At 60.0% G+C, this 115,343-nt stretch carries 91 protein-coding genes, 1 tRNA gene and 3 pseudogenes (2 of these 95 only partly in view); 41 read left to right on the forward strand and 54 right to left on the reverse strand.

Annotation, left to right across the window (positions count from 1 at the left end; all coding sequences use genetic code 11):
- The 3 genes from QFW87_RS13755 to QFW87_RS13765 all read right to left on the reverse strand — a co-directional run.
- Positions 1–943 carry the 5' portion of an IS481 family transposase gene (locus QFW87_RS13755; RefSeq protein ID WP_283182018.1) on the reverse strand. It extends 176 nt beyond the left edge of the window, so the window shows 943 of its 1,119 coding nt (coding positions 1–943); the start codon lies at positions 941–943; its stop codon lies off the left edge, out of view.
- Positions 944–1,250: 307 nt separating this feature from the next.
- Positions 1,251–1,886 carry a response regulator transcription factor gene (locus tag QFW87_RS13760; RefSeq protein WP_283180325.1) on the reverse strand — a complete coding sequence of 212 codons (636 nt, stop codon included), beginning with the start codon at positions 1,884–1,886 and terminating at the stop codon, positions 1,251–1,253.
- Between the two features lie 4 nt (positions 1,887–1,890).
- Positions 1,891–4,167, reverse strand: a complete 2,277-nt coding sequence (locus QFW87_RS13765; protein WP_283190777.1) for a PAS domain S-box protein — start codon at positions 4,165–4,167, stop codon at positions 1,891–1,893.
- 232 nt (positions 4,168–4,399) lie between these two features.
- Between QFW87_RS13765 and QFW87_RS13770 the strand changes: the two genes are divergently transcribed.
- The 10 genes from QFW87_RS13770 to QFW87_RS13815 all read left to right on the forward strand — a co-directional run bounded on the left by QFW87_RS13770 (position 4,400) and on the right by QFW87_RS13815 (position 17,486).
- Entirely contained in the window at positions 4,400–6,022 is a 1,623-nt protein-coding gene (locus QFW87_RS13770) for an acyl-CoA synthetase (protein ID WP_283190778.1), read from the forward strand.
- 132 nt (positions 6,023–6,154) lie between these two features.
- Entirely contained in the window at positions 6,155–6,481 is a 327-nt protein-coding gene (locus tag QFW87_RS13775; protein ID WP_123363997.1) for a DUF485 domain-containing protein, read from the forward strand.
- On the forward strand, positions 6,481–8,151 hold the full coding sequence (locus tag QFW87_RS13780; protein ID WP_283190779.1) for a cation acetate symporter: 1,671 nt from the start codon (positions 6,481–6,483) through the stop codon (positions 8,149–8,151). Before QFW87_RS13775 ends, QFW87_RS13780 begins: the two co-directional genes overlap by 1 nt.
- 64 nt (positions 8,152–8,215) lie before the next feature.
- Positions 8,216–9,988: an acyl-CoA dehydrogenase C-terminal domain-containing protein gene (locus QFW87_RS13785; protein WP_283180329.1), complete on the forward strand. Its 1,773-nt coding sequence runs from the start codon at positions 8,216–8,218 to the stop codon at positions 9,986–9,988.
- Positions 9,989–10,116: 128 nt separating this feature from the next.
- Positions 10,117–11,388 carry an OprD family porin gene (locus QFW87_RS13790; RefSeq protein WP_283190780.1) on the forward strand — a complete coding sequence of 424 codons (1,272 nt, stop codon included), beginning with the start codon at positions 10,117–10,119 and terminating at the stop codon, positions 11,386–11,388.
- A gap of 129 nt (positions 11,389–11,517) precedes the next feature.
- On the forward strand, positions 11,518–12,024 hold the full coding sequence (gene phaR, locus QFW87_RS13795; protein ID WP_283180331.1) for a polyhydroxyalkanoate synthesis repressor PhaR: 507 nt from the start codon (positions 11,518–11,520) through the stop codon (positions 12,022–12,024).
- Between the two features lie 378 nt (positions 12,025–12,402).
- Entirely contained in the window at positions 12,403–13,263 is an 861-nt protein-coding gene (locus tag QFW87_RS13800) for a cytochrome c (protein ID WP_283190781.1), read from the forward strand.
- 15 nt (positions 13,264–13,278) lie between these two features.
- Positions 13,279–14,649: a cbb3-type cytochrome c oxidase subunit I gene (locus QFW87_RS13805; RefSeq protein ID WP_283180333.1), complete on the forward strand. Its 1,371-nt coding sequence runs from the start codon at positions 13,279–13,281 to the stop codon at positions 14,647–14,649.
- Complete coding sequence (locus tag QFW87_RS13810) at positions 14,649–15,464, forward strand: CbbQ/NirQ/NorQ/GpvN family protein (RefSeq protein WP_283180334.1); 816 nt, start codon at positions 14,649–14,651, stop codon at positions 15,462–15,464. The genes QFW87_RS13805 and QFW87_RS13810 overlap by 1 nt, the downstream gene beginning before the upstream one ends.
- A complete protein-coding gene (locus tag QFW87_RS13815; protein WP_283190782.1) occupies positions 15,465–17,486 on the forward strand; it encodes a hypothetical protein in 2,022 nt (673 codons plus the stop codon).
- Between the two features lie 103 nt (positions 17,487–17,589).
- On the opposite strand, the gene phaP is transcribed toward QFW87_RS13815, so the two are convergent.
- Positions 17,590–18,159 (reverse strand): TIGR01841 family phasin, encoded by a 570-nt coding sequence (gene phaP / locus QFW87_RS13820; protein WP_283180336.1) that lies wholly within the window; start codon positions 18,157–18,159, stop codon positions 17,590–17,592.
- Positions 18,160–18,414: 255 nt separating this feature from the next.
- On the opposite strand from phaP, the gene QFW87_RS13825 reads away from it, so the two are divergent.
- Complete coding sequence (locus tag QFW87_RS13825) at positions 18,415–20,880, forward strand: DUF3141 domain-containing protein (RefSeq protein ID WP_283190783.1); 2,466 nt, start codon at positions 18,415–18,417, stop codon at positions 20,878–20,880.
- Between the two features lie 24 nt (positions 20,881–20,904).
- On the opposite strand, the gene QFW87_RS13830 is transcribed toward QFW87_RS13825, so the two are convergent.
- A complete protein-coding gene (locus tag QFW87_RS13830) occupies positions 20,905–21,942 on the reverse strand; it encodes an AraC family transcriptional regulator (protein ID WP_283180338.1) in 1,038 nt (345 codons plus the stop codon).
- Between the two features lie 461 nt (positions 21,943–22,403).
- Here QFW87_RS13830 and phbB point away from each other — a divergent pair, with 461 nt between their 5' ends.
- The 3 genes from phbB (at position 22,404) to phaC (ending at position 26,186) form a co-directional block, all read left to right on the forward strand.
- Positions 22,404–23,150 (forward strand): acetoacetyl-CoA reductase, encoded by a 747-nt coding sequence (phbB, locus tag QFW87_RS13835; protein ID WP_283180339.1) that lies wholly within the window; start codon positions 22,404–22,406, stop codon positions 23,148–23,150.
- A 57-nt stretch (positions 23,151–23,207) separates the two neighbouring features.
- Positions 23,208–24,386 carry an acetyl-CoA C-acetyltransferase gene (locus QFW87_RS13840; RefSeq protein ID WP_283190784.1) on the forward strand — a complete coding sequence of 393 codons (1,179 nt, stop codon included), beginning with the start codon at positions 23,208–23,210 and terminating at the stop codon, positions 24,384–24,386.
- A gap of 96 nt (positions 24,387–24,482) precedes the next feature.
- Positions 24,483–26,186: a class I poly(R)-hydroxyalkanoic acid synthase gene (gene phaC, locus QFW87_RS13845; RefSeq protein ID WP_283190785.1), complete on the forward strand. Its 1,704-nt coding sequence runs from the start codon at positions 24,483–24,485 to the stop codon at positions 26,184–26,186.
- Between the two features lie 309 nt (positions 26,187–26,495).
- On the opposite strand, the gene QFW87_RS13850 is transcribed toward phaC, so the two are convergent.
- The 7 genes from QFW87_RS13850 to fdnG all read right to left on the reverse strand — a co-directional run bounded on the left by QFW87_RS13850 (position 26,496) and on the right by fdnG (position 35,586).
- Positions 26,496–26,591 (reverse strand) — tRNA-Sec (locus QFW87_RS13850).
- A 6-nt stretch (positions 26,592–26,597) separates the two neighbouring features.
- Positions 26,598–28,505, reverse strand: coding sequence for a selenocysteine-specific translation elongation factor (gene selB, locus QFW87_RS13855; RefSeq protein ID WP_283190786.1), 1,908 nt, complete (start codon positions 28,503–28,505; stop codon positions 26,598–26,600).
- Complete coding sequence (selA, locus tag QFW87_RS13860; RefSeq protein ID WP_283190787.1) at positions 28,502–29,926, reverse strand: L-seryl-tRNA(Sec) selenium transferase; 1,425 nt, start codon at positions 29,924–29,926, stop codon at positions 28,502–28,504. Before selA ends, selB begins: the two co-directional genes overlap by 4 nt.
- Before the next feature lie 77 nt (positions 29,927–30,003).
- The gene (fdhE, locus tag QFW87_RS13865; RefSeq protein ID WP_283190788.1) at positions 30,004–30,930 is read right to left on the reverse strand and encodes a formate dehydrogenase accessory protein FdhE; all 927 of its coding nucleotides are present in this window, start codon (positions 30,928–30,930) and stop codon (positions 30,004–30,006) included.
- Positions 30,931–30,934: 4 nt separating this feature from the next.
- Positions 30,935–31,588: a formate dehydrogenase subunit gamma gene (locus QFW87_RS13870; protein WP_283190789.1), complete on the reverse strand. Its 654-nt coding sequence runs from the start codon at positions 31,586–31,588 to the stop codon at positions 30,935–30,937.
- Positions 31,585–32,520: a formate dehydrogenase subunit beta gene (gene fdxH / locus QFW87_RS13875; protein WP_283190790.1), complete on the reverse strand. Its 936-nt coding sequence runs from the start codon at positions 32,518–32,520 to the stop codon at positions 31,585–31,587. Before fdxH ends, QFW87_RS13870 begins: the two co-directional genes overlap by 4 nt.
- Positions 32,521–35,586, reverse strand: coding sequence for a formate dehydrogenase-N subunit alpha (fdnG, locus tag QFW87_RS13880; RefSeq protein WP_283190791.1), 3,066 nt, complete (start codon positions 35,584–35,586; stop codon positions 32,521–32,523).
- Between the two features lie 241 nt (positions 35,587–35,827).
- On the opposite strand from fdnG, the gene QFW87_RS13885 reads away from it, so the two are divergent.
- The gene (locus QFW87_RS13885; RefSeq protein ID WP_283190792.1) at positions 35,828–36,982 is read left to right on the forward strand and encodes a PatB family C-S lyase; all 1,155 of its coding nucleotides are present in this window, start codon (positions 35,828–35,830) and stop codon (positions 36,980–36,982) included.
- A 21-nt stretch (positions 36,983–37,003) separates the two neighbouring features.
- On the opposite strand, the pseudogene QFW87_RS13890 reads toward QFW87_RS13885, so the two are convergent.
- The 8 genes and pseudogenes from QFW87_RS13890 to tpx all read right to left on the reverse strand — a co-directional run bounded on the left by QFW87_RS13890 (position 37,004) and on the right by tpx (position 51,239).
- Positions 37,004–37,965: pseudogene (locus QFW87_RS13890) on the reverse strand (IS110 family transposase).
- 265 nt (positions 37,966–38,230) lie between these two features.
- On the reverse strand, positions 38,231–38,977 hold the full coding sequence (locus QFW87_RS13895) for an SDR family oxidoreductase (RefSeq protein WP_283184374.1): 747 nt from the start codon (positions 38,975–38,977) through the stop codon (positions 38,231–38,233).
- Positions 38,978–39,070: 93 nt separating this feature from the next.
- A complete protein-coding gene (locus tag QFW87_RS13900; protein WP_283190793.1) occupies positions 39,071–41,152 on the reverse strand; it encodes an EAL domain-containing protein in 2,082 nt (693 codons plus the stop codon).
- A 147-nt stretch (positions 41,153–41,299) separates the two neighbouring features.
- Positions 41,300–42,778, reverse strand: coding sequence for an efflux transporter outer membrane subunit (locus QFW87_RS13905; RefSeq protein WP_283190794.1), 1,479 nt, complete (start codon positions 42,776–42,778; stop codon positions 41,300–41,302).
- Positions 42,775–45,882: an efflux RND transporter permease subunit gene (locus tag QFW87_RS13910; RefSeq protein WP_283190795.1), complete on the reverse strand. Its 3,108-nt coding sequence runs from the start codon at positions 45,880–45,882 to the stop codon at positions 42,775–42,777. Before QFW87_RS13910 ends, QFW87_RS13905 begins: the two co-directional genes overlap by 4 nt.
- Positions 45,879–48,983, reverse strand: coding sequence for an MdtB/MuxB family multidrug efflux RND transporter permease subunit (locus QFW87_RS13915; protein WP_283184370.1), 3,105 nt, complete (start codon positions 48,981–48,983; stop codon positions 45,879–45,881). The genes QFW87_RS13910 and QFW87_RS13915 overlap by 4 nt, the downstream gene beginning before the upstream one ends.
- A complete protein-coding gene (locus tag QFW87_RS13920; RefSeq protein ID WP_283190796.1) occupies positions 48,980–50,296 on the reverse strand; it encodes an MdtA/MuxA family multidrug efflux RND transporter periplasmic adaptor subunit in 1,317 nt (438 codons plus the stop codon). The genes QFW87_RS13915 and QFW87_RS13920 overlap by 4 nt, the downstream gene beginning before the upstream one ends.
- A 442-nt stretch (positions 50,297–50,738) precedes the next feature.
- On the reverse strand, positions 50,739–51,239 hold the full coding sequence (gene tpx, locus QFW87_RS13925) for a thiol peroxidase (RefSeq protein ID WP_008150862.1): 501 nt from the start codon (positions 51,237–51,239) through the stop codon (positions 50,739–50,741).
- 264 nt (positions 51,240–51,503) lie between these two features.
- On the opposite strand from tpx, the gene QFW87_RS13930 reads away from it, so the two are divergent.
- Positions 51,504–51,929, forward strand: a complete 426-nt coding sequence (locus QFW87_RS13930) for a YciI family protein (RefSeq protein WP_283190797.1) — start codon at positions 51,504–51,506, stop codon at positions 51,927–51,929.
- 544 nt (positions 51,930–52,473) lie between these two features.
- On the opposite strand, the gene QFW87_RS13935 is transcribed toward QFW87_RS13930, so the two are convergent.
- Complete coding sequence (locus QFW87_RS13935) at positions 52,474–53,442, reverse strand: hypothetical protein (RefSeq protein WP_283184367.1); 969 nt, start codon at positions 53,440–53,442, stop codon at positions 52,474–52,476.
- A 263-nt stretch (positions 53,443–53,705) separates the two neighbouring features.
- On the opposite strand from QFW87_RS13935, the gene QFW87_RS13940 reads away from it, so the two are divergent.
- Positions 53,706–54,206 carry a hypothetical protein gene (locus tag QFW87_RS13940; protein ID WP_283190798.1) on the forward strand — a complete coding sequence of 167 codons (501 nt, stop codon included), beginning with the start codon at positions 53,706–53,708 and terminating at the stop codon, positions 54,204–54,206.
- Here the strand turns inward: QFW87_RS13940 and QFW87_RS13945 are convergent.
- Both QFW87_RS13945 and QFW87_RS13950 read right to left on the reverse strand, forming a co-directional pair.
- Positions 54,199–54,656: pseudogene (locus QFW87_RS13945) on the reverse strand (DUF934 domain-containing protein); the annotation flags it as partial. The gene QFW87_RS13940 and the pseudogene QFW87_RS13945 sit on opposite strands and share 8 nt — an antisense overlap.
- A pseudogene (locus QFW87_RS13950) lies at positions 54,639–55,192 on the reverse strand (nitrite/sulfite reductase); the annotation flags it as partial. The pseudogenes QFW87_RS13945 and QFW87_RS13950, both read right to left, overlap by 18 nt.
- A gap of 404 nt (positions 55,193–55,596) precedes the next feature.
- On the opposite strand from QFW87_RS13950, the gene ccoN reads away from it, so the two are divergent.
- Positions 55,597–57,024: a cytochrome-c oxidase, cbb3-type subunit I gene (gene ccoN, locus QFW87_RS13955; protein ID WP_283190799.1), complete on the forward strand. Its 1,428-nt coding sequence runs from the start codon at positions 55,597–55,599 to the stop codon at positions 57,022–57,024.
- 15 nt (positions 57,025–57,039) lie between these two features.
- A complete protein-coding gene (locus QFW87_RS13960) occupies positions 57,040–57,261 on the forward strand; it encodes a cbb3-type cytochrome c oxidase subunit 3 (RefSeq protein WP_283190800.1) in 222 nt (73 codons plus the stop codon).
- 192 nt (positions 57,262–57,453) lie between these two features.
- Here the strand turns inward: QFW87_RS13960 and QFW87_RS13965 are convergent, their stop codons facing one another.
- Positions 57,454–57,948, reverse strand: a complete 495-nt coding sequence (locus QFW87_RS13965) for a hypothetical protein (protein ID WP_046046933.1) — start codon at positions 57,946–57,948, stop codon at positions 57,454–57,456.
- A gap of 69 nt (positions 57,949–58,017) precedes the next feature.
- Positions 58,018–58,794, reverse strand: a complete 777-nt coding sequence (locus tag QFW87_RS13970) for an AraC family transcriptional regulator (protein WP_283190801.1) — start codon at positions 58,792–58,794, stop codon at positions 58,018–58,020.
- Positions 58,795–58,889: 95 nt separating this feature from the next.
- Between QFW87_RS13970 and QFW87_RS13975 the strand changes: the two genes are divergently transcribed.
- Positions 58,890–59,582: an aspartate/glutamate racemase family protein gene (locus tag QFW87_RS13975; protein WP_283184361.1), complete on the forward strand. Its 693-nt coding sequence runs from the start codon at positions 58,890–58,892 to the stop codon at positions 59,580–59,582.
- 1 nt (position 59,583) lies between these two features.
- On the opposite strand, the gene QFW87_RS13980 is transcribed toward QFW87_RS13975, so the two are convergent.
- The 3 genes from QFW87_RS13980 to QFW87_RS13990 all read right to left on the reverse strand — a co-directional run bounded on the left by QFW87_RS13980 (position 59,584) and on the right by QFW87_RS13990 (position 61,663).
- On the reverse strand, positions 59,584–60,105 hold the full coding sequence (locus QFW87_RS13980) for a GNAT family N-acetyltransferase (RefSeq protein WP_283184360.1): 522 nt from the start codon (positions 60,103–60,105) through the stop codon (positions 59,584–59,586).
- Positions 60,106–60,142: 37 nt separating this feature from the next.
- A complete protein-coding gene (locus QFW87_RS13985) occupies positions 60,143–61,135 on the reverse strand; it encodes a LysR family transcriptional regulator (RefSeq protein ID WP_283190802.1) in 993 nt (330 codons plus the stop codon).
- 87 nt (positions 61,136–61,222) lie between these two features.
- Complete coding sequence (locus QFW87_RS13990) at positions 61,223–61,663, reverse strand: carboxymuconolactone decarboxylase family protein (RefSeq protein WP_123364141.1); 441 nt, start codon at positions 61,661–61,663, stop codon at positions 61,223–61,225.
- 207 nt (positions 61,664–61,870) lie between these two features.
- On the opposite strand from QFW87_RS13990, the gene QFW87_RS13995 reads away from it, so the two are divergent.
- The 4 genes from QFW87_RS13995 (at position 61,871) to QFW87_RS14010 (ending at position 65,267) form a co-directional block, all read left to right on the forward strand.
- Entirely contained in the window at positions 61,871–63,304 is a 1,434-nt protein-coding gene (locus QFW87_RS13995) for a PLP-dependent aminotransferase family protein (RefSeq protein WP_283184358.1), read from the forward strand.
- A 124-nt stretch (positions 63,305–63,428) separates the two neighbouring features.
- Positions 63,429–63,722 carry an antibiotic biosynthesis monooxygenase family protein gene (locus QFW87_RS14000; RefSeq protein ID WP_095128281.1) on the forward strand — a complete coding sequence of 98 codons (294 nt, stop codon included), beginning with the start codon at positions 63,429–63,431 and terminating at the stop codon, positions 63,720–63,722.
- Between the two features lie 189 nt (positions 63,723–63,911).
- On the forward strand, positions 63,912–64,328 hold the full coding sequence (locus tag QFW87_RS14005; protein WP_283184357.1) for a cupin domain-containing protein: 417 nt from the start codon (positions 63,912–63,914) through the stop codon (positions 64,326–64,328).
- 228 nt (positions 64,329–64,556) lie between these two features.
- Entirely contained in the window at positions 64,557–65,267 is a 711-nt protein-coding gene (locus QFW87_RS14010) for an ATPase (RefSeq protein WP_283190803.1), read from the forward strand.
- Positions 65,268–65,361: 94 nt separating this feature from the next.
- Here the strand turns inward: QFW87_RS14010 and QFW87_RS14015 are convergent, their stop codons facing one another.
- Positions 65,362–70,269: an NAD-glutamate dehydrogenase gene (locus tag QFW87_RS14015; protein WP_283190804.1), complete on the reverse strand. Its 4,908-nt coding sequence runs from the start codon at positions 70,267–70,269 to the stop codon at positions 65,362–65,364.
- A 503-nt stretch (positions 70,270–70,772) separates the two neighbouring features.
- Between QFW87_RS14015 and QFW87_RS14020 the strand changes: the two genes are divergently transcribed.
- The 7 genes from QFW87_RS14020 (at position 70,773) to QFW87_RS14050 (ending at position 78,288) form a co-directional block, all read left to right on the forward strand.
- Positions 70,773–71,126 (forward strand): hypothetical protein, encoded by a 354-nt coding sequence (locus QFW87_RS14020; protein WP_283190805.1) that lies wholly within the window; start codon positions 70,773–70,775, stop codon positions 71,124–71,126.
- A 304-nt stretch (positions 71,127–71,430) separates the two neighbouring features.
- Complete coding sequence (locus QFW87_RS14025) at positions 71,431–72,390, forward strand: MoxR family ATPase (RefSeq protein ID WP_064677924.1); 960 nt, start codon at positions 71,431–71,433, stop codon at positions 72,388–72,390.
- A gap of 5 nt (positions 72,391–72,395) precedes the next feature.
- Entirely contained in the window at positions 72,396–73,340 is a 945-nt protein-coding gene (locus QFW87_RS14030) for a DUF58 domain-containing protein (RefSeq protein ID WP_283190806.1), read from the forward strand.
- Entirely contained in the window at positions 73,337–73,831 is a 495-nt protein-coding gene (locus tag QFW87_RS14035; RefSeq protein ID WP_033054673.1) for a DUF4381 domain-containing protein, read from the forward strand. Before QFW87_RS14030 ends, QFW87_RS14035 begins: the two co-directional genes overlap by 4 nt.
- A complete protein-coding gene (locus tag QFW87_RS14040; protein WP_283190807.1) occupies positions 73,824–74,903 on the forward strand; it encodes a VWA domain-containing protein in 1,080 nt (359 codons plus the stop codon). Before QFW87_RS14035 ends, QFW87_RS14040 begins: the two co-directional genes overlap by 8 nt.
- On the forward strand, positions 74,900–76,639 hold the full coding sequence (locus tag QFW87_RS14045) for a tetratricopeptide repeat protein (protein WP_283190808.1): 1,740 nt from the start codon (positions 74,900–74,902) through the stop codon (positions 76,637–76,639). The genes QFW87_RS14040 and QFW87_RS14045 overlap by 4 nt, the downstream gene beginning before the upstream one ends.
- Positions 76,636–78,288 carry a BatD family protein gene (locus tag QFW87_RS14050; RefSeq protein WP_283190809.1) on the forward strand — a complete coding sequence of 551 codons (1,653 nt, stop codon included), beginning with the start codon at positions 76,636–76,638 and terminating at the stop codon, positions 78,286–78,288. Before QFW87_RS14045 ends, QFW87_RS14050 begins: the two co-directional genes overlap by 4 nt.
- Before the next feature lie 6 nt (positions 78,289–78,294).
- Here the strand turns inward: QFW87_RS14050 and QFW87_RS14055 are convergent, their stop codons facing one another.
- Positions 78,295–79,878, reverse strand: a complete 1,584-nt coding sequence (locus QFW87_RS14055; RefSeq protein ID WP_283190810.1) for an ATP-binding cassette domain-containing protein — start codon at positions 79,876–79,878, stop codon at positions 78,295–78,297.
- Between the two features lie 201 nt (positions 79,879–80,079).
- On the opposite strand from QFW87_RS14055, the gene QFW87_RS14060 reads away from it, so the two are divergent.
- The 3 genes from QFW87_RS14060 to QFW87_RS14070 are packed head-to-tail and all read left to right on the forward strand — an operon-like array spanning position 80,080 to position 85,555.
- Entirely contained in the window at positions 80,080–81,324 is a 1,245-nt protein-coding gene (locus QFW87_RS14060; RefSeq protein WP_283190811.1) for an exonuclease SbcCD subunit D C-terminal domain-containing protein, read from the forward strand.
- Positions 81,321–84,962 (forward strand): AAA family ATPase, encoded by a 3,642-nt coding sequence (locus tag QFW87_RS14065; protein WP_283190812.1) that lies wholly within the window; start codon positions 81,321–81,323, stop codon positions 84,960–84,962. The genes QFW87_RS14060 and QFW87_RS14065 overlap by 4 nt, the downstream gene beginning before the upstream one ends.
- The gene (locus QFW87_RS14070) at positions 84,959–85,555 is read left to right on the forward strand and encodes a glutathione S-transferase (protein ID WP_283190813.1); all 597 of its coding nucleotides are present in this window, start codon (positions 84,959–84,961) and stop codon (positions 85,553–85,555) included. The genes QFW87_RS14065 and QFW87_RS14070 overlap by 4 nt, the downstream gene beginning before the upstream one ends.
- Before the next feature lie 23 nt (positions 85,556–85,578).
- On the opposite strand, the gene QFW87_RS14075 is transcribed toward QFW87_RS14070, so the two are convergent.
- The 9 genes from QFW87_RS14075 to QFW87_RS14115 form a co-directional block, all read right to left on the reverse strand.
- Entirely contained in the window at positions 85,579–85,836 is a 258-nt protein-coding gene (locus QFW87_RS14075; RefSeq protein WP_283184345.1) for a hypothetical protein, read from the reverse strand.
- Positions 85,833–86,045 carry a hypothetical protein gene (locus QFW87_RS14080; RefSeq protein WP_283190814.1) on the reverse strand — a complete coding sequence of 71 codons (213 nt, stop codon included), beginning with the start codon at positions 86,043–86,045 and terminating at the stop codon, positions 85,833–85,835. The genes QFW87_RS14075 and QFW87_RS14080 overlap by 4 nt, the downstream gene beginning before the upstream one ends.
- A gap of 115 nt (positions 86,046–86,160) precedes the next feature.
- On the reverse strand, positions 86,161–86,286 hold the full coding sequence (locus tag QFW87_RS14085; protein ID WP_255141673.1) for a hypothetical protein: 126 nt from the start codon (positions 86,284–86,286) through the stop codon (positions 86,161–86,163).
- Positions 86,287–86,494: 208 nt separating this feature from the next.
- Entirely contained in the window at positions 86,495–86,674 is a 180-nt protein-coding gene (locus QFW87_RS14090) for a hypothetical protein (RefSeq protein WP_008030101.1), read from the reverse strand.
- A gap of 155 nt (positions 86,675–86,829) precedes the next feature.
- Positions 86,830–87,999 carry a lactonase family protein gene (locus tag QFW87_RS14095; protein WP_283190918.1) on the reverse strand — a complete coding sequence of 390 codons (1,170 nt, stop codon included), beginning with the start codon at positions 87,997–87,999 and terminating at the stop codon, positions 86,830–86,832.
- Positions 87,992–88,288 carry a DUF5629 family protein gene (locus tag QFW87_RS14100; RefSeq protein ID WP_283184343.1) on the reverse strand — a complete coding sequence of 99 codons (297 nt, stop codon included), beginning with the start codon at positions 88,286–88,288 and terminating at the stop codon, positions 87,992–87,994. Before QFW87_RS14100 ends, QFW87_RS14095 begins: the two co-directional genes overlap by 8 nt.
- A 201-nt stretch (positions 88,289–88,489) precedes the next feature.
- Positions 88,490–90,070: an aldehyde dehydrogenase (NADP(+)) gene (locus tag QFW87_RS14105; protein ID WP_283190815.1), complete on the reverse strand. Its 1,581-nt coding sequence runs from the start codon at positions 90,068–90,070 to the stop codon at positions 88,490–88,492.
- Between the two features lie 10 nt (positions 90,071–90,080).
- Positions 90,081–91,073, reverse strand: coding sequence for an AraD1 family protein (araD1, locus tag QFW87_RS14110; protein WP_283190816.1), 993 nt, complete (start codon positions 91,071–91,073; stop codon positions 90,081–90,083).
- Positions 91,074–91,230: 157 nt separating this feature from the next.
- Positions 91,231–92,553, reverse strand: a complete 1,323-nt coding sequence (locus tag QFW87_RS14115) for an MFS transporter (protein ID WP_283190817.1) — start codon at positions 92,551–92,553, stop codon at positions 91,231–91,233.
- A 193-nt stretch (positions 92,554–92,746) separates the two neighbouring features.
- Here QFW87_RS14115 and QFW87_RS14120 point away from each other — a divergent pair, with 193 nt between their 5' ends.
- Together QFW87_RS14120 and QFW87_RS14125 are read left to right on the forward strand one after the other, a co-directional pair.
- Positions 92,747–94,483, forward strand: a complete 1,737-nt coding sequence (locus QFW87_RS14120; protein ID WP_283190818.1) for an IlvD/Edd family dehydratase — start codon at positions 92,747–92,749, stop codon at positions 94,481–94,483.
- Positions 94,484–94,603: 120 nt separating this feature from the next.
- Positions 94,604–95,323: a FadR/GntR family transcriptional regulator gene (locus QFW87_RS14125; RefSeq protein WP_046049561.1), complete on the forward strand. Its 720-nt coding sequence runs from the start codon at positions 94,604–94,606 to the stop codon at positions 95,321–95,323.
- Between the two features lie 70 nt (positions 95,324–95,393).
- Here QFW87_RS14125 and QFW87_RS14130 read toward each other — a convergent pair whose 3' ends face one another.
- From QFW87_RS14130 to QFW87_RS14165, 8 genes are all read right to left on the reverse strand, one after another.
- Positions 95,394–97,778 carry an RND family transporter gene (locus QFW87_RS14130; protein ID WP_283184338.1) on the reverse strand — a complete coding sequence of 795 codons (2,385 nt, stop codon included), beginning with the start codon at positions 97,776–97,778 and terminating at the stop codon, positions 95,394–95,396.
- A gap of 28 nt (positions 97,779–97,806) precedes the next feature.
- Positions 97,807–98,880 (reverse strand): YCF48-related protein, encoded by a 1,074-nt coding sequence (locus tag QFW87_RS14135; protein ID WP_283184337.1) that lies wholly within the window; start codon positions 98,878–98,880, stop codon positions 97,807–97,809.
- Positions 98,881–99,178: 298 nt separating this feature from the next.
- Positions 99,179–101,836, reverse strand: a complete 2,658-nt coding sequence (pepN, locus tag QFW87_RS14140) for an aminopeptidase N (RefSeq protein ID WP_283190819.1) — start codon at positions 101,834–101,836, stop codon at positions 99,179–99,181.
- 10 nt (positions 101,837–101,846) lie between these two features.
- Complete coding sequence (locus QFW87_RS14145) at positions 101,847–102,677, reverse strand: DUF2797 domain-containing protein (protein ID WP_076031239.1); 831 nt, start codon at positions 102,675–102,677, stop codon at positions 101,847–101,849.
- Positions 102,674–102,934 (reverse strand): DUF1315 family protein, encoded by a 261-nt coding sequence (locus tag QFW87_RS14150; RefSeq protein ID WP_008152127.1) that lies wholly within the window; start codon positions 102,932–102,934, stop codon positions 102,674–102,676. Before QFW87_RS14150 ends, QFW87_RS14145 begins: the two co-directional genes overlap by 4 nt.
- Before the next feature lie 33 nt (positions 102,935–102,967).
- Positions 102,968–103,837, reverse strand: a complete 870-nt coding sequence (locus tag QFW87_RS14155) for a rhomboid family intramembrane serine protease (protein ID WP_283184335.1) — start codon at positions 103,835–103,837, stop codon at positions 102,968–102,970.
- On the reverse strand, positions 103,834–104,805 hold the full coding sequence (locus QFW87_RS14160; RefSeq protein ID WP_283190820.1) for a metallophosphoesterase: 972 nt from the start codon (positions 104,803–104,805) through the stop codon (positions 103,834–103,836). The genes QFW87_RS14155 and QFW87_RS14160 overlap by 4 nt, the downstream gene beginning before the upstream one ends.
- A complete protein-coding gene (locus QFW87_RS14165; protein WP_007906781.1) occupies positions 104,805–105,695 on the reverse strand; it encodes an NAD(+) kinase in 891 nt (296 codons plus the stop codon). The genes QFW87_RS14160 and QFW87_RS14165 overlap by 1 nt, the downstream gene beginning before the upstream one ends.
- A 107-nt stretch (positions 105,696–105,802) precedes the next feature.
- On the opposite strand from QFW87_RS14165, the gene QFW87_RS14170 reads away from it, so the two are divergent.
- Entirely contained in the window at positions 105,803–106,753 is a 951-nt protein-coding gene (locus tag QFW87_RS14170; protein WP_283190821.1) for a DUF1853 family protein, read from the forward strand.
- A 42-nt stretch (positions 106,754–106,795) separates the two neighbouring features.
- Here the strand turns inward: QFW87_RS14170 and QFW87_RS14175 are convergent, their stop codons facing one another.
- Positions 106,796–106,924 carry a hypothetical protein gene (locus tag QFW87_RS14175; RefSeq protein ID WP_283184332.1) on the reverse strand — a complete coding sequence of 43 codons (129 nt, stop codon included), beginning with the start codon at positions 106,922–106,924 and terminating at the stop codon, positions 106,796–106,798.
- Positions 106,921–107,481 (reverse strand): NAD(P)H-dependent oxidoreductase, encoded by a 561-nt coding sequence (locus QFW87_RS14180; RefSeq protein ID WP_283184331.1) that lies wholly within the window; start codon positions 107,479–107,481, stop codon positions 106,921–106,923. Before QFW87_RS14180 ends, QFW87_RS14175 begins: the two co-directional genes overlap by 4 nt.
- 175 nt (positions 107,482–107,656) lie before the next feature.
- On the opposite strand from QFW87_RS14180, the gene QFW87_RS14185 reads away from it, so the two are divergent.
- Entirely contained in the window at positions 107,657–107,917 is a 261-nt protein-coding gene (locus tag QFW87_RS14185; protein ID WP_074876303.1) for a hypothetical protein, read from the forward strand.
- A gap of 88 nt (positions 107,918–108,005) precedes the next feature.
- Positions 108,006–108,899, forward strand: a complete 894-nt coding sequence (locus QFW87_RS14190) for a LysR family transcriptional regulator (protein ID WP_140679055.1) — start codon at positions 108,006–108,008, stop codon at positions 108,897–108,899.
- On the opposite strand, the gene QFW87_RS14195 is transcribed toward QFW87_RS14190, so the two are convergent.
- From QFW87_RS14195 to dnaQ, 3 genes are all read right to left on the reverse strand, one after another.
- Positions 108,865–109,479 (reverse strand): GNAT family N-acetyltransferase, encoded by a 615-nt coding sequence (locus QFW87_RS14195; RefSeq protein ID WP_283184329.1) that lies wholly within the window; start codon positions 109,477–109,479, stop codon positions 108,865–108,867. The genes QFW87_RS14190 and QFW87_RS14195 overlap by 35 nt on opposite strands.
- Before the next feature lie 14 nt (positions 109,480–109,493).
- Positions 109,494–111,749, reverse strand: a complete 2,256-nt coding sequence (locus tag QFW87_RS14200; RefSeq protein WP_283190822.1) for an Orn/Lys/Arg decarboxylase N-terminal domain-containing protein — start codon at positions 111,747–111,749, stop codon at positions 109,494–109,496.
- Positions 111,750–111,876: 127 nt separating this feature from the next.
- Positions 111,877–112,635: a DNA polymerase III subunit epsilon gene (dnaQ, locus tag QFW87_RS14205; RefSeq protein WP_283190823.1), complete on the reverse strand. Its 759-nt coding sequence runs from the start codon at positions 112,633–112,635 to the stop codon at positions 111,877–111,879.
- 187 nt (positions 112,636–112,822) lie between these two features.
- On the opposite strand from dnaQ, the gene QFW87_RS14210 reads away from it, so the two are divergent.
- A complete protein-coding gene (locus QFW87_RS14210) occupies positions 112,823–113,125 on the forward strand; it encodes a DUF2388 domain-containing protein (protein WP_283184326.1) in 303 nt (100 codons plus the stop codon).
- 123 nt (positions 113,126–113,248) lie between these two features.
- On the opposite strand, the gene rnhA is transcribed toward QFW87_RS14210, so the two are convergent.
- Entirely contained in the window at positions 113,249–113,701 is a 453-nt protein-coding gene (gene rnhA / locus QFW87_RS14215) for a ribonuclease HI (protein ID WP_008152099.1), read from the reverse strand.
- A 92-nt stretch (positions 113,702–113,793) separates the two neighbouring features.
- Complete coding sequence (locus QFW87_RS14220; protein WP_283184325.1) at positions 113,794–114,552, reverse strand: methyltransferase domain-containing protein; 759 nt, start codon at positions 114,550–114,552, stop codon at positions 113,794–113,796.
- A gap of 65 nt (positions 114,553–114,617) precedes the next feature.
- Between QFW87_RS14220 and gloB the strand changes: the two genes are divergently transcribed.
- Positions 114,618–115,343, forward strand: the 5' portion of a protein-coding gene (gene gloB / locus QFW87_RS14225; protein WP_283184324.1) for a hydroxyacylglutathione hydrolase. The gene runs 42 nt beyond the window's last position; 726 of the gene's 768 nt are visible here — the first part of the coding sequence; its start codon is at positions 114,618–114,620; its stop codon lies beyond the right edge, outside the window.

Raw genomic sequence — 115,343 nt, forward strand, 5'->3', positions numbered from 1 at the left:
TGGCCTGAACCTTTCTGATCAAATCCCCTTCGGCGTACTCCAGTGCTTGCCGATGCTCCTGGTATTCACGAGGACTACAGCTGTAGCGAGTCGCTGGAACCTCCATTTCCAATGCTTGATGGGGGCGTTTCTGGTTGTAGATATCGCGCCAGATATCGAAGGCGTTCTGTGCCCCAAGCAGGTCGATGAAGCACTGACCTTGCAAAACTTCAGCCTTGAGGCTGCGGTGAAAACGCTCAAGCTTGCCCTGAGTCTGCGGGTGATAAGGCCTGGAGTGGCCCACTCGGATGCCCTGGCTCATCAGCCAGACCTCTAACGCGGTATAAACCCCGCTCTGATCGCCCCACGGTGCACCGTTATCCATGGTCATGCGCATCGGCAAGCCGTAGCGCCGAAACACGTGGATAAGCTGCTCCTGCACGGTCTGACGCTGCTCGTTGCCACAGGCCGCGATGCACAGCGAGAACCGCGAATGGTCGTCCAATACCGTCAAGGGATGGCAGCGACCATGGCGCATGCCGACATGTCCCTTGAAGTCCATCTGCCAAAGATCGTTGGGGGCTTCATGCTCAAATCGGATAAAGGGTTTGGTATTTGCCGCCTGCGGGTCGATTCGCGAATTACGCTGCAAAATCGCATGCACCGTGCTGACGGCGGGCATCAAATACCCCTCATCCTCCAGATTGCGTTTGAGCTTGCGGGCGCCCCAGGCCGTGTGCTCCACCCCCAAGGCCAGAATCTGCTTTTCAACCGTATCAGCGCAGCGTTTGGGTGAATGTTTTGGGCGCCGAGACTGGTCGTGCAAGCCGTCTGCACCAGAGGTTTCGAACCGGCCAAGCCATTTGTATCCGGTGCTTGGGCTGATATGAAAGCGTCGGCAGAGTTGTCGGATATTGGCCCCTTCTTGCCGAGCTAACAGTACAAATTCGGAACGAAGCTGCATGGTGGACACCTCTTCCCAAGACACAAACCATCTCCTTTCAGATGAGCAATGTGTCTATTTAAAAGTGTCCACCATGTCTCCGAACACCTGTCCACCATGTGTCCGGTACAAACACCCCACAGGGGGGAGGGGGAAAGGGGGCAGATCTCCATATGCTTCTATACCTGAGTTCGACTCGGGCTTTCAGGTCGATGTAACTCTAAGAACAACTCGGTCAGTCCCCTCTACCCTCTGGGGCGGTCCGACGTTTCGGGAGGGTTAGGGTGAGGGGTGGATTCATCTGACACCCCTGTTACCCCTGCGCGCATCACCGCAGTTTCAGCGGATCGACCAGTTCAGCGGCGATGGCCATGCCCACCAGATCCGGCAAGGTATTGGCCTGCATGCGTTTCATCACCCGCGAGCGATACAGGTCGACGGTTTTTGCGCTCACGCCCAGTTGCTCAGCGATCTCACGGGTGGTGTAACCCTGGACCAGCGGCAGCAAGACATCGCGCTCCCGTGGGGTCAGTGTCAGCAAGCGCGCCTGCAAGGCTTCGTGGCCCTGATTGCCTGAGCGGTTTACTGCGCAGTTACTGAGCGCCTGTTGCACGCTGTCCAGCAGCAATTGCTCGTTATAGGGCTTCTCGATGAAGTCATGGGCGCCCGCCTTGAAGGCGCGAACCACGATCGGCACATCCGCGTGCCCGCTGACGAAAATGATCGGCAGGTTCAGCTCACGTGTGCGCATTTCTTCCTGCACGTTCAAACCGCCCATGCCGGGCATGCGAACATCGAGCAGCACGCAGGCATCGAGCGTGGCATCACAAGCATTGAGAAACTCCACGCCACTGGTAAACGGCAAGGCCTTGAGCCCTACCGATTCCAATAACCAGACCGTTGAGTCGAGCATGCCTTGATCGTCGTCGACCACATACACCACGTGCTCCGTCACACCTGCCATTGCGTTATTCCTGTTGTTGTTTTGTTGGGCCGGCCAGCGGCAGGCGGCAGCACATCAGCAGCCCGACAGGTTGGCGTTGGGCCTGCAATTCGCCACCAAAACCTTCGATGATGCTGCGGCTCATGGACAAGCCAAGTCCCAGGCCATCGGCCTTGCTGGTATAGAACGGGGTAAATATCTGCTCCAGTTCGGGCTCGCTGACGCCTGGCCCCTGGTCTTGCACACTGATTTCCACGGTTGCACCACCGCCCTGCCCCGCAGCCATCACGATCAGCGAAGGTTGCCCAGGATGTTGTTCGCGGTTGGCGTCGATGGCATTGCGCAACAGATTGAGCAGCACCTGCTCCAGCAGCACCCGGTCGGCATAAATCGGCGGCAGATTATCCGGCAGGCAATCCTCGATTGTCACTTGGCAATTACTCGCTTCCCAGGCACACAAACGCACGGCCTCGCGGGCGACGTCGGCAAAATTCAGGGCCTGCATCCGGCGCTGTCCCTTGCGCAGAAACGCGCGCAAACGTCTGATCACTTCCGAGGCATGCGTGGCGTGGTGGGTAATGCGTTCCAGACCCTGCGCCACTCGGGCGGCAGCCTGGGGATTTGAATCCAGCGTCTGTAAATAGCGCTGGCTGGCATTTGCGTAATTGACCACCGCCGCCAACGGCTGGTTGATTTCGTGAGCGATGCCCGAGGCCAATTCACCCAGGGTAACCAACCGCGCGGTATGGGCCAGTTCGTCCTGATGGCGGCGCTGTTGCACTTCACGCAATTCACGCTCGGTCATGTCCCGCGCCACCAAGGAGTAATAGCGCTCGCCGCCGGCCGAACGGTGCGCCAGCAACACCAGCGATACCGGCACTGAAGTGCCGCCATCCGGTGGCTGTAATCGCGCATCGGTGCTCCAGACACCGTCGCGTTCGGCGCTGCTCCAGCCATCACGCTGCAGACGTGCCAGGTCGCTGCTGGCGAACAATTGCGCCAAGGCTGGCATCGGTTGTTGCTCGTCGATCCCGAGAATGCGCCGCGCCGCTGGGTTGAGATAAGTGACCTGCCCCTCGGGGTCGATGAACAACACCGGATCGGTGTTTGCCTCGACGACCTCCGCCAGGCGCCGCTTGTTCTCCTCGGCTTGCACCCGGGCGGTGATGTCCCGGGACACGCTGACCACTTCAACCACTGTCCCGGTGTAGGTCTCACGAATCGCCCGGCTCGCGGTTTCGAACCACAGGTAATGCCCGTCTCGATGACGAATGCGATAGGTCATTGTGTGATAACCGTCCTGCTCCAGGGCATCCCGCGCGCGCTGCACCAGGCTGGCCAGGTCCTGACCATGGAACAAGCCCTGGGCCATTTGCCCGCGCAACTCTTCCGGCCAGTAGCCGAGCAATGTCCAGGACGCGGGCGAGGCATCCAGAAAGCGTCCGTCCGGTGTGTGTCGGGAAATCAGGTCGGTGGTGTTCTCGATGATCAGCCGGTACAGCCGCCGTGCCGTGGCGGCTTCACGCTCGGCCAGCACTTGTGCCGTGGCATCGCGGCAACGGGCGAGCACACGGTTGTCCTGGGGATCGGGGATAAACGTCCAGATCAGGATCTGCGCTTCGAACTGGGCTTCGACCCCGTCGATGGCGCGTTGCTGGTCGAGGCAGGCACGGACCAGCACCCGGTGATTGACCGGCAGAAAACCCAGCACATCAGTCAGCGGCTTTTCGGCGAGCAGTGCCAACAGCGCGGCATTGAATTCCAGCGGCCGGCCCTGCGCATCGAGCAAAAGACTCGGCTGTGGATCGTGACCCAACAGCGGCGAGCCGCGCAGCATACCGTTGACGCTGCTCAGCAAGGTCGTCAGCAAGTCCTGCACCCAACCCAGCCAATCAAGACTCACGCCCTCGCACACTTCCACCAGCAACAACCCCGGCTGCCCCGGTTGCAAAGCCAGATCAAACACCTGGCCATGGCTGATAGCCGCCCGACGCAGTCGCCCGGCCAACCAGCAATCGAGTTGACGTACTTGAGCCAGGTCCAGTCGCCCCGCCTCGACCAGCCGATCAAACAGCCGCTGATCGCTGGCCAGCGAAGGGTCGCCCAGCCCCGGTGGAAAATGCTGGGCGGCGCCCTCGTGGCTGTAAATCCGCGCATTGGCTTGCCAACTCAGGTAAACCGCCCGGCGCACCTCGGGGCAATCCTGCAGCGCACGGCACAACGCATCGGCCCGGGCGGCCAGTGACACACCCTCGCGCTGCAGGCGCAACCAGCTGTGCAATCGAACGGGAGTCAGGGTCATCAAAGGTCCGCTTCGTTGGGGAAGCCAAGGATATACCGGCCTTGGCGGTGTGACTGCATTCATTTTGGATCTGTCAGAAGCAAATATAGTACATATCCTATATGACGTAGGTTGTACTTCCATATAGGTGGCTGAATGTTATATAAAGCAAGCCGGACATAAAAGGTGCCCTCAGCGGCAACGCTGCAAGGGTCACCTATAGAGCTAACAATCAGCCACCGAGTAACCGTACATGTCGATCTATGAACAAGGGCTAGGCCCTGCGGCTGTCAATCATATTGCCTTGTCTCCGCTCAGCTTCATCGAGCGCACCGCCAGCGTTTACCCCAACTACCCCGCCGTCATCCATGGTTCTATTCGCCGCACCTGGGCGCAGACCTACACCCGCTGCCGCCGTCTGGCTTCGGCGCTGGCCGGTCGCGGCATCGGCAAGAACGACACGGTGGCGGTGATGCTGCCCAACATTCCGGAGATGCTTGAAGTGCATTTCGGCGTGCCGATGATCGGCGCGGTGCTCAACCCGCTCAACGTGCGTCTGGATGCCGAAGCCATTGCCTTCATGCTGCAGCATGGCGAAGCCAAGGTGCTGATTACCGACCGCGAGTTCCATGATGTGATTCACGCGGCGATCGGCATGCTCGATCACCCGCCACTGGTCATCGACGTTAATGATCCGGAATACGGCGAAGGCCAGGCAGTTAGCGATCTGGACTATGAAGCGCTGCTGGCCGAAGGCGATCCGGCATACGCCTGGCAATGGCCGACGAACGAATGGGACGCCATTTCGCTGAATTACACCTCAGGCACCACCGGCAACCCCAAAGGCGTGGTTTACCACCATCGCGGTGCTTATCTGAACTCATTGGGCAACCAGATGACCTGGGCCATGGGCAACCACCCGGTGTACCTCTGGACCCTGCCGATGTTCCATTGCAACGGTTGGTGCTACCCGTGGATCATCACTGCCATGGCCGGTGTGCATGTGTTCCTGCGCCGTGTCGATCCACAAAAAATCCTCACGCTGATCCGCGAGCATCAGGTCACCCATCTGTGCGCCGCGCCGATTGTGCTCAATGCCTTGGTCAACATGCCGGCATCGGCTAAAGCGGCGATCGATCACCCGGTCAACGCGATGGTCGCCGGTGCCGCGCCACCGGCCAAAGTGATCGGTGCCGTGGAAGAAATGGGCATCAAGGTTACCCACGTGTATGGCCTGACCGAAACCTATGGTCCGGTGACGCTCTGCGCCTGGCATGCCGAATGGGATGAGTTGCCGCTGGACGAACGGGCGCAAATCAAATCCCGTCAGGGCGTGCGCTATCCGACACTCGAAGGCGTAATGGTCGGCGACTCGAAGACACTGGAGCCGACCCCGCGGGATGGTCAGACCATCGGTGAGATCTTCATGCGCGGCAACACCGTGATGAAGGGCTACCTGAAGAACCCGACCGCTACGGCCGAAGCGTTCGAAGGCGGCTGGTTCCACACCGGCGACCTGGCGGTGTGTCATCCCAACGGTTACGTCGAGATCAAGGACCGACTCAAGGACATCATTATTTCCGGCGGCGAGAACATTTCAACCATCGAACTGGAAGGTGTGCTCTATCGCCATCCAGCCGTCATGGAAGCGGCCGTCGTCGCCCGTCCCGATGAGAAGTGGGGCGAAACGCCCTGCGCTTTTATCACATTGAAGGCTGATCACCAGGACGTTCGCGAGGCCGACATCATCAGTTTCTGCCGCGAACACCTGGCCGGTTTCAAAGTCCCGCGCACGGTGGTTTTCACCCTGCTGCCGAAGACTTCAACCGGCAAGATCCAGAAGTACGTTCTGCGCGACAGGGCCAAAGCGCTCTAACCGAATCGACGTTGTACCCGTCAAGCGGCCGGTGAATTTACTGGCCGCTTCGGGCTCGTGCAGGCCGGATTCGGCGCTGCCCTGCCCTTAAATACCCAAAGCATCGATAACAACAACAAGATGGAGCCACCCATGATCGACATCCATTCAACCGATACCCAACGCTGTGAACGCATTCGGTCCAACCCGAAATTCATTCAATTGGTGAGCAGCCGTTCGCGCCTGGCCTGGTCACTCAGTGCTGCGGTGCTGGGTACTTATTACGCGTTCATGCTGGTGGTGGCGTTTGCCCCGCAGTGGCTGCATGCGCCGCTCGCCGAGCATCGGATGTTGACCCTGGGCATGCCGGTTGGCGCGGCGATCATCATTTTTTCCTGGTTACTGACCGGTTGGTACGTCTACAGCGCCAACACGCGTTTCGATGCACTGGGCGCCGCCATTCTCGAGGAGAGCAAGTAATGAACCTGCTCCGTAAACTTCTCCTCGCCACTGTCGGACTATTGCCGGCCTCCGTTGTACTGGCTGCACCCGCGTTGGGTGCGGTGGAAAAACAACCGCTCAACCTGCATGCGATCGGCATGTTCTTCGTCTTCGTGCTGGGCACGCTGGCCATCACCTGGTGGGCGGCGCGGCAAACCAAATCCACGTCTGACTTCTATACCGCGGGCGGTGGCATCACCGGGTTCCAGAACGGTCTGGCGATTGCCGGTGACTACATGTCCGCCGCCACGCTGCTGGGGCTGTCCAGCCTGGTATTCGCCAAGGGGTACGACGGCTTCATCTATACCATCGGCTTCTTCGTCGGCTGGCCGATTATCACTTTCCTGATGGCCGAGCGTCTGCGCAACCTGGGGCGCTACACCTTTGCCGACATCGTGTCCTATCGACTGGACCAGAACAAAGTGCGGATCTTCGCCGCGTTTGGTTCGTTGACGGTGGTGTGCTGCTACCTGATCGTGCAGATGGTCGGTGCGGGTCAGTTGATCAAATTGCTGTTCGGCCTCGACTACCCGGTTGCGGTGGTGATCGTCGGCGCGCTGATGCTGGTGTATGTGATCTTCGGCGGCATGATCGCCACCACTTGGGTGCAGATCATCAAAGCTGTGTTGCTGCTTGCCGGCGGCACGACCCTGGCGTTGATGGCCATGTCGCAATTCGGTTTCAGCTACGAAACCTTGGCCACCAAAGCCGTCGAAGCCCATGCCAGCGGCTGGAACATCATGGGCCCCGGCTCAATGCTCGCCGACCCGATCAACACCGCTTCGATGTCGCTGGGCCTGGTGTTCGGGATTGCCGGTCTGCCGCACATTCTGATGCGTTTCTTCACCGTGCCTAACGCCAAGGAAGCGCGTAAATCGGTGTTCTACGCCACGGGTTTCATCGGTTTCTTCTTCCTTGTGGTTTGCACCCTGGGCTTTGCCGCGATGGTGATCATCGGCACCGACCCGCAGTACTACGTTAATGGTGAAGTCGGCGGCGCCTTGATTGGCGGCGGCAATATGGTCGCGATGCACCTGGCCAAAGCGGTCGGTGGCAACCTGTTCTTCGGTTTCCTCTCGGCCGTGGCCTTCGCCACCATTCTTGCGGTGGTCTCCGGGCTGGCCCTGGCCGGTGCTTCGGCGATTTCCCACGATCTCTACGCCACGGTGTTCAAGAAGGGCAAAGCCAGCCAGAAACAGGAAATGCGCGTGACCCGCATGGCCACCGTGGGCCTTGGCATCATCGCGATTCTGCTGGGCATTCTGTTCGAGAAGATGAACGTCGCGTTCCTGGTGGGCCTGACCTTCGGCATCGCCGCGTCGACCAACTTCCCGGTGCTGATCATGGCCATGTACTGGAAAGGCCTGACCACCAAAGGCGCGATCATCGGTGGTTTTGCCGGCCTGATCTGTGCGCTGGTGCTGGTGATCCTCTCGCCAGCCGTCTGGGTCACCGTGCTCGGCCATGCTCACGCGATCTTCCCGTACGACCACCCGGCGCTGTTCTCCATGCCGCTGGCGTTCTTCGTGATCGTCGCGGTGTCGAAACTCGACCGCAGCGTGCGGGCCGACAAGGAACGTGATGCTTACGCCGACCAGTTCGTTCGCGCCCAGACCGGCCTCGGTGCCGCCAGCGCTTCCGCTCATTGATTGAAAGGGCACGGCCTGCTCAAGCGGCGCCGTGCCCATCGCACAACCTTTTGAGGTTCACGTTATGCCCGAATTCAACGCCCCGCTGCGCGACATGCGCTTTGTGCTGCATGAAGTGTTCGACGCCCCGGCCCTGTGGGCACGCCTGCCAGCCCTGGCCGACAGTGTCGACGCCGCCACCGCTGATGCCATTCTTGAGGAGGCGGCCAAAGTCACCTCGCACCTGATTGCGCCATTGAATCGCAGCGGCGACGAGGAAGGCGCCCAGTGGGTCGATGGCCAGGTCAGCACGCCAATCGGTTTCAAACAGGCTTATGCCACCTACATCGAAGGCGGCTGGGTGGGCCTTTCCGGTAACGCCGATTTCGGCGGCATGGGCATGCCGAAGATGCTCGCCGTGCAGTTCGAAGAAATGCTCTACGGCGCCAATTCCAGCTTCGCGCTGTATTCGGCGTTGAGTTCCGGTGCCTGCCTGGCGCTGGATGCCCACGCCAGCGACACCCTGAAAAACCTCTACCTGCCGCCGATGTACGAAGGCCGCTGGGCCGGTTCCATGTGCCTGACCGAAGCCCACGCCGGCACCGATCTGGGAATTATCCGCACCCGCGCCGAACCACAGGTCGACGGCAGTTTCAGCATCACCGGCAGCAAGATCTTCATCACCGGTGGCGATCAGGACCTGACCGAAAACATTGTCCATCTGGTGCTGGCCAAACTGCCGGACGCACCGGCGGGGCCGAAAGGCATCTCACTGTTCGTCGTGCCCAAAGTACTGGTCAATGCCGACGGTTCCATCGGCGATGCCAACGCCGTGAGTTGCGGTTCCATCGAACACAAGATGGGCATCAAAGCCTCGGCCACCTGCGTGATGAACTTCGACGGCGCCAGCGGTTGGTTGGTCGGCGAAGCCAACAAAGGCTTGGCAGCGATGTTCACCATGATGAACTACGAGCGCTTGTCCATCGGCATTCAGGGCATTGGCTGCGCCGAAGCGTCCTATCAGAGCGCCGTCGCTTATGCCCGCGAACGTGTGCAGAGCCGCGCGCCGAGCGGTGCCATCGCCCCAGACAAAGTGGCCGACCCGATCATCGTCCACCCCGATGTGCGCCGCATGCTGCTGAGCATGAAAGCCATGACTGAAGGTGGCCGCGCGTTTGCCAGTTACGTCGGGCAGCAACTGGACCTGGCGAAGTTTTCCGATGACGCCAAGGAACGCGACAGCGCGCAAACCCTGGTCGCGCTGCTCACGCCGGTAGCCAAGGCGTTTTTCACCGACACCGGCCTCGAAAGCTGCATCAACGGCCAGCAAGTGTTTGGTGGCCATGGCTACATCCGCGAGTGGGGCCAGGAACAATTGGTCCGTGACGTGCGCATCGCGCAGATCTACGAAGGCACCAACGGCATTCAGGCTCTGGACCTGCTCGGACGCAAAGTGCTCGCCGACAAGGGCTTCGCGCTGCGCCAGTTCACCGCTGAGATCCGTCATTTCGCCCATCAGCCTGACGCGCCCTACTCCGCTCAACTGTTCGATGCCGTGCAGCGTCTGGAAGACCTGAGCGACTGGCTGCAGGATCAAGCCGCGACCAATCGCAACGAAGTCGGCGCCGCGTCGGTGGAGTATTTGCACTTGTTCGGTTACGTCGCCTACGCCTGGCTTTGGGCGCGCATGGCACAGGTTGCCAAGCAAAAGCTGCACGAAGACGAAGGGTTTTATGGCGCGAAAATCGCCACCGCCGACTTCTATATCCACCGCCTGCTGCCGCGCATTTTGAGTCTGGAGCAATCCATCCGCGCGGGCAGTGCCTCGTTGTTTGGCCTGAGCGCCGAACAGTTCTAACGATTGAACCGCACGCGGCGCCACGCTCCTATCTTTTTGGCGTTCGCGTTTTTTATTGATAAGCCCTCGCCCACCTGGCGAGGGCCGCGGGACCTGTCTTTCCATAATAAAAACAAAGGGGCTTCACCATGGACCGCAACACCCGCACCCGCGCTACCCGACTGTTGCTGGCCGGCGGCGTCATCATCAGTCTCTCGGCCCCCGCCGCTGCCGACTTTGTCAAAGACAGCAAGGCCAGCCTTGAGCTGCGCAACTTCTATTTCAACCGTGACTATCGCCAGAACAACGCAGCCCAATCCAAACAAGAGGAATGGGCCCAGGGCTTCCTGCTGCGCTATGAATCGGGCTTCACCGAAGGTTTGATCGGTGTCGGCTTCGATGCCATCGGCCTGGTCGGCGCCAAGCTCGATTCCAGCCCTGATCGCGCAGGCTCCGGTTTGCTCAAACGTCACCGCGACACAAGCAAAGGTGCGCAGGACGAGTACGGTGAACTGGGCCTGACCGCCAAAGTACGTGCCTCAAAAAGCACGCTGAAACTCGGCACGCTGCTGCCGAAACTGCCCACGTTATTGGCCAACGATTCACGGCTGTTGCCACAAACCTTCAAGGGCGGTCAGTTGACCTCGCTGGAAATCGAAGGCCTGACCGTGGATGCCGGGCGACTGACGCAAGTCAATCAGCGCGACTCCTCGGACTACGAGGACATGGGCATCACCCGAACCGGCGCCAAGGGCATCACCACACGTCATCTCGATAGCGACCGCTTCGATTTCGCCAGCCTGAACTACAAATGGACCAGCAACCTCGCCACTGGCTACAGCTACGGTCACCTCGACAACTTCTACAGCCAGCACCTGGTCAACCTGACCTACGTGTTGCCAGTCACAACCGGCCAGTCGCTGAAAACGGATCTGCGCTTCGCCCGCTCCACGGATGATGGCGGCAGTAATGTCGATAACAATGCCATCGGCGCGATGTTCACCTACAACCTTGGCGGGCATGCGTTGGGCCTGGGTTATCAAGGCATGAGCGGCGACACCGGTTACGCCTACGTCAACGGCACCGATGCTTTCCTGGTGAACTTCGTGCAGATCGGCGACTTCGCCAGCAAGGACGAAAAGTCCTGGCAGGCGCGTTACGACTACAACTTTGCGGCCATCGGTGTTCCGGGCCTGACCTTCATGACCCGCTACCTCACCGGCGACAATATCGATCTGGGCAACAACCGCCCGGAAGGCAAGGAATGGGAACGTGATACCGACATCGGCTATGTCGTGCAGAGCGGGCCGCTGAAGAATGTCGGGGTGAAATGGCGTAACGCGACGGTGCGCTCGACCAACTTCGGCAACGATCTGGATGAAAACCGCCTGATCGTCAGCTACACCCTGCCGATCTGGTAAGCACCGCAATGATCGTTCCCATGCTCTGCGTGAGAACGATCGGTACGTTAAGCGTGGGAACGATCATCCGCGACAGTGGCCATAGTAGGATAAGATGCCTGCAAACCAGGCCCGCCGCGAGACGCCCGCATGACAGATACCACTCCCCGCCTGATCAAGAAGTACCCCAACCGCCGACTGTATGACACCCACACCAGCAGTCATTTGACGCTGGCGGACATACGCCAGTTGGTGGTCGACAAAATTGCCTTTCAGGTGGTCGATGCCAAGAGTGGCGAGGATCTGACGCGCAGCATCCTGCTGCAAGTGATTCTGGAAGCCGAAAGCGGCGGTGAGCCCATCTTCACCACCGAAATGCTGATGGGGATTATCCAGTTCTACGGCCCATATCAGGGCGTACTCGGCAGTTACCTGGACAAGAGCATCCAGACTGTGATCGACGTCCAGTCCCAGACTGGCGCGCAGTCGTCCGAGGCCTGGAGCGACTTCATGCATCAACAGGCCCCGGTGATGCAGGACCTGATGCGCCAGTATGTCGACCAGTCGAAGGCGTTGTATCTCAATACCCAGAACCTGTTTGGCATGTTCGGCGGCAAGCCAGACGCTGATGGTGGAAAGAAAAAAGACGGTGAATGAAGTCCACCCGAGTCATTGACAGTCGCGCGACGTCTACTAGGCTCACAGTCATCCTGCCTCCCCCACTGAACCACGGCACCTGAACGCAAGGCTTGGTGAAGTCGTCAATCTTTAGCGCCTGTTCGCAGCTGTTCGAATGCAGTCCTCAAGCAATCGTCAGTGCAACGGGCTAACGCTCTTTCGCGCGCATCAATACTGAATGCGTAACGCGAATGACCAGGCACTTTCCACCTGCACTTTCAGATTGGGAGGCAGTCGTGCACAAAGTCTTGAAGCTCGTCAGCTATGCAGTGCTCGTGCTGATGGCCAGCGCGGTCGTCTATGCCGGCGTGATCGGCATCACCTATTGGACCGGTATCGGCGTATAGGGAGTTCGCAATGAACAAACGCCAGACTCGCTCATTCGCGCTGATATCGACGGCGATCGCCGCTGTGGTGTTTCTGGGCATGACGGTTGATAGTCACCGGCAGTTCCCCACACTGACCAATGCCCAGCAAATCACGCCGCAGGTGACTCGCGGCAAGGATGTCTGGCATCAATACAATTGCATCAATTGCCACACCCTGTTCGGCGAGGGTGCTTACTACGCCCCGGACCTGACGAAAATCACCCAGCAACGCGGCGCCCCGTATCTCACTGCGTTCCTCAAAGACCCCTCAAAGTTCTATGACGAGAAACGCCATCGTCGTCTGATGCCGAACCTGAAACTCGGCGACGAGGAAATCGCCGATTTGATCGCCTTCCTCGACTGGGTGAGCAAGGTCGACAATCAAGGCTGGCCGCCGCGCCCTATTCTGGTAACCGGTGCGTCGATCCCCGGCATGGACCTCACTGTGGCCCAGCAGAATGCCACTGGCGGCGACCAACCACCCCCCGCCGCCCGCCCGGTGTCCGGCAAGGAAGACCCGATCGCCCTGGGCGAGGCGCTGTTTCGAACAACCGCCACCCCGGTGTGCAGCGCTTGCCACTCGATTGCGCCGGGCGTCAACCTCGCCGGGCCATCACTGGCCGGGTTGGCCAGTCGGGCCAAGCAGGTCATCGCCTCGCCTGACTACAAGGGCAAGGCCAAGGACGCCGAAGGCTTCATCCGCGAATCCATCGTCACGCCGAGTGTCTACCTGCATCCGGGCGACATGTTTTCCGCCAACGGTATGTCCTTCATGCCGGACACCTTCGTCAAATCGCTAACGCCCGAACAGATCGATCAACTGGTCGCCTATCTGGCGTCGTTCCAGTAACCGCAGGGGATGACCATGCGCTACAGATCTCAATCCGTCGCCTACTGGTATTTCGCCGTTGCCATGGTGTTGTTTGGCCTGCAACTGGTCTTCGGCCTGCTCTCAGCGGCCAAATACCTCGGGCCGGATCCGCTGCTGAACCTCTTGCCATTCGATATCACCAAGTCCATTCACACCAATCTGTTGATCGTCTGGGTGCTCACCGGGTTCATGGGCGCGACCTACTGGATGGTACCGGACGAGTCCCGTGGCGAGCTGCACAGCACCAAACTGGCCTACATTCAGCTCGGGTTGTGGACGGCCATGGGTGTCACCGCCGTTCTTGGCTACCTGTTCGGATATGGCACCGGGAACAAGCTGCTCGAACAGCCGCTGCCCCACAAGATCGTGATCGTGATTTGCATGCTGATGTTCCTCTATAACATCGGCATGACGATCAAGAAGGCCGGGCGTTTCACCGCCACCGAGGGCGTCCTGCTGCTAGGCCTGGCCAGCGCCGCCGTGCTCTTTCTGCCAGCGCTGCTGCACTATGAAAATTACGTGGTATCGATCTATTACCGCTGGTGGACCATCCACCTGTGGGTCGAAGGTGTTTGGGAGATGATCCAGGGCGGCTTTCTTGCCTATCTGCTGATCCGGCTGTCCGGTGCTGATCGCGAGGTGATGGAGAAGTGGCTGTACGTCATCGTCGGACTGGTGTTCATTGCCGGCATTCTGGGCACGGCACACCATTATTACTGGATCGGCGTTCCTCATTACTGGCTGCCACTGGGCGGTTTTTTCAGTGCACTTGAGCCGATGGCGCTGATCGGCATGGCGATCTATGCCTACAACGCGATGCGCCGCTCCGGCCTCTCTCACCCCAACAAACTGGCCTTGCACTGGACCTTGGGCAGCGCGGTGTTCACCATGTTCGGCGCCGGTCTGCTGGGGTTGGCTCACACCTTCCCCGACGTCAACAAGTGGACCCATGGCACCCTGATTACCGCCATGCATGGCCATGCGGCCTTCTATGGCGCCTATGCCATGATTGTCCTGGCGATGATCACCTATGCGCTGCCCGGCATGACCCGTCGTCCGGTGGAGGAAAGCAGTATCGGTTACTGGGCGTTCTGGCTGCAGTTGGGGGGAATGTTCGGCATGACCCTATCATTTGCCACGGCGGGCATTGGTCAGGTGTACCTGGAGCGTATTCTCGGCCTGGGCTACCTGGACGTGCAGCTGAAAATTCAGGTGCACTTCCTGATGCTGGTAGCGACGGCGTCGATGTTCAGCCTGGGTGCCGGATTGTTCATCTTCGAATTTTTCCGCCATGCGCCGGACTTCAATGTCGATGAAGCCGATCCGGTCCTGGCCACACCTCAAGCCTCAGGCGCGGCGCTGTGATGGAACGTTCGCTGATGCACGCCGAACCCGCAGCGCCGCAAGCTGAACCCTATTACCAGCCCAGCGGCGACGAGGTGGCGATATTCGAGCAATGCCATGCGCAGCAACTGGCCGTTATGCTCAAAGGACCCACCGGTTGTGGCAAGACCCGTTTTGTCGAACACATGGCCTGGCGTCTAAAACGCCCGCTGATCACTGTTTCCTGCCATGACGATCTGAGTGCCAGCGACCTGGTCGGGCGTTTCCTGATCGGTCACCAGGGCACCCATTGGACGGAAGGCCCACTGACCCGAGCCGTACGCGAAGGCGCTATCTGTTACCTGGACGAAGTGGTCGAAGCGCGGCAAGACACGATTGTCGTCCTGCACCCGCTGACCGACCACCGACGGATTCTGCCGCTGGACAAAATCGGCGAGATCCTCGAAGCCTCACCACACTTTCAGCTGGTGGTGTCCTACAACCCCGGCTACCAACGAATACTCAAGGATTTGAAACCGAGTACCCGCCAACGCTTTGTGGCACTGGATTTTGACTTCCCACCGGCCGAGCGCGAAATCGCCATCGTCATCCATGAGGGTGGAGCCGACTACGCCACCGCGCACGCCCTGGTCACCCTCGCCCAACGGCTACGCGCCTTGCAGGACCGGGGCCTGGCGGAAGTCCCCAGCACTCGTCTGCTGATTGCCACGGCGCGACTGATTGCCCGCGGCATTGCTGCGCCCATCGCGTGCCGGGTCGCGTTGATCTCGCCGCTGTCCGATGATGCGGTGCTGGTCGCGGCCATGCGCGACCTCGTCGACCTGACTTTTATCTAGATGGCCGAAGCCGAGGACCTCATCACCGACGTCGCTCGCCACGCTACGGTGTATGCGCAGGCGTTGTGGCGTCGTCACCGGGCACCCTCGGACACCGCAAAAGTCGTCACCCTCGGGGATGTCGCACAACACCTCGATTTACTGATCAAGGCGGTGTTCAACACCCACTATCCGCTGCGTGTCGCGCAACCACCCTCGCCCCCCACGTTCCTGAAAAAGCTTTTGCTGCGTTATGAAAAGCCGTGTCGGCAAAACGCCGTCCCGGCGACCGATGGCGTGACGATATGGCTACCGGAGAACTTGGGCAGCCACGAGGGTCCGCTCACGCTGCAACGCTATAAAACCCTGGCCTTGCAACAGGCGATGCGTGCCCGACGAGGCAGTGCCAGCACCCTGTCAGCCCTCGACAACCCGATGCAGCGCAGCGTCTATCTACTTCTGGAAGCCTGGGCCGCCGATACGGATTTGGTGCGACTGTTGCCGGGGCTGGCGCCATCGATCCATGGCTTGCGCCAACATGCCCTGGCGACTCGCCCGTCACTTCACGCCTTTCCCAATCCGCGACAACCCCTGGAAAACTTCCTTCGTTTACTGCTGCACAGCGAATGCGGCACGCCTCTGGAAGGACTGGAGATACCCGCCAAAACGGCCGACTCGGTACAACAGTCAGAAACCCTTGCGCAACGTTTCCTGTCCATCGACGAACCGCACAAGCTGGGCGCTCATCTGTTGCTGCTCGATGCGTGGACCGGCGATCTGCGCGAACCGTCGTCGGGTCTGCAGGTGCAGCCCTTGCCCGGCGAAATCGACACCACCGATACCCTGCCCCGCAGCGCCCGCCTCGCACGTCAACCCACTGTGCGCGAAGCCTGTGCCGACGAGGACGACGATCAGGAACAAGGCCTGTGGATGGTGCAGCCCGCCGAACCGCTGGAAAAGGCCGAAGACCCCATGGGGATGCAGCGCCCTGTCGACCGGGATACTGACACCCCGGCGGCTGATTTCGCCGAGTCATTGGCCGAACTCAACGAAGCCCGACTGGTGATCACGGCAGGTCGGTCGAAAGAAGTGCTGCTGTCTGACAACCCGCCACAGACCCGCGCTCAGCACGGTGCACAGGATCTCGCCAGCAACGCAATCAGCTATCCCGAGTGGGATTACCGCCGCCAGGCCTACCGTGATCCGGGGTCGACCCTGCAACTGTGCCCCGCCCTGGAAGGCCCGCAGCAGTGGGTCGAGCGAACCCTTGACACTCACCGTCCGGTGCTCGATGCCATCCGCCGGCAATTCGAAAGTCTGCGGGCCCAACGCGTCAGGTTGCGCAAACAATGGGAGGGCGACGATATCGATCTGGAGGCGTATATCGACGGTTGCGCCGAGGCCCGCGCCGGCCTGAGCATGCCGCAGGCGCTGTATCAGACACAGCGCCGTGGCCGGCGCGACATGGCGATCATGTTGCTGATCGACGTCAGCGGCTCCACTGACAGCTGGCTGTCCTGCCATCGCCGGGTCATTGATGTCGAGCGCGAGGCGTTGCTGCTGGTCTGTCTGGCGCTGGAGAGTCTGGGCGAGCCTTATTGCGTGCTGGCGTTTTCCGGCGAAGGGCCGCAGCGGGTAACGATCCGCACCCTGAAAGCATTCGATGAGCGCTACAGCGATCAAGTCGGTCGGCGCATTGCCGCCCTCGAACCGGAACGCTATACCCGGGCCGGCGCCGCCCTGCGCCACGCCAGCACATTGCTGATGCGCGAAGCCGCCACGCACCGTCTCTTGTTACTGCTCTCCGACGGCAAGCCGAACGATGTTGATCAGTACGAAGGCCGCTATGGTGTGGAAGACATGCGTCAGGCCGTGATTGAAGCCAAGCTCCAAGGCATCTATCCCTTCTGTTTGACCATCGACCGCCAAGCAGCGAATTACCTGCCAGCGGTATTCGGCTCGCGGCAATACGCCTTGCTGCACAGACCCGAACTGTTGCCCGGTGTCCTGCTGGACTGGATCAGGCGACTGGTATCAGCGTGAACCCAGTCAGCCGGCACCGCCCTCGCCAAGGTCTTTCGCCGCACAAAAAAAATGGCGATGGGGAGTAAACCCATCGCCATTGGTGCCGCTGATCTAATGCGACTTACTTGTTACCGCTGGTAGCCTTGGCGCTTGCTTCTGGAGCCGCTTTGGTGGCCGTGGCAGTCGCTGCATCGAAACTGCTCTGAGCCACATCGGCAGCCTGTTTTACAGCTTTCTGTGCGCTTTCGAACACGGTACCGGCATTCGCCAGGCTCGACTTGAACGCTGCCACAACAGGCTCGGAGCCGGCCGGTGCATTCTTGCTGATGGCTTCAACGAACTCTTGCACCTGTTGGGTGCCCGCTTCGACCTGACTCGAGGTCAATTTGGCGATGTCCGACTGAGTACCCACGATCAGCGCTTGAACCTGACGATTGAACTCGGCCAGACGTTCGGTCTGCGCGCTCGGCTGGGTGAAAGAAGCCTGCAGCTCGGCGAAACCTTGTGGATCACGGACGGCCAGCAGCTTGCGAACACCTTCGAAGTGCTCTTCGGTGGAGTCGCGCAGTGCCTTGAACTGTAACTGGCTGAGCTGTTCAACGCTGGCGAAGACTTTGCCGCTGATTTGCTGCAAAAGATCGAGGTTGGCTTTCTGAGCGGTTTGCAGTTTTTCCGAATTGAAAAAAGACATGCTTGAATCTCCTGGTGCTGGAAGGCCCTGATGGACCTGAAGACGCGATAGCGATCTGGCCAGTCATCGCGTTAGCCTTGATATTGCAGTGCACAAAACCATTTGGCAACGTCTATTTTTTTGCGGTGCAAAATAAACTTTGCTCATGCCTACCCTATTCGCTATAAACTCCAGTCTGTCGAACGGCCAGCCTAGCTCTCTTTAACTAAAGGGTTCAGATGCGCAGGTTCCCATGCATAGCGTCAGGAGATCACGATGGGTCAGGAAGTTAATATTGCGCTGCAAGATGAAAAGCTCTCCGACCCCGTCGGCTTGTTCGAGCACCTGAATCATCTGCAACGCCTCAATACCCGTAACGTCCTCGACGCCGTGCAGAAGCGCCAGGCAAAAACCTTCGCGCCTTTAAGCCTTGGGCAACTTCGACAGCCAACGCCTGCTGACTGGCAGGAATACTTCACGGACCTCGGCCAACGCAGCGTGTTGTTCTGGGACACCTTGCGTCAGCGCGGCGACAACACCCTGGCCCACGAACGCGCCGGGTATCCGCTGCTGCTCAAGTTCAATCATGAAACGCTGGTCGCCGGTGAAGACCTCCCCCGCCCCGTCAATTACTCGCTGTTGCAAATCCTCGGCGGTCCCGGACAACAGATCGACAGCAAAAAACAGCCGGTGATCATCATTGACCCACGCGGCGGCCACGGCTCAGGGATCGGCGGTTTCAAACAGGATTCGGTCATCGGCGAAAGCCTGAGAGCCGGCCACCCCACCTACTTCGTCTCCTTCAGTCACTCGCCACGTCCTAGGCAAACCCTCGCCGATATCACAGAAGCCCAGGCGCGGTTCATCGAAGTCGTCAGCGCCCGACACCCCGACAGCACCAAACCCGTGGTAATCGGCAACTGTCAGGCGGGCTGGGCGTTAATGGGCCTCGCGGCCACCCGTCCGGAGCTGCCGGGGCTGATCATCGTCAATGGTGCGCCGTTGTCGTACTGGGCCGGCGTCAATGGCCGCAATCCGATGCGCTACACCGGCGGTTTGCTGGGTGGTGGCTGGATGGCACGCCTCGGTAGCGACCTCGGTAATGACCGTTTCGACGGCACCTGGCTGGTGAGCAATTTCGAAAACCTGGACCCGGCCAACACCTATTGGGGCAAGTACTACCACCTGTTCAGCGAAGTCGACAGCGAGGCCGCACGCTTTCTGGATTTCGAACGCTGGTGGGGCAGCCCGACCCTGCTCAATGGCGAAGAGATCGAGATGATTGTCGACGACCTGTTCATCGGCAATCGGCTGTCCGGTGGCCTCGGTCGCAAGAGCAGCGGGCTTGACCTCAAGCTGATCGAAGTGCCGGTGGTGGTGTTCTGCTCGTATGGCGACAACATCACCTCCCCGCAGCAGGCACTGGACTGGATCACCGACGTCTATCCCAGCGATCTCGCGTTGCAAAATGCCGGACGCACCATCGTTTACCTGCGACACGCGAGCATCGGTCACCTGGGCATCTTCGTGTCCGGTGAAGTGGCGCGGCGTGAACACCGTGAATTGCTCGGTGCGGTCGATGCGATCAATGCGCTGTCAGCCGGGCTGTATGAAATGCTGATCGAAGATCTGCCGGAGAATTCGGCGACGCCGTATGCCGTGCGTTTCGAACGCCGGCGTATCGCCGACATCCATGGCCAGGTGCAGCCGCCCCGTGATGACGATCGCGAATTTGCGCAGGTCCAGCGCGCGTCCGATATCAACAACAGTGTGTACGACGAATTCATACGCCCGTGGTTGCGCCAGCTGATCAACGAACCCGGCGCCGAACTGCTGCGCCGGGCGCACCCTTTCCATCAGCAGCAAGTGGCCTGGAGCAGTTTGAACCCGGCGCTGTGGTGGCTGGCAGGCAGTGCCGCCCAAGTGAGCAAGGATCGTCACCCCGCCAGCCAGAACAACCCGTTGCTGGTCTGGCAGGAACTGTTTTCCAACCAGGTGCAGGACGCCTTGAACGGCTATCGGGATCTGCGCGATGCGGCTCAGGAAATGTGTTTCTACGGCGTGTATGGCGTACTCAACAGCCTCACCGGCAATGCACCCGGGCGAAATCTTCAGGAACATGCCGAGCAGCACGACAAGGTTTTGATCGAGCGCTTGCAGGATGCCCTGCCCCTTGGCGGCCTGATGGAAGCCTTGATACGGATCCTGTTCCTGCTGGGCCGCGACAGCGACGAGCCGGGCAAGGAAAGTGTCGAAAAATTGATCCTGCAAATGCAGGTGCTGCTCCAGGACTACAGTGCCGAGCCGCTTGATTTGCGCGAAACCCTGCGCCTGCAAAAACTGCTGGTCGCCACCCACCCACAAGAAAGCCTGCTCAGCCTGCCCTTGATGCTTGCCGAGGTCGAAGAACGCCAGCAAGTGCTCGCGGCCGTCGCCAATTTACTGCCGGAACTGCTGACCAGCGGCGCAGACAACCCATTCTGGTGTGAACTGCACACGCTGCTCGACGTGCCGCTGCCGGGTTTCAGCCTGACCCAACCACCCGGTGAAGCCGAGGCCATCGAAGAGAAAGTCCCGGCGATAACCCCAGAGCCAATCAAACAGAAAACCCCTGCGGTAATCCCCGAGCCAATCAAGCAGAAAAACCCCGCAGCGATCCCTGACCCTATCGCCAAGATTGCGAGTCCAGCGGGCAAACCTGCCAAGGGCAAGAAAGGCGTAAAAAAACCTCCGGTGAAATAACGTTTAACGGTGAGGAGAACCGCGTCACACGGGCGCGGCTTCCTCGATTTCAAACGATTCATCGGCCCGATACTGACCGGGTGTCATGCCAAACCAGCGGCTACAGGCTTTGTTGAAACTGCTGTGGTCATGAAAACCAAGGAGATACGCGACATGTTTCATGTTGAAGCGAGAATTGCGCAAGTAGAATTCAGCCAATTGCCGGCGCACGGCATTCTGCACGTCCTTGAATTGCGTCCCGTCTTTTTCCAGGGTGCGTTGTAGCGTTCGCTTGCTGATGTTCAATGCGGCCGCGATCGACTCCATATCACACGACCCCTGGCCCTGACTCAAGCGCTTGGTAATGAGTGCCCGAATTCTGCCGACGATGGTGAAGCCATGCAGCGAAACCAATCGAGCTTCGGCAAAACTGTCATGCAGTACCGCCAGTTCTTCGTTAGCCATGCTCAGCGGACGCAGAAGCTCCTGCCCGTCAAACAGGATGCTGTCATAGGCAGCCCCAAAATGCAGGTCGCAGCCAAACAGCCTTTGATGCTCGGACGTGTCTTCAGGTTCGGGATAGGCGAACTCCACACTCAGCGGTTGCGGTAAGTTGCCTCCCGCCAGCCAACGGCAAAAACCCAGCAATGACGCCATGCCTGCATCCGAGTACTGCCGGGGTTTGACCGACCCCTTTTGCTGATGATCAAGCGCCGCCAGCCGATAATGCTGTTGCTCCGGCAAAAAGAAGAGGCTGAATCCGGTACTGATCAAAGGGCTGAAACGTACCAGGCGTTCAAGTGCTTTTTTCAGATTCAAACTGGACATCATGGTGTAGCCGACGATCTGAAGGTTACCGGGATGGAAGTTTCCATAGGCCTTCAAACCGATGTCTGGATCGCCAGCGGCCTGGGCTCCCAGTTCCCATAGCCGATAAATAGCCCTTCGTTCGCAGTACGCTCCCGGGTTGTTAACGGACTCCATGTCCATCCCAGCCTCCCGACACAGACTGGCAACATCCAGCCCTTGTGCCGAGAGCGTATTCACCAGCACGCTGGCATAACCTGAACTGATTCTATACATGACGTCCTCAATGACCTGTGGAACCGAACATCCTGTCCGGAGCCATGACTGATCTGCGTTGAATCAAAATCCTAACGGGGTGTTCCGTTGCCAATATTGATCCCAGTATAGGTAATCCTCACTTTTAGCCACTCTTTCAGACCATTCGTCACCCTGTAGCAGCTGCCGAGCACCGCGAGGCTGCGTTCGAGGACGAAGTCCTCGCAAATCCTGGGTACGCGGTTTTCCTGAAAGAGCGCTGTGTCTGGTTTTACGACGGCTACGCCGCCGAACGCAGCCTCGCGGGCTCGGCAGCTGCTACACGCGGCTTGGCGATGACAAAGGCAGTGAACAGTTCAATTTCATTCCGTGCATGGCACCGTTGGACACCAGACAGTCACCTCTCAACACTTCCGCACACCCCGCCAATACCGAACAATCCACCCATCTTGCAGCGCAAAACACAAAAAGGAAGAGAGTGTATGAAGTCGCTTAGTCGTATTGCGTTGGTCACGGGTGGCATGGGTGGGATTGGCACTGCGATAAGCCAGCGCCTGTACAAGGAAGGATTCAAGGTCATCGTGGGCTGCAGCTCTGACTCCGCCCGCAAGAACGAATGGATGGCGAGCCAACTGGAGGCGGGTTATCAATTCGAATTCATCTATGGCGACATCACCGATTGGGAATCAACGCGCAAAGCGTTCGAGATGGCACGTGAGCAATTCGGCCCGATTGATGTCTTGGTCAACAACGCCGGCATCACGCGTGATGCGTCCTTTCGCAAGCTGACGCCCGAAGACTGGAACGCGGTCATCGGCACCAACCTGAGCGGCCTGTTCAACACCACCAAACAGGTGATTGAAGGGATGTTGGCCAAGGGTTGGGGACGGGTCATCAACATCTCCTCGATCAACGGTCAGCGCGGCCAGTTCGGCCAGACCAACTACAGCGCGGCCAAAGCCGGCATCCATGGCTTCACCATGGCACTGGCCCGGGAAGTGTCCGGCAAGGGCGTGACCGTCAACACCGTCTCCCCAGGTTACATCCAGACCAGCATGACCGCGGCCATCCGCCCGGACATCCTCGACACCATGATCGCGGCCACACCGGTCGGGCGTCTCGGCCAACCTGAAGAAATCGCCTCCATCGTGGCCTGGCTGGCTTCCGATGAATCGGCCTATAGCACCGGGGCTGATTTCTCGGTCAACGGCGGCATGAACATGCAGTAGACCTGTCAGGGCATGGATGCCCTGCTTTCGCTCGACAAAATCTTAATGAGGTCACGCATGAACGAAGTCGTAATCGTTGCCGCTACTCGTACCGCCATTGGCAGTTTTCAAGGTGCCTTGTCCGCGATTCCAGCCACCGAGCTGGGCGCGGCGGTCATTCGCCGTCTGCTGGAAGAGACCGGTCTGGACGGCTCGCAGATCGATGAAGTGATCCTCGGCCAGGTACTCACCGCGGGCTCGGGGCAAAACCCGGCACGCCAGACGGCAATCAAGGCCGGCCTGCCCCATACCACCCCTGCCCTGACCCTGAACAAGGTCTGCGGCTCGGGCCTCAAGGCTGTCCAGCTGGCGGTCCAGGCCATCCGTTGCGGCGACGCCGAACTCATCATTGCCGGCGGCCAGGAAAACATGAGCCTGGCGCCGTATGTGTTGCCCAAGGCCCGCACCGGTTTGCGCCTGGGTCATGCGCAACTGCAAGACAGCGTGATTCAGGACGGTTTGTGGGACGCTTTCAACGACTACCACATGGGCATCACCGCCGAGAACCTGGCGCAGAAGTACAGCCTCAGTCGCGAAGACCAGGACGCTTTCGCCGCGGCCTCGCAACAGAAAGCCGCTGCAGCCATCGAAGCGGGTTACTTCAAGCGTGAAATCACCCCGATCCTGATCCCTCAGCGCAAGGGTGAGCCGCTGGTCTTCGACACTGATGAACAGCCGCGTCCAGACAGCACACTGCAGGCGCTGGGTAACCTCAAACCCGCGTTCCAGAAAAACGGCAGCGTGACCGCCGGCAACTCGTCGACCCTCAACGACGGCGCCGCCGTGCTGTTGCTGGCCAGCGCCGCCAAGGCCCAGGCCCTCGGCTTGCCGGTGTTGGCACGCATCAAGGCTTACGCCAGCGCTGGCGTGGACCCGTCGATCATGGGCATCGGCCCGGTGCCGGCCACCCGTCTGGCCTTGACCAAAGCCGGCTGGAGTCTGGACGACCTCGACCTGATCGAAGCCAATGAAGCGTTCGCCGCGCAATCACTGGCCGTCGGCAAGGAACTGGGTTGGGACACCAGCAAAGTCAACGTCAACGGTGGCGCAATTGCCCTGGGTCATCCGATCGGTGCATCGGGTGCGCGGATTCTGGTGTCGCTGTTGCACGAGCTGATTCGTCGCGACGGCAAAAAAGGCCTGGCCACGTTGTGCATCGGTGGCGGCCAAGGCGTCAGCCTGGTCATCGAGCGCTAGAAACACAGGAGTGTTTGCTTAAGTTGCTGACGCGGCACCGAAGTCCGGCGCCGCGGTTTTTTTCGGCCCGGTTTACGGATGTGGGCAAGGAGTTCCATGGACAATAACGCGCATACCTTCAACACCTTCTGGTCAGGCCAGGTTCCGTTCATTGCCTCCTTTGCAGTGCAACAATTACGTCTCTGGGTCAGTAGCAATCCGTGGTTTACCGGCCAGGCCTACAACGAGTGGTTTGACCTGCCGCGCGGTACCCTGGACAGCCTTCAATCGGATTACCAACAGCAATGGGGCGACCTCGGCCAGCGTCTGCTGACCGGTCAGCCATTCAGCTTCGACGATCGACGTTTTTCCAGCGGCAACTGGAGCCAGCCTCTGTTCGGCTCGCTCGCAGCGTTTTACCTGCTCAACGCAGGGTTTCTGCTGAAGCTGCTGGACACGTTAGCGATCCCGGACAAAAAGCCGCGCCAACGCCTGCTCTATCTGGTGGAACAAGCCATCGCTGCCGGGGCGCCCAGCAACTTTCTGGCCAGTAACCCCGATGCACTGCAACGTGTCGTCGATACCCAGGGCAGCAGCCTCCTCTCCGGCCTGTTGCACCTGGCCAGCGACCTGCAAGAAGGCAAGATGCGCCAGTGCGACGCCGGTGCATTCAAAGTCGGTGTTGACCTCGCCAACACCCCGGGCGAAGTGGTGTTCGAGAACGAACTCTTCCAGCTGATTCAGTATTACCCGCAAAGCGAAACCCAGTACCGGCGCCCGGTGTTTGTCGTGCCACCGTCGATCAACAAGTACTACATTCTCGACCTGCGCCCGGACAACTCGATGGTTGCCCATCTGTTGAAACAAGGGCACCCGGTGTTTCTGATGTCGTGGCGTAACTTCGACCAGGAACACGCCGGCACCACTTGGGATGACTTGATCGAAACCGGCATCATCAAAGGCCTGCAAGTGACCCGCGAGATCAGCGGCGAGCAGCGGCCCAATTGCGTCGGTTTCTGCATCGGCGGCACCTTGCTGAGTTCGGCGCTGGCCGTCCTGGCGGCGCGCGGTGACCGCGAAATTGGCAGCGTGAGCCTGTTGACCACCTTCCTCGATTACCTTGATACCGGCCCCATCGACATCTTCGTCGACGAACAATTGGTGGCCTACCGCGAGCGCACCATCGGCGGCCAGGATGGCCCCATCGGCCTGTTCAAGGGCGAGGACATGGGCAATACCTTCTCGCTGCTGCGTCCCAACGACTTGTGGTGGAACTACAACGTCGACAAATACCTCAAGGGCCAGAAACCGATCCCCCTCGACCTGCTGTTCTGGAACAACGACAGCACCAACCTCCCGGGTCCGATGTACTGCTGGTATTTGCGCCACACCTACCTGCAGAACGACCTGAAATCCGGTGAGCTGGACTGTTGCGGGGTCAAGCTGGACCTGCGCGCCATCGATGCTCCGGCATACATCCTCGCCACCCATGACGATCACATCGTGCCGTGGAGAAGCGCTTACGCCAGCACCGAGTTGCTCTCCGGGACCAAGCGTTTTGTCCTGGGCGCATCAGGGCATATCGCCGGGGTGATCAACCCGCCGGCCAAGGAAAAACGTCACTACTGGACCAACAACCGGGTCACCAAAAACCCGGAAACCTGGTTCAAGAACGCCCAGCAACATTCCGGTAGCTGGTGGAATGACTGGTTCGTCTGGCTGGCTGAACAGTCCGGCGAACGCCAGCCCTCGGTGCTGCACACCGGTAACGCGCAATACCCGGCGATCGAGTCGGCACCGGGGCGTTATGTGATGCAGTGATCGACAACCCCGCGCGAAAAACTCAAGCGCTGTGGTAATGCCATTTCAGCAACAACGCCTGTCTTGTAGCAGCTGTCGAGCTTGCGAGGCTGCGTCCGACTGCGAAGCAGTCGTAAACCCTGTGTATGCGGTGCGTCTGACGCACCGCATTGTCTGACCTTATGGCTGCTACGCAGCCGGACGCAGCCTCGCAGGCTCGACAGCTGCTACAGAACTGGACGGGGCGCAAGTCCCTTCGCCACAGAGGATCTGTGACTACTCTGCGGGGCGAGTCGAACCAGTGCTTGGTTCAGCCAGCATGATTAAAAATGGCGGAAGGCAGCCGGAGTCGAACCTGCCCGGGAACGGATGCCGTCCCCAACCGGGTTTGAAGCCCGGCCGCGCCACCGGGCGCGATTGCCTTCCTTGAAGTCAGTGGTCGGTGCGTTGAGCCAAGGCATTGTCGAGGCGGATATGGCGCTTGTCGCCAAACCGTCGCGTCAGGCCGATCCGGTCGAAGTATTCGAGAATCTGGATGCTGCGCTTGCGACCCAGGCCCACTGCATCACGAAACGCCGTGACCTGAATCACCGGGTTTTGCGCGGCCAGTTGCACAAGCATAGCCGCCAATCGGCGGATCATCGTGTCGGTGTAGAACAGGTCACGGACGACTTGATGCACCAATCCCAACCTCGCCATTTTGCACAGCAGCAAGCGCACGACCGCCTCGTCATGGTCAAGGTTGCGCACCCAGGGCGGATCAAATCCAGCCTGTTCGAACAACGGTTGCAAGTGTTGCCACAGGGTTTCGTCGTCTTCGCTCAAACGCACCTGATGATCGGGCAAATGCAGCCATGGCCCGCTGGCGGCAATCGCACCGCTGGCGAGTAATTCGTCGAGCAGACTGATGAATGTCGGACGGTCCAGCGCTGTGCCGGTGAACCGGCGCAGGCGATCCCGGTCCGGGCCCATTTGATCCGGTTCCAGTTGGTGAAAACGTGCGAGGTGTTCCAGCAACGGTGCTTTCAGTGCTTCCCAGCGGACCGCACTGAACAGCAACGGACCTTGGCGGGTGTTGATCAGGCGCACGTCATCGGGCAAAACCCACGTGTTGCGGGGGCGGTTGAACTGACGCTCTAGACGCTGCGGGTCAAGCCCGATGTCGCTGTTGGCCAATAACGCCGGCAGGCTGTCTTCCAACTGATTGCCTGTGGCGAGGGCTTGTAACTGCGCCAACCGTTCGGGGCTTCGGCGTTGTCGGGTCGGTGCAAACGGGTCGAGCACCCGCGCGCCACCGAGGGTGCGTTGGGCGCTCTGGTCACGCAGGATCAACGGATCGCCCTTCACGGCCTGCACCGGCGTATTCAGCAGCAGTTGCGCGAACATCCGTTCACCCGGCGCCAGGCGGGTGCCTTCCAGCAACGCCACCCGCCCGGTCACGTCCTGAGTCCCCACGTGAACGTGCACGGGTTGAAAGTGCTCGAAGGCTTTGGGTTCGCTGGCTAACAATTGCAGGTCGACATCCACTCGCTGGGTCGGCGCGTATAACCACTCGGCCAGCAACCAGTGGCCGCGATGAATCTGCTCCAGGGCCAAGCGTTCGGCACTCAGGTTCAACGCGACTCGCTGTCCGGCCATTGCGATCTCGGCAGCCTGATTCTGCGCATGCAGGCCGCGCACACGCACGGGTTTGCCCTGCGGGCCGAGCACCAGCGTATCGCCCACCACCACCAGGCCGGACAACGCAGTGCCGGTCACCACGATGCCTACGCCCGCCACGTTGAAGGCACGATCAATCGCCAGGCGAAAACCGCCGGTGGTGCTGCGTTGAAGGACTTCACGTTGCGCCGCGAGCAAAGCCTGTCGCAGGGTCACGATGCCTTCCCCGGTCACACTCGACAGCGCAATCTGCGGCGCGTTGGCATAGGGTCCCGGGGCCAGCAATGTCTGGATCTGTTCGCGAACGGCTTGCACTCTGGACGGGTCGACGCGGTCGCATTTGCTGATTGCCACCAGCGCCCGAGGGATTCCCAACAATTCAACGATGGCCAGGTGCTCGCGGGTCTGGGGCATGACGCCGTCGTCCGCCGCGACCACCAGCAACACCAGATCAATGCCCTGAGCCCCCGCCAGCATGTTGTGGGTGAAGCGCTCATGACCGGGCACGTCGATAAAACCGGTCAGGGGCGCTTGCGGCTCCAGCGCCGCGTAAAGGTAGCCGAGGTCGATGGTCATGCCGCGTTCACGTTCTTCCCGGCGACGGTCGCCTACCTGGCCGGTCAGGGCCTGGAGCAAGGCAGTCTTGCCGTGGTCGATGTGCCCGGCGGTGCCGACGATCACTCTATGGCTCCTGCAATTTGATCAAGTTGCGCCAACCACGCCGGCTCATCGTCCAGTTGCCGCAGATCCAGCCACAACGCATCGTCATCAATGCGCCCGAGCACCGGAATCGGCAACGCACGCAGGGCCGCTTCCAGACCGTGCAGCCGCCGTCCGCGAAGACGCTTGGACGCGTGCGGTCGCAGGCATAACGCCGCACTCGGCAAGCGCGCCACCGGTTGGCTGCCGCTGCCGATCATGCCCAGTGCAGGGGCTGCGCTGACGCTCCAGCCGTCGCCCAAGACTTTGGCCAGCGAGGGTTGCAGGCGCTCGGCCTGGGCGAGGATGTCTGCTTGGGGCCGGGTCAGCAGGCGCAAACTCGGCAGCCGCTCGGCCAGTCGATCAGGATCGCGGTACAGACCCAACACCGCTTCGAGGGCGGCCAGGGTCAGTTTATCGACCCGCAAGGCGCGTTTGAGTGGATTCTTCTTGATCTTCGCGATCAGGTCTTTGCGGCCGACAATCAACCCGGCCTGGGGGCCACCCAGTAGTTTGTCGCCGCTGAAGGTGACGATATCTGCACCATCGATCAGCGCCTGGCGCACCGTCGGTTCGGCGGGCAAGCCCCAGCGCGTCAGGTCCAGCAGGCTGCCGCTGCCGAGGTCTTCAAGCAACGGCAAGCCGTGTTTATGCGCGAGTTTCGCCAACTCGGCGGTCGGCACCCGAGCGGTGAAGCCTTCGATGTTGTAGTTGCTCGCATGGACGCGCATCACCAAACCGCTACGGGGGCCGATGGCCGCCTCGTAATCGCGGGCATGGGTGCGATTGGTGGTGCCGACTTCGTGGAGCCTGACCCCGGCTCTCGCCATGATGTCGGGAATGCGGAAGGCGCCACCGATTTCGATCAGTTCGCCCCGGGAAATGATGCCTTCCTTGCGCGCGCCCAGGCTGTTGAGCATCAGCAACACCGCAGCGGCGTTGTTGTTGACCACCGTCACCGCCTCGGCGCCGGTCAGCTCGCGGATCAGGCCTTCGATCAGATCATCACGGTCGCCGCGCTTGCCGCTGTGCAGGTCGAATTCCAGGTTGAGCGGATAACGGGCCGCCCTCTGCACGGCTTCGATGGCTTCCTCCGGCAACAACGCTCGCCCCAGATTGGTGTGCAGCACGGTGCCGGTGAGGTTGAACACCCGGCGCACGTGACTGCAATGCTGAGTGGCCAAGCGTTCACCCGCTCTGCCGGCTAACGCTTCGGGCGCGATTTCAATAGCGTCGAGTTGCCCTGAAAGAACCGGTTCACGCAAGTCATCGAGCAATTGCCGCAAATTGGCCAGCAACGCGTCACGCCCATAACGCTCGGCCAGCGGTTGGCAGGCGGGATGGCGCAACAGACTGTCGATGGAAGGCAGCCGCTGCGTTTGGCTGGCGGGTCTGTTGGACATCAGGCGCTCCTGATTACGAATGACCGTAGCGCCTGAGTGTAGCCGCTGAGTTTAAAGGGAAAACTCAAAGGGGTAGCTCAGCCACCTCCGGGTGCCAGCAGAAGGTTAGGCGCCGGACGCTGGTAGCCTTCCTGCTCCAGACGCATGTCCAGCAGCAGGCTGGTCAGGTCGGTCGAGAGCGCTTCTGCCTCGGCGTCGTTTTCCAGGTAAAGCAGCTTCAGGTAGCTGCGGCAGCCGGGGCAGACCTCCGCGCGTAACGGTGCCTGATTGGCGGCGTGGCGGTCGTCATCGAGGCTGACGTATTCAAGGCCTTTGCTCTGTTCGCAATACACGCATTTGACCCGCACCACATGCCATTCGCAGGCACACAGCGAGCACACCAGATACCGCAAGCCGTTGTACTTGCCGCGATGGCGAATCACGCCGGCCATGGCCGGCGAACCGCAGGCCGGGCATTGGCTGAGACTGTCGCCGGGGTTCAGCGCAAGGTCCGCTGTACTCAGTAACCATTGACTCCAGGCCACCTGCAACGCCGCGCCGAGAAACGGCACCACGGCGGCGGGCAGCAAGGCGAACTGGCCGCTGACCAGCGCAATCGCCCAGGCCTTGAGTTGCCCGATGTTGGCACGGCGCAAGGTCGCCACGGCTTTTTCCACGGCAGGTTGCGGCGGTGGCTGGTAACGCTGCAATAGCGCTTCGAGGAACGGCAACCAATGGTCCTCCCGCACCAGACTGTCAGCGGCGAACGGCGGCAAGCCGTGTTGCTGGCACACTCGCATACGTTCGGGATCGGGCATGGCGGCCACGGGCGGATCGTCCATCACACACTGCTGCACGTGGCACAGGCCGGTCACCAGCCGCAGGTAATCGGCCAGTGGATGGCCGTCGACCAGACGCTCCAGGCGCAAGGCGCGCAAGGTGAACAGGTTTTTCGGAGGCAGGTGCAGAAACGGCGGCGAACTCGCCGCCGCTTCGATCTCGCCAGGTTCAAGAATCGTCGCCAAGGGGTTATCCTTTTTTGCTGATCGGCCGGTCGGGATGCTCGTCGCGGGTCACTTCGCGGTACCAGAGTTCATGGTGTTTTTTCGCCCAGGCGCGGCTCACTCCGCCATGCACCATGGCGCTGACCGAACCCTTGATCCAGATGCCGGCGTAGATGTGAACAATGATGCTCAGCACCAGGATGAAACCCGCCAACGCATGCAGCAGCATCGCCCAACGAATGCTGGTGATGCCGAAGTACTCGCTGAAATACGCGCGCCAGATCACCAGCCCGCTGAACAGCAGCACCAGCATGCAAGCCAGTAAGGTCCAGAACAGCAGCTTCTGCCCAGGGTTGTACTTGCCGATGGGCGGCACGCCCTCCTCCTCGTTCTTGATCACCCGCCCGACTCGCCTCAGCCACAGCCGATCGTTGGTGATAAAGAAGTTCGCCCGAAAGAATTGAATCACCAATCCCAGGAACAGAACGAACATCACCACGCCCATGAACGGATGCAGGATGCGCGTCCACGGCCCACCGCCAAACAGGTTGCTGAGCCAGAACAGCGCCGGGTGGAACAACGCCAGCCCCGACAGTGCTGCCATGAAAAACAGGATCGCCACCAGCCAGTGATTGGTGCGCTGGTTTGATGTGTAGCGAAGGATCGGTTTGTCGTTCATGGCCTGTCCTCCCCCTTCGGATCATAGGTGTGCACCGATGGGTCGATTTCATGCACGGCGGGATCGAGGGTGGTCGGGTGTTCGTCCTCCTCGACCAGCTGCGGCCCGATGCGCACGTAGTGGAAGAACCCGGCCAGCACCGCCAAGCCCATCGCCAGCAACCCCAAGGGTTTACTCACGCCTTTCCACAGGTCCACCAGCGGACTGATGGTCGGTTGGTCTGGCAGGCCGGCATACAACCGGGGCTCATCGGCATGGTGCAGTACATACATCACGTGAGTACCGCCGACGCCACTCGGATCGTACAGACCCGCGTGTTCGAAGCCACGGCTCTTGAGGTCGACGATCCTTTCGGCCGCATGGTCTTTCATGTCGTCCTTGGTGCCGAACACAATGGCGCCCGTCGGGCAGGTTTTGACGCAGGCCGGCTCCAGCCCCACCGCCACCCGGTCCGAGCACAACGTGCATTTGTAGGCCTTGTGATCCTTTTGCGAGATTCGCGGGATATTGAACGGGCATCCGGTGATGCAATACCCGCAGCCGATGCAATGATCCTGGTCGAAATCGACGATGCCATTGGCATGCTTGATGATCGCCCCCGGACTCGGGCACGCCGCCAGGCAACCGGGCTCGGCGCAGTGCATGCAGCCGTCCTTGCGAATCAGCCATTCCAGATTGCCGGCGTCGGTTTCGTGCTCGGTGAAGCGCATCAAGGTCCAGGTATCTGCGCTCAGGTCTTGAGGGTTGTCGTAGGTGCCGAGGTTGTGGCCGACATCGTCGCGCAGCTCGTTCCATTCCGAACAGGCGACCTGACAAGCCTTGCAGCCAATGCACTTGGTGGTGTCGATCAGCTTGGCCACTTCCTCTTGATTGCGTACCGAGGACGGGACGGTCGTGGTGGCCGAACGGGCGATGATGTCTTGGCTGGCCATTTAGACTTTCTCCACGTTGACCAGGAATGACTTGGATTCCGGGGTCTGAGTGTTGCCATCGCCGAGAAACGGCACCAGGGTGTTGGTCAGGTAACCGTGGCGCGTGAGCCCGGTAAAGCCCCAGTGCAACGGGATACCGATCTGGTGCACCACCTGATTGTTGACCTGCAGCGGACGAATCCGCTTGGTCACCACCGCCACCGCTTCTATATGTCCGCGCTTGCAACTGACACGGACCCGGTCGCCGGCCACGATGCCTTTCTCCTTGGCCAACACTTCACCGATTTCGACGAACTGCTCGGGTTGGGAAATCGCGTTGAGCTTGCAATGCTTGCTCCAGAAGTGGAAATGCTCGGTCAGCCGGTAGCTGGTCGCGGCATACGGATAGTCCTTGGCCACGCCTAAGGAATCCCACACCGAATCGAAGATCCGTGCCGCCGGGTTGCTGGTGGCTTTCTTGTTTTCCGGGTGCAGCGGGTTGATGCCGATCGGCGTTTCGAACGGCTCGTAGTGCTCAGGGAATGGTCCTTCGTTCATCTTGTCGACGGCAAAGAACCGCGCCACGCCTTCGGGGTTCATGATGAACGGATTCATCCCGGCTTCCGGTGGCGAGTCGGCCTTGAAGTCCGGCACATCGGTGCCGCCCCAGACTTTGCCGTTCCACCACACCAGGCGTTTCTTCTCGTCCCACGGCTTGCCTTGCGGGTCGCACGAAGCGCGGTTGTAAAGAATCCGCCGGTTCGCCGGCCAGGCCCAGGCCCAGCCCTGGTGTTGCTTCATGCCGTACGGGTCGCTGTTGTCACGCCGGGCCATCTGGTTGCCCGCCTCAGTCCAGCTGCCACAGAAAATCCAGCAACCGGAAGCCGTACTGCCGTCGTCCTTGAGCAGGCCGAAACCGGCCAGTTGCGCATTGCCCTTGATCGCCGCGCCGGTAGCGTCGGTGAAATCCGTGGTGGCATAACCGTTGATTTCCTTGGCCAGTTCTTCCGGCGAAGGCTCTTCGGCGATTTTGTACGGCCAGGACAGTTTAAGGAGCGGCTCGGCATAAGCGCCGCCGTTGGCCTGGTAACGCTGGCGCAGACGGATGAACAGCTCGCTCATGATCCGCACATCGGTGCGCGCTTCACCAGGGCCGTCGGCGCCTTTCCAGTGCCATTGCAGCCAGCGGCTGCTGTTGACCAGCGAGCCATCTTCTTCGGCGAAACAGGTGGTGGGCAGGCGAATCACTTCGGTCTGAATGCCGGCAGTTTCGACGTCGTTGTATGGCCCGACATTGCGCCAGAACTCCGAGGTTTCGGTAGACAGCGGGTCCATCACCACCAGCCACTTCAGCTTGGCCAGTGCCGCCATCACCCGGTTTTTGTCAGGCAACGCGGCGATGGGGTTGAAGCCCTGGCACATGTAGCCGTTGACCTTGCCCTGGCCCATCAGGTCGAACACTTTGAGGATGTCGTAGTTGGGAATGTCCAGTTTCGGCAGATAGTCAAAAGCCCAACGGTTTTCGGGCGTGGCATTCGCGCCGTACCAGGCTTTCATCAGGCTGACGTGGAACTTGCTGTAGTTCTGCCAGTAGGACAACTGCCCCGGACGCAACGGTGGTTGCGTGCGTTTGGTGATATAGGCGGTGTAATCCTGCTCCGCATCGCCAGGCAGGGTCAGATACCCCGGCAGCGAATTGGACAGCAAGCCAAGGTCGGTCAGCCCCTGAATGTTGGAGTGCCCGCGCAAGGCATTGACGCCCCCGCCCGGCATGCCGACGTTGCCCAGCAGCAATTGCACCATGGCCGCGCTTCGAATGATCTGCGAACCGATCGAGTGCTGCGTCCAGCCCAGCGCGTAGAGAATCGTCATGGTCTTGCCCGGTTGCGAGCAGGTGGCGATTTCTTCCCAGATCTTCTGCATGGCATCGACTGGCATGCCACAAATCTGGCTAGCCAGTTCGATGGTGTAGCGGCTGTAATGCGTCTTCATCAATTGATAGACGCAGCGCGGGTCGTGCAGGGTCGGGTCGACTTCGACAAAGCCGTCCTCACCGATTTCATAACCCCAGCCGGACTTGTCCGTGTAGCTGCGTTTGGCTGCGTCGTAGCCGCTGAAGATCCCGTCCTCGAAGCCAAATCCGGCTTTGACGATGAAGGACACGTCGGTATAGGCGCGCACGTACTCGTGCTGGATTTTGTTTTTGGTCAGCAGGTAGTTGATCAGCCCGCCCATGAAGGCGATGTCGGTGCCGGTGCGAATCGGCGCGTAATAGTCGGCCACCGAGGCGGTCCGGGTAAAACGCGGATCGACCACGATCAAGCGGGCCTTGTTGTGTGCCTTGGCTTCGGTCACCCATTTGAAGCCGCACGGGTGCGCTTCTGCTGCGTTGCCGCCCATTACCAGGATCAGATTCGCGTTACCGATATCGGTCCAGGTATTGGTCATGGCACCACGGCCATATGTCGGGGCAAGACTTGCCACCGTCGGGCCGTGTCAGACACGCGCCTGGTTATCGAACCCCAGCATGCCGAGGCTGCGAATGACCTTGTGGGTGATGTAACCCGCTTCGTTGGACGCTGCCGAGGCCGCGAGAAAACCGGTGGTCAGCCAGCGGTTTACCGTTTGGCCCTGGGCATTCTTCTCGATGAAGTTGGCGTCGCGGTCGGCCTTCATCAGGTCGGCGACGCGATCGAGCGCTTCATCCCAGGAGATGCGCGTCCACTCGGTGGTGCCGGGTTTGCGCACCTCTGGGTATTGCAGGCGGCCGGGGCTGTGAATGAAGTCCAGCAAGCCGGCGCCTTTTGGGCACAGGGTGCCGCGGTTGACCGGGTGGTCGGCATCGCCTTCGATGTGGATGATGTTTTGCGCGACGTTCTTGGCAGCATCACCCTGGCTGTACATGATCACGCCGCAACCGACCGAGCAGTACGGGCAGGTGTTGCGCGTTTCATGGGTGTGGGCAAGCTTGAAGTGGCGCACCTGCTCGGCGAAGGCAGTCGCGGGGGCCATGCCCAGCGCGCCGAGGCTCGAGCCTGCAAGGCCGATACCAGCGACCTTGAAGAACTGACGACGGTTGAGGTCCATCGTGCACTCCTGTCAGGTGGAGACCCGGTAGTTTTGCCGGGTTTTTCTGGACAAACACGGTTGCGGCAGCCTGGCTGCCGACATTTAAAACTGTAGACAATGCGAGAACTGACTGTGTGAAAACCGACCATCGGGCAATACCGGGGCGTCAGCCATCACACTACCTGTGGGAGCTCGCTCCCACAGGGGCTTGGCGTTTATCATTGCCCCACGTTCAACCCCGCTTTTTATGAGACTGAGCATGACTTTCGATTTTGATCAGGTGTTCGACCGCCACAACACCGGCAGTACCAAATGGAGCCGTTATCCGGCCGACGTGTTGCCGATGTGGGTGGCCGACATGGACTTCTCCGCACCGCCGGTGATCATCCAGGCCCTGCAAAAACGTCTGGAACACCCGATGCTCGGCTACAGCGTGGCCCAGGATGACTTGCGTAATGCCATCGTCGCCGATCTGTGGAACAAGTACGCCTGGCGCGTATTGCCTGAGGAACTGATTTTCCTGCCGGGCGTGGAGTCGGGGTTCAACATGGCGCTGAATGCGCTGGTCCAGCCGCAGCAGAACGTTGTGGTTCAGGTTCCGAACTACCCGCCGCTGCGCCATGCGCCGGGTCACTGGGGTTTGAACAAGGTTGAACTCGAATTCGACGCGTTGGCGGACGGCACTTACGCCACGCCACTCGATGCCTTGAATCGGGCGCTGACCGGTGGCGGTGCGCTTCTGCTGAGCAACCCGCACAACCCGGTGGGCAAAGTCTTCCCGCGAGAAGAACTGCAAGCGGTCGCCGACATCTGCGTGAAGCAGGACGCCTGGATCATCTCTGACGAGATTCATGCCGAGCTGTGTTTCGACGGGCGCCTGCACATTCCGACGGCTTCCCTGAACCCGGAAATCGCCAAGCGCACCATCACGCTGATGTCGGCGAGCAAGGCCTACAACATTGCCGGGCTGAAAACATCGTTCATGATTATTCAGGACTCGGCGTTGCGTGCGCGGGTCAACCACGCCCGCTGCGGCATGGTCGACAGCGTCAACCCGTTGGGCATGGAAGCGACGCGCGTCGCCTACAGCGAAGGCGGCCCTTGGCTGGCCGGGTTGAAGGCTTATCTGCAAAGCAATCGGGATTATCTGGTGGAAGCAATCAACACGCGACTGCCGGGTGTGACCATGAATATCCCGCAAGGCACGTATCTGGCGTGGCTCGATTGCTCGGCGCTGGGACTGGATAACCCTCAGCAGTTTTTCCTTGAGCAGGCCAAGGTTGGGCTGAGCCCTGGTCTGGATTTCGGCGATGACAGCAAACAGTTCGTACGCCTGAATTTCGGCTGCCCACGGGCATTGCTGGAAGAAGGCATCGCGCGGATGGAGCGTAGTTTGCTCAATCGCAAGGCCTGAACAACCCGCCTGTGGGAGATTCTATGTTGCAGGGCAACCCCGCAACCTCAGGCCGGGTGGTATTCGCTCTGATTTTTCATCAGGGCAAATGCCACCCGGCAGAGTTTCCGGGCAAGGGCCACCAAGGCCTGGGTTTTCGAGAAGCCTCTTGCCAAATACGACTCGTAAAACGGTTTCCATTTAGCTGAGCGACAGGCTGCCATTGCGGCGTTGTAAGCCAACCGGCGGACTTCCGGATCCCCTTTTTTTGTCAGGTGCCGGGGGCCGTTCTTCTTCCCGGAGTCATCGACCGTAAGGTCCATCCCTAGAAACGCGATGAACGCATCACTATTGGCAAAATCACCGCGCATAAAGGTCGTCGCCAACCCGGTTGCAGTCAGTTCGCCAACCCCTTCGATGGCTTTGCAGCGGTCGATATTCTCTTCAATACCCGCCTCTTTGCTGACCTTGCGCAGCAGTTTCTGAATGGCCTGATCCGCTTGCTTGAAGGCCTTTTGCTGGGCGCTCTGTACTTTCTTCAACAAGGGTTCATTGGCCCAGCTCAGCATCAGACCGGCATGGTTCTGGATCAGCGTTGCACGTCTGTGGAGCAGGCTTTTCAGCGAGGTGTAGGCCTTGGGTGGTGGGCTCCAGATCCGCAGTCCGTCTTGTTCGTTCGTCAAATAACGCGCCAGCAGACGGGCATCGCAGGGATCGTTCTTGGCTCGTTGGCCGATGCCGCGGCGATAGTTGCTCACCCGATAAGCATCCACGACATAGACCTGGTGCCCCATCGCATGGGCCAGCTCGACGGTGTCCAGGTGGTAGATGTTGGTGGCTTCAACGGCGATAGCGCTTTGGGCGGGCAATGTTTTAAGCCAGCGTTTGAGGGCTGTTCGATCGTTCTTGATGGTGTCAGTGGTTAGCCGGTCGGAGCGATAGACAACTATTTCGGCCTTGGCGATATCGACGCCAACCACCGTCTGCGAAGTAAGGATTGTCATGACGAATCCTCGGAGCTAGGGTTTAAGAGCTTGTCGGGGTCTACCGTTGCGCTGGCTTGCCTCTATCGTCGGTTTTACCGATGAATTCCTTATCGGCGCTTTGGGTAGAAGGGGCGGGATGAGAAGTCTCCCACGGTCTGTACTGGTCAGAGTCAGAATCGAGCTTTTAGTCCCGCCCACCCCTTCAAGTCTAAACATACAAGCGAGCTTGCTCCGGGCGGCGTTCCGACGATGAGGGCAGACCAAACAGTGCAAATCTAAAGGCTTAGCGCCCGCCGCCGAGGTCAACGAATGTCCCGGTCGCATAGGAAGCCTTGTCCGACAGCAACCACACGATCGCCTCAGCCACTTCTTCCGGACGCCCGCCCCGAGCCATCGGAATCGCCGACTCTAGCTTGCTGACCCGATCCGGGTCACCGCTCAACGCATGGAAATCGGTGTAGATGTAACCAGGGCGCACCGCGTTGACGCGGATGCCTTCGCCGGCCACTTCTTTGGACAGGCCGATGGTGAAGGTATCCAGCGCACCTTTGGAGGCGGCGTAGTCGACGTATTCGCTTGGCGCGCCCAGGCGTGAGGCCACCGAGGACACATTAACGATGCTGCCGCCCTGCCCGCCATGCTTGGGCGACATGCGCAGGATCGCGTGTTTGGCGCAGAGGATCGGCGCCAGGACGTTGGTTCTGAGGATTTTGAGAATACGGAATTCGGACATTTCATCAATCCGGGACTTGTGCCCGACGGTGCCAGCGTTGTTCACCAGTGCCGTGACCCGGCCCAACTCAGTGTCCACACGGTGGAACAGCGCAATCACTTCATCTTCAATGCTGACGTCGGCGCGCACAGCGATGGCTTGGGCGCCGAGGGCGCGGACTTGTTCCAGCACAGTTTGCGCAGCGGATTCATCGGCCAGGTAGTTGATGCAGATCCGATAGCCTTGTTCGGCGGCCAACAGGGCTGTGGCGGCGCCGATACCGCGGCTGCCGCCGGTGATGACGATGACTTTGTCCATGCGAAATTTCCCCCATTCCAAGCGTTAGCAGTCGAGGGCAAGAATAACCGTCATCGCTGGCTTTTGCATGGGCTCACATCAATCACAGTGTTCTCAACTCACCGCCAATTGCTCTGCACGCAGAATATCTACCATGAAGCGTTCGGCCGGCAGCGGGTGCCCGAGCAGATAGCCCTGCAGCGAATCACAACCGAGTTGCGTCAGGAAGTCTTGCTGCGAGTCGGTCTCCACCCCTTCCGCAACGATCCGCAACCCCAGCGCCTGGCCGAGGGCAACGATGGCGGAAACGATGGCGGCGTCATCGCTGTCACGCTCCAGATCGCGGACAAAACCCCGGTCGATCTTCAGTTCGTTGGCCGGCAAGCGCTTGAGGTACATCAAGCTCGAATAGCCGGTGCCAAAGTCGTCGATCGACAGGTCGACACCCATCGTCGAAAGCTCCTGAAGCACCGTCATGCTCGCATCGGCATCGCTCATGGCGGTGGTTTCAGTGATCTCGAGGGTCAGGCTGTTGGCTGGCAAATGGTGAGTGGCCAAGGCTTTGGCGACGCTCTGGACCAGACCCGCGTGGCAGAACTGCAGGGCTGAAAGGTTCACTGCGATGCGCCAGTCGGTGTACCCGAGCACGTACCACTCGCGCATCTGTCGGCAGGCTTCGTTGAGCACCCACTCGCCAATCGGAATGATTAGCCCGGTCTTTTCCGCCAGTTCAATGAACTTGTCCGGGAGCAACATGCCCTCGGTCGGGTGCACCCAGCGCAGCAACGCCTCGGCGCCGACCGGCCGGCCATTGCCGGCATCGAACTTGGGCTGGTAATAGAGACTGAACTGCTGCTGATCGAGGGCGATACGCAAGTCCTGCAACAATTGCAGCTGTTTGCGCGCGTTGCTGTTCATCGAGGCATCGAAGAAGCTATAGCCGTTTTTCCCGGCGCCCTTGGCGTGATACATCGCCGCGTCGGCATTCATCAGCAATTCTTCGGCGGTATCACCGTTACCCGGATAAATCGCGATGCCAATGCTGGCGGAAATCTGCAAGTCATGTTCGGCGACCCGGAACGAGCGCGCGATCAGCCCGACCTGACGGGCCGCCAGGTTCAATGCGTCATTCTGATCGCCGAGCTGCACCAGTAAAACGAACTCATCACCGCCGATCCGCGCCAGGGTGTCGTGGCTGCGCAAATCCTCGCGCAAGCGCAAGCCGACCTCACGCAACAACAGATCGCCCATATGGTGACCGAAGGCATCGTTGACTGGTTTGAAACCGTCCAGATCGATGAACATCAACGCGAAACAACCGCCCTGCTCCTGCACCATGGACATTGCCTGATCGATGCGGTCAGCCAGCAACACGCGATTCGGCAGGCCGGTCAGGGTGTCATGCAGGGCCAGTTGAGTCAGTTCGCGGTTGGCCTCGGTCAATGAGTGGGCAAGGCCTGCGGTGCGGGCCTCAAGGCGCGCATCGAGGATCGAGGTCAACAAGGCAAGGCTCAACACTGCCAGGGTGGTGATCAGCACCAGATTGTCCAGGCCCTTGCCGTTCAAGCCGCTGACGGTAGCCACACAGAAGCTGCCGTCTGGAAAACGCGCCGCCGCCATACCGGTGTAGTGCATGCCGACAATCGCGAGGCCCATGATCACCGCCGCACCGCCACGGATCAGGCCGACATAAGGTATGTGCTGGCGCAGGCGGAAAGCGATCCATAACGCGGCGCCCGAGGCGACTACGGCGATCAGCAGCGAGGCGCCGAACAGCGTCGGATCGTAATCGATACCCGGCTGCATGCGCATGGCGGCCATGCCGGTGTAGTGCATGGCGCTAATCCCGGTGCCCATGACCAGCGCGCCGAATGCCAATTGCCAGGCTGGCAATTGTGGCTGGCTGACCAGCCACAGGGCAAAGCCGCAGGACAGGATGCCAATCAACAGTGACAGCAACGTGATGCCGACGTCGTAACCGAGGTCGATGGGCAATTTGAACGCGAGCATGCCGATGAAATGCATCGACCACACGCCAACCCCCATGGCAAAGGCGCCGCCCGCCGTCCATAGTTGCACGGCCCGGCCCTTGGCCGTGGCGATGCGTTCAGTCAGGTCGAGCGCAGTATAGGAGGCGAGAATCGCCACAAAAAGCGAGATGATAACCAGCGTGGGGGAATAGCTACCGATAAGCATGAGACTACTCGCGACAGCCCTCCGTTCTCGGGGGGCAAATCGGGCGATTGTACTGATTGCGCAAAAGAACGCACCGACAAAATAAGCAAATGGCCATCAAGTCGATGAAACGTTGGTTTTAAGGTTTCACATCGGGGCAGATGCCTACTATTTTTCGCTCACTTGCAACGCCCCATCCCAGCCACCACCCAATGCCGCGATCAACTGCACACTGGCAATCAACCGGCTCTGCAACAGGCTCAGCACGCTGCGTTCATTGTTCAACGCTGTGGCCTGAACGACCACCACGCCCAGATAAGCGATCACACCGGCCTTGTACTGGTTCTGGGTCAGGCGCAAGGACTCTCGCGCCGCGTCCAGCGCTTCCTGGCGCACGCCCGCTTCGTCTTCCAGGACCTTGAGCTGCACCAGATAGTTTTCCACCTCACGGAAACCATCGAGCACGGTCTGGCGGTACTTGGCCACTGTTTCGTCGTAGGCCGCTTCGCTGCGGTCAACTTCCGCAGAGCGCTGACCGCCGTCGAACAAGGTCATGGCCAATTGCGGTCCGACCGACCAGAAGCGGTTTGGCACGCTGATCCAGTTGGAAGAGGTGCTGCTGCTGTAACCACCGTTCAGACTCAGGGTGAAGTCCGGGTAGTAGGCCGCCTTGGCCACGCCGATGTTGGCGTTGGCGGCCATCACCGAGCGCTCAGCGGAGGCGATGTCCGGGCGGCGCTCGAGCAATTGCGAAGGCAGGCTCAGCGGTATCTCGGGCAACGCAGGAATGTCTTTGCTTTCAGCCAGGCTGAACTCGGCCGGCGGTAGCCCGATCAGAACGGCAATGGCATTCTCGAATTGAGCGCGCTGCCAGATCAGATCAACCATGTCAGCCTGGGTGCTTTTGAGCTGAGTCTGAGCCTGCGCCACCGCATCCTTGCCGGAGACACCGGCGCGGTACTGGTTTTCGGTCATTGTCAGCGAGCGCTGATAGGCCTCGACCGTCGCTTCCAGCAGGCGTTTCTGCTCGTCGATCACTCGCAATTGCAGATAGTTCTGCACCAGTTCCGACTGCTGGCTCAAGCGCATTGCCGCCAGATCAGCATAACTCGCCTCGGCATTGGCGGTGTCGGCTTCCAGTCCTCGGCGCAGCTTGCCCCAAACATCGGCCTCCCAACTGACTCCGGCCTGTGCAGTGTAAGTGTCACGAATCCCGCTGGAAGAACTGGTCAGGCTCGAACTGCTGCTGCCGGTGCCCTGGCTGGAGCGGTTTTTCCCGACGGTCAGGTCCACGGTCGGGAAAAACGCGCCACGGGCACTGCGCACCAAGGCCTGGGCCTGACGGTACTGGGCTTCGGACTGCGCGACGGTCTGGTTGGCACTGTTAAGCTTTTCGATCAGGCCATTAAGCTGCTGATCGCCATACAACTCCCACCAGGCGCCACGGGCCAGGGAATCGCTGGGCTTGGCCTGACGCCAGCCTGCCGCTTCCTTGTATTGCGCCGGCGCAGCCGCTTGCGGGCGCTGGTAATCCGGGCCGATAGCGCAGGCGCTGAGCATCGCCACGCACAGCGCCAGGCTCGACAAACGCGAGCCTCGGGCCGTTACCAGCGGTGCAGCCAGAGTGATAAGCGAACGGTCAGTCATAGCGGAGTTTCCAGAGCAGCATCGGTACGCACCCCACGCCAGTGGTTGAAGCGATGGCGCAGTTTGTCGAGATACAGGTAAACCACCGGGGTGGTGTAAAGGGTCAGCACCTGGCTGAAGATCAGCCCGCCGATAATGGTCAGGCCCAGCGGTTGACGCATTTCCGCACCTTCGGCGCGGCTCAGCAGCAACGGCAACGCGCCGAGGATCGCCGCCAGGGTGGTCATCAGAATCGGCCGCAGACGTTGCAGGCAAGCGCTGCGAATCGATTCCAGCGGCGCCATGCCCTGATGCCGTTCCAGCTGCAACGCCAGGTCGATCATCAGAATGGCGTTTTTCTTCACCACGCCGATCAGCAGGAACAACCCGAGCAACGAGATCAGGCTGAACTCACCGCCCAGCGCATAAATCGACAGCAACGCGCCGACCCCGGCCGACGGCAAGGTCGAAAGAATGGTCAGCGGATGGATGTAGCTTTCATACAGCACACCGAGCACCAGATACACCGCCACCAGCGCGCCGAGAATCATCCACGGTTGGCTCTTCTGGGTCGCGGCGAAGGCATCGGCGGTGCCGGCCATTTTCGCAATGACACCTTCCGGCAAACCCACCTTGGCGATCGCCCGCTCGATGGCGGCCGTGCCCTGCTCCACCGTCACCCCGCCGGCCATGTCGAAAGCAATGCTTTCCGAAGCGAACTGGCCTTCGTGGCTGACCCGATCGTCTTCCAGGCTGTTTTCGTAATGGGCGATGGTCGACAACGGAATCCGCGCGCCGTCGGCGGTGATCACCTGAACCTGATTGAGCGTGATCGGGTCCTGGGCATATTTCGGGTTGACCTCCATCACTACCTGATACTGGTTGAGGCTGTCGTAAATCGTCGAAATCTGTCGCTGACTGTAGGCGTTGTTCAGCACCGAGGTGACCATGTCCATGTCGACACCCAGGCGTTTGGCCTGATCACGATCGACAATCAACGTTACTTGCTGCGCGCCACGGCCTTCTCGGGCGTCAATCGCCGTCAGCTCCGGCAAAGCCTTGAGCGCAGTGACAACCTTCGGATACCACTCGCGCAACGCACCCAGATCACCGCTTTGCAGGATGTACGAATACTGCGACGTACTTTGCTCGCGACCGCCACCAAATTGCAGGTCCTGGTCGGCCATCAGCATCAACTGTGCACCGGCCACCTTGGGCATTTCCTTGCGCAGGCGTTCGATGACCTTTTGCGCAGACAGGTTGCGTTCCTTGATCGGCTTCAGCCGCACCAGCATGAAGGCGTTGTTGGTGCCGTTGGTGCCGCCGATGAAGCCGGCGACGCTTTGCACCGCGTCATCCTTGAGCACGGCGCGGCGGAAGGTTTCCATTTTTGGCTGCATCACGCTGAACGACAACCCATCGTCGCCGCGCACGAAGCCGATCAGCTGACCGGTGTCCTGCTGAGGCATAAATGTTTTAGGAACAACGACATACAGTGCAATGTTAACGCCGACTGTCACTAGCAGGCTAAGCAGGGTCAACCGGCGATGACGCAGCACCCAGTCGAGGCTCGTGGCGTATTTGCCGACCATCCACTCGTTGGCGCGCTGACTCCAGCGCTGCAAACGGTTTTCCTCACCCGGCGTATGCGGCTTGAGCCAGCGGGCGCAGAGCATCGGTGTCAGCGTCAGAGAGACCACCAGTGACACTACGATGGACGCCGCCAGCGTGATGAAAAACTCGCGAAACAGGCTTTCGACGATCCCGCCCATGAACAGGATCGACAGGAACACTGCCACCAGCGAGACGTTCATCGACAGCAAGGTGAAGCCGACTTCCTGCGCCCCCAGGTACGCGGCCTTCATCGGCGGTACGCCTTTGTCGATGTGCCGGGAAATGTTCTCCAGCACCACGATGGCATCGTCCACCACCAGCCCGGTGGCCAGAATCAGCGCCATCAGCGACAGATTGTTCAGGGAGAATCCGTAGAGGTACATCACCGCAAAGGTACCGACCAGGGAAACAGGCACCGCCAGGGTAGGAATCAACGAGGCGCGGAAGTTACCGAGGAACAGGAACACCACCAGAATCACCAGCGCCACGGCAATCAACAGGGTCATTTCCGCTTCGTGCAAGGTCGCCTTGATCACCGGCGACCGGTCCATCGCCACGTTCAGCTTCACGCTGGCCGGCAACACGGCCTGCAACGCCGGCAGTTGAGCCTTGATTTCGTTGACCGTCTCGATGATGTTGGCGCCGGCCTGGCGGTTGATCACCAGCAGTACCGCCGCGTCGTTGTTGAAGAAACCGCTGTTGTAGCGGTCTTCGACGCCGTCGCTGACCTTGGCCACGTCCTTCAGGCGCAGGGCCGCGCCGTCCGCGTAGTGAATGATCAGCGACTCGTAATCCTTGGCTTTTTCCAGTTGATCGTTGGCCTGAACCTGCCACAGCCGCTGGCTATCTTCGACCGACCCTTTTGGCCGGCGCACGTTGGCGTTGGCGATGGTGTTGCGCACATCGTCCAGCGCCACGCCGTATTGGTTGAGCGCCTGCGGTTCGAGTTCGATGCGCACCGCCGGCAAGGAGCTGCCGCCGATCTGCACTTCGCCGACACCCTGCACCTGAGACACGCTCTGGGACAGAATCGTCGAGGCCAAATCGTAGAGCTGGCCTTTTTCCAGTACGTCGGAGGTCAGCGACAGCACCATGACCGGCGCCTGGGACGGGTTGACCTTCTTGTAGGTCGGCATGCTGCGCATCCCGCTCGGCAGCAGGTTGCGCGAGGCGTTGATCGCCGCCTGCACTTCCCGCGCCGCGCCGTTGATGTCGCGGTCGAGGTCGAACTGCAAAATCACCCGGGTCGAGCCCTGGCTGGAGCGGCTGCTCATGGTGTTGACCCCGGCGATGGCGCCGAAGGAGCGCTCCAGCGGCGTGGCCACGGTCGAGGCCATGACCTCAGGGCTTGCACCGGGCAGACTCGCCTGGACCACGATCACCGGAAAGTCCATCTGCGGCAGCGGCGCCACCGGCAACAGGCCGAAGCTCACGCCGCCCAGCAGCAGGATCGCCAGGCTCAGCAACATCGTCGCGACCGGGCGCTTGATGAAAGGTCCGGACAGGTTCATGGCTGTTCTACCGCTTCCACGGCTTCAGACTTGCGACCCCAGCGCCGACCGAGGCGGTCGAAATACAGATAGATGACCGGAGTGGTAAACAGCGTCAGCACCTGACTCACCAACAAGCCCCCCACCATCACCAGGCCCAACGGTTGACGCAGTTCCGCGCCGGAGCCGGTCGCCAGCATCAGTGGCACCGCGCCGAACAACGCGGCCAGTGTGGTCATCAGAATCGGCCGGAAACGCAGCAGTGCCGCCTGATAGATTGCCGTTTCCGGGTCCATGCCCTGATTGCGTTCAGCGTCGAGGGCGAAGTCGATCATCATGATCGCGTTCTTTTTCACGATGCCGATCAACAAAATGATGCCGATGATCGCGATCATGCCAAGGTCATTCCCGCTCAACAGCAATGCCAGCAAGGCGCCGACCGCCGCCGAGGGCAAGGTCGAGAGAATGGTGATCGGGTGGATGTAGCTCTCGTAAAGCACACCGAGCACGATGTACATGGTCACCACCGCCGCCAGAATCAGCAGCAAGGTGCTCGACAGCGACGCCTGGAAAGCCTCGGCCGCGCCCTGGAACTGGGTCTGTACGCCAATCGGCATGCCGATGTCCTTCTGCACCTGGTCGATGATCTCCACCGCATGCCCCAGCGCCACGCCGGGCGCGAGGTTGAAGGACATCATCACTGCCGGAAACTGCCCGATATGAGTGATCGCCAGTTGCGCCTGACGCTCCTCGATGTGCGCCAGACTGGAGAGACGCACTTGCCCGCCGTCGGTGGTTTTCACGTGAATCTGATTCAGCGCATCCGGGCCGATCTTCTCGCCGGACTGCGATTGCAGCACCACGCGGTACTGGCTGGCCTGGGTGTAAATGGTGGAAATCTGCCGCTGACCGAAGGCGTCGTACAACGCATCGGTGATGTTCGACACCGACACACCGACCCGCGACGCCGCATCGCGGTCAATCACCAGATAAACCTGCAAGCCTTTGTCCTGCAAATCGCTGGCAACGTCGGTCAGCTCCGGCCGTTGGGCCAGTGCTTCCACCAGACGACCGCTCCACAGGCTGAGCAGCTCGGAATCCGGCGACGACATGCTGAATTGATACTGGGTGCGGCTGACGCGGTCTTCGATGGTCAGGTCCTGCACCGGCTGCATGAACAGGCGAATGCCGGTGAGTTTGTCCAGTTCCGGTTGCAGACGGGCAATGACTTCGGTGGCGCTCAAGTCGCGGTTACTGTGGGATTTGAGGTTGATCAGCAGACGACCGCTGTTCAGCGTCGAGTTGTCACCGTCGACGCCGATGTAGGACGACAAGCTTTCCACTGCCGGATCGGCAAGGATCACCTTGGCCAGCTCCTGTTGACGCTCGCTCATCGCCGCAAAGGAAATCGACTGCGGCGCCTCGGAAATGCCCTGGATCACCCCGGTGTCCTGCACCGGAAAGAAGCCCTTGGGCACCACCATGTAAAGGAATACGGTCAACGCCAGCGTGCCGATGGCCACCATCAGGGTCAGCGGTTGATGCTTGAGAACCCACTTTAACTTGCGCCCGTAAGCCGCGATCATCCAATCAATTGTGGCGCCGCTGGCTCGGTAGAAACGGCCTTGTTCTTCTTCCTTGGGTTCACGCTTGAGCAACCGAGCGCACATCATCGGCGTCAGTGTCAGGGACACCACCAGGGAGATCAGGATCGCCACCGCCAGGGTGATGGCAAATTCGCGGAACAACCGCCCCACCACGTCGGCCATGAACAGCAACGGAATCAGCACCGCGATCAGCGACAGGGTCAGGGAGATCAGCGTGAAGCCGATCTGTTTGGCGCCCTTGAGCGCCGCATTCAGGGGGCTCTCGCCCTCTTCGATAAATCGGGAAATGTTCTCCAGCATGACGATCGCATCGTCCACCACGAAACCGGTGGCGATGGTCAGTGCCATCAGGGTCAGGTTGTTGACCGAGAAACCCGCGAGGTACATCACGCCGAAGGTGCCGATCAGCGACAGTGGGACCGCGACCGACGGAATGATCGTGGCGCTGACCCGACGCAGGAACAGGAAGGTCACCATCACGACCAGCGCAATGGCGATCAACAATTCGTGCTGCACGTCGGTGACCGAGGCACGGATGGTCTGGGTGCGGTCGGTCAGCACAGTGACTTCGAGACCGGCCGGCAGGTTGTCGGTGATGCTCGGCAGCAGGGCTTTGATCCGGTCAACCACTTCGATGACGTTGGCGCCAGGCTGACGCTGGATGTTCAGCAGCACGGCCTGACTTTCGTTGGCCCACGCCGCCAGACGTTCGTTTTCCGCGCCATCGACGATCTCTGCCACGTCCTTGAGCCGCAACGGCGCGCCGTTGGCGTAGGTGAGAATCAGATTGGCGTAGTCTTTGGGCGAGGTCAGTTGATCGTTTGCATCGAGCATCGACACCCGGGTCGGGCCGTCGAAGTTGCCCTTGGGTTGGTTGACGTTGGATGCGCCGATCAGGGTTCGCACGTCGGAGAGGTTCAAGCCATTGGCGGCCAGCGCCTCGGGATTGACCTTGATTCGCACCGCCTGACGCTGGCCGCCGGCAATGCTGACCATGCCGACGCCGCTGATCTGGGCGATTTTCTGCGCCATGCGCGTGTCGACCAAGTCATTGAGCTTGGGCAGCAGCATGGTCTTGGACGTGATGGCCAGGGTCAGCACCGGGGTGTCCGCCGGGTTGACCTTGTTGTACACCGGCGGCGCCGGCAGGTCCTTGGGCAGCAAATTGGTCGCAGCGTTGATCGCCGCCTGCACCTGCTGCTCAGCGACGTCCATGTTGATGTCGAGGCTGAAACGCAGGGTCAGCACTGAAGCGCCGCCGGAACTGGTCGAAGCCATTTGGGTCAGGCCGGGCATCTGCCCGAATTGACGCTCAAGCGGCGCGGTCACGGCGCTGGTCATGACATCCGGGCTGGCGCCGGGGTACAGCGTCATGACGCGGATGGTCGGGTAATCGACCTGAGGCAATGCCGACACCGGCAACAGCCGATAGGCGATCACGCCGGCCAGGATAATGGCCAGCATGCTCAGGGTCGTGGCGACCGGGCGAAGGATGAACAGCCGCGAGATGTTCATGCGCCGCCCTTTTTCGCCTTGTCGGTGACTGTCGCGTCAGGCGCGGTGGTGGCCGACTTGCCTTGCAGGTGTTCAGTCGGGGTGGTCGGTACGTCCTTGCTATCGTTGACCACTTCGACTTCGCTGCCCTCTTTCAGGCGGTCGGTGCCTTCCAGCACGACGCGATCACCTGCGGCCAAGCCTTCGGTAATGACGGTGTTTTCGCCGTCACTGGCGCCGACTTTCAACTGACGGATCGTGACTTTCTTGTCGCCATCCAGCGCATAGACAAAAGTACCGTTGGTGCCGAACTGAATTGCCGCCGAGGGTGCGAGGACCACTCCTTTGAGGGTGTCGGCCAAAAGATGAACGTTGACAAACTGATTGGGGAACAGCGCCTGATCGCGGTTCTCGTAGCGAGCCTTGAATTTCAGGGTGCCGGTGGTCACGTCGATCTGGTTATCGAGGCTCTGCAAGACGCCGGTGGCCTGCAACTTGGTGTCGCCACGGTCCCAGGCTTCGGCGGGCAATTTGGCGCCGGTGCGATAGCGGGCCAGTACGACGTCGAGGCTGTTTTCCGGCAAGGTGAAGGCAACGCTGATCGGTTGGGTCTGGGTGATGATCACCAGCGCGGTGGTGTCGTTGGCTGCCACCAGATTGCCGACATCCAGCTGACGCAAGCCCACACGCCCGGCAATCGGGGCGCGGATCTTGGTGAATTCCAGATTGAGCTTGGCGTCGTTGACCGCCGCCTGATTGGTTTTGACCGTGCCCTGATACTGGCCCACCAGCGCTTCGGCGGTGTCCAGGGTCTGCTTGGCGATACTGTCTTCGCGATACAGGCCGCGATAGCGTTCCACATCGACCTGGGCGTTTTTCAGTTGTGCCTGGTTCTGCAGCAACGTGCCTTCGGCCTGAAGCAAGGCGTTCTGGTACGGACGCGGGTCGATTTCAGCCAGCAGATCGCCAGCCTTGACCATCTGCCCTTCCTCGAAGGAGATCTTCATCAGCTCACCTCCGACGCGGCTGCGCACATTGATGGTGTTCAGCGCCGTCACGGTGCCCAGCGCCTTGTAGTACAGCGGGAAGTCACCCTTGACCGCTGGCGCGACACGCACTGGAACCGGCCCGGTCGCCCCGCCGAAACCGGGACGCATTCCCCCCGACCTGCCGGTTTGCCCGGCAACGGCTTTTTGCCCTGCGCCCTCTTTTTGGGCAGTGCCGACGGGCCAGAATTTCCAGCACAGGCCAGCGATGACCAACAGGACAAGCAGGCCGAACAGCCAGCGACGGGGACTACGGGAAACGGAGGATTGCATGGAATGATCAACCATTGGGCGCGTGGGCTTCTTCTACAGGAGGCTGAACGATAAGCACTGGCGGGCATTAAGCAAAGCGGCTTTACCGGCAATTTACCTTCGGCTTACGTAACAGGATGTTTTGCCAAGACACTGAATCACAAATGAAAACGGCCTGGACAGAGGGGGCGTTCTCACTGAATTTCCCCGCCGCGCCGGGTCTGCTGTTGTGCAGGGCAAGGCGCGAGAAGCGTGGTTTGGTCATTCCAAATAAGCTTCGAGCAACGCAGCCCTGCACAACAGCAGGCCCGGCCCTTCGGGTTGTGCCTTAAAGCGGGCCAGCCTGCGTTGCAGGCCTTGGGAAGGGAACAACCATTACCAGCGGCCTGCGCCTTGCCTGGCCCGCTTTAAGGCGACAACGCGGCGGGGAAATTCAGTGAGAACGCCCCCTAGGCCGTTAACAATTGTAAAACGACGCTTACTTCAGAACGGCGAGTGCTGCTTCGTAGTTCGGTTCTTCAGCGATTTCCTTGACCAGTTCGCTGTGCAGAACGTTGTCGTTTTCGTCCAGAACCACGACGGCACGGGCGGTCAGGCCTTTGAGCGGGCCGTCAGCGATGGCAACGCCGTAGTTCTCGATGAACTCGGCACCGCGCAGGGTCGACAGGTTTTGTACGTTTTCCAGGCCTTCGGCGCCGCAAAAGCGCGCTTGAGCGAACGGCAGGTCAGCGGAGATGCACAGCACGACAGTGTTGGCGACATCACTGGCCTGGGCGTTGAACTTGCGAACCGAAGTGGCGCAGGTCGGGGTGTCAACGCTTGGGAAGATGTTCAGCACTTTGCGCTTGCCGGCGAAGCTCGCCAGGGTCACGTCGGACAGATTGCCGGCAACCAGGGAAAAGGCTGGCGCCTTGGAACCGGCTTGTGGCAGTTGGCCGTTGACTTGAACCGGGGAGCCTTTAAGAGTGACTTGAGCCATGAACGGAGTCCTTCTGAACGTTGTTGTAGAGAATTTTGAAGAGGCCGAAGTTAACCACGAAATGGCCCGACGACCTATGCCCAGATACAAATTGTGAAGTGTCGTCGCACACATTGGATACAAACCGCCCCCATCACCGCATAGCGAGTTTAGTGTCGAGAAACAAATCTGCTTTTCGGCGATCTTCCGTAAGAAGCATTGTCGATTCGGGCAACGGCCATTCGACTAGCCAGTGAGTCACTCACATCCAGCGGAGATAAGACCATGCGATTCATGATCATTGTGAAAGCCAGCCAGGATTCCGAGGCCGGCGTGATGCCCAGCGAGGAACTGATGACCGCGATGGGCAACTACAACGAGGAACTGGTCAAAGCGGGCATCCTCATCGAGTGCGATGGCCTGCAGCCCAGCAGCAAAGGCGCCCGGGTGCGATTCTCGGGTGAAAAGCGCACGGTGATCGATGGCCCGTTCGCCGAAACCAAGGAGCTGATCGCCGGCTACTGGCTGTGGCAGGTGAAGTCGAAACAGGAAGCGATCGAGTGGGTCAAGCGCTGCCCCAACCCGATGCCAGGCACCGACGCCGAGATCGAGATTCGCCAGGTGTACGAGGCCGAAGATTTCGGGGCCGAGTTCACACCTGAATTGCGGGAGCAGGAAGAACGGCTGCGTACGCAGGTGAAGAAACGCTGAGTAACGGATCTATCCCATGCACCTGCGTGGGATTGATCAACATGTCGGAGCCTCATAAGAGCGAGGCGTGACCGCGATTGCTTTTTTGCCTCACGCATCTCCACCCCCCGTTTCGCGTTAACCTTTTAGTACACACAATCCCCACAAGCGTGCACAAAAAACCAAAGATTCCCCCTTTCGACTGGCGAACCCCGGGTTAGCTGCTAGCGTCAACAGACGTGTCCTACAGGCTTGATAGGAAAGAGATTTCGCAGTAACGGCCTAGAAGTGCCGAGTCGTCCAATCAGCCACGCTGGTGCGCGCGGGCAAATCGGCCCCGGCCATGCCGGCCCTGCGCAAAGCCGCGCGTTGAAGTGATCCTTCGCCAGGTCTGTAGCAGCTGCCGAGCCTGCGAGGCTGCGTTCGGCGACAAAGTCGTCGTAAACCCTGCAAACGCGGTTTTCCTGTAAACCGTATCGCGTGACTTCACGACGGCTGCCTCCGAACGCGGCCCGCACCGAACGCAGCCTCGCGCTGCTCGACAGCTGCTACATCGACGGTGGAATCACCAGGACGAACCACTCTTCAACGCCAATTCCCGCCGACTATTCGCCCGCATCGCCTTGATCAACGACACCGTCCCCACCAGCAAAATCGCCGCGCCAAACAGGAAGTCAATGTTGTACAGCTGAAAGTCCTGCAACGACCCCACCAGCAATATCCGGACTGCACCGATACTCACCAGCGTGGCGAGAAAATCGATGCCCGGCTCGTCGCGATAAAACACGTGCATCAGCGGCAGGCAAATCACCAGCAGCAATAGCAAGACGATCACCTTGAACGAGCCTTTGCGCTCGACGCTGAACGCACATTCGTTGGCGGCGTAAGGCTTGTAATCCTCGTCGCGTACCAACGAGTTTTTCTCATTGATGTACTCGACCCGGTTGTACTTTTGAATGGGCGTAAAGGTGTTCGACATCTCCATCACCGTGGTGATGTGGCGAAAGCGCAAGTCGACGCGCTCATTGCCCTTGAGGTAATACAGCACCGGTTTGTAGCCGTAGCGGTAGGTGTCGAAGGGAAACTCGGTGGCGCGCCCCTGCACGCCAATCGGTCGCGGTTCGAGCTCCGCGTAGGCACTTTTGTTGTCAGAAGCGAGGTTACGGCTCAGGGGCTTGATCCTGACCTGTTCGAGGAAAATCGGCGTGGCGCCGTAGGACCATTGCAGCGGTTCCAGGCGCAGGCGCAGTTCGTTACGGCCCAGGTCATAGCGATTGAAGGTGCGTTCGGAAACAATCACCGCGCCGCTGAGCAGGAACTCGCCACGCAGGTTGTTAGTGACGCGCAGCGTCAACTGATCCTTACCCAGCGACAGCGCATCGGTGGCCGGTGGCGTGCCGCACCAGGCGTAACTGTCGGGCGCACCACCCAACTGACCGCCGCGGTTCTCCTGGAACACATAAAAGTAACCGCCCCACAGGGTCAACATCAGCAGAAACGCGGTTAACCCTAGAATCTTCTTGCCCACACTCAAACCAGACTCCTTTCGGTACGACTTCCTTATGAGCTGCGGACTCTACCAAAGTGCCATCATCGACCCAAGTACAAATGCCTTACGCCACCACACAACATTTCCCACGGTGTGCGACTAAATCGAATTAATTTGAGTTCTGGATGATGGCGCACTGCCATTAATGCTAGAGTCCGCGCCGGGCAGTCAGCCCCCAATAATCACAACGAGGCGACATGAAGCGTACCTCGGCCAATGACGGCAAATACCGGTCTCAAGGATCATCAATGAAAGCTCTCCGCACGCTGTTCACCGTTTCAGCCCTGACCGCCACACTGCTGACTTCGGGCTGTGCAAGCATTGTTGGCGACAGCAAATACCCAGTGAACGTGTCGAGCACTCCAAGCGGTGCCGACTTCACCATCAAGAACAAGGACGGAGCCGTCGTACATAACGGTTCCACGCCCAATACCGTTACCCTGCCTTCAGGTCGTGGCTACTTCAAAGGTGAGGCCTACACCATCACCTTTAAGAAAGAAGGTTATGCCGATAGCAGCGCTACGCTGGAAACCAGCATGAGTGGCTGGTACTGGGGCAACCTGTTGTTCGGTGGGTTGATTGGCATGCTCGTTGTCGATCCACTCACTGGCGCGATGTACAAACTTCCCACCGACGCTGCGGGCAATCTCGGCAGCCCACTGCCTGGTGAAGCGCCAAAAAGCCTCACACTGCTCGAAATTGATCAGCTTTCTCCAAGCGATCGCGCTGCTCTGGTCCGTATCAACTGACAGCGCTCGGCGCGTCCTGCTCTACAGGATGCGCCATCCTCACTGGCGTTCTACTGACGCCGTCGAAAAACGGCCGCGGCTCAATCACCGAACGCCCATACAGCACGCTCATCCCGGCCAGCCCCGTGAGCGCATCTTCGGCGGACTTGTCTTCACGCACCGCAAAGCTGTCGAACCCGCATTGACGCATGTGGCTGAGTTGATCGCGCGGTACATCGCCGACGGCGCGCAACTCGCCCGTCCAGCCCAATCGAGTGCGCAGCAAGTACGCCTGGCTGTAACCGCGACCATCACGGAAACTCGGAAAACCCAGGGCAATCAACGGCAAGTGTGAAAACCACGGCTTAAGGCTTTCCACTCATCGTCCGGCCCCAACCACACGCCCTTTTGCGGTGGACCTTCAAGCCAACGGGCCAACGGCAGAATCACTGCATCACCCGGCGGTGAGGCAATGCCCGGTTTGGTCGACAACACCACGCTGGCGTAGCCCGGCACTTTGTGCGGCTGGACGTTGCGCGACACCCAACGGGCGAAGGCCGGGTTTTCGGACAGGCGTGTGCCGAAATCGAGGTCGGTGTCCGCCAGAGCGCGGTTTCCCGGGCAAAGGCTTCGATGCCCACCGCCTTGACCGGAATCTTGATCCGCGCCTTGTACTTGTTGTCGCGCCGACCGTGGCGGTTGTAGACCCGCAGCACCGCTTCGACGTAGGACAGCAGGTGTTGCCACGGCAATCCCTCGCGAATCTGTAAACCAAGGATCGGCGTGCGCCCCAACCCGCCGCCAACGATGACCCGCAGCAGCATTTGCCCGTCGTCACCCGGGTAAAGATAGAGGCCGATGTCATGCATCATGATCGTCGCCCGGTCCTGCTCCGCCGAGCAGATCGCGATCTTGAACTTGCGCGGCAGAAACAGGAATTCCGGGTTGATGGTCGACCACTGCCGGAGGATTTCCGTCAGCGGCCGCGGGTCGATCATTTGTTCTGCCCCGTAGCAGCTGTCGAGCACCGCGAGGCTGCGTTCGGCTCGGGCCGCGTTCGGACGTAGCAGTCGTAAACCCTGTGTACCCGGTTTACCTGACCCACCGAGTCGCTTGATTTCGCGACTGCTGCGTCCGAACGCGGCCCGAGCCTCGCGGTGCTCGACAGCTGCTACGGGGTTGGCGGTGCTTGTGGTAGCGACTATGGACCTGCGGCGCAGTACGTTACAGATTCAGCTAAATACTAAAAAACCGTATCAGACTGCGGCTGATCACCACACGCATGCGCTTTATCTGATCCGCATAAACTCGGTTTTTCTGAGTCTGTTTTGTTTCTGGCAGGGTTTCTACAGTGGACGACATGCCAGTCCGGGTGGCCTGGCAAGACTTTGCAACCGTGGAAGCATTGACCATGAGCACAGCAACAATCGGACAGGCCTATAACTACAAGGTCGTCCGCCAATTCGTCGTGGCAACCGTGGTTTGGGGTGTCGTGGGGATGGCGATGGGGGTGTGGATCGCCTCGCAACTGGTGTGGCCGCAGATGAACCTCGACCTGCCATGGACCACCTTCGGCCGCTTGCGCCCGTTGCACACCAGCCTGGTGATTTTCGGCTTTGCCGGCAGCGCGCAATTCGCCGCCAGTTACTACGCGGTGCAGCGCACCTGCCAGGTGCGGCTGTATTCGGACAAGCTTGCCGCGTTCACTTTTTGGGGTTGGCAATCGGTGATCGTGGTGATGCTGATCACCCTGCCGCTGGGCTACACCACCACCAAGGAATACGCCGAGATCGAATTCTCCGGCGCGGTGTGGATGACGGTGGTCTGGGTCGCTTACGCCATCGTGTTTTTCACCACCGTGGTGCAACGCAAGACCAAACACATCTACGTCGGCAACTGGTTCTTCGGCGCGTTTATCGTGGTCATCGCGATGCTGCACGTGGTCAATCACCTGGCGATTCCGGTGGACTGGTTCAAGTCCTACCCGGTGTACTCCGGGGCGACCGACGCCATGGTGCAGTGGTGGTACGGGCACAACGCAGTGGGTTTCTTCCTGACCACCGGGTTCCTCGGGATGATGTACTACTTCGTGCCGAAACAGGTCGGACGGCCGGTGTATTCCTATCGGCTGTCGATCGTGCATTTCTGGGCGCTGATCACCCTGTACATCTGGGCCGGCCCGCACCACTTGCATTACACCGCGCTGCCGGACTGGGCGCAGTCGCTCGGCATGGCGATGTCGCTGATTCTGCTGGCACCGAGCTGGGGCGGGATGATCAACGGCATGATGACGCTGTCGGGTGCCTGGCATAAATTGCGCACCGACCCGATCCTGCGCTTTTTGGTGTTGTCCCTGGCCTTCTACGGCATGTCGACCTTCGAAGGGCCGATGATGGCGATCAAGACGGTCAACGCCCTCTCCCACTACACCGACTGGACCATCGGCCACGTCCACGCCGGCGCTCTGGGTTGGGTGGCAATGATCACCTTCGGTTCGCTGTACCACATGATCCCGAAAGTCTTCGGCCGCGAGCAGATGCACAGCACGCCGCTGATCAACCTGCACTTTTGGTTGGCGACCATAGGCACCGTGCTTTACATCGCCTCGATGTGGGTCAACGGCATCACCCAGGGCCTGATGTGGCGGGCGATCAACGATGACGGCACGCTGACCTACTCCTTCGTCGAAGCCTTGCAGGCCAGCCATCCAGGGTTCGTGGTGCGCTTCGCCGGCGGTGTGTTCTTCCTCAGCGGCATGTTGCTGATGGCTTACAACGTCTGGCGCACGGTGCGGGTTTCGGACGTCGAAATGGCCGAGTGCGACGCGCAGATTGCCTGAGGCAAGGAGCTTGAGATGATTGAGGTCGTGCTGAATGTGTTGGGCGTGACGGGGCTTTGGCTGGCGGTTGAATACTGTCTGAAACACCAGACGACAGAAAGTCTGGATGAAGCTAGTCTGATTCCGTTTGCCGATGACCCGGAGGTGGCGCGGCGGGTGGAGTTGGCGACGGGCAAGACCGTGAAGGCCGTTGCGCCGGAAGAAGCAAAACCTGGTTGGGGGGATTTGGAGATTTGAGGGGAGTCAGCTAAGGCCACCCCTCACCCTAACCCTCTCCCCAGGGGGTAGAGGGGACTGACCGAGGTGTTCTTTCAATTTACATCGACCTGAAATATCGAGCCGAACTCTGGTCTTGAAAGGCACGGAGATCGGCTCCCTTTCCCCTCTCCCCTCTGGGGAGAGGGTTGGGGTGAGGGGTGGCGCTTGACCTTAGCTGCGTTCGCGGGGAATCAGGCTCTGCAACTGCTGCGCCAAAAAGTTCGCATCGAACGCAAAGGTATCCGGGTCTTTCAAGCCATTGGTCTTGCGCCATTGCCAGCTGCTGGACGGCGGCAGGCACACCAGCGAAATGCTGCCGTAGCGCGCGGCCGTCAGACCCATCACGGCCAGTGAAATCTGACCACCGGCACCCATCACATCCGGCACAAATTCCACCGGTTTACCGGCGATCACAATGGACAGCTTCTCGGTCTTGAAGGTCGACGTCTCGACCGGAACGCTTGGCCCCGAGGCGACATACGCCTCGCGGCTCACCTCTAGCAGATTCGGCGCCTGGACCGGTTCCAGCCATTGCTGGATCTGATCGAACAGTTCACCAATGCGCGTCGCCCACACGGCCGATTGCGACTCGAACAGTTGCTTCTTGTGTGCTTCGCTTTCTGCGTAATGGCGAAGCATCTCACCCAGTTGCTGTACATCGTCCATTGCGGTGTTCCTTTGTTGAAACGGTGCTGCGGACTTTGAGCATGGCAGATGCGCGCTGCCGGCGTACGACTAAAAGCGTGAACGGTATTGGCTGGGGGTCATGGCCAGGTATTTGCGAAAGGCACTGCCCATGTGGGACTGATGGGCGAAGCCGGCGTCCAGAGCGATGTCGGCCAGGGACCGGCCGGTGTGTTCGATCATCCGGCGTGCCGCTTGAAGCCGCACTTCAACGAGGTAAGCGTGGGGGGTCAGGCCGATGGCTCGGGTGAAATCGCGCAAAAAGCGCAGCTCGTTTTGCCCGTAGGTGGCGGCCAATTGTCCAAGGGTCAGGGGTTCGTGGAACTGCTCGGCGATCTGATCCAGCACTCGGGTGAAAACCCTGGGCGTGGCACGTTGCGCGATATCTGCCTTTGAACTCACCAAACCAACGAATTCCACCACCCTTTGCTCAAGCGCCAGCCTGTCCGGTTGCGTAGCGAGCAACAGGCGCCGCAGTTCCCGGCCCAGCATCAGCGCACGGCGATTGCCTGAAGACTGAATACGGTGGTCAACCGAGGGTAAATGCTGATGGGCCAACGACTCGTCCAGTCGCATCAGCAGGTATTCGCCACCGCTGGCCGATTCGGAAAATACTTCCACGCCGACCGGGGTGTAAGCCAGCACCCCAGGCAAGGTGTCGAAATCCACCCGGTGATCCGAATCGATGGCATGCACGCCGTGTTGACGTTCCAGCGTCACCCCAAGGGTTTGCCACTGCACAGGGTCGCGCGCACTGTAAGCCGCACGGGGTAAAAGCTGCAGGCAAAGTCTGCCGTCCAGCAAGTCGTGGCTCAGCACCGCTGGCATGTGAAATTTCCTGATAGATCGCTATGAAGACCCACGGGTACTCTCAAATAAAGGCATGCTCAAAAACAAAGGGTTGCCACCAACAGGAGCACGACATGCGCACCATCGGCCTTATCGGCGGCATGAGCTGGGAGTCCAGCGCCGAGTATTACCGTCTCATCAATCAGCAGGTGCGCGACCGGCTCGGGCCGTTGCGTTCGGCGAAATTGCTAATGTACAGCGTCGACTTTGGCCCTGTCGAACAGGCCCAGCATGCCGGGCGCTGGGACGATGCGGCGGCGATTCTGGTGGATGCGGCGAAGCGGTTGCAGGCCGGTGGTGCCGATTGCGTGGTGTTGTGCACCAACACTATGCACAAAGTGGCCGGGCAGATTCAGGCAGCGATCAGTATTCCATTTCTGCACATCGCCGACCCGGCGGGTCAAGCTGCCATCGAGGCTGGTGCGCTGAAGATTGGATTGCTCGGCACAGCGTTCACCATGGAGCAGGATTTTCTCAAGGAGCGCCTGACTTCAATGGGCCTGACCGTACTGGTGCCGGAGGCCGATGAACGTCAGGCCGTTCACCGGATCATCTATGACGAGTTGTGCGTCGGGGTGGTCAGCGAGGCGTCACGCAAGGTGTATCAGCAGGTCATCGAATCACTGACCCGACGTGGCGCCCAGGCAATCATCCTCGGTTGCACGGAAATCGGCCTGCTGATCAAACCCGAGCATAGCGCCCTGCCCTTGCTCGACACCACCGAACTGCATGCGCAGGCGGCGGTGGCGTTCGCGTTGGGCGAGTGACTCAACCGGCCTTGGGTGTGCGACGCAGGCGCGCCATGCTCAAGGCATCGACCCATCCGCCATCACGCACGGCGTAGTCGCGAAACAGCCCTTCGGTGTCGAAGCCGAACTTGCGATACAGGCCGATGGCGGCTTCGTTGTCGGCGTAGACCGAAAGTTCGAGCCGTTGCAGGTTCATCCAGTTGTCGGCGATGTCCAGCGCCGCTGCCAACAACTTCGAGCCAACGCCCTTGCCCTGCCAGGCCACCGCGACGCCCATGCCGAGATTGCCGGCATGGCTGCGGCGGATCCGTGAAAACTGTTCCAGGCCAATATTGCCGATGACCGTCCCTTTATGCAGCGCCACCAGTTGCACCACACGCTCGTTGTCCGGCGCCAGGCGTTTGCGCCAGACTTCCGCGGACTGAAACGGCATTTGCAGCACCTGACGGGTAATGGCCGTGTCATTGTAGAGCGCGGTAATGCCGTCGATGTGGGATTCGTTGAACCGTTCAAGGGAAATGACAGCGTCAGTGGCGGGCATGGGTGATTCATCCTTGATACAGACATGGCCGCCCACTCTATACCGCCGTAGGTTGTTCGAACCACTCCCGCCGCTCTTCGAAGGTGTTCTGGATCAGCTCGACGATCATCTGCACCTGCGCTGAACCCTCGGACTCGGCATTGACCGCCATCCATACCTGGCGCTGCATCGGTTGACTGAACAACCCCGGCAATTGAATAAGGCCGCGGTCGAAGCGGCTGATGTATCCAGGCAGCAGGCCAATGCAGGCACTGCAACGGATCATCTCCAGCATCAGCTCATAGGAATGCAACTGCACCACTCCGGCCAGGCGCTGGTCCACCAGGGTATTCCACGGCCGAAAACAGTCGACCTGACGGTCATGCTGCCATTGCACCAGCAGGAAATCCGTCAAGTCGTCGAGGCTGCCTGGCCGCGACGCGACCCGTGAGTAACGTTTGGCGATGTGGGGCAGGTAGTCGAGCCGTGCCAGACGCCGGGGCTCGCTGACCGCAAAACTCGGGCCTGGCAGCGGTGAATCGGTGCCGGACAGCCACAGCACCACATCGGCACTGACCGCTTGCAGGGACAGTTCGCTGTCCAGGGTGATGATGTCCAGACGCACGCTGGCATTGCGCCGCAATAAGGCCACCAGATCGCGACCGAGAATGTCATGCAGGACCGATTCGGCGACGGCCAGGCGAATCAACGGCTGTTCGATCACCGGCAAGTCGCGCTCGTGGGCCAGGGCAATCAACTGCGATTGCAGCTGCAATCCTTCACGACTGAGGGCAACGCCATTCTCTGAGTGGCTGAATAGCGAACACTGCAGTTGCGCTTCGAGCTGCGCCAAGTGTTTGCGCAGCTGGGTGGCCTTGATGTTGAGACTGCGGGCCGCTTGCATGAAACAGCCGCAACGGGCACTGACCCGAAAAGACTGCGCCAGTACCGGATCGATCCCTGCCGCCAGTGCGCGCCAGGATGAGGTTTTTTCTACGGGCGAGCGGTACTCGGCAACTTGCTGACGATCCGTGGTTTCCATAAATGGCATCGCTGACTCCCTGTCGATCTGTCCTTGAAAGCCTCATCCTGCGCAGCGTTTATGAACCTGATGTGACATTCGGGGCGGAAAATCGATTCAGCCGCCAGGAGTTTGCCGAAAACTCACCGCCAGGCGATTCCAGCTGTTGATCGTGGTGACGGCGATGGTCAGGTCGACCATCTCGCCTTCGTTGAACTGCTCCCGGGCCTGCGCGTAGACCTCGTCCGGCACATGGTTTTCAGAGAGCAAGGTGACGGCTTCGGTCCAGGCCAGCGCCGCGCGTTCTCGCGCATTGAAGAAGCCGCTGTCGCGCCAGACCACGATCGAATACAAACGACGGTCAGTCTCGCCGAGTCGCCGGGCATCCACCGAGTGCATGTCGGTGCAAAAAGCGCAGCCATTGAGTTGCGACGCACGGATCTTGATCAAGTGCAGCAAGGCCGGCTCGATGCTGAGGTTGCTGGTCAACGCCTCCATGGCAATCATCGCTTTCATCGCTTTGGGCGATGCGCTGTAGTAATCCAGGCGGGCGTTCATGGAGTGACCTCGTGGATCAAATGTGTGCCTCCCAAGGTAGGCGTTGATACGCGGGCGTTACAGATCCAATTCTGCGAAATACCCGTGGACCACTCAGGCACCAGACCAATCGGAGGTTTTTCGCCCACGCAACTTTTTCGCAGGCGCTCATGCGGGTAATCTGGCCCGACGCACACGCGCCTCAATCGCCCCAGGAGCCTCGCCGGTATGGAACTTCACGTTGTCATAAACGGCCGCAAGGACCTGGCAGGCCAGTTGTATAACCAACTGCGCAGCGCCATCGAATCCGGTCGTCTGGCAGCCGGAACGCAGCTACCGCCCAGTCGTTTGCTGGCTGAACAACTGGGCATTTCCCGCAAGACCATTTCCGACACCTACACGCAGCTGACCTACGAAAACTTCCTCACCGGGGTCATCGGCAAAGGCACCTACGTCAACGCCCGACCGGCGAAAACCACCCGTAAACAGAGTCATTCGGAGTTGGCCAGTGCCGAGGTCATCGAGTCCTGGCGCAACCTGCCGGTGTTCCTGCGCCATCCAACGCTGGAAGGCTCGTTGCGCTACGACTTCATCGGCGGCGCCACCAGCAAGGGCCAGTTCCCCCAGGATGACTGGCGGCGCTGCACCGCTCACGCCTTGCGCCAAATCGCTGCGTCCAAGGGCTTCTACAGCATGCCCGAAGGCCTGCCGGCGCTGCGTAATGCGATCGCCCGGCACATCGCGTTTTCCCGCGGGGTCAATTGCCAGGACGAAGACGTTGTGGTGTGCAACGGCGCGCAACAGGCGCTGGACTTGATCTCCCGGGTGCTCACGCGTCCTGGCAGCATTGTCGCCATGGAAGACCCCGGCTATCCGCCCGCACGCCTGTTGTTCGGTACCCACGGCGCCACGGTGATCGGCGTCCCGGTGGATGCGGAAGGCATTCAGGTGGACAAAATCCCCCTTGGCACCCGGCTGATCTACGTCACGCCGTCCCACCAGTTCCCGCTCGGCATGCCAATGAGCCAAGCGCGCCGGGTGGCGCTGCTGGAGCGGGCTCATGAGTTGGGCGCGATCATCATCGAGGACGATTACGACAGCGAATTCCGCTACGAAGGCCGGCCCACCGACTCGCTGCAAAACATGGACGAACGCGGCATTGTCGCCTACGTCGGGACCTTTTCGAAAACTCTGCTACCGGAGCTGCGCCTGGGTTATGCAATCCTGCCGCCAGCGATTCTCGACGCGGTCATTCGCGCCAAGCAACTCACCGATCTGCACACCTCCACCCTGCCCCAATGGGCGCTGGCCAAGTTCATCGCCGAAGGCTGTCTGCTCAAGCACATTCGGCGCTGCCATGCGATCTATGCCGGGCGTCGTGAGCGGATCCTCGAGCGCATGGCTGGCGATCTGTCACCGTGGCTAGAGGCTGTCCCGACCACCGCCGGGTTCCACATGGTGGTTATGTGCAAAGTGTCTATCGATATTCCATTGGTGATCGAATTGGCAAAAAAAGTCGAAGTCGGGCTCTACCCCATCAGTAGTTTTTTCTACCAGCAAGCGCCGCAGGCCGGGCTTTTCCTGGGTTTTGGCGCCATTGAAACCCTGGACATCGACATCGCCCTGGACCGCCTGCGGGACATTTTGCAGCAGGTCGCCTGACAGGATTGGTCTGCGTTTTTATCCCGTGATTGGCTATTGGTGGTCCGGGGATGCAGGCCTATCCTGCATAAGCGTTATCCCTCAATGAGCAGGATTCGTCCGGCCTGATTCAGGAGTGTGAGCAATGTCCAACGAAGTGATCAATACCGTTAAGGTGCAGGCCGCCGCCGGCCGCTCGGACGAACTGGGCAAGCAACTGCAAAAGATTGTCGACACCCTGCGCGAACTACCGGGCTGCGATTCCTATATGGTCGACCGCTGCCCCGAGGACGACAACCGCTGGACTGTCAGCGCCCGCTGGCAATCGGAAGCGGCCATGCAAATGCATTTCAACTGCCCTGAAGTACAAGGCTTTATCGGCCTGATCGACAGCCGCCTGGCCAACGCCGTCGATTTCAACAGCTTTCCTATCGTTTAAAAATTAGGTCGCCGCCTTCGGCCACTCCTACAGGGCTATGGGTACCCCTGCAGAAGTGGCTGGAGGCGGCGATCTTGTTTTTTCAACGCGCATGATTGGTCCCCTCGCCTTCACGAAAATTGGCTGTTTGATTGGCATTGACCGAGACTTACTGTGGTGCCTGACACTAACCACAGCAGGTGATAACCCATGAACGCCTTCCGCTACTGTGCTGCGCCCCTCGCCGCCCTGGCCCTGACCTTTTCCGCCACGGCATTCGCTCATGAAGCCGCCCCTTCGGAAAAGGTCACCGTGTTGCAGGACCAGATGTTGAAAAACGTGCCCAATAAAAAAGCGCTGATGATCGAGGTCGACTATCTGCCCGGCCAGTCGTCCATCGCCCACAAGCACGAGGGCACGGCCATGGCTTACGTCATTTCGGGAGAAATCATCTCCCAGGTCAAAGGTGAAAAGGCGATCACTTACAAGGCCGGTGAATACTGGTACGAACCGGCCGGTTCGGAGCATTTGGTCTCGAAAAATGCCAGTACCACTAAACCCGCCAAACTGTTGGTGTTTATGGTGTTAGCGCCCGACGAAAAAGTATTGATCCCTTTGGAAAACTGATAGCTGTTGCGCCAGCCATAAATAATCAGGCCCGAATTAAGCATTCGGGCCTTTTTATTTCCCGGCGCAATTAACCAGGGCCTTTTAAACCAAACAAAACTAGTAGCCACCTGACAAGTGCGGTGATTGGCCATTTCATTCAGTGACGACAGGTTTAGTCTGGAATCTCCGCCGACTGTGTCCGGCCTATTAACTTTCCGATTCAAGTTGTTTCACGGGAGAAACACCATGAAACTTGCACTTGTCAGCACCATGACGATGACGATTCTTTTAACGGGCTGTTCAATACCCACTGCACCAAAGGCTGTTTCTTCGCTCGACGGCATCTTCACCGAGCCGGTTGGCCGCAGCAGTGCCACGCGTGTCGCCAATGGCAGCAACGTGTCCCTGGGCATCGTCTACAGCCGCAACACTCAGACCAACCGCGCCTACCTTCAGGATTACCAGGCCAACGCCGGCACCGGTTTCGGCCAAAGCCTGCTGGTGCAGCCGATCCACGATGCCTACGTCGCCACCTCCAAACCCGACCTGGCGGTGGACTGGGTCAAGGCGTCCTTGCAACGTCAATTTGGATCGGTGACGGTGTACCCGGACATGCAAAGTCTCAGGGCCGCTAAACCGGACGTGGTTGCCGTCGTCGACACGCGCAGTCAACTGATGACGTCGCGCAGTTCGGATATCAGCGCGAATGTCAGCGCAGCGTTCTACGATACCAACTTCAACTACATCGGCACTGCACAAGGGCATGACGCTAAAGAACTGAGCCCGGTATGGGCGGACTATAAACGCAGCGAAGAGATAGTTGCCGACATTAACGAACAACAGAATGTGCAAGTTCGGGCCTTGCAGAAGTTTGACCAGTCGCTCAGTAATTTATTGACCAGGCCGACAGCTAAAGTGTCGATGATCGATAATAATATAGGCACAAAGTTGTATTGAGGTTGATGGCTCCTTCGCGAGCAGACGGTACAAAACCTTCAGGCAAAAAAAGCCCCGCCTCTTTCGAGACGGGGCTTCTTCATTCAGCGCCTGATCAGGCCGCCGGTTCCAACTCAGCGCTGGCAGTGCTAGTGGCAGTGACTGGCACTACCGCTTGACCGCTCAACGCCAGATCCAGCAACTCACGGTTGGCCACCGCATACATGGCGTAATCAGTGCCGCTGGCGGCACGGATTTCTACCAGCATGGCGCGCCAACGTTCGATCATGCCTTCGTGCTCTTCCATCCACAGCTCAAGACGGGTTTCCACGTCCTGGGTGCCGTCGCCCTGTTGCAGGACGGAGATGGTGATCGCACGTTGTTGCCAGTCGACGTCATCGCGGAACGCTTCACGGGCCAGGGCCTGCCAGTTGTTTTCAACCGGCAGAGCGCTGATCTGTTGCAGGTACCAGGTGATGTCCAGCGCGCTGCCCACGGCGAAGTAAGCCTTCGCCACGTCGGCTGCGTTCTGACCGGTCACGTCGGACGCTTCGATGATCGGCAGCAAGGTGTACAGGTGAGTGGTGCCTGCAACCATGCGCGCCAGCAACTCAGGAACGCCAGCCGCAACGTAAGCCTGATAACGGGTCTGCCAGCCTTCGCGAGTCGGGCCTTCCAGCAGTTCGTCGAGCTTGAGGCCCAGCGCGGCCAGATGTGGACCGAAGTGCGCGACGTCACGGGCAGCATTCTGCTCGTTGCGACGGCTGCGCAGGAACCAGCGCGTAGCGCGACGGCCCAGACGCATCAGCTCATCCATCAGTTCCAGTTGCACGTCAGCGGAAACCTGGTAGTCCAGGGCCTCTATCTGCCGGAACCAGTGCGGGAGGTGGAAGATGTCACGCACGATCACGTAAGCACCGGCCACGTTCGCCGGGCTCATGCCGGTCGACTCTTTCAGTCGTTGAACGAAGGTGATGCCCATGTGGTTGACCAGATCGTTGGCGATCTGGGTGCTGACGATCTCACGCTTCAGACGGTGACGGCGCATGGCGTCGGAGAACTTGCTCACCAGGGTCGGCGGGAAAGCGGTTTCCATGTCGCGTGTCAGGTAGTCGTCGTCCGGCACCTGGGAATTGAGCAGCGCTTCCTTGAGGTCGATTTTGCTGTAAGAGATCAGCACCGAAAGCTCGGCACGGGTCAGGCCATGGCCCGCCGCGATGCGCTCGTTGATCGCCTCTTCAGCCGGCAGGAACTCGATGGCGCGATCCAGCTTGCCGCGGCCTTCGAGATCGTTCATCAGACGCTTGTATTCGGCAATCCGCGGCAAGGCACGACGGGCCGCCAGGGACAGGGCCTGAGTTTGCTTGTAGTTGTTGCCAAGCACCAGGTTTCCGACTTCGTCGGTCATGCTCGCCAGCAACTGGTTACGTTGCTTGTCGGTCATGTCACCGGCATGAACCACTTCGTTCAGCAGAATCTTGATGTTTACTTCGTGGTCGGAGCAGTCCACACCACCGGCGTTGTCGATGAAGTCGGTGTTGGAACCGCCGCCATTGAGGCCGAATTCGACACGACCCAGCTGGGTCATACCGAGGTTACCGCCCTCGCCCACGACTTTGCAGCGCAGTTCGTTGCCGTTCACGCGCAGTGCATCGTTGGCCTTGTCGCCGACATCGGCGTGGCTTTCGCTGCTGGCTTTGACGTAAGTACCGATACCGCCGTTCCACAACAGATCCACCGGTGCCTTGAGCAAGGCGTTCAGCAGTTCAGTCGGGGTCAGCTTGTCAGCCTGAATGTCGAAGCGCTCTTTCATCTGCGGGGAAATCGCGATGCTTTTCGCGCTACGGGAGAAGATCCCGCCGCCTTCGGACATGATGCTGGTGTCGTAATCCGACCAGGCCGAACGCGGCAGGTCGAACAGGCGCTGACGCTCGGCGAAGCTGTTGGCCGGCTCCGGGTTCGGGTCGATGAAGATGTGCAAGTGGTTGAACGCTGCGACCAGTTGCAGCTTGTCGGACATCAACAAGCCGTTACCGAACACGTCACCGGCCATGTCGCCGACGCCGACCACAGTAATGTTGTCTTCCTGAACATTGATGCCGCGTTCGCGGAAGTGACGTTGAACGCCAACCCACGCGCCCTTGGCGGTGATGCCCATTTTCTTGTGGTCGTAACCGGCCGAGCCGCCCGATGCGAATGCATCGCCGAGCCAGAAGCCGTAGTCGATGGCGATACCGTTGGCGATGTCGGAGAAGGTTGCAGTGCCCTTGTCCGCAGCGACCACCAGGTACGGGTCATCGTCGTCATGACGCACGACGTTGGCCGGCGGTACCAGCGCGCCGTCTTTCAGGTTGTCGGTGATGTCCAACAGGCCCGAGATGAAGATGCGGTAGCAGGCGATGCCCTCGGCCGCGATCTCGTCACGGCTGCCGCCCAGTGGCAGGCGACGCGGCAGGAAGCCGCCCTTGGCGCCCACCGGCACGATGACTGAGTTCTTCACTTGCTGGGCTTTTACCAGGCCCAGGACTTCGGTACGGAAGTCTTCTTCACGGTCGGACCAGCGCAGACCACCGCGAGCAACGTTGCCGAAGCGCAGGTGCACGCCTTCGACGCGTGGCGAGTAAACGAAGATTTCGAACTTCGGTACTGGCTTCGGCAGCTCTGGAATCTGGTGCGGGTTGAACTTGAAGCTGAAGTAGGACTTGTTCTGACCGTGCACGTCGGTCTGGTAGAAGTTGGTCCGCAGGGTGGCCTTGATCAGGTCCAGGTAGCGACGCAGGATACGGTCTTCGTTCAGCACCTGGACGTCGTCCAGAGCGGCCAGAATCGCGTGTTCCAGGCGTTGCTGCTTGTCTTCCAGATCGTCAGTACCGAGCTTGCGGGCCAGGTAGAAACGGGTTTTGAACAACCGGGTCAACTCGCGAGCGATGTCGGTGTGGTTGTTCAGGGTGCTGGCGATGTAACCCAGGTCGAAGCCCAGGCGAATCTGCTTCATGTAACGGGCGTAGGCACGCAGCAGCGCCACGTCGCGCCATGGCAGGCCGGCGGTCAGCACCAGACGGTTGAACGCATCGTTCTCGGCATCCCCGCGCACGATGTGGACGAACGCGTCCTGCAAGGTGTCGTTGAGTTGCTGGATGTCGAGTTCCAGGCCTTCGGCGGCGGTGAACGCGAAGTCGTGAATCCAGAACTCGCGGCCGCTGTTGTGACGCAGGCGATACGGGAATTCACCCAGCACGCGCAGACCGAGGTTTTCCAGGATCGGCAACACGTCGGACAGCGCCAGCGGCGTATCGGCGTGGTACAGCTTGCAGTGCAGCTCGCGTTGACCGGACACCTGACCCAGTGGCTGATAGAAGCTCATCACCAGTGGATTTTTTTCGCTCAGGCTCAGCAAGTGCTGCATGTCGACCACAGCCGAGTGGGCGGCGAAACGCTCACGATAACCGGCCGGGAAGCCTTTCGGGAAGTCGGCCAGCACGTTGGTGCCGCTGGCCTCACCGAAACTTTCAACCGTCAGGCTGGCGTAGTCGTCCTGCCAGCTGCGGCAGGCTTGCACCACTTCTTTTTCCAGCAGATCCGGGTCGATGTCCAGACGGTTCTTCGGATCGACGCGCAGAATCAGCTGCACACGGGCCAGCACGGATTCGGAGAAGAAGGTCCAGAACTCGCAGTCCGAGGCTTTCAGGCGATCCATCAGCACTTGCTGGATCTTCTGGCGCACTTCGGTGGAGTAGATGTCACGCGGCACGTAGGCCAGGCAGTAGCAGAAGCGGCCGTACGGGTCTTTACGCAGGAACACGCGAATTTTGTTGCGTTCCTGGATCTGCACAATCGACATCACGGTGCTGAACAACTCATCCACCGGGGTCTGGAACAGATCGTCGCGCGGCAGCACTTCAACCACCTGCGCCAGTTCCTTGCCTAAGTGAGCCTTGGCCTGGAAGCCGGAACGGCGCTCGATTTCTTCGACCTTGCGACGGATGTAAGGGATGACCCGCACGCTCTCGCCATACACCGAAGAGGTGTACAGGCCCATGAAGCGGTATTCCTTGATGACCTTGCCGTCGGCGTCGATTTCACGGATCGACACGTAATCCGGGTAAGCCGGACGGTGTACACGGCTTGGGTGTGCAGCCTTGGCGAACGACAGCAGGGTCGGTTCGCGCAGGTAGTTCACGGCGTAGTCTTCGATGCGCAGGTCATCGTAAGTCAGGCCGGTGCGCAGCAGTTTGGTCAGGCCGAGGAAGGAGTCCTGGTCGTAGACAATATGGCCACCATCGGCTTCGTCGCGAACCACGAACTCCTCATAGCCCAGGAAGGTAAAGTGGTTGCCCACCAGCCATTCCAGGAAGCTTTTGATTTCGGCTTTTTCTTCTGGATCGACGGCGAACTGACTAGTGTCCAGGCCGGTGAGGATTTCCTGGACCTTGGCTTTCATCGGCTCGAAATCGGCGACCGCGACGCGGACTTCACCGAGAACCTGTTCCAATTCCTTGCTCAGCACATTCAATTCGGCCGAGTTGGCGCAACGGTCGATTTCCAGGTACATCAACGACTCTTGCAGCACGTCGTCGCCCTGGGTGCCTTTCGGCAGGATTTCCAGCAGCTCGCCCTTGCTGCCGCGACGCACGCTCAGCACAGTGGTTTGCAGGGTGTGGATGCTGTAACCGCGACGGTTCAGCTCGGTGCGTACCGAGTCCACCAGAAATGGCAGGTCGTGGTGCAAGACTTCGACCGCGGTGTGGGTCGACTGCCAGCCGTGGCGTTCGTAATCGGGGTTGTAGACGCGCACTTGCGGTTGCGTGTGATCGAAGCGCTCAAGCAGGCGCCACGCAGAAAGGGTGCAGCCGGCGAGGTCGGACAACCGACGCTGGGTCAGCTCGTCCAGGGAAATGATGCCGAAAAATTGTTCCGCGAACAGCGCCACTTGTGGCAGTGCCTGTTCACTGATGTGCTGGGCCAGTGCCGCTTGCAGTTGGTGCTGGAAGTCGGCTTTGCTGGCTGCGGTGAAGAACGCCATCTGTGGTACTCCGCTTGGGCTTGTTATTGATGGAAGCGTCGCGTGCAAACCCCTTTCGGGGTAATCCGTCACCCTGTTCCTGATTCTCGGGCAGAGGAAACAGAATGACAGGTGGGTGAAGCTGGACGAGACACTCAGGTCACATTCACCTTCCATGAATGGGCATCTGCAAAAACGACTGGGCAACGCATCGCGCAATGTCTTTACAGGTGCTCATCCGTTGCGCAGCTTAACCAGTGCGGCAAGCCCCGTGCTTGCAGCGCTGCGACATATTCGGTCATCGGTACGCAGCTTGCGCCTTGTGCATCGAACAACACTAGCAGCCGCACGGCAAAACGGGGGGTTTAAGCCCGGTTTTGCGGCTCATCCGCACCAGAAATGACCAGCAACACCCCAGGTGTTCACGACACATCCTCTGACAACCAGGCGAGCAGAAATTCCCGTCTGCTGGCAGAATCGCCCTTTGTTCGTCTTCACAACGCTCGTCGAGCCAGGAATTCCCCATGCAAATGACCACCGCCCTCTTGATCGTCAACCCATGCGACGACGAAGAAGACAACATGGCCATGCTCTGCTGCCACAGCGATCAGGGCGATATGTTCCTGATGACCCGTTACCCGGACGAGGACGCGCTGGACATCAGCCTCGGCGACGAGCCTTCGACCCTGGACGGCGTGAAAGTCACCCTCAGCCCTACCCGTCTGCTGATCGAAATCGCTGCCGCTGACGCCGATGCGCTGAATGGTGATGATTCGCTGGAAATCATTCACAGCACTGATGCGAGCGATCTGCCGGAAGTGGAAGAAACACTGCAAAACATCCTTAAAGACACTGGTACCTATGTCAGCGAGCTCTGATGGCGTCTGAGCGTGCGCCTTCGCGGGCAAGCCTCGCTCCTACAGTACCGAGGCGGTCGCAATATTGCGTCTGACCCAAATACCTGTAGGAGCGAGCGGTGCGGCGATCCGACTTGCCCGCGAAGGCGTACGAAAGAACACCGCAATACCCCGTGCCTACACATCTCCAACAATTTCGCCCGTCTATTCCCACACTTTGCACAAAATGCCGTTAGTCGCCGCCCCCCGCGATAGATTAAAGTAACGCCCCCAGCCCTGGCGTTATTCGAACGTCTTCGGTCACCCTTTCCAGGAACAGTCATCGATGGAACATCGTGAAGCGCTGCTAGCGCTGCGAACCTTTCTTTCAACGCAGATTCTCGGCCAGGAAAAACTCATCGAGCGCTTGCTCATCGCTTTGCTCGCCGACGGCCACATGCTGGTCGAGGGCGCTCCGGGCCTGGCCAAGACCAAGGCCATCAAAGAACTTGCCGAAGGCATCGAAGCACAGTTCCATCGCATCCAGTTCACCCCCGACCTGTTGCCCGCGGACATTACCGGCACGGAAATCTACCGCCCGGAAACCGGCAGTTTCGTGTTCCAGCAAGGCCCGATCTTCCACAACCTGGTGCTGGCGGACGAAATCAACCGCGCCCCGGCCAAGGTTCAATCCGCCCTGCTCGAAGCCATGGGCGAACGCCAGGTCAGCGTCGGGCGCAGCACGTACGACCTGTCGCCGCTGTTCCTGGTGATGGCCACGCAAAACCCGATCGAACAGGAAGGCACCTACCCGTTACCCGAAGCCCAGCTCGACCGCTTCCTGATGCACGTGAAAATCGGCTTCCCGGACGCCGCCGTCGAACGTCGGATCCTGCAACAGGCCCGTGGCGAAGCACTGAACGGCGAAACCAAGCCCGAGCGCCGGGTCAGCCAGCAGGCGATTTTTGCCGCGCGCAAGGAAATCCTCGGCTTGTACATGGCCGACGCCGTGGAGGAATACCTGGTGCAACTGGTCATGGCCACACGCACCCCGGCCAAGTTCGACCCGGAGATGGCCGAGTGGATCGCCTATGGCGCCAGCCCACGCGGCTCGATCGCCCTCGACCGTTGCGCCCGGGCCCACGCCTGGCTGGCCGGTCGCGACTTCGTCAGCCCGGAAGACATTCAAGCGGTGCTGTTCGATGTGCTGCGTCACCGCATCATTCTTTCCTTTGAAGCCGAAGCCGCGGGCATCGACCAGGACCGGGTGGTCCAGCGGATTCTCGACGTCGTAGCCGTCGCTTGACCCCGATGAACGCCCTCCTGCCGCCCGAGCCGGGCATCCGTGTCAGCCTCGCCGAGCTGATCGAGATGCGCCATCGCGTGCGTGAAGTGCAATTGTTTTCCACACCGAGCCAGCGCAGCCCGCTGATCGGCTTGCACCACTCCAAACTGCGCGGACGCGGGGTGGACTTCGATCAGGTGCGGGTCTATCAGGCCGGCGATGACGTGCGAAGCATCGACTGGCGCGTCACCGCCCGCACCCAGGAACCCCATACCAAGCTGTTCCATGAAGAGCGCGAGCGGCCGATTTTCATCATGGTCGAACAAAGTCGCCGGCTGTTTTTCGGCTCGGGACTGATGTTCAAATCGGTGCTCGCCGCCCAGGCCGCGAGCCTGATCGGCTGGGCTGCACTGGGTCATAACGATCGGGTCGGCGGACTGGTGTTTGGCAACAACGAGCACTATGAAATCAAGCCACGACGCAGCAAACAGAGCCTGCTGCAATTGCTCAACCGTCTGGTGCGGGTCAATCAGTCGCTGCACACGGAAAGCGAGCCGGACCGGGACGCCTTCAACATTGCCCTGCGTCGCGGCCGGGAAGTATTGCGTCCCGGCAGCCTGGTGATCGTGATCTGCGACGAACGCACCCTGACCGAGGGCGCCGAACAACAGCTGAGTTTGTTGTCGCGGCATTGCGATCTATTGCTGCTGCCCGTATCCGATCCACTGGATCACGCCTTGCCCGCCGCCGGACTTTTACGTTTCGCCGAACGCGGTGCGCAACTGGAACTCGACACCCTGAATTTCGAGCTGCGCCAGACCTATCGCGCCCAGGCCGAAGCGCGTATCGCTCGCTGGGAGCTGCTGGCGCAGAAGCTGCGGGTTTTGCTGATGCCCCTGAGCACCCAGAGCGAGATGGTCGAGCAACTGCGCGAGTACCTGAACCCGCAGAAACCGGGGAAAGGCCGATGAGCAGCCTCGATCAACTGCAACCACTGATTTCCCCGCCACCGATCGAATTCTGGCCACCGGCGCCGGGCTGGTGGCTGTTGCTGTTGTTACTGCCTCTGATCGGTTTCGGTCTGTGGAAGGCCAGGCACTTCTTTGCGAACAAACGCCCTATCGTGCGCGCCGAACAACCGCTGGACCCGGTGCGCCTCGCCGCGCTGGCAGAACTGGCGCGGATGCCCAAACCCTACGACGGCGCTCCGGCCGGTGCTTGGTTGCAGCAACTCAACGGTTTGCTCAAACGCCTGTGCCGCAACCATTACCCCTACAGCCAGAGCCATACCCTCAATGGGCGCAAATGGCTGGCATTCCTCGACAATCGTTGCCCGGCTGCCGGCCTGACCCGCTGGATGGTGCTGGTCGAAGGCGCCTACAAACCCGAATGCAAACTCGACGACAAGGCCATCGCCGGCCTGACGCAGGCTGTCGACACCTGGATTCGTAAACATGTTTGAGTTCGCCTGGCCGTGGATCTTTGCCCTGTTGCCGCTGCCCTGGCTGATGCGCGTCGTGCTGCCTGTCGCCGACAGTGGCGAGCCGGCGCTCAAAGTCAGCTTCCTCGGCGACCTCGAAGGCCTGGCCCGCCGCCGGGCTCGGGCCAACCTGCCGGCCTGGCGCCAACAGGCACCGTTCATGCTGCTGTGGCTGTTGCTCCTGATGGGCGCGGCGCGCCCGCAATGGCTTGGCGAACCGCTGCCCATCGCCGCCAGCGGTCGCGATCTGCTGGTAGCGGTCGACGTGTCTGGCTCGATGGATTACCCCGACATGCAATGGCAGGACGAAGAGGTCAGTCGACTCACGCTGGTTCAGCACTTGCTCGGTGACTTCCTTGAAAGTCGCGACGGCGATCGCGTCGGCCTGATCCTGTTCGGCAGCCAGGCGTATCTGCAAGCACCGCTGACGTTCGACCGGCACACGGTGCGCGTGTGGCTAGACGAAGCGCGGATCGGCATCGCCGGCAAGAACACCGCCATCGGCGATGCCATCGGCCTGGCCCTCAAACGCCTGCGCCAACGCCCGGCACACAGTCGCGTACTGATTCTGGTCACTGACGGCGCCAACAACGGTGGCCAAATCGATCCGCTCACGGCTGCGCGACTGGCAGCTAGCGAAGGCGTGAAAATCTACCCGATCGGTATCGGCGCCGATCCGGAGCAAAGCGGCACTTTGGGTTTCCTTGGGGTCAACCCGAGCCTCGACCTCGATGAACCCTCCTTGATGGCGATCGCCGAAGCCACGGGCGGCCAGTATTTTCGCGCCCACGATGACAAGGAGTTGCGAGCGATCAAGGACACCCTCGACAAACTGGAACCGGTGACCCAGCAACCGACTCAGGCCCGCCCGGCGCAGGCGTTGTACCACTGGCCTTTGGCGATAGCGTTGCTGTTGAGCATGCTGTTGGTGGTTCGCGAGCGCTGGCCGGACAACCCGTTGCGGCGACTGTTTACCAAGGATCTGTTTTTGCAATCGCAACTGCCCGACTGGCGCCAGCGGCTTAAACGCCTGCGTCTGCGGAGGCGCCGATGAGTGCACTCTGGCCGTACGTGTTCCGCCCTTGGTGGTTGCTGTTGTTGCCATTGCTCGGCTGGTTGCTCTGGCAACTCTGGCATCGGCAGAAACGCGCCGGGCGCTGGCAGATGATTCTGCCACCGGCCTTCCATGCGGCGTTGCTCAGTGGTGGCAACGGTCGCGACAGCAAATTGCCGTGGGTCATCCTTGGATGTGCCTGGGTGCTGACCGTTCTGGCGCTGCTCGGGCCGAGCTGGGAACGTGTCGAGCAAGCCAGCCAGAAACCCGCCGACCCGCTGGTCGTGGTCCTTGAGCTGACCCCGGAAATGCTCGCCACCGACGTACCACCCAACCGGCTGGAACAGGCCCGGCGCAAACTGTTCGACCTGCTGGAGAACCGCAGCGATGCCCAGACCGCGATCGTCGTCTACGCCGGCAGCGCTCACACATTGGTCCCGCTGTCGGATGACCTGTCGACCAGCCGCAATCTATTGGATGCCCTCAAGCCTTCGCTGATGCCCCAAGCAGGACATCGCGCTGATCTCGCGGTGACCAAGGCCCTTGCCCTGCTGGATCAGGGTGCCCTCGGTGACGGGCGGATCCTGCTGATCGGTTCAACCTTGACCGAACAGGAACGACAAGGGATTCAGCAGGCGCTGGACGGCAAGTCGACACAATTTCTGATGCTCGGTATCGGCACTGCCGAAGGGGCGCCGATCACCCAGGAGGACGGCAGTTTTCTGAAGGATGACCAAGGTGCGATTCTGGTGCCACATCTGGACGAACCCAGCCTGAAAGCCTTTGCCAACGACCTGGACGGACTTTATCGCCACGCGCGCCTGGACGATGCCGACTTGCGCGCCCTCGGCTTGCTCGACGGTCCACGCGCGCTGCGCAACGACGGCCAGACCCTGCGCCTCGATACGTGGGCCGATCAAGGTTACTGGCTGTTGTTGCCGTTGTTGTTGCTGGCGGCGTGCGCCGGTCGTCGCGGCTGGCTGTTCTGCCTGCCACTGCTCTTGCTGCTGCCACAACCGAGTTATGCCTTCGACTTCAACGATTTGTGGCTGCGACCCGACCAACAGGGTCTGATCTTGCTGAAGCAGAAGCGTCCGTCCGAGGCTGCGCAGCATTTCGAAGATCGACAATGGCAAGGTGTGGCGCTCTACGAGGCAGGCGACTACAGCGGCGCCGCCCAGCGGTTCGCCGAAGGCAGCGACGCCCACGCCCACTACAATCGTGGCAACGCCCTGGCCAAAAGCGGTGAGCTGGAAGCCGCGCTGGATGCCTACGAACAGGCGCTGGAGCGTCAACCGGATTTGCGCCCGGCCCTGACCAACAAGACGCTGGTGGAAAGTCTGCTCAAGCAGAAAAACACTCCACCGCCCGTTGCACCGGACAAAAACGCCGGCAACGAGACCGAGCCCCCCACGCAAGAACCGCCGCCGGGCGCGGCCACTCAACCGTCGGATAAGGGCGAACCGAAAACCGACGGCCAACAAGCCACGACGGACTCCGACCAACAGAGCAAAACGTCGTCGAAACCCGGCACCAATGAAGTCCCGGGCAGCGAGCTGGGGAATGAAGACAGCACCCGACCACCGATGCGCCCGGCCAGCGATAGCATCGATGGTGAACAGCGCCAGGCGCTGGAACAATGGCTGCGCAAGATCCCGGATGACCCGGGTGAATTGCTCAGACGCAAATTCTGGTACGAACAGCAACAACATCAGGATCAGGGAAAAACTCGATGACCCGCTTCACCGCTTTCTTGCTCGCACTGCTGCCCGCCCTGTTGCTCTGCACTGTTCAGGCACAGGCAGCCGGGCTGGTCGCCAGTGTCGATCGCAGTCGCCTGAACAGCGGCGAGACGATTGAACTGACCCTGGAATCCAACGACGTGACGCAGTTCGGCAAGCCTGATCTGACACCGCTGGAGCCGCTGTTCGAAGTGCGCGGCACCCGTCAGGTCAACCAGTTGACCACCCTGAATGGCGACAACCGTGCGACCACCCGCTGGATCATCACCCTACTGCCTCGGCAGAACGGCAGCGTGGTGATTCCGTCACTGCAACTGGGTGACGTGCAGAGCCAGCCAATCACCGTGCAAGTGGTCGAAACCGAAACCCAGGACAGCCTGACCAAACGGGCCCCGGTGTTCATCGACGCCAGCCTCGATCAAAACAGCGTGTACGTGCAGGCCCAGGCGATCCTGACCTTGCGCATCTACCATTCGGTGTCGCTGTACGACGACAGCAGCCTGCCCCCCTTGCAGATCCCCGATGTGCGCATCGAGCAACTGGGCGAGGCGCGCACCTACGAGAAAGACATCAATGGCCAGCGCCACGGCGTGATCGAGATGCGCTACGCGATCTACCCGCAACACAGCGGTGAGTTGGTCATTCCGCCGCAGATATTTAATGCTGCACTCGTGGACGCACAGCCCGCCCAGGACGCCGCCTCCCAGGCACCGAAATCCGGCAAGCTGATGCGGGTCAGCTCCGCCGAGATTCTGCTGACGGTCAAAGCCAAACCCATCACCTACCCGGCCGACATGCCATGGCTGCCGGCCCGTAGCCTCAGCCTGAGCGAAAGCTGGAACCCAGAACCGGATCATGCGCAGGTGGGTGATTCGTTGACCCGCAGCCTGACGGTAAAGGCTGAGGGGCTGGACAGTTCGCAATTGCCACCGCTGCCCGCCACCGACGTCAACGGCTTGCGGCGCTACCCCGATCAACCGGTGCTGGGCAACCAGAACAGCGAGCGCGGGCTGATCGGCAGTCGCGAAGACCGTGAAGCGCTGGTACCCACGCGTAGCGGCGCAATCGAGTTGCCCGCGGTTGAAGTGGTCTGGTGGAACACCTTCGAGGACCACCTGGATCACAGCAGTCTGCCGGCCCGAACCCTGCCAGTGGCGAATAATCCGAGCTTGATGGTCGACACCCCGGCCGGCACGCCTCAAGTCTTTTCCGCGGCCGACAATGAAGCCCTCTGGTGGTGGAAACTTAGCAGCCTGATCCTGGCCTGCACCACCCTGCTGGGCTTCGGTCTCTGGTGGCGCGCCCGCTGGCAACCGGCGATCCTGCGCGCGGCGCAGACCGGCCCGAGCCCGCGCACCGTGCTCGACGATCTCAAGCGCGCCTGTCAGGCCAACGACTCCCACGCCACCCGCCAGGCCCTCGACGCCTGGGCCCGGCAACAACCGGAAACCCTGGCCGATATGGCGGCGCGTTTTGTGCCGTTGTCCGACGCCCTCGATGGCTTGAACGGCGCGCTCTACAGCGAAACCGGCCAACATTGGCAAGGTGGCGATCTGTGGCGTGCGATCAAGGCAATTCCGATTGCCGAGCGGGCTCAGGATCCGGTGGGCGACAGCGGATTGCCGCCGCTTTATCCGAAGTAACGGTCCCTAGCTGTTGAGATGGAACTCGGCGTCCAGATGAATGGCCTGTAAAAAAGCGCTGTCGTGAGAGACGACGATCAAAGCCCCTTGGTACTGATTGAGCATCTGCTCCAGCGCAATTTTACTGGGCAAGTCCAAATGGTTGTCCGGTTCGTCCAGCAATAGCAATTGCGGTGGCCGCTGTGCATATAACTGCGCAGCCAGTGCTATTTTCAGGCGTTCGCCGCCGCTCAACTGACAGGTCTTGAGCGTCGCACGATCCGCATCAATGCCCATCTGCGCCAACCGGGTTCGCGCCTCGGCTTCGGGCAACTGCGGATTACTCTCGTAGAGCCATTGCACCGCCGTGCGTTCGGGGGACTGTAATCCGGCGTGTTGATCCAGCCAGCCAACATGGCAACTGCGAATGAGTTCGCCTTCGCGCACCGGCAGTTGGCCGGCGATCACTCGCAACAGGGTCGACTTGCCGCTGCCGTTGGCGCCCAGGATTGCCATGCGCATAGGCCCCGTCAGCGTCAGATTGAGCGGCGCCGCGTAACCGAACGGGAGAATGACGTCGTTGAGCTGCACAATCAGTTTGCCATTGGGCACTACGCTTTCCGGAGACAACATCATGCGTTGAATGTCCGGCGCGCACCGCGCACGGGCCTCGGCGATCCGTTGTTGCTGCTGCTCCCGGGCCACCTGTTGATTGAGGCGCAATTTTCCCTGACTGTTTTCACTGCGTTCTTTCTGGGCGTTGGTGATCAGCTTGGTCTGATTGCCGTCACGGGCCTGACGGTCGCCGCGCGCATTACGCCGTTGCTGACGCTCCATCTGCACGGCCATCTCACGTTGCTCGCGCTTGGCCTGCGCCCGCTCACCTTGCAATGCCGACTGGAACGACTGCTGTTCCTGCTCGCGTGCCGCCGCATACTGACTGTAGTTGCCGCCATAAACCGCCAGCCCCAAGGGTGAAAGCTCGACAATTTCGTTCACGTGCTCCAGAAGACCCCGGTCGTGGCTGATCAACACCAGGCCATTGGGCCAGCGATCGATCTGCTGCGATAACTTGTGTTGCTGATCAATATCCAGGTGGTTGCTGGGCTCATCCAGAATGAGCCAGTCGGCTCTGGATAACCACGCCCCCAGCAACGCCACCCGTTGCCGTTCGCCACCACTGAGTGCGTCGGTGCGCGCGTCGGCATTCAAATGACCCAGGCCGATCTGCTGCAGCTCCGCCTCAAGGCGTGTGGCGCAATCCCATTGATCGACTGCCAGCGAATGGTCGTCATCGTCGACGCTGCCTTGGGCAATGCGATCCAGTGCCGCCAGAATAGGGGCCACCCCGGCCAGTGCGGCAACGCTGGGATAGCGCTCGGGTTCCAGTAACTGGGCCACGGAGTAAACCCGCCCTTCGCGACGGACGATGCCGCTTGTGGGCAGTTGCTCCCCCGTCAGGAGCCGGCCAAGCAAAGACTTGCCACAGCCATTGGCGCCCACGATGCCGGTGGCCCTGGCACTGAAGGTGTGGTTCAAGTGATCGAACAGAACGCGCCCGTCGGGCAGGTTGTACGACACTTGATCAAGTTGAAGTAACTGTTGAGTCATGACGCCTCCTTAAACATTAAAACTCCCTGATGCTGCGCAACAGCGTTCGACTGCCCTCTACCATACTGAAGCTGCACCACCCAATCGACAGGCTATCTTTCAAGGCTTTCAGCATCCCCGGTCTTTTGCCAGTAAACTCTCTCCCCTTTCGCCGTTGTCATTTTCCTCGCGGCCATCACCTTATTTCCTACGGAGTTCACCTTGCGTCTGTTTCACACCTCCGACTGGCACCTCGGGCAGAACCTGCACGGCCAGGAACGCGATTTCGAACACGGCTGTTTCCTTGAGTGGCTGCTGTGTCAGCTGAAGCTGGACCAGCCAGACGTGCTTCTGATCGCCGGCGATATCTTCGACACGGTCAATCCGCCGGTCAAAGCCCAGGAACGTCTCTACGACTTCATCGTCAGTGCCCATGAACAACAGCCGAAGCTGACCATCGTGATGATCGCCGGCAACCACGATTCCGGCTCGCGCATTGAACTGCCCGCGCCGTTGATGCGCCGTTTGCGCACGCATGCGCTGGGTCGTGTGCTGTGGCTGGATGACGGTCAACTCGACGCCGAGCGCTTGTTGCTGCCATTGCCGGATGCCAAAGGCAAAATCGTCGCCTGGTGCCTGGCGCTGCCGTTCCTGCGCCCCGCCGAAGTAACCGGCGCGCACCTGGGTGACAACTACCTGCGCGGTATCGGTCAGGTTCACGAATGGCTGATCGAAGCGGCCAATGCCAAGCGCAAACCAGGTCAGGCGCTGATCGCCATCAGCCACGCGCATATGGCCGGCGGTTCGGTCTCGGAAGACTCCGAGCGCAGCCTGATCATCGGTAACGCCGAAGCGCTGCCCGCCAGCCTGTTCGGGCCGAGCATCAGTTACGTCGCCCTCGGCCACTTGCACAAGCCGCAGAAGGTCAATGGTGAGGAACGTATCCGCTACAGCGGCTCGCCGATTCCGTTGTCGTTCTCCGAGATTGGCTATCAGCACCAGATTCTCGACATCAAACTCGAGGGCGAAACCCTGATCAGCGTCGAACCCAAACTGATCCCCCGGGCGGTGAATCTGCAACGCATCGGTCCCGCGCCATTGGCGGAAATCCTGCTGCAACTGGCCGACTTGCCGAACATCGACCTGCTGGCCGATATCCAACGCCAGCCGTGGCTGGAAGTTCGGGTGCGCCTCGATGAGCCGCAACCCGACTTGCGTTATCAAGTGGAAACCGCCCTGCAAGGCAAAGCCGTGCGCCTGGTGCGGATCGCCGCTGAATATGCCGGCAATGGCAGCCGCGATGGCGTCGATGACGGCACGACCTTGATCGAACTCGACCAGCTCTCACCTCAGGAACTGTTCAGCCGCGCCTGGCAGGACAATTACGGCAGCGAGGTCGACGAGCAAACCCTCAAGGACTTCGCCGAGCTGTTGCAAGACGTGCAGATGGAGAGCGAACAACCATGAAGATCCTCGCGATCCGCCTGAAAAACCTCGCCTCACTGGCCGGCCCCTTTGAAATCGACTTTACCGCTGAGCCGTTGGCCAGCGCCGGTCTGTTCGCGATCACCGGGCCGACCGGCGCCGGTAAAAGCACCTTGCTCGACGCCTTGTGCCTGGCGCTGTTCGGTGCTGTGCCTCGGCTTAGCAATGCTCAGGTGTCTGCCAAAGCGCCAGACGCTGACGGCGAGATCAGCACTGGCGACCCCCGCACTCTGCTGCGTCGTGGCACGGGTGAAGGTTATGCCGAAGTAGATTTCGTTGGCATCGATGGCCGTCGCTACCGCGCTCGCTGGGAAGCTAATCGCGCCCGCGAGAAGGCCGGCGGCAAGCTGCAAGCCAGCCGTCAGAGTTTGCGCGACATCGATCTGGATCAACTGCTGGCCAGTCAGAAAGTTGAATTCAAAATCCATCTCGAATCCGTACTGGGCCTGAACTTTGAGCAATTCACCCGCGCGGTGCTGCTGGCCCAGAGTGAATTCAGTGCTTTTCTCAAGGCTAACGACAACGAACGTAGCGAACTGCTGGAAAAACTCACCGACACCGCGCTCTATACGCGCCTCGGTCGCCGGGCTTTCGACAAAACCAAAGAAGCTCGCGAAACCCACAAGCTGCTGCAGGACCAGGCCACCGGCGTGACGCCATTGTCGCCAGAAGCTCGGGCAGAACTCGATGAACGCTTCAGCGAGGCTCAGCAACAACTCAAGACCCAGCAAGCGCAGCTCAAGCAATTGGAATTGCAACACACCTGGCTCAAGGACCTGCGTCAATTGCAGGACGAGCAGCAGAGCGCCACCGAGCAGTTGCAATCGGCCCAGCAGCGTTGGGAAGTTCTGGCCGGCGAACGTTTGAAGCTGACTCGCCTGGAGCAACTGGCCCCGCAACGGCACCAGTTCGCCCGCAAAACAGAACTCACTGCCCAGCTCACACCGCTGGCCGCGCAGATTCAGCAGCACACCCAACAGCAAACCGAACTGAATGAGCGCCAAGCGCAACTCGAACACAGCCTGAGCGCCGCGCAGACCGCACTCGTCGAAGCCCAAAGCCAACGCACCACCAGCGCTCCACTGCTGCGTCAGGCGTTTGAAGAGCAAAGCACCCTCGCCCGTCTGGTCAAAGACGCCAGTCTCAGTGCCGACCTCAAGCAGCAGGCGGAACTGGCCTGCACTCAGGGCCAAAACACGATCCAAGGCTTGCTCGACCAACAGAAACAGGTCGCGTCACGCCTGGAACGAATCGCCACAGAGCTTGAGCAAAGCACCCCTCTGGCGCCGTTGAGCGATGCCTGGAACGCCTACCGTGATCGCCTGCAACAGCTGATGCTGATCGGCAATCGCCTGAACAAGGGACAGGCCGAACTGGCTGTCCTGGAACAGAGCGCCGCTCGTGCTGCCGAGGACCTGTCCACTCAGCGCCAGAGCCTTGAAGTGCTGTACAAGGAGGCCGGTGCCGAACCGGAAGCGGTGGCCGAGCAGATTCAGATTCTCGGTAGTCTGTTGCAGGATAACCGTAAGCAGCAGCGGGCCTTTGAAGAGCTGACGCGCCTGTGGGCCAGTCAGCAGGAACTGGACAAGCTCGCTTCCGAACTCCAGCAGCGCCAGCTGACCGCTCAGCAAGAACGAGAACGTCTGACCCAGGACGGTGTGAAGGCCAAGAACGAGTTGGTCGTTGCCGAACAAACCCTGACCGTCACCCGCCAATTGCTGGAACGCCAGCGTCTGGCCCGCAGCGCCAGCGTCGAAGAACTGCGCGAGCAGTTGCAAGACGATCAGCCGTGCCCAGTCTGCGGCAGCCCCGACCATCCTTATCATCAGCCCGAAGCCCTGCTGCAGAGCCTTGGCCGGCATGATGAAAGCGAACAGGCCAACGCACAAAAAGCCGTCGACCTGCTGAAAGAAAAGCTCACTGAACTGCGCGCAGAAGTGGGCGGCGTGATTGCGCAGCAAAAGGAGTTGCTGCAACAGCAAGAACACCTCGCGACCCAGCTGCAGAACCTGGCACCGAGCCTTGAAGCACATCCGTTATCTGCGCAGCTGTTGACGCAGGATGCGGCTAAACGCGATGCCTGGCTGGTGCAGCAAAACAACCAGTTGAACCAAAGCATCACTCAGGACGAACAACGGCAAACCGCCCTGCTCACCCTGCAACAGGACGCCGCGCGCCTTCAACAGCAACTGCGTAGCGCTGAAGCGGCGAGCCAGCAAGCTGCCCAGCACCTGGCCAACCAGCAACGTGAGTTGAGCAGTGATCACCAGCGTCTGGACGAGGAGTTGACGGCGTTCAGCACCCTGCTCCCGGCCGATACGCTGCAAGCGCTGCGCCACGAACCGGCCGCGACCTTCATGCAACTGGACCGGCAGATCGCCCAGCGGCTGGAACAACTCGATCAGCAACGCGATGAACTCGGCGAGCAGCAACAACGGCAGCAGACGCTGGAGAAAGAACAGGACCGCCAACTCACGCGCATCCAGCAGTTGGAAACGGCCCGCCAGCAGTTCACCGCCCTCGCCGACCAGCAACAGGTCTGCCAGCAAAAACTCACGCAACTGCTCGGCGAACACACTAGCGCCGAGCAGTGGCAGCAGAAACTGGATCAAGCCGTCGAACAGGCGCGCAATGCTGAGGCGACGGCCAATCAGGAACTGCAATCCGTGCGTACGCGGCTGGTGCAACTGGGCGCCGAACTCAAGGCCCAGCAGGAACGCTCGCAGGCGCTGGAAACCGAAGATCGCGAGCTGAGCGGCAAGATCGCCGACTGGCGCGCATTGCATCCGGAACTGGATGACGGTGGTCTGGAAGATCTGCTGAGTGTCGACGACCAGCAGGTCAGCGAACTGCGTCAGCAATTGCAGCAAAGCGAAAAAGCCATCGAACAAACCAAGGTTCTGTTGCAGGAACGCGATCAGCGTCTGCTCAATCACCAGGCACAGCACAACGGCAATCTCGACGCCGAACAACTGGCGATAGCGCTTACCGAGCTACAAAACCTGTTCACCGCCGGCGAACACCGTTGCGCCGAACTGCGCGCCGAACAGGCCGAGGATCAGCGCCGGCAAAATGCCAATCAGGCCCTCGCGCAGCAGATCGCCGACGCCTACACCGAATACCAGCGCTGGGCACGTTTGAATGCACTGATCGGTTCGGCCACGGGCGACACCTTCCGCAAGATCGCCCAGGCCTACAACCTCGACCTGCTGGTGCATCACGCCAACGTTCAGTTGCGCCAACTGGTGCGGCGCTATCGCCTCAAACGTGGCGGCAGCATGCTCGGTTTGTTGGTGATGGACACCGAGATGGGTGATGAACTGCGTTCGGTGCATTCGTTGTCCGGCGGCGAGACGTTCCTGGTGTCGCTGGCCCTGGCCTTGGGCCTGGCATCGATGGCATCGAGCACGCTGAAAATCGAATCATTGTTCATCGATGAAGGCTTCGGCAGCCTTGATCCGGAATCCCTGCAACTAGCCATGGATGCTCTCGACGGCTTGCAAGCGCAGGGACGAAAAGTCGCGGTGATTTCACACGTGCAGGAAATGCATGAACGGATTCCGGTGCAGATTCAGGTCCGCCGTCAGGGCAACGGCCTGAGTACGCTGGAGGTGAAATGAATACGCTGTATTCCTTCCGCCGCTGCCCCTACGCGATGCGGGCGCGCATGGCCCTGCGTTATTCCGGCGTTGCGGTGAATATCGTCGAGGTCAGCCTGAAGGCCAAACCTGCGGAAATGCTGGCGCTGTCGAGCAAAGGCACGGTGCCGGTACTGAGCGTCGACGGTCAGGTGATCGATGAAAGCCTGGCGATCATGCACTGGGCCCTGGCGCAGAACGATCCGCAGGATTGGTTGCTCAAGGATGATCCTGTCGGTCAGCAACTCATCGCCGAGCTGATCGAAGAAAACGATCAGGTGTTCAAGGTGCACCTGAATCGCTACAAGTACGCCGAGCGATACCCCGAGCAGCCAATGGTGTTTTATCGCGCCGAGGGCGAGGTGTTTTTGCGCAGGCTCGATGAGTTGCTGGAGGGACGCGACTACTTGCTGGCCGAGCATCCGAGCCTGGCGGATGTGGCGCTGATGCCGTTCGTGCGGCAATTCGCCCATGTGGATCGCGAGTGGTTCGGGCAGACGCCCTATCGCCGTTTGCAGGATTGGTTGCAGCGGTTTCTGGAGTCGGAGCTTTTCATCGGAATAATGGCGAAGTAACGGTCCATTGTGGCTGCTGGCATTCACGCCAACACTGCACACATCTCCAACGCCGAGCAATCCACGTGGAACGGCCCGAAAAAACTGCCCTGGCGTTTGATCGGTGGGTTGCCGGCCAGCAGCCCCAGGGCCTTCGCGGTTTCAATGTTGCGAGCAAGGTTGTGATTCGCTTCGATAGTCCGCGCCACCGACCCCGCCGAGCCCTGTCCGATCCCCAACAAGGAAGATCCATTGGTCATGAACGCCAGGAAGGCGATGACCCAAAGTCTGTGCCCTTTCATTCCCCGGCGACTCCTGCGAGTTCAGCCTGATCGACCATCGCGCTGTGCGAACGGTGTTCAAACTGGATACGGGGATGAGTGACTTGAATCGGCGCTTCAAGAGGTTGGCGCGTTTGAGGCGAGAGGCTGACAACCAGCACCAGGACTACGTAAAGACCGATAGTCAGGTAGGCGCCGTGTTTGGCAGAAGTGATGATTGCGCTGGCCATGATGTTCTCCGCAGGCATGTTTCGATGCCCAGAGAATCGATCAAAAAAGCGGTGATAACCACTCAGGGTTATCCATAGTGACCATCAACTTCGTTGATCATTAAGCCAGTCCATTTCAGTCTTCAATAAAACTCATCAAGCGCTCGCGGGCCGCATCCGGCTCGTCTGGAACGGGCTGGGCAGCCGAAAGAATGGGGGTGGAATAGAGAAACAGAAGAACCACGGCCAGACGCATTGCCATGCTGTCGATCCTTATCAGGAGAAGGAGTCAAAAAATCAGCGTCAAATTTAAACTTATGGCCATGTGATATCAAGCAATACATTGATAGCAATATGATGCTGTCGTAAACGCGTTATGCAGGAGCGACATCACTCAGGTCTCTCGAAGCGTTTCAGCTCGATCGGCGCAAGTGACTTCGCTCCTGCATAAAAGGTGCAGGGTTCAAATTTCAGGCTTGGGTCTTGTGATCCAGAGCCGCGTAAAAGTTTGCGCTCTGTTGCAGGTATTTCTGGGTGTAGCTTTGGGCGTGGGATTTTTTGTCGCTGATTTCAACGTTGGCGCTGGCTGGCAACGCAACGGTGGCAGAGATAGCGGAAGCGGCGATTACGGAGAAGAGATTGAAATTCATGGCGGTGTTCCTCGGATTCAGTTGGCTTGCTTGCCCGGTGGGGCCGTGAAGCAAACTTAACCTTCGAGGTTGGCGCCTTGAAATCTTTTGTAGCATTAGCAGATATCAGCGTCATTAATAGAAGGATGCAGGCCCCATCAACCGGGGCCTGCGGCCTATTGACGCACCAGGAACTTGAGGTCGCTCGGGGCATTCATCGGCAGTTTTTGCACGGTTTTACCCAGCAGGCCTGTCTTTGAATCGCGTTCGACGACGACAATCTGGTTACTTTTCTGGTTAGCGATCAACAAGAACTTGCCACTCGGATCGAGGCTGAACTCGCGCGGATGATCACCTTCAACGGAACGGCGCTGCAGCTCCTTGAGGTGCCCGCTCGCAGGATCGATGGAAAACACCAGCAGCTGATTGGCGGTGCCACGGTTGCTGACGTAGAGGAACTTGCCATCGCGCGATGCGTGAAGCGCAGCGGCTGCCTTGTCCGAAACGGGCTGCCCCGTCGCCAACTCGACCATCTGCGTTTGCTTGAGTTGGCCGTCCTTGTAATCGAACACCGCAACCTGCGCACTCATTTCCATGGTCAGCCACGCGTGCTTGCCATCGGCGCTGAACAGCAGATGACGCGGGCCGCTGCCGGGTGGCAACTGGACGGACGCCGGTGTAGCGGCGGTCAAGGGCAGTTCCGGGTTGACCTTCGGGTCGAAGCGGTAGGCAAAGATCTGGTCAGCGCCCAAGTCATTGGAGAACACATACTTGCCGTCCGGCGACGAAACCGTTGAATGCACGTGCGCCGACATCTGCCGCTCGGGATTGACCCGGCTTGATGGATGGCTGCTCATTTGCACCACGGGTTTGAGCTTGCCATCGGCGCCCACCGGCAATACTGCCAGCGTGCCACCCGGATCTTCAGCCACCGAATAGTTGCTGACAAACAAGTGGCTGGCTTCAAAGCCGAGGCTCGAATGAGTCGGCTCGTTGCCCAGACTCTGCACCTGATTGATCAGGCTCAGTTCATGGGTCTTTGGATCGATCGCATAACTGCTGACGCGCCCTACCGGATCGGTCTGTCCCGGGCCGTTTTCGTTGACCACGAACAGCTGACGCTGGTCCTTGGACAGGGTCAGCCAGGATGGGTTTTCGCTCTTGATCACTTGCAGTGGTTTGGCGTCGATCTGCCCAGTGGCGGCGTCGAAGTTCAGGCGATAAATCCCCTGGCTCTGACCAGCTGTGTAGGAACCGACCAGCAACTGATAGTCCTCGGCCGAGGCAACCTGAAAACCCATCGCGCCGACGCTACCGGCCATCAACAGTGGCCAGAGCTTACGCATCCTCATTCACTTCTTCCTCGTCGTCATCACCGCGGAACGCGGTCATGCACACCAACCGGTGCTCACCGGAACTGCCGGTGATCAGCCAGCTTTGCAGGGTTGGATCGAAGGTCGCGGCCTCGACTTCGGCCGGGGTGAACTCCCAGTGCTTGGACACACGACCATCCAAGCATTCGATGTGCAGATTATCGTCTTCATCGAGGGAGAATTCGAAGGCGTGCAGCCCGTCGATTTCCACCATATCGCAGTGTTCGAGGGTGGCGAGCAAGGTGTCGGTTGCGGCAGTCATGGCAGTCAATCTTTGAATGGGAAAGACGCAATGATAGCTCAATGTGGCAGCGGTCCCGCGCCCGGCACAAAACTCACTAACGACAAAGAACAAATGTGGGAGCGAGCCTGCTCGCGAAGGCGATGTATCAGTCAAAATGATGTCGACTGACACTCCGTCTTCGCGAGCAGGCTCGCTCCCACAGGGGATTGCGGTTTGCTGTTAGAGGGCGTCTCGGGATGGCTGGCCGTCCACTAATCGCTGAATACGCAACGGATTGCCATTCTTCAAGGCATCCGGCAGCAGGCTGTCGGGGTAGTTCTGGAAACACACCGGGCGCAGGAAACGGTCGATGGCCAAGGTGCCCACCGACGTGCCGCGCGCATCGGAAGTTGCCGGATACGGACCGCCGTGGACCATCGAATCGCAGACTTCCACGCCAGTCGGATAGCCGTTGAGCAGGATCCGTCCGACCTTCTGTTCCAGCAACGGCGTCAGCTCAGCGAACTGCTCGAAGTCTGCCGGCTCGCCAATGATCGTCGCCGTCAGCTGCCCGTGCAGGCCGTTCAATGCGGCGCTGAATTGCGCCTGATCGGCGACTTCGACAAACACCGTGGTCGGGCCGAACACCTCTTCCTGCAGCACTTCATCGCCATTAATCAACAGGCTGACATCGGCCTTGAACAGTTGCGGCCGGGCCTGATTACCCTGCTGTGGCTGACCGGCCAGTTGTTCGATTCCCGGATGAGCGAGGAGTTTTTGCAGGCCTTGGCCATAGCTGCTCAAGGTCCCGGCATTGAGCATCGTTTGCGCCGGCTGATCGCCGATCAGGCTCGCCACCTGTTGCACGAACGCGCTGAACTGCGGCGAACGAATACCGATCACCAAACCGGGATTGGTGCAGAACTGACCGCAGCCCTGAACCACCGAAGCGGTCAGGTCGCGGGCGACCGATTCGGCGCGAACTTGCAGCGCCTGTGGCAACACGATCACCGGGTTGATGCTCGACATCTCGGCGAACACCGGGATCGGTTGTGGACGCGCGGCAGCCATGTCGCACAACGCACGACCGCCCTTCAACGAACCGGTAAAGCCTACCGCCTGAATCGCCGGATGCTTGACCAGCGCTTCGCCGACCCCACCGCCGTAGATCATGTTGAACACGCCAGCCGGCATCCCGGTTTTTTCTGCGGCGCGGATGATCGCGTCGGCCACCCGTTCGGCTGTGGCCATGTGACCGCTGTGGGCCTTGAACACCACCGGGCAACCGGCGGCCAACGCCGACGCGGTGTCGCCGCCAGCCGTAGAGAACGCCAACGGAAAGTTACTGGCACCAAACACGGCGACCGGCCCGAGGCCGATGCGGTACTGACGCAAGTCCGGACGCGGCAACGGTTTGCGCTCGGGCAATGCCCGATCGATCCGCGCACCGTAGTAATCACCGCGACGCAGCACCTTGGCGAACAGGCGCATCTGACCGCTGGTGCGACCGCGCTCGCCTTGAATCCGTGCCGCTGGCAGCGCGGTTTCGCGGCAGACCAGCGCAACAAAGTCATCGCCCAGCGCGTCCAGTTCATCGGCTATCGCATCGAGAAATTGCGCCCGACGTTCGGCGCTCAGGCTGCGATAGGTTGGGTAAGCCGCGGCGGCAGCCTTGGCGGCGGCATCGACTTCTTCAAGGGTGGCCTGGTGGAAACTGTAAGGCAGGTTTTCGCCCGTATTGGCGTCAACGCTTTTGACGATGATTTCGCCGGCAGCGCTGCGCTGACCGCCGATGTAGTTGTGACCAAGAATCTGGGTCATGCCTATCTCCTTAAAGGGTGCCAACGGTGCCAGGCTCGAACGCTGCTTCAACCGGTGCAATCCCGTTGATCAACGGTGCACCGAACTCGGCCTGACTGATCTCGAACACGTCACCCGGCTGGGTGCGAATGCCGTCGGCAAAGGACAGGGTCGCAGTGCCGAAGAAGTGAATGTGCACATCGCCCGGACGGAGGAACTGGCTGTACTTGAAATGGTGGTACTCGAGGTTTTCCAGGCTGTGGCACATGTTGGCCTCACCACTGAGAAACTCGTTCTGCCACAGCACTTCACCGTGACGCAGGATGCGGCTGGTGCCTGCCAGGTGCTCCGGCAGTTCACCGACCCGAAGTTCCGGGCCATAACTGCAACTGCGCAGTTTGGAATGGGCCAGGTAGAGGTAATTTTTGCGTTCCATTACGTGATCGGAGAACTCATTGCCCACGGCAAAACCGAGTCGATACGGTTTGCCGTCGTGGCCGATGACGTAGAGCCCGCTGAGCTCCGGCTCCTCCCCCGCGTCTTCGGCGAACGGTGGCAGCGGGAACGGTTGGCCCGGACGCACGACGATGCTGCCGTCGCCCTTGTAGAACCATTCCGGTTGTACGCCGGCCTGCCCCGCCGTCGGTTTGCCGCCCTCCACGCCCCATTTGAAGATGCGCATGGTGTCGGTCATCGCGGCTTCGTCGCCGACTTGCTGATGCATCTTGTCCCGTGCCGACGCGCTACCTAAATGGGTCAGGCCCGTACCGCTGACCAGCATGTGTGCCGGGTCCGGGTGATCCAGCGGTGGCAGGATGCGCAGTTTGGCCAACAGCTCTGCATAGTCATGGCTGATGCCCAGGCCCAGGTTTCTCACCTGTTGCTCAAGATTGACGCCCGCCTCGATCGCCGCCAACGCCAGGTCGCGAACCGTGCGCGCGTCCTGCACTTCGCGCACCAGACCGTCTTCGACCACGCCCACCCGGCGCTCGCCGTTACTCAATTCGAACTGAACTAAACGCATGATTTTCTCCTTTGAACAAACTCGAAAACGCCACAAACCCAATGTGGGAGCGAGCCTGCTCGCGATGAGGCCATTCAGTCCGACATCAATGTTGAATATCAGGCCATCATCGCGAGCAGGCTCGCTCCCATAGTTGATTAGGTGTTAATCCTCAGATTCAGGTACGGGTAGCGCCCCGGGCGCTGGCAGCGAACTGGTCGGCCGGCAGTACGTGCTTGCGTTCCAGCAGGCGATAGACCACACCGGTCAACACCAGCCCGAACACCATCACACCCGAAAGGAAATACAGGCCCGAAGCCAGGTTGCCGGTGTATTCCTTGAGCGCGCCGATCACGAACGGACCGATGTAGCCGCCGAGGTTGCCCACCGAGTTGATCAAGGCGATCCCGGCCGCCGCACTGGCGCCGGCAAAGAATCGGCCCGGCAAGGTCCAGAACACCGCGGTGCAGGAAAACAGCGCGAAGGCCACCAGGCACAACGCCGCCAGTTGCAGCACCGGCACCGTTAGCCACGCGCTGAGGAACAGGCCGATGGCACCCAACACGTAAAGCACCGCCAAGTGACCGTAGCGATCATTCAAGCGGTCGGAACTTCGCGGAATGATCAGCAACCCGATGATCCCGAAGATGTACGGCACCGACGACACGAAACCGGTCACCAGATCCGTGCCACCGAACTGCTTGATCAGGGTCGGCAGCCACAAACCCAGGCCGTAGATGCTCAGGGTCACCGGCAGATAGAACAGCGCCAGCAGCAACACACGTTTGTCCTTAAGGGCGTGCAAGGGATTGCCGTGGCGGGTCTGACCGTATTCCTCAAGGTCCTTTTTCAGTTCGCCGGTCAGCCAGTCCTTTTCGGCCTGGTCCATCCACTTCACCTGTTTCGGACCGTCCGGTAGCCAACGCAGCACTGGCCAGGTCAACAGGATCGCCGGGGCGCCGATGACGATGAACAGCCACTGCCAGCCATGCAGGCCAAGAATGCCGTCCATGCCGAGCAGACCGCCGGACACCGGGCCGGTGATCAACATGGCGATGGGTTGGGAAAGGATGAATAGCCCGAGGATCTTGCCGCGATGGCGCACCGGGAACCACTGGGTGATGTAGTAGAGAACGCCCGGGAAGAACCCGGCTTCCGCCGCACCGAGCAGAAAGCGCATCACATAGAAACTGTGCGCCCCCTGGACGAAGGCCATGCCGATGGTGATGGCGCCCCAGGTGATCATGATTCGCGCGAACCAGCGCCGCGCGCCAAAGCGTTCGAGCATCAGGTTGCTGGGGATTTCCAGCAGGAAATAGCCAATGAAAAACAGCCCTGCACCCAGCCCGTAAGCGGCGTCACCGATGCCGAGGTCGGCGCCCATGTGCAATTTGGCGAAGCCTACGGCGGAACGATCCACATAGGCGATCAGGTACAGCAGGATCAGGAAGGGAATCAGTTTCAGCGTGATGCGACGAATAAGCCGCAGTTCCTGGCTCATGAGATCGGTCTCCGATTGTTGTTGTTATAGAACCTCGGGAGACGCCTCTCGCGGAAAACCGCCAGGGCAATCCCTCCGTTGAAACGGACTATATAGTAATACTATTTACGCAACAACACTTCCAAACAGCCGAATTTGCGCTTATGTTACGCCTCATCCCGAACAATATAGTCATACAATAAGAGAACCGATTATGTCTGATAAGAAACCCACCCTGCGCTCCGCCCAATGGTTTGGCACTGCCGACAAGAACGGCTTCATGTACCGCAGCTGGATGAAGAATCAGGGCATCGCCGACCACCAGTTCCACGGCAAGCCGATCATCGGCATCTGCAACACCTGGTCGGAACTGACCCCGTGCAACGCGCATTTCCGCCAGATTGCGGAGCACGTCAAACGTGGGGTGATCGAGGCTGGGGGCTTTCCCGTGGAATTCCCGGTGTTCTCCAACGGCGAGTCGAACCTGCGTCCGACCGCCATGCTCACTCGCAACCTGGCGAGCATGGACGTCGAAGAAGCGATTCGCGGCAACCCGATTGACGGTGTTGTGCTGCTGACCGGCTGCGACAAAACCACCCCGGCGTTGTTGATGGGTGCGGCCAGTTGCGACGTGCCGACCATTGTCGTCACCGGCGGGCCGATGCTCAACGGTAAGCACAAGGGCCAGGATATCGGCTCGGGCACCGTGGTCTGGCAGCTCAGTGAACAGGTGAAAGCCGGCACGATTACCATCGACGATTTCCTTGCGGCCGAGGGTGGCATGTCCCGCTCGGCCGGTACCTGCAACACAATGGGCACCGCGTCGACCATGGCCTGCATGGCTGAAGCACTGGGCACTTCCCTACCCCACAACGCAGCGATTCCAGCGGTCGATGCGCGTCGTTATGTGCTGGCGCACATGTCCGGCATGCGCGCGGTGGAGATGGTTCGCGAAGATTTGAAGCTGTCGAAAATCCTCACCAAAGAAGCCTTCGAAAACGCCATTCGGGTGAACGCCGCCATCGGTGGTTCGACCAATGCCGTGATCCATTTGAAAGCCATTGCCGGGCGCATCGGTGTCGAGCTGGATCTGGATGACTGGACCCGCATCGGTCGCGGCATGCCGACCATCGTCGACCTGCAACCGTCCGGGCGTTTCCTGATGGAAGAGTTCTACTACGCCGGTGGCCTGCCAGCGGTGCTGCGTCGTCTGGGTGAAGCTAACCTGATTCCGAATCCGAACGCCCTGACCGTCAACGGCAAGACCCTCGGCGAGAACACTAAAGACGCACCGATCTATGGCCAGGACGAAGTGATCCGCACCCTCGACAACCCGATCCGTGCCGACGGCGGCATCTGTGTTTTGCGCGGCAACCTGGCGCCACTCGGTGCAGTGCTCAAGCCTTCAGCCGCCAGCGCCGAACTGATGCAACATCGCGGGCGTGCGGTGGTGTTCGAGAACTTCGACATGTACAAGGCGCGGATCAACGATCCGGAGCTGGAGGTGGATGCCAACTCGATTCTGGTGATGAAAAACTGCGGTCCGAAGGGTTATCCGGGCATGGCCGAAGTCGGCAACATGGGCTTGCCGGCCAAGTTGCTGGCCCAAGGCGTGACGGACATGGTGCGCATTTCCGATGCGCGCATGAGCGGCACGGCGTACGGCACTGTCGTTCTGCACGTAGCCCCGGAAGCGGCCGCTGGCGGACCTTTGGCGACGGTGAAGGAAGGTGACTGGATCGAACTCGACTGCGCCAACGGTCGTCTGCACCTGGACATTCCCGACGCCGAACTGGCGGCGCGCATGGCTGATCTGCAGCCACCGCAGCAGTTGATCGTGGGTGGCTATCGTCAGCTGTACATTGATCATGTCCTGCAGGCGGATCAGGGTTGCGATTTCGACTTCCTGGTCGGCTGCCGCGGTTCTGAAGTTCCCCGCCACTCTCACTGATCACCCATGCTCCTACAGATGAATTTCATCTGATTCAGGACTGTGCTTGCTCTGGCGACCGTCCTCGCCGCGCCTGTTATCATGCGCGGCACCCCATCGCCCAGGATCGCGCCGTTCCCCATGGATTACCGCAAACCCTCCGACCGCAAAAGCATGCACTCGCGCATCGTCCAGGAACTGGGCATGCAGATCGTTTCCGGACGCTTCAAGCCGTGTGACAAACTGCCCGCCGAAGCGCTGTTGTGCGAGGAGTACGCGGTCAGCCGTCCAGTCCTGCGCGAAGCCACCCGGGTATTGGTCGCCAAGGGTCTGGTGTATTCCCGTCCGCGGGTGGGCACGGTGGTCAAGCAGCGCAAGGAATGGCACATGCTCGATCCGGATGTGCTGCATTGGCTGATGCAAAGCAGCCCGCAAAATGAATTCTTCGATTTGCTGACCAGCGTACGCAGCATCATTGAGCCCGCAGCGGCCGCCCTCGCGGCGCAGTTCGCCACGGACGCTGACATCGCCTCCATCGGTGAAGCCTACCAACGCATGGAAGCGGCGCCGACGCCGGAAGCGCTGCTGCAACCGGATCTGGATTTCCATAGCCGGATTGCCGATGCAACACACAACGACTTGCTGGCGAACCTGTGCAACATGCTGTCGGTGGCGATTGCCGAAGCCTTGAAGCATTCCAACCAGCGACCGAATCTGCATGAACTGGCATTGCCCCGGCACAAGGCAATTCTGACGGCTATCGAGAATCGTGATGCGTTGGGTGCGCGGCATGCGACGCTGGTGCAGTTGGATGATGCGCGTAGTGCGTTGAATGCGGTGCTGGGTACCGATTTGTCATAGAGCAAAGTCAAAAGGTCTTCGAATAAAAAAGCCGCAACCATGGTTGCGGCTTTTCTATTTCAGCCTGGGCTCAGTGAGCGAACAACGAGTTGCCCTTCTGCCCCGCCAGTTTCTCCGGTTTGATCAGGAACCGTGCCAGCGCTGGCAACAGCCACAGTGCGCCAAACATGTTCCAGAGCAACATGAAGGTCAGCATCAGGCCCATGTCGGCCTGGAACTTGATGGCCGAGAAGATCCAGGTGCACACGCCGATCGCCAGGCACAGGCCGGTGAACAGCACGGCTTTACCGGTGGACTTCAGCGTCTGGTAGTACGCCTCTTGCAACGGCAGACCAGCACGGAGGAAGCTTTCCAAGCGGCTGTAGATGTAGATCCCGTAGTCCACGCCAATCCCCACCCCGAGCGCCACGACAGGCAAGGTCGCGACTTTCACGCCGATGCCCATGAAGGCCATCAGGGCGTTACCGAGTACCGAGGTCAGGACCAGCGGCAGGACGATGCACAACGTCGCCGCCCAGGAACGGAAGGTGATCATGCACATGGTCGCCACGCAGATGTACACCAGGATCAGGATGGTCAGCTCGGATTCCTTGATCACCTCGTTGGTGGCGGCCTCGATCCCGGCGTTACCGGCGGCGAGGATGAATTCCAGACCTTCCTTGTTGTTCTCCTTGGCGAAGTCCTGCACCGCATGCACGGCACGATCCAGCGTGGCGGCCTTGTGGTCGTTGAGGAACACCAGCACCGGCGCCAGGGAGCAACTGTTGTTGTACAGGCCGTCAGCCCGGGCGATCGAGTTGTTCAGCACGTCCGGGTTACGCGACAGGGTTTCCCATTTCAGGTTGCCTTCGTTCATGCCCTTGATCATCTGCTTGGACACGGTCACCAGCGAGATTGCCGACTGCACGCCCTCGGTGTTCTGCATCTTCCACATCAGCTCGTCGATCGGCGCCATGGCTTCGTAGCGCGAGCAGCCTTCGGACTTGGTCTTGACCATCACCACCAACACGTCGGAACTGGTGGAGTAGTTGCTGATGATGAAGTTGTTGTCCTTGTTGTAACGCGAGTCTGGACGCAGCTCTGGAGCGCCCTGATCCAGGTCGCCGATTTTCAGGTTCTGGCTGTACCAGAGGCCGCCACCAAAGGCCAGCAAGGCCAGCGCGATGGACACCGGCGCGACTTTCGGGCTGGCAAAATTCGACAGCAGGCGCCAGAACGGGTGTTCGCGGTGCGCGTCTTTCTTGCTGCGTTCGACGGCGCGTTTACTGATGCCGACGTAGGAAATCGCCACCGGCAGCAGGATCAGGTTGGTGAACACGATCACCGCCACGCCGATAGACGCGCCGATGGCCAGTTCACGAATCACGCCGATGTCGATGATCAGCAGCGTGATGAAACCCACCGCATCCGCGAGGATCGCAATCATCCCCGGCAGGAACAGCTGACGGAACGTGCGCCGCGCCGCGGTCAAGGCGTTGTCTGCCTCACTGGACTGCAAGGCGATACCGTTGATCTTTTGCACGCCGTGGGAAATACCAATGGCGAAGATCAGGAACGGCACCAGCATCGAGTAGGGATCGAGCCCGAAACCAAAGAAGTGCATCAAGCCCAGCTGCCAGACCACCGCCACCAGCGTCGTACTCAACACCGCCACGGTGCTGCGCATGCAGTTGGTGAACCAGTAGAGCAGGATCAACGTGATGATGAAGGCGACGCCGAAGAACATCACCACCATGACCAGCCCATCGATCAGGTCGCCGACTTTCTTGGCGAAACCGACGATGTGGATCTGCACGTTGGGGTTCTGGGCTTCGAATTTGTTACGGATCTTGTCTTCGAGTTCGTGAGAGAACTTGCGATAGTCCAGCGCCAGCAACTTGCCTTGGTCCTGCGGGTCCGGGTAGGACTCCAGCAGCGGGATATCGACAATGCTCGAATTGAAGTCGTTGGCCACCAGACGCCCGACCTGACCAGACTTGAGCACGTTGTTGCGCAACAGGTCGAGGCTTTGCTGGGAACCGTTGTAGCTCTGCGGAATAACTTCACCACCGGCGAAGCCCTCCTCTGTCACTTCGGTCCAGCGTACGCTCGGGCTCCACAGCGACTTGAGGCCGGAACGGTCGACGCCGGAGATGTAGAACACCTCGTCGTTGATCTGACGCAGCGTCTCCATGTACTCCTTGGAGAAAATGTCGCCGTCGGTGGCTTCGACGGAAATCCGCACCGTGTTACCCAGGTTCGCCAGATCGTTGCGGTGCTCCATCATCTTTTGAATGAACGGATGTTCGAGCGGGATCATTTTTTCGAAACTGGTGGACGGCCGGATCAGCGTCGCCTGCCAGAACAGGAAAATACTCACCAGCAGGCAGATGGTGATCACTGCCGGGCGGTTGTTGAAAATCAGGCGTTCAAGAAACGTCGCCTTGTCTTGATGATGACTGCTCAAGGATGTCATAGACCCGCCTTCTTATTATTTGCCCGGCTCATTTGGACGACCCGTTTTTTCCATTCTCTGCGCCGGCGCCGGTTGGCGAAGTGACGCGAACGCCACCCTGTCCTGCCAGAATCAGATTGCCGTTCCCCGCTGCGGTGACTGCCGAAACGGAAATGCGATCCGGACGATTGAACACGCTGAAGGTTTCGCCGTTGTCGTTGCTGCGGATCACCGAGCCACCGTTGCCGACGATCACGATGGAACCGTCGTCGAGCAGCGTCGCGCCGGACAGACCGAATTCCAGCGCACCGCGAGCGGCCTTGAGCTCAACCGGCTCCCAGGTCGTACCGAAATCGGTGGAGCGAAACAGATTGCCCCGCAGCCCGTAGGCCAGCAGCGTATTGGCTTGAGCGGTGCCGATCACGCCAAACAATGAGCCCTCATAGGGACCTTCAAGCTTCTCCCAGGTCTGGCCCCAGTCGGCGGAGCGGAACATGCTGCCCTGCTCGCCGACGATGAACAGCCCGGAATCCTTCACCGCGGCGATGGCGTTGAGGTGGTACTGGTCTTCGTTGTCCAGACGATCGCTGGCGTCTTCCCAATTTTTGCCGCCGTCGGTGGTGGCCAGCAACGCGCCGTAAGCGCCCACGGCAAAGCCGCTATTGACGTCCTGGAACCAGACGTCGAGCAGCGGCGATTCGCGTTTCAGATCTTCGAATTGCTTGGTCCAGGTGACGCCGCCGTCCTCGCTCGCGAGGATCTGCGCGTCATGGCCGACGGCCCAACCGTGTTTGTCGTCGACGAAAAACACCGAGGTCAGCAGTTGCCGCGTCGGCACCTTGGCTTGGGTCCAGGTCGCGCCCTGGTCATCTGAATACAAAATGTGCCCGCGATCACCGACCGCCACCAGACGCTTGCCGGCGTGCACGACGTCGAGCATCAGACTCTTGCTGGCTTTGGCAGATTCAACGGAATAGACAATGTCGGATGCTGGCGCAGCAGCGGCCAGCACAGGTGCCGACAGCACGGCACAGCCCAACAGCGAGAGCGCTGTAGCCAGCAACGCGAATTTGCGTAATGCCGGCGGGCGGCAGATACCCACACCCATGACAGGCTCACTCATAGACCTTCCCCCATTATTATTGTTAGGCCGTTCAACCTTTCAGGGCGCCGCAAGGGCTTCTTTGGGATTGCCTTTTCTGGAGCATAGTCCTGAAATACGCAATCTAGAGCCCCTTCGGAAGCTGGCTTATCCTATCGGGGTTTGGAAAGGTCTGACAATCGGCGCCACGTTATGTTTTGTTAACTGGGGAGATAACGGGCGTGGCTGAATGGGGAGGCATTCGGAGGGGTGATGTGGCAGAAGATCGTTCCCGCGCTCTGTGCGGGAACGATCAACCGCTGTAGGAGCGAACCCACAGTCAGGCCAGGCTTTTGCTGACCACTTCAAACACATCACTCGACAACTGACCCGAAGCACGAATCCGCTCCAGCTCACCTTTCATCAACGCCTGACGCGCATCGTCATACTTGCGCCAGCGAGTCAGCGGCGCCAACTGCCGAGAAGCGATCTGCGGGTTAAACCCGTTCAACTCGATCACCAGATCGGCCAGGAACCGATAACCCGAACCATCGGCCGCATGGAAGTTGATCAGGTTCTGCCCGGCGAACGCGCCGACCAGTGCGCGCACCTTATTCGGGTTCTTGATATTGAATGCCGGATGCTGCATCAACGCCTTGACCCGCTCCAGACCACCGGGCAATACACTGCCGGCCTGGACGCTGAACCACTGATCCATGACCAGCGGATTATCCTTGAAGTGCTCGGCAAAACTCGCCAATGCCGTGGCCTTCTCTTCTTCGAACGGCGAATTCACCAACACCGCCAACGCCGTCAGGCGCTCGGTCATGTTGTCGCTGGTCTCGAACTGCTCAAGCGTCGCCGCCAACACTTCCGGTTTACCGATGAGCATCAGGTACGACAGCGCAATGTTCTGCAACGCGCGACGAGCGAAGTGCTCGGCCTCGGCTACATATGGGGTTTTCTTCGACAGATCGCGATTGGCCTGATAACGCAGCCACAACGCTTCGAACAAACCTTCTGCCAATTGTTTACGAGCGAACTCGCGAGCGATGTGAATGGCGTCAACGTCAGCCACTTCGCTGATTTCGGTAAGATACGCCTCGCCCGGCAGCGAGAGCATTTCCGCGACCATCGCCTGATCCAGCGTCTCGTCAGACAACACGGTGCGCAAGGCAGAAATCAAACGCTGATCCAGCACCAGTTTCTCGCCCTTTTGCTGCTGAGCAATCAGCTCTTGCAGCACCTGAACCGATAATTGCTGGCCCGCATCCCAACGGTTGAAACCGTCGCTGTCGTGCTGCATCAGGAACATCAGCTGATCACGGCTGTACGGGAAGCTCAGTTTCACCGGCGCCGAGAAGCCACGCAGCAACGAAGGCAATGGCTGTTCCGCGATGTCGATGAAGGTGAACGTCTGCTCGGCTTCGGTCACCGAAATAACCCGTGAGGTGCCCTGAGCGCTGGCTTCACCGGAAAGACGCAACGCAATGGCCGCACCTTTGGCGTACAGCAGGCCCAACTCGACCGGAATCACGAACGGCAACTTCTCAACCTTGTCCGGGGTTGCCGGGCAGCTTTGACGGAACGTCAAGCTGTAGGTTTTCGCCGCCGCGTCGTAGGACTCGCTGACCGCCAGGCGCGGTGTGCCGGCCTGGCTGTACCAGCGTTTGAACTGGGTCAGGTCGACACTGTTGGCGTCTTCCATTGCTTTAATGAAGTCGTCACAGGTCACGGCCTGGCCGTCATGGCGTTCGAAGTAAAGATCGCTGCCTTTGCGGAAGCCTTCGGCCCCAAGCAAGGTATGGATCATGCCGACCACTTCCGAACCCTTTTCGTACACGGTCAGGGTGTAGAAGTTGGAAATCTCGATGAAGCTGTCTGGGCGCACGGCGTGAGCCATGGGGCCGGCGTCTTCGGCGAACTGGTGGGTGCGCAGGTACGCCACGTCCTGGATGCGCTTGACCGTGGCTGAGTTCATGTCGGCGGAGAAGCCCGAATCGCGGAACACGGTGAAGCCTTCCTTCAGCGACAACTGAAACCAGTCGCGGCAGGTCACGCGATTGCCCGACCAGTTGTGGAAGTATTCGTGGGCGACGATCGCTTCGACCCGCTGGTGTGCGGCGTCGGTCGCGGTTTCAGCGCGGGCCAGCACGGCGCTGGAGTTGAAGATGTTGAGACCCTTGTTCTCCATGGCCCCCATGTTGAAGTCGTTGACCGCGACGATCATGAAGATGTCCAGGTCGTACTCGCGACCGTACACCTCTTCGTCCCAGCGCATCGACTTCTTCAGGCTGTTCATGGCGTGCTGGCACTTGTCGATGTTTTCCGGCTCGACATAAATGCGCAGCGCCACGGAACGATCGGTCATGGTGGTGAAGGTGTCTTCGACGCACCACAAATCACCGGCCACCAGCGCGAACAGGTAGGCAGGTTTCTTGAACGGGTCTTCCCAGGTCGCCCAGTGCCGGCCATCTTCGCCCGGACCGCTGGCAATCGGGTTGCCGTTGGACAGCAACACCGGATAGCTGTGCTGTTCGGCAACCACCGTGGTGGTGAACGTGCTCATCACGTCCGGACGGTCGAGGTAATAGGTAATCTTGCGAAAGCCTTCAGCCTCGCACTGGGTGCAGAACATCGTGCCGGATTTGTACAGGCCTTCCAGCGCGGTGTTGGTTTCCGGATGAATCTTGACGCTGGTGTCGACCGTGAAGGTGGTGCTGGTCGGGTGCAGGGTCAGGTGATTCTCGGTCAGTTGGTAGTCCGCTTCAGCCAACTCGCGGTCAGCCAGGGTCACCGACAGCAATTCAAGCTGCTGGCCATCCAGCACCAGCGGCGGCAGGCCCGGCCCCCGTTCAGGATTGCGGCGCATCACCAGTTGCGCATGGACCAGGCTGTGGTCCTCGAACAACTCGAAGGTCAGGTGCGTCTCGTCGATCAGGTACTCGGGCGCCTGATAGTCCTTCAGGTAGATCATCTTCGGTTGTTCGGTGCGCATGCTGGAGTCCTTACTGATGCACGGCGAGCTGGTAGGCCGTGTATTTACGAATATTGATTACGCCGGTGTCGAAAATCAGGTACTGGCCCTTGATTCCCAACAGCGTGCCTTCGGCGATCGGATTCTTGTCCAGGTTGAAGCTGACGATCTTGGCCGGGTATTGCTCGACCGGATAGCGGATTTCGAGCGTTTCTACATCGGCAATGGTCTGGATCGCCTGTAGGCCGAATCGTTCCTGCAAACTTTGCAATCCTTCGGCGCAACTGTCGAACAGCTGATCACGAACCTGCGCCAGGTCGACCGACACCGCGTCGCCCTTGAGTAAAGCACGCCAATTGGTCTTGTCCGCCACCTGACTGCGGAACAGGTCTTCGACGAAGCCCGACTGCTGACGGGTCGAAACCCGCATGATCGGCAGCGCCTGACGAGCGCCCTGATCGATCCAACGGGTCGGCAGCTGGGTGGCGCGGGTAATCCCGACCTTCACCCCCGAGGAGTTGGACAGATACACAATGTGATCCGTCATGCAGAACTTCTCGCCCCACTCCGGCTCACGGCAGGTGCCAGCGTCGTAGTGGCAACGCTCCGGGCTCATGATGCAGATGTCGCACTGGGCCAGTTTGGTCATGCACGGGTAGCAGTAACCCTGACTGAAACTGGTTTTGGTCTTGCGTCCGCAATGGGAGCAATGAATCGCCCCCAGGTATTCCAGGCGCACCGTGGTCCCGATCAAAGGATTGACCGGCACCTCGACGTCGTCCAGACGAAACGCGTACTGCACGTTCGGCCCGTCAAGGCGCGCCGACATTTTGCTGATTGCACCGCGGCCAATCTCGATCAATGGACGGCATCCGATTTGAACAGGATATTCGGCACTTCGATCGACTTGGAGCCGCACTCCTGCACGCCCATATAACCGGTGCGCTGGTCTTCGGGCAGGTTCTGGATTTCCCAGGCGATCATCGCTTGCAGCGACAGTTCGCGTTGTTCGGCGGTGAGTTTGCCACCGTCGGACCATTTACCGATTTCCACCGCCAGTTTCAGGCTCTGGTAGATATCGGGGGTGATGTTGTTGATCATTTCGTTAAAAGAGGACATCAAGGGCTCCGCGCTCTTTATTGACATAACTAGTTAGACGGCCAGTTTACGGCGGTTGTACAAACCACCCAACAAACCGGTCAAGCATCCGATGAGCAACCCGCCGACGTGGGCCGCATTGGCAATTTCACCGAAGCCGATCATCGAGACCAGCCCGGACAGGCACAGCAGCAGCCACACCAGCATCATCACCAGCACGCCGCGCGGCAGGCGATAAGCCGGGTTTGGCGACAACAGCTGAAAGATCCAGCAATGCCCGAGCAAGCCGTACAGCACGCCGGACAAGCCGCCAAACAGCGTCGGACCACTGAAAACAAACTGGGCGTAGTTCGAGACCAGCCCGAACAGCAACGTCAGGCCGATGAGGTTGATACTGCCCTGGCGCGACTCGATGCGCCGCCCCAGCTCCCAATACCACATGCCATTCATGGCCAGGTGCAGGATGCCGAAGTGGATCAGCATCGGTGTCACCAGACGCCACCATTGCCCCGCCGCCAGGCTGTCGGCCAATGGCACGAAGTGGATGTACTCGCCGACAACGCGAAAATCGAGGAAGGTCAGCCAGCGCATCGTGTCGAGGTTTTCGCCCAGCAGCGTCACCGCGCCGACAAGCAGGCTCAGCAGCAACACGAACGCTGTCGCCTTGGCGTGGCGCAGTTGCTCGACGAAACTTGGGCGCTTTATGGTTTGCGCCACCGGAATGTCCAGCTGTTGATCGGGATCACCGGCCGGGAAGCGTTCGTACAACGTGCGCACGTCTTCGCTGATGTTGGCCGGCACCCACAGCACTTGCTCGCCCGCCTCTTCGCTGACCCGATGCGGCACCTGCATGCGCTGCAACAGTTTGACGAACCCGCTCAAGTCCACCGCCAGCGGCAGCCGTAAAACAGCAACGGCACTCATCGCAGCACCTCCGGCCGCTCGACATCGACCCAGACAAATTTGTGCGGGTCGAGACGGGTTTCCTGGTCCAGACGGTAGGCGACCAGCTTGCCGTAGAGCACCGCGCTGTAATCCAGACAGGCCAGGTTCGGCCGGATCGGCACCGGTTTGCCGCTGCGCCAGTAATGGCCCACGAACAACAATGGCTCATCGATGCCATAGCGCAGCAAGGTGTTTTTTTCAGTGGACGACAGCGGCGTCTGGGCCACGGGTTCGGGCAAGGCGTCAGGCTGGAACACAATGTCTCCGTAGGTTTGCGGGTCGTCTTCCCAGAACTTGGTGCGGAAAAACGAACGCGTCAGGCCATCGCCGCTGGTCATGGTCTGACCATGAGGCAAGCGCATGTCGGTGCCGCGCAGCAGGCGGTCAAACACGGTGCAGGCGAAACTGCCCGGTACGGCTGAGGCCTGGAGGAAATGTTCATCGACGCAACCGTTGGGGAATAGCGCGCGCAATGGTTCGATCAGCCCCGCGTCCCAGCAGGCATGCACCACGCGGAAACGCCCGGCATCGACGAACAATGGCATCTCATAGAACCATTGCAGGAAGTCATGCCAGTCAGCCGGATGGTCTTCGAATTGGGTCAGGGTTTCGTTCAGCAAACGGGCATGGCGCGGGGTGTGTTCACGCACGAACTGCTTGCCGCTGCCCGGAGGCGCCGGAGTGCACCAGCCGAGGGCGTTGAATTCATGGTTACCCATGATGCACAGCGCCTGACCCGCTTCGACCATGTCGTGAACGATGTGCAGCGCTTCGCGAATCCGCGGACCGCGGTCGATGATGTCGCCGACGAACACCGCCATGCGCGACGGATGCCGCCAGACGCCACCGTGTTTTTGGTAACCGAGCCGGTCGAGCAAGTGCTCAAGGGTCAGAGCGCAACCGTGCACGTCACCGATCAGGTCGTAGCTACGCGCGGGATCGAGCATCAGTCGCCTCCACCACCCAACTTGCTGCCCCAGCCGAGTTTGGTCCGGCAGACTTCATAGTAGTTGTGGTCGAGCGGGTGAATCAGCCGCAGCTTCTGAGCCTTTTTGCTGATGGTGATGGTGTCACCCGGCGCGCAGGTGAAGTGGTTCTGCCCGTCACAGGAGACTTGCGGGTAAATCTGCATATCTTTGGACACGACGATTTTCAGCTCACTGTTGCCATCGACCACAATCGGCCTGCCCGACAAGGTATGGGGATACATCGGCACAATCACAATAGCGTCGAGTTTGGGATGCATGATCGGCCCGCCCGCCGACAGCGCGTAGGCGGTCGAACCGGTGGGCGTGGCGACGATCAGGCCGTCGGCCTTCTGGCTGCAGACGAACTGGCCGTCGATGTACAGTTCGAACTCGATCATCCGCGTCGATTTGCCGGGGTGCAGCACCACGTCGTTCAGCGCGTCGCCCTGACCGATGGCCTCGGCATGACGACGAACTTCGGCTTGCAGCAGGAAGCGGTTCTCGACCAGATAGTGGCCGTCGAGCACTTCGGCGACTTTGACTTCCAGCTCATCGGGGCGAATATCGGTCAGAAAGCCCAGGCTGCCGCGGTTGATGCCGAGCACTGGAATATTGTGCCGGGCTAGCGCGCGAGCGGCGCCGAGCAGGCTGCCGTCACCACCGACCACAATCACCATGTCACATACTTCGCCGAGCATCTTGCGCGACGAGGTTTGCAAGCCATGACCCGGCAGCACTTCGGCGATGGTGTCTTCGAGGATCACGTGCAGGTGACGATCGAGCAGAAACCGTTTCAGTCGGCGGACGGTATCCAGCACCTGAGAACTGCCCAGGCGACCGATGATGCCGATATTACGAAATTGCTCCATGAGGTTCCTGCGCGGCGGCGAAAAACACGATTATGGGCGAAAGCGCGGGATAGACAAAATCCTTTCAGCCACAACGGTGTACTCACGATTGAGGCTATGCTCGCAAGATGATCCTCTTTCCCGATTTGCTGCAGTTACCCCACCAGTTGCGCCACCCCGAAGTGCGCGACCTGGCCTGGGTCATCCTCGCGCCGCCGATGCTTGGCGTCACGACGTGGCCGCAGCGTCACCCGCTGACAGGAAGTGACTGGGTACAAGCACCGGAGCGTCTGGAACAGTGGCTGCGGCAACTCGATCACGACAGTTATGACTTGCTGCACTGGCTGGCGCAGGCCCGAACCCGGCGATTGGGCTTGTACTACGAACGCCTCTGGCAATACGCCGTGCGGCACGCGCCGGGTATCGACCTGATTGCCGCCAACATGCCGATCCGCCGCGAAGGCCACACGCTGGGAGAGCTGGACATGCTGCTGCGCGATCGTGACGGCGTGCATCATCTGGAACTGGCGATCAAACTTTACCTTGGCCCGCAAAATGGCGACGGACACGACACGGCGCAGTGGCTCGGTCCCGGTTGCCACGATCGACTGGACCGCAAACTGGCCCATCTGACGCAGCATCAATTGCCGATTTCGGCGCGTCCGGAGAGCCGCGAAGTATTGGCGGCGCTGGATATCCAGCAGTTCAGCGCGCATTTGTGGCTGGGCGGCTATTTGCTGTATCCGTGGCCGGGACCGGCCGAGCCACCGATTGGCGCACATCCCCAGCATTTACGCGGTAGCTGGCTGCATCAGAAGGACTGGGCAGACTTCGTCGTGCAGCGCCCGTTCGGTCGCTGGCAACCCCTGCCCCGCCATGCCTGGCTGGCACCGGCGCACTATCCGGTGGAGCAGACCTGGAGCACTGAACAGCTGAATGCCTGGCTCAGCGATCTGGAGCCACTGGCCCCGGCGCAGTTGCTGGTGCGGCTCACAGAAAACGTCCAGGGCGATTGGGAAGAAGCCGAGCGGCTGTTTCTGGTGGCGGATCTTTGGCCGAATGTGCCTGGCAGTGGCTAGTTTGTTGGTGATTGAACTGGCCCGCGATGGGGCCAACTCAATTTAAATGGTCAACCGCACAGCCAGCGCCGCCAACGTCGCCGGGCTGCAGATCGGCGCGTGGCTGTCGGAAATGGAAGCAATGATCTGTAGCCGACTGGCCAGCACCCCGTAACCCAGGCGGTTTGTCACAGTTTCTTGTGTTGTTCGACCCAAAGACCATAAGCATTGATGAATTTTTGCAGAAACGGTTTGAGCGACTCGGACAGGTTACCCGCCTCGTCGAACGCTGAACCGGCGCCGCTCAAGTAGGCTTCCGGTTGCTGCATGCAAGGCACATCCAGAAACACCATGGACTGACGCAGGTGATGGTTGGCGCCAAAACCACCGATAGCGCCCGGCGAAGCACTGATCACCGCTCCGGGCTTGCCGCTCCAGGCACTCTTGCCATAGGGACGCGAACCCACATCGATCGCGTTCTTCATCGGCGCAGGCACCGAACGGTTGTATTCGGGGGTCACGAACAGCACCGCGTCGGATGAGCTCACTTGTTGCCGGAAAGTGCTGTAGGCTGCCGGCGGTGAAGCACCATCGATGTCCTCGTTGTAGAGCGGCAGATCGCCGATTTCGACGATAACCAGTTTGAGATTGGCAGGCGCCAGCTCGGCCAGGGCCAGGGCCACCTTGCGATTGATCGATTCCTTTCTCAAGCTGCCGACCAGTACAGCGATCGTATAGACGTTGCTCATGGAAGATTCTCGACTGTCCGATGGAAAGAGCTTGTAGTTATAGATGACGATTCAACCAGTGGGCGACTGAAAACGCCGCCCCTGACTATTTTTTTCCTGTAGGAAAACTTACCTCGCCCAACCACGGTCTACAGAGCCGCAAATTGAGTGATTTATCCCCAGAGGTTCTAAGCAGATGGCAGCAGTACTCGTCGGTCAGTTCCATGCAAGAGACGCGGAAGGCCGCGTTTATTCCGTGCATGAGTTCCAGGAATCCACCCCGTCGGCAGACGGTCTCACCGGCTCGGTGCCTGTCACCACTTATAAGCTGGCCATTGGCGACCGCGTACGGAAACTCGATGACAACCAGTTTTTGCTGGTGCAGTCGGACGTGACCATCGTGCGCGAACCCGACACCTATGTTGGTAACCTGCCGGAAACCAACGTCGCTTCATAACCCCGTGTTATGAGCAGAAGTCATATGCGCGCACTTGAGTTAGGATTCAGCCACTGACTCCCTCACCTGCTGAACATGGACTTCACGCATGCGTTTACGTCATATCGAAGTGATCCAGGCGCTCTTGCAGACTGGTCACCTGGGCACCGCCGCCGAATGGCTGCAGTTGCCTGTGGCCGAAGTCGAAGGGATTCTGCGCGACGCCGAGGATCAGTTGGGTTTCATGCTGTTTTCCAGCGTGCGTGGACGCTTGCAGGCCACGCGCGAGGCGCGGGAGTTGCAGGTCCAGATCGCCCACGTCTATGAAGCGCTCGAGCCGGTCCAGCGCCTGGCCAACAGCCTCAAGCAATATCAGGCTCCGCCCTTGCGGATCGTCTGCACGCCGCCCCTGGCACAGCAGCTATTGCCACAGAGCATTGCCGCCCTGCGCCGACGCCTTCCTGACGCGCCTTGCACCCTCCTGAGTCAACCTACCCGCGAGATCGTCAGAAACCTGCTGCTGCGCGAAAGCGATCTGGGCCTGAGCCTGCATGACCCCGATCACGCCGACATTCATTGCCAGGTGATTGCCCAAGGCAAGCTTCAACTGCTTGCGCCCCACGGCTGGTTGCAACCCAAACAAAAGTACATCTCGCTGCAGGACCTGGCCGGCCAATCGATGGTGGGCCTGGAAGGTCATGATCCGCTGAGCCCGGCGCTGGAAAACAAGCTACATGCCCTTCGCCCTGCCCCGGTCATTCAGACCCGGGTACAGACTCATCAGATGATGCGCAGCATGGTCGAGGCCGGTGAAGGCCTGGCCATCGTCGACCCTTTCACCGCCCTCGGCGCCAAATCGGCCGGGCTGGATGCCTGCCCGCTGGCGCCGGCCGTGCCGATCAGCCTTTATGCCTTGACCCTCAAGAACGGCGAGCCATCGCCAGCGGTTCAGGCATTGCTGGGCATCATCACGGAACAAGCCGTGGCGATGTTGGCGAACTAACCGGGGCTTCCAGCGGATTATCGAACAATCGATACCAGAACAGCGCCACTTCGGCGGTGTTCGGATCGATCCCGCGATAGCGCAAATGATCGATTCCGCCCAAGACGTAACCGCGGCGCTCATAGAGTCGGCAGGCCCCAAGGTTGTTGTTCTGGGTTTCAAGCATGATGCCCGGCAGTTTCTTTTTGCGGCTCCAGAATTGCGCCACATCCAGCAGGGCCTTGGCCACGCCATGACGGCGCGCCGGCGCATGCACCGCCAGCTCGTCGATATGGGCAAAGCCGTTCCAGTTGGTGCTGACCACCAGGTGACCCACCGGCTCATCATCGAGATAAGCCATGAAAATAGCGCTGTCAGCAGCATCGCGGAAACTGCTGAACTCTTCGGGATCGATGCCGTAGCACTTGCGATAGGGTGTGATCGGCGTCACCGGCCACTGCTCCACCGGTTTACCGATTTCGGCTGCGCCGTAGGCCGCGACTTCAAAACTGAAATCGCTGCCCCAGATGTAGGCTGCAAAACCATCGTCGGCAACGCGCACCGACAGCCCTGGGTATTTCGGATTCATGACCGGTTGCATACTGGGAAAGGTCCTCACTCCTTGATGCAATCGACGGTATACAGCCGTCCATTGCCCTCGTCTTCGTGTTGCAAGCCGTGCACATCAGCGACAAACCCCGGGAAGCTGCTGTCGAACGTACGGGCAAACGCCAGGTAATCGATGATCGAGCGCGTCGACTCCGTAAAGCGCTCGCCGGGCATGATCAACGGAATCCCCGGCGGGTACGGCACCAGCATCACCGCGGCGATCCGCCCATCCAGAGCATCGATCGACACCGCTTCAACCTCGCCACGCACTAATTGATCATAGGCGTCAGACGGCTTCATGGCGATTTCCGGCAGCACTGTGTACATGCGCTTAAGGTGTTTGGCCGTGGCATTGCTGCGATAGCAGGCGTGCAGTTGATCGCACAGATCGCGCAACCCCATGCCCTGATAGCGCGCAACATTCTCTTGCGCCACGCACGGCAGGCACGTCGCGAGGCTGACATTGGCATCGTAGCTGCGCTTGAACTCCAGCAACTCGGTCAGCAGCGTGCTCCATTTGCCCTTGGTGATGCCCATGGAGAACAACACCAGGAATGAATACAGCCCGGTCTTTTCAACCACCAACCCCCGTTCCCAAAGGAATTTGCTGACCACCGCCGCCGGAATCCCGCGCTCGCTGAGGGCGCCGCCTGCCGTCAGGCCCGGCATCACCAACGTGACCTTGATCGGATCAAGCAGCACGTAGTCGTCGGTCACGCCGCCAAAGCCGTGCCAGTCGGCGTCGGGTTGCAGCAGCCAGTCATCGGTGACCACACGGTTGATACCCTCCACCGACGGCGGCTGCCAGATGGAAAACCACCAATCGTCAGCGGCGATGTGCTGGCGCAAGTTGGCCAGCGCCCGGCGGAAACTCAGCGCTTCGTCGAACATTTCCTGCAACAGCGAACGCCCGGCGGGGCCTTCCATCATGGCCGACGCCACATCCAGCGAAGCGATGATGCTGTACTGCGGCGAGGTGGAGATGTGCATCATGAACGCTTCATTGAAGCGATCCCGATCCAGCTGCCGCGCGCCGCCGTCCTGGACGTGAATCATCGACGCCTGGCTGAACGCCGCCAGCAGTTTGTGGGTGGAATGGGTGGTGAACACCAGGGGGCCGTTTTCACTGCGGGAAGTGCCCATGCCGTAACGTCCGGCGAAGAACTCGTGAAACGCCGCGTAGGCGTACCAGGCCTCATCGAAGTGCAAGACCTCGACGCTGTGGCCTAACTGCAGCTTGATCAGCTCAGCGTTGTAGCAGAGGCCGTCGTACGTCGAATTGGTCACTACCGCCAACTTGACTTTGGGCGCCCGGCCCTTGGTCAGCGGGCTGGCGTCGATCTTGGCCTGAATCGATTCGCGGCTGAATTCGCTCAATGGAATTGGGCCGATGATCCCCAGCTCATTGCGCTCCGGGCACAGGTACAGCGGAATGGCGCCGGTCATGATGATCGAGTGCAATATCGACTTGTGGCAGTTGCGGTCCACCAACACCAAGTCATCGCGAGCGACCATCGAATGCCAGACGATTTTGTTGGCGGTCGAGGTGCCATTGATCACAAAGAAAGTGTGATCGGCGCCGAAATTGCGGGCAGCACGGGCCTCGGCTTCTGCCAGCGGACCGGTGTGATCGAGCAAAGAACCGAGCTCCGGCACCGACACCGACAAATCGGAGCGCAGGGTATTTTCCCCGAAGAACTGGTGAAACGCCTGGCCCACCGGGCTCTTGTGGTACGCCACGCCGCCGCCATGGCCGGGTGTGTGCCAGGAATAGTTGGAGTCGGCCGTGTGCTGCACCAGCGCTTTGAAAAACGGCGGCAGCAGACCATCCAGATATTTGCGTGCCGCTCGAGCGACCTGCCTGGCCAGAAAAGGCACGGTGTCTTCGAACAGATAAAGAATCCCGCGCAGCTGATTGAGTTCAGCCATGGCGTCGGCCGGAGCGTTCTCCAGGGTCACCTGCTCACCCAGCGCGAAGATCGGCAAGTCAGGCGCACGCACCCGCGCCAGGCCAATCAGTTCGGCCATGTTGTGCAATAGATGAGAGTGAGTGCTGGCGTCTTCGGCTGCAATCAACATGCAGGAAAGACCGTGATGGGTCGAGGCAACCAGACGCCCTTCGGTGTAATCCACCGCCGAGACAATGCTGAAGCCTTCCTGCTCCAGCTCCCGGGCGATGCCACGCACGCGATCACCGGCGACGGTGTCGGCCTTGATGTCGCGATGGACGATCAAGACCGGGAATTTCAGATCTTTATACATGAGGCTCAGTGTCCTGAGGCGGCAGACCGTGGTCCGCCAATCACCTCAGGGTAGAGGGTTCGAGCGCTTGTGGCGAGCGCGATGCCCTGATGTGGGTCAACGGATGCACCATCATGTGGCCAGCAAATCAGGCCTGAGCCTTGGCCTCGGCCAGTTGCTGCCAGAGCGACGGGGCGCCGGCGGATTTGGCGATGGCTTCCAGGCGCGCCACGTGTTGGGCCAGGTCATCTTCGCTGGCACGGATGATACGCGTCAGTTGACGATCGGCCGGCAGACGGCGGATCTCGGTGGCGGAATTGTCCGCTCCTTCCCCGGAACCATTGCCGTCGGAAGCATTACCAGCCAGGGACAGGCTGGTCTGGCCGCCCGTCATGGTCAGGTAAACGTCGGCGAGGATCTCGGAGTCGAGCAAAGCGCCGTGCAGTTCACGACCGGAGTTGTCGACGCCATAGCGTTTGCACAAGGCGTCGAGGCTGTTGCGCTGCCCCGGGTGACGTTCCCGGGCCATCATCAGGGTATCGAGGATCGAGCAGTGCTGCGTGATGTCCGCACGATCGTGCTGGCCCATCAGGGCGAACTCGTTGTTGATGAAGCCAACGTCGAACGCCGCGTTATGGATGATCAACTGCGCACCCTTGATGAATTCAAAAAATTCATCGGCCACTTCAGTGAAGCGCGGCTTGCCGACCAAAAATTCGTTAGTGATGCCGTGGACGCCAATGGCGCCTTCATCACTCTCGCGGTCCGGTTGCAGGTAAACGTGGAAATGCCGGCCCGTCAGGCGCCGACCGATCAACTCGACACAACCGATTTCGATAATCCGGTGGCCGTCGGTCACCGGCATGCCGGTGGTTTCGGTATCGAGTACAACGGATCTGGTGGCCATCAGTGCTCAGCTCTCAACGGATCATTCGTGCAAAAGCGGCGATGTTAACACGCCCGCGGGATCCAGCGCGCCACGCCAAGTGACCTGCGCTCATGCAGTTTTTAACAATCATTAGCAAAGTTCATAAAGTCTGGCGGCAGGTGGCTTGTTAGCGTGCATTGCTTACTTGCGATGGATTGAGTTCGTCATGAAGACCGTACGTTTTCTTTTACTGAGTGCCTGCCTGCTGGGTACCGGGGCCCAGGCCACCAGTTTCGTGATCAGTACCGATGTTACGGTGAGCCTCACGCTGAGCTCGACCAAGGGCACCAGTGGGTCGTTCAGCGATGACAAGATCGTGTTGGCGGCGAAGGATGATGCGGCGGCGTTTGTGGCGAGTGAGGGGGAGATTCGCGGAGCGCGAATTGAGGCGGCGTTTAAGCGGATTCGTGGGGAGGTAATGGATAAGTACTCAGACCAACAACTGGCCACCGCCATATTGATGCTGTAAAGGTCTTGTAGGAGCCGAGCTTGCTCGCGATGCAGGCGATGCAGTCTTTCAGGAATACCGCGTCATCGTTCATCGCGAGCAAGCTCGCGATGGCCGCGACGCGGTGTATTGGCAGAAACTGAATCAGGCCTGCTTGTAACCGCGCACTTCATCCACGCCACGGTTGGCCAATTGGTCAGCCCGCTCGTTGCCATGGTGACCGATGTGCCCGCGCACCCATTTCCAGGTGACGTTGTGGCGATTGACCTGCTCATCCAGCAGCTTCCACAGATCAGCGTTTTTCACCGGTTCTTTCGCGGCGGTTTTCCAGCCGCGCTTCTTCCAGTTGTCCATCCACTCGTTGATGCCTTTCATCACGTACTGCGAGTCGGTGACCAGCAGCACGTCGCAGGAGCGCTTGAGTTCCTCAAGGCCGCGGATCGCGCCCATCAGCTCCATGCGGTTGTTGGTGGTGTTGGCTTCGCCGCCCCACAGTTCTTTTTCTATGCCCTTGCACACCAGCAAAGCGCCCCAGCCGCCAGGGCCAGGATTGCCTTTACAGGCGCCGTCGGTGAAGAGTTCTACGCTATCGCTCATGCCAATCTATCCAGAAAATGCGGTGGCTCGCCGATCGGTGATCGACGATGCCCGAGGCCGGGGCAAGCCCGACCGGGAAAATGAAAAGTGTATTACGGATCGATGCGGCGACGATTGACCTTGGCCATCGGCAATGGAATCAGCTTGCCCATCGGTTCGCGCCGCTCCTGACGGACGGGCCGCAGGCCCACCACGATCTTGCGCGCAACCAATAGATAGAAGCCGCCACCCGACAGTTGCCAGTCACCGGCCTTGCGCTCCCAACCGGCCAGGCGAGCCTGCCAGGCGGGTGACGCAAGCGGCGGACGATAGCACCCGAAGCGGCGTTTCTCCAGCGCGAAGCCCAGCAGGTTCAGCCAGTCACCGACTCGCGACGGGGAGATGCAGCGAGCCTTGCGCAAGGCGTCGTGAGCAAAAACGTGGCGCAAGCCCCAGGTGCTCCAGGGGTTTATGCCGACGATCACCAAATGCCCGCCGGGCCGCACGCTGCTCGCCGCTTCACGCAGCAAACCGTGGGGCGACAGGCAGAAATCCAGCCCATGCTGCAACACCACCACATCGGCGGCATGCTCGCTCAAAGGCCACGCCTGCTCCTCGCAGACGATCTCGACGCCCGGCAACGGCGCGCCGAGCCGCACATTGCGCTGGACTTGCGGCGCCGACGGCGGCGTTTGGGCCGACGGGCCGTAATGCACCAGGTAGCCACCGAAGAACCGTCCCAACTCGTCTTCGAGCATGCGACGTTCTTCATCCAGCAGAAATTGCCCGATGGGGCCAGACAGCCATTCTCGGGCCGCGCTGATCAATTTCAGCCACTCAGGATCAGCCTGAGCGAACGCTTTATCGGTCATTGCATTCTCCAACGCGCCAGGAAGTTCTAAGATGCGCCATTGTTTTCCGCTTGGCGAATCCGACGATGATACAGATCAGTGCCCTGCCCGCCTTCACCGACAACTACATCTGGTTATTACAAGACCACCGCACCCAGCGCTGCGCAGTGGTTGATCCGGGCGATGCCGCGCCGGTGCAGGCCTGGCTCGCCGCGCATCCGGGTTGGGTGTTGAGTGATATTTTGATCACTCACCATCATCATGACCACGTCGGCGGCGTCGAGCAGCTGAAAAAAGCGACAAACGCGACAGTCTACGGTCCGGCCAGCGAAACCATCCCGCTCCGGGACGTGGCCCTCAAGAACAACGACCGCGTCAGCGTGCTGGGCTGGGACTTCGATGTCATTGCCGTCCCCGGCCACACCTTGGGGCATATCGCCTATTACCATCATGGTTTGCTGTTCTGCGGTGACACCCTGTTCGCCGCGGGTTGCGGGCGCTTGTTCGAAGGAACGCCGGAGCAAATGCATAACTCACTGACCCGCCTCGCCGCCCTGCCTGAAGATACGCTGGTCTACTGCACTCACGAATACACCCTGAGCAACCTGAAGTTTGCCGCAGCGGTCGAACCAGGCAATCCAGACACCGCCGCACGTCTGGAAAAAGTCACCGCACAACGTGAAGCAGGAATCATGACGCTGCCCTCTACTCTGGCGCTTGAAAAGCTTACCAACCCGTTTTTGCGTGTCGACGAAACATCTGTTAAAGAAAAAGTGGACGAACGGAATGGAACCGAAAACCGGGCTCCTAGT

Origin of the sequence: Pseudomonas sp. PMCC200344, from assembly GCF_030053095.1 — a bacterium.
Lineage (GTDB): Bacteria > Pseudomonadota > Gammaproteobacteria > Pseudomonadales > Pseudomonadaceae > Aquipseudomonas > Aquipseudomonas svalbardensis.

What these genes read in the sequence shown, in the direction of transcription:
- QFW87_RS13785 (WP_283180329.1), top strand. Translation starts at nt 8,216, where the DNA reads ATGCCCGAATTCAACGCCCCGCTGCGCGACATGCGCTTTGTGCTGCAT.
- QFW87_RS13975 (WP_283184361.1), top strand. Translation starts at nt 58,890, where the DNA reads ATGCGCACCATCGGCCTTATCGGCGGCATGAGCTGGGAGTCCAGCGCC.
- QFW87_RS14055 (WP_283190810.1), bottom strand. Translation starts at nt 79,878, where the DNA reads ATGACTCAACAGTTACTTCAACTTGATCAAGTGTCGTACAACCTGCCC.
- QFW87_RS13900 (WP_283190793.1), bottom strand. Translation starts at nt 41,152, where the DNA reads ATGCTTATCGGTAGCTATTCCCCCACGCTGGTTATCATCTCGCTTTTT.
- fdxH (WP_283190790.1), bottom strand. Translation starts at nt 32,520, where the DNA reads ATGGCCAGCCAAGACATCATCGCCCGTTCGGCCACCACGACCGTCCCG.
- QFW87_RS14000 (WP_095128281.1), top strand. Translation starts at nt 63,429, where the DNA reads ATGTCCAACGAAGTGATCAATACCGTTAAGGTGCAGGCCGCCGCCGGC.
- QFW87_RS13825 (WP_283190783.1), top strand. Translation starts at nt 18,415, where the DNA reads ATGGGTCAGGAAGTTAATATTGCGCTGCAAGATGAAAAGCTCTCCGAC.
- QFW87_RS14130 (WP_283184338.1), bottom strand. Translation starts at nt 97,778, where the DNA reads ATGACATCCTTGAGCAGTCATCATCAAGACAAGGCGACGTTTCTTGAA.
- QFW87_RS13770 (WP_283190778.1), top strand. Translation starts at nt 4,400, where the DNA reads ATGTCGATCTATGAACAAGGGCTAGGCCCTGCGGCTGTCAATCATATT.
- QFW87_RS14190 (WP_140679055.1), top strand. Translation starts at nt 108,006, where the DNA reads ATGCGTTTACGTCATATCGAAGTGATCCAGGCGCTCTTGCAGACTGGT.
- QFW87_RS14100 (WP_283184343.1), bottom strand. Translation starts at nt 88,288, where the DNA reads ATGACTGCCGCAACCGACACCTTGCTCGCCACCCTCGAACACTGCGAT.
- QFW87_RS13780 (WP_283190779.1), top strand. Translation starts at nt 6,481, where the DNA reads ATGAACCTGCTCCGTAAACTTCTCCTCGCCACTGTCGGACTATTGCCG.
- QFW87_RS14080 (WP_283190814.1), bottom strand. Translation starts at nt 86,045, where the DNA reads ATGGCCAGCGCAATCATCACTTCTGCCAAACACGGCGCCTACCTGACT.
- QFW87_RS14120 (WP_283190818.1), top strand. Translation starts at nt 92,747, where the DNA reads ATGTCTGATAAGAAACCCACCCTGCGCTCCGCCCAATGGTTTGGCACT.
- QFW87_RS14105 (WP_283190815.1), bottom strand. Translation starts at nt 90,070, where the DNA reads ATGACCCAGATTCTTGGTCACAACTACATCGGCGGTCAGCGCAGCGCT.
- QFW87_RS14200 (WP_283190822.1), bottom strand. Translation starts at nt 111,749, where the DNA reads ATGTATAAAGATCTGAAATTCCCGGTCTTGATCGTCCATCGCGACATC.
- QFW87_RS14045 (WP_283190808.1), top strand. Translation starts at nt 74,900, where the DNA reads ATGAGTGCACTCTGGCCGTACGTGTTCCGCCCTTGGTGGTTGCTGTTG.
- phaP (WP_283180336.1), bottom strand. Translation starts at nt 18,159, where the DNA reads ATGTCTTTTTTCAATTCGGAAAAACTGCAAACCGCTCAGAAAGCCAAC.
- pepN (WP_283190819.1), bottom strand. Translation starts at nt 101,836, where the DNA reads ATGCGCACCGAACAACCGAAGATGATCTACCTGAAGGACTATCAGGCG.
- QFW87_RS14210 (WP_283184326.1), top strand. Translation starts at nt 112,823, where the DNA reads ATGAAGACCGTACGTTTTCTTTTACTGAGTGCCTGCCTGCTGGGTACC.
- QFW87_RS13815 (WP_283190782.1), top strand. Translation starts at nt 15,465, where the DNA reads ATGGCCGAAGCCGAGGACCTCATCACCGACGTCGCTCGCCACGCTACG.
- QFW87_RS14220 (WP_283184325.1), bottom strand. Translation starts at nt 114,552, where the DNA reads ATGACCGATAAAGCGTTCGCTCAGGCTGATCCTGAGTGGCTGAAATTG.
- QFW87_RS14085 (WP_255141673.1), bottom strand. Translation starts at nt 86,286, where the DNA reads ATGGCAATGCGTCTGGCCGTGGTTCTTCTGTTTCTCTATTCCACCCCC.
- QFW87_RS14035 (WP_033054673.1), top strand. Translation starts at nt 73,337, where the DNA reads ATGAGCAGCCTCGATCAACTGCAACCACTGATTTCCCCGCCACCGATC.
- QFW87_RS14030 (WP_283190806.1), top strand. Translation starts at nt 72,396, where the DNA reads ATGAACGCCCTCCTGCCGCCCGAGCCGGGCATCCGTGTCAGCCTCGCC.
- QFW87_RS13915 (WP_283184370.1), bottom strand. Translation starts at nt 48,983, where the DNA reads ATGAACATCTCGCGGCTGTTCATCCTTCGCCCGGTCGCCACGACCCTG.
- QFW87_RS13990 (WP_123364141.1), bottom strand. Translation starts at nt 61,663, where the DNA reads ATGAACGCCCGCCTGGATTACTACAGCGCATCGCCCAAAGCGATGAAA.
- QFW87_RS14070 (WP_283190813.1), top strand. Translation starts at nt 84,959, where the DNA reads ATGAATACGCTGTATTCCTTCCGCCGCTGCCCCTACGCGATGCGGGCG.
- QFW87_RS14010 (WP_283190803.1), top strand. Translation starts at nt 64,557, where the DNA reads ATGAAACTTGCACTTGTCAGCACCATGACGATGACGATTCTTTTAACG.
- QFW87_RS13800 (WP_283190781.1), top strand. Translation starts at nt 12,403, where the DNA reads ATGAACAAACGCCAGACTCGCTCATTCGCGCTGATATCGACGGCGATC.
- QFW87_RS13790 (WP_283190780.1), top strand. Translation starts at nt 10,117, where the DNA reads ATGGACCGCAACACCCGCACCCGCGCTACCCGACTGTTGCTGGCCGGC.
- QFW87_RS14020 (WP_283190805.1), top strand. Translation starts at nt 70,773, where the DNA reads ATGCAAATGACCACCGCCCTCTTGATCGTCAACCCATGCGACGACGAA.
- QFW87_RS14075 (WP_283184345.1), bottom strand. Translation starts at nt 85,836, where the DNA reads ATGAAAGGGCACAGACTTTGGGTCATCGCCTTCCTGGCGTTCATGACC.
- QFW87_RS13765 (WP_283190777.1), bottom strand. Translation starts at nt 4,167, where the DNA reads ATGACCCTGACTCCCGTTCGATTGCACAGCTGGTTGCGCCTGCAGCGC.
- rnhA (WP_008152099.1), bottom strand. Translation starts at nt 113,701, where the DNA reads ATGAGCGATAGCGTAGAACTCTTCACCGACGGCGCCTGTAAAGGCAAT.
- QFW87_RS13830 (WP_283180338.1), bottom strand. Translation starts at nt 21,942, where the DNA reads ATGTATAGAATCAGTTCAGGTTATGCCAGCGTGCTGGTGAATACGCTC.
- QFW87_RS14165 (WP_007906781.1), bottom strand. Translation starts at nt 105,695, where the DNA reads ATGGAGCAATTTCGTAATATCGGCATCATCGGTCGCCTGGGCAGTTCT.
- QFW87_RS14090 (WP_008030101.1), bottom strand. Translation starts at nt 86,674, where the DNA reads ATGAATTTCAATCTCTTCTCCGTAATCGCCGCTTCCGCTATCTCTGCC.
- QFW87_RS14095 (WP_283190918.1), bottom strand. Translation starts at nt 87,999, where the DNA reads ATGCGTAAGCTCTGGCCACTGTTGATGGCCGGTAGCGTCGGCGCGATG.
- QFW87_RS14050 (WP_283190809.1), top strand. Translation starts at nt 76,636, where the DNA reads ATGACCCGCTTCACCGCTTTCTTGCTCGCACTGCTGCCCGCCCTGTTG.
- QFW87_RS14195 (WP_283184329.1), bottom strand. Translation starts at nt 109,479, where the DNA reads ATGCAACCGGTCATGAATCCGAAATACCCAGGGCTGTCGGTGCGCGTT.
- QFW87_RS13810 (WP_283180334.1), top strand. Translation starts at nt 14,649, where the DNA reads ATGGAACGTTCGCTGATGCACGCCGAACCCGCAGCGCCGCAAGCTGAA.
- QFW87_RS13995 (WP_283184358.1), top strand. Translation starts at nt 61,871, where the DNA reads ATGGAACTTCACGTTGTCATAAACGGCCGCAAGGACCTGGCAGGCCAG.
- phbB (WP_283180339.1), top strand. Translation starts at nt 22,404, where the DNA reads ATGAAGTCGCTTAGTCGTATTGCGTTGGTCACGGGTGGCATGGGTGGG.
- QFW87_RS13940 (WP_283190798.1), top strand. Translation starts at nt 53,706, where the DNA reads ATGAAAGCTCTCCGCACGCTGTTCACCGTTTCAGCCCTGACCGCCACA.
- QFW87_RS13840 (WP_283190784.1), top strand. Translation starts at nt 23,208, where the DNA reads ATGAACGAAGTCGTAATCGTTGCCGCTACTCGTACCGCCATTGGCAGT.
- QFW87_RS14115 (WP_283190817.1), bottom strand. Translation starts at nt 92,553, where the DNA reads ATGAGCCAGGAACTGCGGCTTATTCGTCGCATCACGCTGAAACTGATT.
- QFW87_RS13760 (WP_283180325.1), bottom strand. Translation starts at nt 1,886, where the DNA reads ATGGCAGGTGTGACGGAGCACGTGGTGTATGTGGTCGACGACGATCAA.
- QFW87_RS13980 (WP_283184360.1), bottom strand. Translation starts at nt 60,105, where the DNA reads ATGCCCGCCACTGACGCTGTCATTTCCCTTGAACGGTTCAACGAATCC.
- QFW87_RS13895 (WP_283184374.1), bottom strand. Translation starts at nt 38,977, where the DNA reads ATGGACAAAGTCATCGTCATCACCGGCGGCAGCCGCGGTATCGGCGCC.
- QFW87_RS13985 (WP_283190802.1), bottom strand. Translation starts at nt 61,135, where the DNA reads ATGCCATTTATGGAAACCACGGATCGTCAGCAAGTTGCCGAGTACCGC.
- QFW87_RS14150 (WP_008152127.1), bottom strand. Translation starts at nt 102,934, where the DNA reads ATGTCCTCTTTTAACGAAATGATCAACAACATCACCCCCGATATCTAC.
- QFW87_RS13930 (WP_283190797.1), top strand. Translation starts at nt 51,504, where the DNA reads ATGCGATTCATGATCATTGTGAAAGCCAGCCAGGATTCCGAGGCCGGC.
- QFW87_RS13970 (WP_283190801.1), bottom strand. Translation starts at nt 58,794, where the DNA reads ATGCCAGCGGTGCTGAGCCACGACTTGCTGGACGGCAGACTTTGCCTG.
- QFW87_RS13960 (WP_283190800.1), top strand. Translation starts at nt 57,040, where the DNA reads ATGATTGAGGTCGTGCTGAATGTGTTGGGCGTGACGGGGCTTTGGCTG.
- tpx (WP_008150862.1), bottom strand. Translation starts at nt 51,239, where the DNA reads ATGGCTCAAGTCACTCTTAAAGGCTCCCCGGTTCAAGTCAACGGCCAA.
- QFW87_RS13920 (WP_283190796.1), bottom strand. Translation starts at nt 50,296, where the DNA reads ATGGTTGATCATTCCATGCAATCCTCCGTTTCCCGTAGTCCCCGTCGC.
- araD1 (WP_283190816.1), bottom strand. Translation starts at nt 91,073, where the DNA reads ATGCGTTTAGTTCAGTTCGAATTGAGTAACGGCGAGCGCCGGGTGGGC.
- QFW87_RS14160 (WP_283190820.1), bottom strand. Translation starts at nt 104,805, where the DNA reads ATGCTCGATCCCGCGCGTAGCTACGACCTGATCGGTGACGTGCACGGT.
- QFW87_RS13885 (WP_283190792.1), top strand. Translation starts at nt 35,828, where the DNA reads ATGACTTTCGATTTTGATCAGGTGTTCGACCGCCACAACACCGGCAGT.
- QFW87_RS14185 (WP_074876303.1), top strand. Translation starts at nt 107,657, where the DNA reads ATGGCAGCAGTACTCGTCGGTCAGTTCCATGCAAGAGACGCGGAAGGC.
- QFW87_RS14125 (WP_046049561.1), top strand. Translation starts at nt 94,604, where the DNA reads ATGGATTACCGCAAACCCTCCGACCGCAAAAGCATGCACTCGCGCATC.
- QFW87_RS13910 (WP_283190795.1), bottom strand. Translation starts at nt 45,882, where the DNA reads ATGAACCTGTCCGGACCTTTCATCAAGCGCCCGGTCGCGACGATGTTG.
- QFW87_RS13905 (WP_283190794.1), bottom strand. Translation starts at nt 42,778, where the DNA reads ATGACTGACCGTTCGCTTATCACTCTGGCTGCACCGCTGGTAACGGCC.
- QFW87_RS13775 (WP_123363997.1), top strand. Translation starts at nt 6,155, where the DNA reads ATGATCGACATCCATTCAACCGATACCCAACGCTGTGAACGCATTCGG.
- QFW87_RS13805 (WP_283180333.1), top strand. Translation starts at nt 13,279, where the DNA reads ATGCGCTACAGATCTCAATCCGTCGCCTACTGGTATTTCGCCGTTGCC.
- QFW87_RS14135 (WP_283184337.1), bottom strand. Translation starts at nt 98,880, where the DNA reads ATGAGTGAGCCTGTCATGGGTGTGGGTATCTGCCGCCCGCCGGCATTA.
- QFW87_RS14065 (WP_283190812.1), top strand. Translation starts at nt 81,321, where the DNA reads ATGAAGATCCTCGCGATCCGCCTGAAAAACCTCGCCTCACTGGCCGGC.
- ccoN (WP_283190799.1), top strand. Translation starts at nt 55,597, where the DNA reads ATGAGCACAGCAACAATCGGACAGGCCTATAACTACAAGGTCGTCCGC.
- QFW87_RS14170 (WP_283190821.1), top strand. Translation starts at nt 105,803, where the DNA reads ATGATCCTCTTTCCCGATTTGCTGCAGTTACCCCACCAGTTGCGCCAC.
- QFW87_RS14040 (WP_283190807.1), top strand. Translation starts at nt 73,824, where the DNA reads ATGTTTGAGTTCGCCTGGCCGTGGATCTTTGCCCTGTTGCCGCTGCCC.
- selA (WP_283190787.1), bottom strand. Translation starts at nt 29,926, where the DNA reads ATGTCCAACAGACCCGCCAGCCAAACGCAGCGGCTGCCTTCCATCGAC.
- phaC (WP_283190785.1), top strand. Translation starts at nt 24,483, where the DNA reads ATGGACAATAACGCGCATACCTTCAACACCTTCTGGTCAGGCCAGGTT.
- QFW87_RS14155 (WP_283184335.1), bottom strand. Translation starts at nt 103,837, where the DNA reads ATGAGTGCCGTTGCTGTTTTACGGCTGCCGCTGGCGGTGGACTTGAGC.
- QFW87_RS14015 (WP_283190804.1), bottom strand. Translation starts at nt 70,269, where the DNA reads ATGGCGTTCTTCACCGCAGCCAGCAAAGCCGACTTCCAGCACCAACTG.
- QFW87_RS14180 (WP_283184331.1), bottom strand. Translation starts at nt 107,481, where the DNA reads ATGAGCAACGTCTATACGATCGCTGTACTGGTCGGCAGCTTGAGAAAG.
- QFW87_RS13965 (WP_046046933.1), bottom strand. Translation starts at nt 57,948, where the DNA reads ATGGACGATGTACAGCAACTGGGTGAGATGCTTCGCCATTACGCAGAA.
- phaR (WP_283180331.1), top strand. Translation starts at nt 11,518, where the DNA reads ATGACAGATACCACTCCCCGCCTGATCAAGAAGTACCCCAACCGCCGA.
- QFW87_RS13870 (WP_283190789.1), bottom strand. Translation starts at nt 31,588, where the DNA reads ATGAACGACAAACCGATCCTTCGCTACACATCAAACCAGCGCACCAAT.
- QFW87_RS14005 (WP_283184357.1), top strand. Translation starts at nt 63,912, where the DNA reads ATGAACGCCTTCCGCTACTGTGCTGCGCCCCTCGCCGCCCTGGCCCTG.
- dnaQ (WP_283190823.1), bottom strand. Translation starts at nt 112,635, where the DNA reads ATGGCCACCAGATCCGTTGTACTCGATACCGAAACCACCGGCATGCCG.
- QFW87_RS14025 (WP_064677924.1), top strand. Translation starts at nt 71,431, where the DNA reads ATGGAACATCGTGAAGCGCTGCTAGCGCTGCGAACCTTTCTTTCAACG.